This window comes from Paenacidovorax caeni (assembly GCF_001298675.1).
GTDB lineage: Bacteria > Pseudomonadota > Gammaproteobacteria > Burkholderiales > Burkholderiaceae_C > Paenacidovorax > Paenacidovorax caeni.
The window spans coordinates 1-115,343 of the sequence record NZ_CYIG01000012.1 but is presented as its reverse complement, the minus strand read 5'-3'; the positions used below and the strand labels follow the sequence as shown (position 1 = coordinate 115,343).

The 115,343-nt window shown below is 65.8% G+C and carries 96 protein-coding genes and 2 pseudogenes (1 of these 98 running past the window's edge); 43 read left to right on the top strand and 55 right to left on the bottom strand.

From position 1 onward, the window contains the following. From BN2503_RS07570 to BN2503_RS07545, 6 genes are all read left to right on the top strand, one after another. Positions 1–272, top strand: the 3' portion of a protein-coding gene (locus tag BN2503_RS07570) for a TolC family protein (protein ID WP_054256048.1). Its footprint begins 1,117 nt before the window's first position; 272 of the gene's 1,389 nt are visible here — the last part of the coding sequence; its start codon lies beyond the left edge, outside the window; the stop codon is at positions 270–272. A 50-nt stretch (positions 273–322) separates the two neighbouring features. Next, positions 323–1,597: an NAD(P)/FAD-dependent oxidoreductase gene (locus BN2503_RS07565; protein WP_054256047.1), complete on the top strand. Its 1,275-nt coding sequence runs from the start codon at positions 323–325 to the stop codon at positions 1,595–1,597. 70 nt (positions 1,598–1,667) lie between these two features. Continuing rightward, entirely contained in the window at positions 1,668–2,267 is a 600-nt protein-coding gene (locus BN2503_RS07560) for a class I SAM-dependent methyltransferase (protein ID WP_054256046.1), read from the top strand. 38 nt (positions 2,268–2,305) lie between these two features. Continuing rightward, the gene (locus BN2503_RS07555) at positions 2,306–2,515 is read left to right on the top strand and encodes a YgaP family membrane protein (protein ID WP_054256045.1); all 210 of its coding nucleotides are present in this window, start codon (positions 2,306–2,308) and stop codon (positions 2,513–2,515) included. A gap of 23 nt (positions 2,516–2,538) precedes the next feature. Next, complete coding sequence (locus BN2503_RS07550; protein WP_054256044.1) at positions 2,539–2,919, top strand: rhodanese-like domain-containing protein; 381 nt, start codon at positions 2,539–2,541, stop codon at positions 2,917–2,919. A gap of 32 nt (positions 2,920–2,951) precedes the next feature. Further along, entirely contained in the window at positions 2,952–3,146 is a 195-nt protein-coding gene (locus BN2503_RS07545) for a YgaP family membrane protein (protein WP_054256043.1), read from the top strand. Between the two features lie 152 nt (positions 3,147–3,298). Here BN2503_RS07545 and bioB read toward each other — a convergent pair whose 3' ends face one another. From bioB to scpA, 8 genes are all read right to left on the bottom strand, one after another. After that, a complete protein-coding gene (gene bioB, locus BN2503_RS07540; protein WP_054256042.1) occupies positions 3,299–4,390 on the bottom strand; it encodes a biotin synthase BioB in 1,092 nt (363 codons plus the stop codon). 7 nt (positions 4,391–4,397) lie between these two features. Next, positions 4,398–4,616 carry a hypothetical protein gene (locus BN2503_RS19975; protein ID WP_139235367.1) on the bottom strand — a complete coding sequence of 73 codons (219 nt, stop codon included), beginning with the start codon at positions 4,614–4,616 and terminating at the stop codon, positions 4,398–4,400. Positions 4,617–4,646: 30 nt separating this feature from the next. Continuing rightward, positions 4,647–7,586: an HD domain-containing phosphohydrolase gene (locus BN2503_RS07535; protein ID WP_054256041.1), complete on the bottom strand. Its 2,940-nt coding sequence runs from the start codon at positions 7,584–7,586 to the stop codon at positions 4,647–4,649. Between the two features lie 273 nt (positions 7,587–7,859). After that, on the bottom strand, positions 7,860–8,321 hold the full coding sequence (locus BN2503_RS07530) for a VOC family protein (protein ID WP_054256040.1): 462 nt from the start codon (positions 8,319–8,321) through the stop codon (positions 7,860–7,862). A gap of 58 nt (positions 8,322–8,379) precedes the next feature. Further along, positions 8,380–10,434, bottom strand: a complete 2,055-nt coding sequence (locus BN2503_RS07525; protein WP_054256039.1) for an acetyl-CoA carboxylase biotin carboxylase subunit — start codon at positions 10,432–10,434, stop codon at positions 8,380–8,382. 21 nt (positions 10,435–10,455) lie between these two features. Continuing rightward, positions 10,456–11,988 carry an acyl-CoA carboxylase subunit beta gene (locus BN2503_RS07520; RefSeq protein WP_054256038.1) on the bottom strand — a complete coding sequence of 511 codons (1,533 nt, stop codon included), beginning with the start codon at positions 11,986–11,988 and terminating at the stop codon, positions 10,456–10,458. 53 nt (positions 11,989–12,041) lie between these two features. Further along, positions 12,042–13,052, bottom strand: a complete 1,011-nt coding sequence (gene meaB, locus BN2503_RS07515) for a methylmalonyl Co-A mutase-associated GTPase MeaB (protein ID WP_054256037.1) — start codon at positions 13,050–13,052, stop codon at positions 12,042–12,044. 28 nt (positions 13,053–13,080) lie between these two features. Continuing rightward, on the bottom strand, positions 13,081–15,243 hold the full coding sequence (scpA, locus tag BN2503_RS07510) for a methylmalonyl-CoA mutase (RefSeq protein ID WP_054256036.1): 2,163 nt from the start codon (positions 15,241–15,243) through the stop codon (positions 13,081–13,083). Between the two features lie 123 nt (positions 15,244–15,366). Between scpA and BN2503_RS07505 the strand changes: the two genes are divergently transcribed. Together BN2503_RS07505 and BN2503_RS07500 are read left to right on the top strand one after the other, a co-directional pair. After that, positions 15,367–16,005 carry a GntR family transcriptional regulator gene (locus BN2503_RS07505; protein ID WP_054256035.1) on the top strand — a complete coding sequence of 213 codons (639 nt, stop codon included), beginning with the start codon at positions 15,367–15,369 and terminating at the stop codon, positions 16,003–16,005. A gap of 176 nt (positions 16,006–16,181) precedes the next feature. Continuing rightward, positions 16,182–18,026, top strand: coding sequence for an AMP-dependent synthetase/ligase (locus tag BN2503_RS07500; protein WP_054256034.1), 1,845 nt, complete (start codon positions 16,182–16,184; stop codon positions 18,024–18,026). Between the two features lie 61 nt (positions 18,027–18,087). On the opposite strand, the gene BN2503_RS07495 is transcribed toward BN2503_RS07500, so the two are convergent. Further along, positions 18,088–20,262, bottom strand: coding sequence for a DUF1631 family protein (locus BN2503_RS07495; protein WP_233495026.1), 2,175 nt, complete (start codon positions 20,260–20,262; stop codon positions 18,088–18,090). Between the two features lie 345 nt (positions 20,263–20,607). Beyond that, positions 20,608–22,269 (bottom strand): energy-dependent translational throttle protein EttA, encoded by a 1,662-nt coding sequence (gene ettA / locus BN2503_RS07490; protein WP_054256032.1) that lies wholly within the window; start codon positions 22,267–22,269, stop codon positions 20,608–20,610. A 261-nt stretch (positions 22,270–22,530) separates the two neighbouring features. Between ettA and BN2503_RS07485 the strand changes: the two genes are divergently transcribed. Together BN2503_RS07485 and BN2503_RS07480 are read left to right on the top strand one after the other, a co-directional pair. Next, the gene (locus tag BN2503_RS07485) at positions 22,531–24,261 is read left to right on the top strand and encodes a DEAD/DEAH box helicase (protein ID WP_054256031.1); all 1,731 of its coding nucleotides are present in this window, start codon (positions 22,531–22,533) and stop codon (positions 24,259–24,261) included. Between the two features lie 213 nt (positions 24,262–24,474). Next, a complete protein-coding gene (locus tag BN2503_RS07480) occupies positions 24,475–26,295 on the top strand; it encodes a M14 family metallopeptidase (protein ID WP_054256030.1) in 1,821 nt (606 codons plus the stop codon). Between the two features lie 606 nt (positions 26,296–26,901). Here the strand turns inward: BN2503_RS07480 and BN2503_RS07475 are convergent. Continuing rightward, positions 26,902–27,264 (bottom strand): DUF6232 family protein, encoded by a 363-nt coding sequence (locus tag BN2503_RS07475; protein ID WP_054256029.1) that lies wholly within the window; start codon positions 27,262–27,264, stop codon positions 26,902–26,904. 40 nt (positions 27,265–27,304) lie between these two features. Here BN2503_RS07475 and BN2503_RS19315 point away from each other — a divergent pair, with 40 nt between their 5' ends. Next, the gene (locus tag BN2503_RS19315) at positions 27,305–27,559 is read left to right on the top strand and encodes an HAD hydrolase-like protein (protein ID WP_082366524.1); all 255 of its coding nucleotides are present in this window, start codon (positions 27,305–27,307) and stop codon (positions 27,557–27,559) included. A gap of 73 nt (positions 27,560–27,632) precedes the next feature. On the opposite strand, the gene BN2503_RS07470 is transcribed toward BN2503_RS19315, so the two are convergent. Together BN2503_RS07470 and hrpA are read right to left on the bottom strand one after the other, a co-directional pair. Then, positions 27,633–29,318: a long-chain fatty acid--CoA ligase gene (locus BN2503_RS07470; protein ID WP_054256028.1), complete on the bottom strand. Its 1,686-nt coding sequence runs from the start codon at positions 29,316–29,318 to the stop codon at positions 27,633–27,635. A 105-nt stretch (positions 29,319–29,423) separates the two neighbouring features. Beyond that, complete coding sequence (gene hrpA, locus BN2503_RS07465) at positions 29,424–33,476, bottom strand: ATP-dependent RNA helicase HrpA (RefSeq protein ID WP_054256027.1); 4,053 nt, start codon at positions 33,474–33,476, stop codon at positions 29,424–29,426. A 226-nt stretch (positions 33,477–33,702) separates the two neighbouring features. Here hrpA and BN2503_RS07460 point away from each other — a divergent pair, with 226 nt between their 5' ends. Both BN2503_RS07460 and argA read left to right on the top strand, forming a co-directional pair. Next, positions 33,703–34,815: an acyltransferase family protein gene (locus BN2503_RS07460; protein WP_054256026.1), complete on the top strand. Its 1,113-nt coding sequence runs from the start codon at positions 33,703–33,705 to the stop codon at positions 34,813–34,815. 234 nt (positions 34,816–35,049) lie between these two features. Then, positions 35,050–36,396, top strand: coding sequence for an amino-acid N-acetyltransferase (gene argA, locus BN2503_RS07455; protein WP_054256058.1), 1,347 nt, complete (start codon positions 35,050–35,052; stop codon positions 36,394–36,396). A gap of 312 nt (positions 36,397–36,708) precedes the next feature. Here argA and bla read toward each other — a convergent pair whose 3' ends face one another. The 11 genes and pseudogenes from bla to BN2503_RS07400 form a co-directional block, all read right to left on the bottom strand. Beyond that, positions 36,709–37,575: a class A beta-lactamase gene (gene bla, locus BN2503_RS07450; RefSeq protein ID WP_054256025.1), complete on the bottom strand. Its 867-nt coding sequence runs from the start codon at positions 37,573–37,575 to the stop codon at positions 36,709–36,711. 2 nt (positions 37,576–37,577) lie between these two features. Further along, complete coding sequence (locus tag BN2503_RS07445) at positions 37,578–39,218, bottom strand: HD family phosphohydrolase (RefSeq protein WP_054256024.1); 1,641 nt, start codon at positions 39,216–39,218, stop codon at positions 37,578–37,580. A gap of 93 nt (positions 39,219–39,311) precedes the next feature. Then, the gene (locus BN2503_RS07440; RefSeq protein ID WP_054256023.1) at positions 39,312–39,812 is read right to left on the bottom strand and encodes a disulfide bond formation protein B; all 501 of its coding nucleotides are present in this window, start codon (positions 39,810–39,812) and stop codon (positions 39,312–39,314) included. Positions 39,813–39,854: 42 nt separating this feature from the next. Next, positions 39,855–40,967, bottom strand: a complete 1,113-nt coding sequence (locus BN2503_RS07435; protein WP_054256022.1) for a sulfate/molybdate ABC transporter ATP-binding protein — start codon at positions 40,965–40,967, stop codon at positions 39,855–39,857. Positions 40,968–41,014: 47 nt separating this feature from the next. Beyond that, positions 41,015–41,962, bottom strand: a complete 948-nt coding sequence (gene cysW, locus BN2503_RS07430) for a sulfate ABC transporter permease subunit CysW (protein ID WP_233495025.1) — start codon at positions 41,960–41,962, stop codon at positions 41,015–41,017. Next, positions 41,959–42,825 (bottom strand): sulfate ABC transporter permease subunit CysT, encoded by an 867-nt coding sequence (gene cysT, locus BN2503_RS07425; protein WP_054256021.1) that lies wholly within the window; start codon positions 42,823–42,825, stop codon positions 41,959–41,961. Before cysT ends, cysW begins: the two co-directional genes overlap by 4 nt. Positions 42,826–42,832: 7 nt before the next feature. Further along, positions 42,833–43,834, bottom strand: coding sequence for a sulfate ABC transporter substrate-binding protein (locus tag BN2503_RS07420; RefSeq protein ID WP_054256056.1), 1,002 nt, complete (start codon positions 43,832–43,834; stop codon positions 42,833–42,835). A 208-nt stretch (positions 43,835–44,042) separates the two neighbouring features. Then, positions 44,043–44,249 (bottom strand): annotated as a pseudogene (locus tag BN2503_RS07415) (transposase); the annotation flags it as partial. 182 nt (positions 44,250–44,431) lie between these two features. Continuing rightward, positions 44,432–45,358, bottom strand: coding sequence for a glutaminase (locus BN2503_RS07410; RefSeq protein ID WP_054256019.1), 927 nt, complete (start codon positions 45,356–45,358; stop codon positions 44,432–44,434). A gap of 3 nt (positions 45,359–45,361) precedes the next feature. After that, positions 45,362–46,549, bottom strand: coding sequence for a M20 aminoacylase family protein (locus BN2503_RS07405; RefSeq protein ID WP_054256018.1), 1,188 nt, complete (start codon positions 46,547–46,549; stop codon positions 45,362–45,364). Positions 46,550–46,586: 37 nt separating this feature from the next. Beyond that, the gene (locus tag BN2503_RS07400; RefSeq protein WP_175537924.1) at positions 46,587–47,906 is read right to left on the bottom strand and encodes an MFS transporter; all 1,320 of its coding nucleotides are present in this window, start codon (positions 47,904–47,906) and stop codon (positions 46,587–46,589) included. A 147-nt stretch (positions 47,907–48,053) separates the two neighbouring features. On the opposite strand from BN2503_RS07400, the gene BN2503_RS07395 reads away from it, so the two are divergent. Further along, on the top strand, positions 48,054–48,956 hold the full coding sequence (locus BN2503_RS07395) for a LysR family transcriptional regulator (protein ID WP_054256016.1): 903 nt from the start codon (positions 48,054–48,056) through the stop codon (positions 48,954–48,956). Positions 48,957–49,138: 182 nt separating this feature from the next. Here the strand turns inward: BN2503_RS07395 and BN2503_RS07390 are convergent, their stop codons facing one another. Beyond that, positions 49,139–50,023, bottom strand: a complete 885-nt coding sequence (locus BN2503_RS07390) for an HDOD domain-containing protein (protein ID WP_054256015.1) — start codon at positions 50,021–50,023, stop codon at positions 49,139–49,141. Between the two features lie 80 nt (positions 50,024–50,103). Further along, on the bottom strand, positions 50,104–51,039 hold the full coding sequence (locus BN2503_RS07385; protein WP_054256014.1) for a LysR family transcriptional regulator: 936 nt from the start codon (positions 51,037–51,039) through the stop codon (positions 50,104–50,106). A gap of 130 nt (positions 51,040–51,169) precedes the next feature. Between BN2503_RS07385 and BN2503_RS07380 the strand changes: the two genes are divergently transcribed. Further along, positions 51,170–51,820 carry an FMN-dependent NADH-azoreductase gene (locus BN2503_RS07380; RefSeq protein ID WP_054256013.1) on the top strand — a complete coding sequence of 217 codons (651 nt, stop codon included), beginning with the start codon at positions 51,170–51,172 and terminating at the stop codon, positions 51,818–51,820. A 120-nt stretch (positions 51,821–51,940) separates the two neighbouring features. Here the strand turns inward: BN2503_RS07380 and BN2503_RS07375 are convergent, their stop codons facing one another. The 6 genes from BN2503_RS07375 to BN2503_RS07350 all read right to left on the bottom strand — a co-directional run bounded on the left by BN2503_RS07375 (position 51,941) and on the right by BN2503_RS07350 (position 58,352). Further along, on the bottom strand, positions 51,941–52,489 hold the full coding sequence (locus BN2503_RS07375) for an NADPH-dependent FMN reductase (protein WP_054256012.1): 549 nt from the start codon (positions 52,487–52,489) through the stop codon (positions 51,941–51,943). A gap of 30 nt (positions 52,490–52,519) precedes the next feature. Next, entirely contained in the window at positions 52,520–53,314 is a 795-nt protein-coding gene (locus BN2503_RS07370) for a MetQ/NlpA family ABC transporter substrate-binding protein (RefSeq protein WP_054256011.1), read from the bottom strand. A gap of 80 nt (positions 53,315–53,394) precedes the next feature. Continuing rightward, a complete protein-coding gene (locus BN2503_RS07365; RefSeq protein ID WP_054256010.1) occupies positions 53,395–54,060 on the bottom strand; it encodes a methionine ABC transporter permease in 666 nt (221 codons plus the stop codon). A 4-nt stretch (positions 54,061–54,064) separates the two neighbouring features. Next, positions 54,065–55,111 carry a methionine ABC transporter ATP-binding protein gene (locus tag BN2503_RS07360; RefSeq protein WP_054256055.1) on the bottom strand — a complete coding sequence of 349 codons (1,047 nt, stop codon included), beginning with the start codon at positions 55,109–55,111 and terminating at the stop codon, positions 54,065–54,067. 193 nt (positions 55,112–55,304) lie between these two features. Beyond that, complete coding sequence (pntB, locus tag BN2503_RS07355) at positions 55,305–56,717, bottom strand: Re/Si-specific NAD(P)(+) transhydrogenase subunit beta (RefSeq protein WP_054256009.1); 1,413 nt, start codon at positions 56,715–56,717, stop codon at positions 55,305–55,307. A 27-nt stretch (positions 56,718–56,744) separates the two neighbouring features. Then, the gene (locus tag BN2503_RS07350) at positions 56,745–58,352 is read right to left on the bottom strand and encodes a Re/Si-specific NAD(P)(+) transhydrogenase subunit alpha (protein WP_054256008.1); all 1,608 of its coding nucleotides are present in this window, start codon (positions 58,350–58,352) and stop codon (positions 56,745–56,747) included. Between the two features lie 311 nt (positions 58,353–58,663). On the opposite strand from BN2503_RS07350, the gene dusA reads away from it, so the two are divergent. The 3 genes from dusA to BN2503_RS07335 all read left to right on the top strand — a co-directional run bounded on the left by dusA (position 58,664) and on the right by BN2503_RS07335 (position 62,239). Then, positions 58,664–59,668: a tRNA dihydrouridine(20/20a) synthase DusA gene (gene dusA / locus BN2503_RS07345; RefSeq protein WP_054256007.1), complete on the top strand. Its 1,005-nt coding sequence runs from the start codon at positions 58,664–58,666 to the stop codon at positions 59,666–59,668. Positions 59,669–60,197: 529 nt separating this feature from the next. Next, a complete protein-coding gene (locus tag BN2503_RS07340; RefSeq protein WP_054256006.1) occupies positions 60,198–61,595 on the top strand; it encodes a polyhydroxyalkanoate depolymerase in 1,398 nt (465 codons plus the stop codon). Beyond that, positions 61,592–62,239: an RnfABCDGE type electron transport complex subunit B gene (locus BN2503_RS07335; RefSeq protein ID WP_054256005.1), complete on the top strand. Its 648-nt coding sequence runs from the start codon at positions 61,592–61,594 to the stop codon at positions 62,237–62,239. Before BN2503_RS07340 ends, BN2503_RS07335 begins: the two co-directional genes overlap by 4 nt. Here the strand turns inward: BN2503_RS07335 and BN2503_RS07330 are convergent. Continuing rightward, on the bottom strand, positions 62,218–63,714 hold the full coding sequence (locus BN2503_RS07330; protein ID WP_054256004.1) for a methyl-accepting chemotaxis protein: 1,497 nt from the start codon (positions 63,712–63,714) through the stop codon (positions 62,218–62,220). The genes BN2503_RS07335 and BN2503_RS07330 overlap by 22 nt on opposite strands. A 195-nt stretch (positions 63,715–63,909) precedes the next feature. Here BN2503_RS07330 and dapC point away from each other — a divergent pair, with 195 nt between their 5' ends. From dapC to BN2503_RS07300, 6 genes are read left to right on the top strand one after another with little or no spacing between them, the layout of a single operon-like run. Then, positions 63,910–65,115 carry a succinyldiaminopimelate transaminase gene (gene dapC, locus BN2503_RS07325; protein ID WP_054256003.1) on the top strand — a complete coding sequence of 402 codons (1,206 nt, stop codon included), beginning with the start codon at positions 63,910–63,912 and terminating at the stop codon, positions 65,113–65,115. Positions 65,116–65,124: 9 nt separating this feature from the next. Then, positions 65,125–65,949: a 2,3,4,5-tetrahydropyridine-2,6-dicarboxylate N-succinyltransferase gene (gene dapD / locus BN2503_RS07320; protein ID WP_054256002.1), complete on the top strand. Its 825-nt coding sequence runs from the start codon at positions 65,125–65,127 to the stop codon at positions 65,947–65,949. A 41-nt stretch (positions 65,950–65,990) separates the two neighbouring features. Continuing rightward, on the top strand, positions 65,991–67,157 hold the full coding sequence (locus tag BN2503_RS07315) for a PilT/PilU family type 4a pilus ATPase (protein WP_054256001.1): 1,167 nt from the start codon (positions 65,991–65,993) through the stop codon (positions 67,155–67,157). 19 nt (positions 67,158–67,176) lie between these two features. Then, positions 67,177–68,367 carry a succinyl-diaminopimelate desuccinylase gene (dapE, locus tag BN2503_RS07310; RefSeq protein WP_054256000.1) on the top strand — a complete coding sequence of 397 codons (1,191 nt, stop codon included), beginning with the start codon at positions 67,177–67,179 and terminating at the stop codon, positions 68,365–68,367. Continuing rightward, entirely contained in the window at positions 68,364–69,275 is a 912-nt protein-coding gene (gene prmB, locus BN2503_RS07305; protein ID WP_054255999.1) for a 50S ribosomal protein L3 N(5)-glutamine methyltransferase, read from the top strand. The genes dapE and prmB overlap by 4 nt, the downstream gene beginning before the upstream one ends. Continuing rightward, the gene (locus tag BN2503_RS07300) at positions 69,275–71,236 is read left to right on the top strand and encodes an ABC-F family ATP-binding cassette domain-containing protein (protein ID WP_054255998.1); all 1,962 of its coding nucleotides are present in this window, start codon (positions 69,275–69,277) and stop codon (positions 71,234–71,236) included. The genes prmB and BN2503_RS07300 overlap by 1 nt, the downstream gene beginning before the upstream one ends. A gap of 295 nt (positions 71,237–71,531) precedes the next feature. Here the strand turns inward: BN2503_RS07300 and phbB are convergent, their stop codons facing one another. The 3 genes from phbB to BN2503_RS07285 all read right to left on the bottom strand — a co-directional run bounded on the left by phbB (position 71,532) and on the right by BN2503_RS07285 (position 75,338). Then, positions 71,532–72,269 carry an acetoacetyl-CoA reductase gene (gene phbB / locus BN2503_RS07295; protein WP_054255997.1) on the bottom strand — a complete coding sequence of 246 codons (738 nt, stop codon included), beginning with the start codon at positions 72,267–72,269 and terminating at the stop codon, positions 71,532–71,534. 102 nt (positions 72,270–72,371) lie between these two features. Continuing rightward, positions 72,372–73,550, bottom strand: a complete 1,179-nt coding sequence (locus tag BN2503_RS07290) for an acetyl-CoA C-acetyltransferase (RefSeq protein ID WP_054255996.1) — start codon at positions 73,548–73,550, stop codon at positions 72,372–72,374. A gap of 87 nt (positions 73,551–73,637) precedes the next feature. After that, positions 73,638–75,338: a PHA/PHB synthase family protein gene (locus tag BN2503_RS07285; RefSeq protein ID WP_054255995.1), complete on the bottom strand. Its 1,701-nt coding sequence runs from the start codon at positions 75,336–75,338 to the stop codon at positions 73,638–73,640. A 121-nt stretch (positions 75,339–75,459) separates the two neighbouring features. Here BN2503_RS07285 and BN2503_RS07280 point away from each other — a divergent pair, with 121 nt between their 5' ends. Continuing rightward, positions 75,460–75,762, top strand: coding sequence for a hypothetical protein (locus BN2503_RS07280; protein WP_054255994.1), 303 nt, complete (start codon positions 75,460–75,462; stop codon positions 75,760–75,762). Here the strand turns inward: BN2503_RS07280 and pgeF are convergent. Genes pgeF through BN2503_RS07265 form a run of 3 tightly spaced genes read right to left on the bottom strand, consistent with a single transcriptional unit; the run spans position 75,682 to position 77,602 of the window. Continuing rightward, on the bottom strand, positions 75,682–76,503 hold the full coding sequence (gene pgeF, locus BN2503_RS07275; RefSeq protein WP_054255993.1) for a peptidoglycan editing factor PgeF: 822 nt from the start codon (positions 76,501–76,503) through the stop codon (positions 75,682–75,684). The two genes, BN2503_RS07280 and pgeF, sit on opposite strands and share 81 nt — an antisense overlap. Then, positions 76,503–77,174: a maleylacetoacetate isomerase gene (gene maiA, locus BN2503_RS07270; protein WP_054255992.1), complete on the bottom strand. Its 672-nt coding sequence runs from the start codon at positions 77,172–77,174 to the stop codon at positions 76,503–76,505. Before maiA ends, pgeF begins: the two co-directional genes overlap by 1 nt. Beyond that, on the bottom strand, positions 77,171–77,602 hold the full coding sequence (locus tag BN2503_RS07265; RefSeq protein ID WP_054256054.1) for a MarR family winged helix-turn-helix transcriptional regulator: 432 nt from the start codon (positions 77,600–77,602) through the stop codon (positions 77,171–77,173). Before BN2503_RS07265 ends, maiA begins: the two co-directional genes overlap by 4 nt. A gap of 94 nt (positions 77,603–77,696) precedes the next feature. On the opposite strand from BN2503_RS07265, the gene BN2503_RS07260 reads away from it, so the two are divergent. Then, positions 77,697–78,392 (top strand): fumarylacetoacetate hydrolase family protein, encoded by a 696-nt coding sequence (locus BN2503_RS07260; protein WP_054255991.1) that lies wholly within the window; start codon positions 77,697–77,699, stop codon positions 78,390–78,392. Here the strand turns inward: BN2503_RS07260 and BN2503_RS07255 are convergent, their stop codons facing one another. Beyond that, positions 78,393–78,932, bottom strand: coding sequence for a DUF2242 domain-containing protein (locus BN2503_RS07255; protein WP_054255990.1), 540 nt, complete (start codon positions 78,930–78,932; stop codon positions 78,393–78,395). 65 nt (positions 78,933–78,997) lie between these two features. On the opposite strand from BN2503_RS07255, the gene BN2503_RS07250 reads away from it, so the two are divergent. Together BN2503_RS07250 and BN2503_RS07245 are read left to right on the top strand one after the other, a co-directional pair. Continuing rightward, positions 78,998–79,546: an NUDIX hydrolase gene (locus BN2503_RS07250; RefSeq protein ID WP_054255989.1), complete on the top strand. Its 549-nt coding sequence runs from the start codon at positions 78,998–79,000 to the stop codon at positions 79,544–79,546. A 56-nt stretch (positions 79,547–79,602) separates the two neighbouring features. Beyond that, the gene (locus BN2503_RS07245; protein ID WP_054255988.1) at positions 79,603–80,076 is read left to right on the top strand and encodes a copper chaperone PCu(A)C; all 474 of its coding nucleotides are present in this window, start codon (positions 79,603–79,605) and stop codon (positions 80,074–80,076) included. Between the two features lie 182 nt (positions 80,077–80,258). Here the strand turns inward: BN2503_RS07245 and ligA are convergent, their stop codons facing one another. The 7 genes and pseudogenes from ligA to BN2503_RS07210 form a co-directional block, all read right to left on the bottom strand. Further along, positions 80,259–82,349, bottom strand: a complete 2,091-nt coding sequence (gene ligA / locus BN2503_RS07240) for an NAD-dependent DNA ligase LigA (RefSeq protein ID WP_054255987.1) — start codon at positions 82,347–82,349, stop codon at positions 80,259–80,261. A gap of 69 nt (positions 82,350–82,418) precedes the next feature. Then, the gene (locus tag BN2503_RS07235; RefSeq protein ID WP_054255986.1) at positions 82,419–83,573 is read right to left on the bottom strand and encodes a cell division protein ZipA C-terminal FtsZ-binding domain-containing protein; all 1,155 of its coding nucleotides are present in this window, start codon (positions 83,571–83,573) and stop codon (positions 82,419–82,421) included. A gap of 40 nt (positions 83,574–83,613) precedes the next feature. After that, the gene (gene smc / locus BN2503_RS07230; RefSeq protein ID WP_054255985.1) at positions 83,614–87,141 is read right to left on the bottom strand and encodes a chromosome segregation protein SMC; all 3,528 of its coding nucleotides are present in this window, start codon (positions 87,139–87,141) and stop codon (positions 83,614–83,616) included. A 149-nt stretch (positions 87,142–87,290) separates the two neighbouring features. After that, positions 87,291–90,443, bottom strand: coding sequence for a bifunctional diguanylate cyclase/phosphodiesterase (locus BN2503_RS07225; protein ID WP_054255984.1), 3,153 nt, complete (start codon positions 90,441–90,443; stop codon positions 87,291–87,293). A gap of 94 nt (positions 90,444–90,537) precedes the next feature. After that, positions 90,538–91,935: a D-serine/D-alanine/glycine transporter gene (cycA, locus tag BN2503_RS07220; protein ID WP_054255983.1), complete on the bottom strand. Its 1,398-nt coding sequence runs from the start codon at positions 91,933–91,935 to the stop codon at positions 90,538–90,540. A 474-nt stretch (positions 91,936–92,409) separates the two neighbouring features. Further along, positions 92,410–93,042 (bottom strand): LysE family translocator, encoded by a 633-nt coding sequence (locus BN2503_RS07215; RefSeq protein ID WP_054255982.1) that lies wholly within the window; start codon positions 93,040–93,042, stop codon positions 92,410–92,412. Positions 93,043–93,136: 94 nt separating this feature from the next. After that, a pseudogene (locus BN2503_RS07210) lies at positions 93,137–93,757 on the bottom strand (LysR substrate-binding domain-containing protein); the annotation flags it as partial. Positions 93,758–93,982: 225 nt separating this feature from the next. Between BN2503_RS07210 and BN2503_RS21230 the strand changes: the two are divergent. Beyond that, a complete protein-coding gene (locus tag BN2503_RS21230; RefSeq protein WP_054255981.1) occupies positions 93,983–95,071 on the top strand; it encodes an IPTL-CTERM sorting domain-containing protein in 1,089 nt (362 codons plus the stop codon). Between the two features lie 164 nt (positions 95,072–95,235). Here the strand turns inward: BN2503_RS21230 and BN2503_RS07200 are convergent, their stop codons facing one another. After that, positions 95,236–96,135 carry a LysR family transcriptional regulator gene (locus tag BN2503_RS07200; protein WP_054255980.1) on the bottom strand — a complete coding sequence of 300 codons (900 nt, stop codon included), beginning with the start codon at positions 96,133–96,135 and terminating at the stop codon, positions 95,236–95,238. A 119-nt stretch (positions 96,136–96,254) separates the two neighbouring features. Between BN2503_RS07200 and BN2503_RS07195 the strand changes: the two genes are divergently transcribed. The 6 genes from BN2503_RS07195 (at position 96,255) to trpB (ending at position 102,309) form a co-directional block, all read left to right on the top strand. Then, positions 96,255–97,760 carry a CoA-acylating methylmalonate-semialdehyde dehydrogenase gene (locus BN2503_RS07195; RefSeq protein ID WP_054255979.1) on the top strand — a complete coding sequence of 502 codons (1,506 nt, stop codon included), beginning with the start codon at positions 96,255–96,257 and terminating at the stop codon, positions 97,758–97,760. A 233-nt stretch (positions 97,761–97,993) separates the two neighbouring features. Continuing rightward, entirely contained in the window at positions 97,994–99,160 is a 1,167-nt protein-coding gene (locus BN2503_RS07190) for an acyl-CoA dehydrogenase family protein (RefSeq protein WP_054255978.1), read from the top strand. A gap of 21 nt (positions 99,161–99,181) precedes the next feature. Beyond that, positions 99,182–99,448, top strand: a complete 267-nt coding sequence (locus BN2503_RS07185; RefSeq protein ID WP_054255977.1) for a hypothetical protein — start codon at positions 99,182–99,184, stop codon at positions 99,446–99,448. A 1-nt stretch (position 99,449) separates the two neighbouring features. After that, a complete protein-coding gene (locus BN2503_RS07180) occupies positions 99,450–99,833 on the top strand; it encodes a TfoX/Sxy family protein (protein ID WP_054255976.1) in 384 nt (127 codons plus the stop codon). A gap of 96 nt (positions 99,834–99,929) precedes the next feature. Further along, entirely contained in the window at positions 99,930–100,826 is an 897-nt protein-coding gene (gene mmsB / locus BN2503_RS07175; RefSeq protein WP_054255975.1) for a 3-hydroxyisobutyrate dehydrogenase, read from the top strand. Between the two features lie 274 nt (positions 100,827–101,100). Continuing rightward, positions 101,101–102,309 carry a tryptophan synthase subunit beta gene (trpB, locus tag BN2503_RS07170; RefSeq protein WP_054255974.1) on the top strand — a complete coding sequence of 403 codons (1,209 nt, stop codon included), beginning with the start codon at positions 101,101–101,103 and terminating at the stop codon, positions 102,307–102,309. Between the two features lie 141 nt (positions 102,310–102,450). Here the strand turns inward: trpB and icd are convergent, their stop codons facing one another. Continuing rightward, on the bottom strand, positions 102,451–103,710 hold the full coding sequence (icd, locus tag BN2503_RS07165) for an NADP-dependent isocitrate dehydrogenase (protein WP_054255973.1): 1,260 nt from the start codon (positions 103,708–103,710) through the stop codon (positions 102,451–102,453). Between the two features lie 196 nt (positions 103,711–103,906). On the opposite strand from icd, the gene BN2503_RS07160 reads away from it, so the two are divergent. Together BN2503_RS07160 and BN2503_RS07155 are read left to right on the top strand one after the other, a co-directional pair. Further along, complete coding sequence (locus tag BN2503_RS07160; RefSeq protein WP_054255972.1) at positions 103,907–104,116, top strand: hypothetical protein; 210 nt, start codon at positions 103,907–103,909, stop codon at positions 104,114–104,116. Positions 104,117–104,216: 100 nt separating this feature from the next. Beyond that, a complete protein-coding gene (locus tag BN2503_RS07155) occupies positions 104,217–104,669 on the top strand; it encodes a DUF192 domain-containing protein (protein WP_054255971.1) in 453 nt (150 codons plus the stop codon). Positions 104,670–104,775: 106 nt separating this feature from the next. Here BN2503_RS07155 and BN2503_RS07150 read toward each other — a convergent pair whose 3' ends face one another. The 4 genes from BN2503_RS07150 to BN2503_RS20470 all read right to left on the bottom strand — a co-directional run bounded on the left by BN2503_RS07150 (position 104,776) and on the right by BN2503_RS20470 (position 109,664). After that, positions 104,776–107,010: an NADP-dependent isocitrate dehydrogenase gene (locus tag BN2503_RS07150; RefSeq protein WP_054255970.1), complete on the bottom strand. Its 2,235-nt coding sequence runs from the start codon at positions 107,008–107,010 to the stop codon at positions 104,776–104,778. A 301-nt stretch (positions 107,011–107,311) separates the two neighbouring features. After that, on the bottom strand, positions 107,312–107,893 hold the full coding sequence (locus BN2503_RS07145) for a superoxide dismutase (RefSeq protein ID WP_054255969.1): 582 nt from the start codon (positions 107,891–107,893) through the stop codon (positions 107,312–107,314). Between the two features lie 129 nt (positions 107,894–108,022). Next, positions 108,023–109,357, bottom strand: a complete 1,335-nt coding sequence (gene xseA / locus BN2503_RS07140) for an exodeoxyribonuclease VII large subunit (protein WP_054255968.1) — start codon at positions 109,355–109,357, stop codon at positions 108,023–108,025. Next, entirely contained in the window at positions 109,350–109,664 is a 315-nt protein-coding gene (locus BN2503_RS20470; RefSeq protein WP_139235368.1) for a hypothetical protein, read from the bottom strand. Before BN2503_RS20470 ends, xseA begins: the two co-directional genes overlap by 8 nt. A 35-nt stretch (positions 109,665–109,699) precedes the next feature. Between BN2503_RS20470 and BN2503_RS07135 the strand changes: the two genes are divergently transcribed. From BN2503_RS07135 to adk, 6 genes are all read left to right on the top strand, one after another. Continuing rightward, complete coding sequence (locus BN2503_RS07135; RefSeq protein ID WP_054255967.1) at positions 109,700–110,332, top strand: MotA/TolQ/ExbB proton channel family protein; 633 nt, start codon at positions 109,700–109,702, stop codon at positions 110,330–110,332. Further along, the gene (locus tag BN2503_RS07130; protein ID WP_054255966.1) at positions 110,329–110,754 is read left to right on the top strand and encodes an ExbD/TolR family protein; all 426 of its coding nucleotides are present in this window, start codon (positions 110,329–110,331) and stop codon (positions 110,752–110,754) included. Before BN2503_RS07135 ends, BN2503_RS07130 begins: the two co-directional genes overlap by 4 nt. Before the next feature lie 6 nt (positions 110,755–110,760). Continuing rightward, the gene (gene lpxK, locus BN2503_RS07125; RefSeq protein ID WP_054255965.1) at positions 110,761–111,750 is read left to right on the top strand and encodes a tetraacyldisaccharide 4'-kinase; all 990 of its coding nucleotides are present in this window, start codon (positions 110,761–110,763) and stop codon (positions 111,748–111,750) included. Positions 111,751–111,774: 24 nt separating this feature from the next. Then, on the top strand, positions 111,775–111,957 hold the full coding sequence (locus BN2503_RS07120) for a Trm112 family protein (protein ID WP_054255964.1): 183 nt from the start codon (positions 111,775–111,777) through the stop codon (positions 111,955–111,957). Beyond that, positions 111,954–112,754, top strand: coding sequence for a 3-deoxy-manno-octulosonate cytidylyltransferase (kdsB, locus tag BN2503_RS07115; RefSeq protein ID WP_054255963.1), 801 nt, complete (start codon positions 111,954–111,956; stop codon positions 112,752–112,754). Before BN2503_RS07120 ends, kdsB begins: the two co-directional genes overlap by 4 nt. 173 nt (positions 112,755–112,927) lie before the next feature. Then, positions 112,928–113,584 (top strand): adenylate kinase, encoded by a 657-nt coding sequence (gene adk / locus BN2503_RS07110; RefSeq protein ID WP_054255962.1) that lies wholly within the window; start codon positions 112,928–112,930, stop codon positions 113,582–113,584. Positions 113,585–114,546: 962 nt separating this feature from the next. Here the strand turns inward: adk and BN2503_RS19965 are convergent. Both BN2503_RS19965 and BN2503_RS20870 read right to left on the bottom strand, forming a co-directional pair. Continuing rightward, positions 114,547–114,816 (bottom strand): hypothetical protein, encoded by a 270-nt coding sequence (locus tag BN2503_RS19965; protein WP_148639736.1) that lies wholly within the window; start codon positions 114,814–114,816, stop codon positions 114,547–114,549. Positions 114,817–115,145: 329 nt separating this feature from the next. After that, positions 115,146–115,343: hypothetical protein (locus BN2503_RS20870; protein WP_233495022.1), on the bottom strand; the 198-nt coding region annotated here is incomplete at its 5' end.

Genomic DNA, 115,343 nt, shown 5'->3' with positions numbered 1-115,343 from the left:
TGCGCATGGGCGCGCAGCGCGTGCATGCGCTGGAGCAGGCCCAGGTGGCCAGCCGTGCCCGGCTGGATGCCACGCAGACCGGCCACGAGGTGGGCGACCGCACCCTGCTCGACCTGCTGAACGCCCAAAACGACGACGCAGCCACCGCCCTGGCGCTGGCCCAGGCGCGCAGTGCCCTGCTCATCGACCACCTGCGCCTGGCCCTGCTGGCGGGGCAGCTCGACGAGGCGCGGCTGCGCGCCGTCAACCAGGCTCTGGCACCCGCGCAGTGATCTGAGCGCACGCGAATGCCTTGGCAACCACTACACCAAAGGAGACAACCATGGCCCATATCGTGATTCTCGGCGCCGGCACGGGCGGCATGCCCGCCGCCTATGACCTGCGCTCCGCCATCGGCAAGGAACACCGCATCACGGTCGTCAACGCGCTGGACTATTTCCAGTTCGTGCCCTCCAACCCATGGGTTGCCGTGGGTTGGCGCGAGCGCAAGGAAACCACGCTCCCCATCGCGCCGAGCCTGGCCAAAAAAGGCATCGATTTCATTGCCCAGCGCGTGGATCGCATCGACGCCGATGGCAATGCCCTGGAACTGGCCGACGGCCAGCGCCTGGCCTATGACTACTTGGTGATTACCACCGGCCCCAAGCTCTCATTCGACGAAGTGCCAGGCGCCGGCCCGGTGCAGGGCCACACGCAGTCGATCTGCACCATCGACCACGCCGAAAAGGCCTGGGCCGACTACCAGACCTTCCTGCAAGACCCCGGCCCGGCCATCATTGGCGCCATGCCCGGCGCGTCGTGCTTCGGCCCGGCGTACGAGTTCGCCTTCATCTTCAACAAAGACCTGCAGCGCCGCAAGCTGCGCCATAAGGTGCCGCTGACCTTCGTCACCAGCGAGCCCTACATTGGCCACATGGGCCTGGGCGGCGTGGGCGACTCCAAATCCATGCTGGAGAGCGAGTTCCGCAACCACGACATCAAGTGGATCACCAACGCCAAGGTGACAAAAGTCGAGGCCGGCAAGATGTTCGTCACCGAGATGGACGAAAACGGCCAGCCGAAGAAGGAGCACGAACTGCCCTTCAAGTACAGCATGATGCTGCCCGCCTTCAAGGGCGTGGACGCCGTGGCCGCCGTCGAAGGGCTGTGCAACCCGCGCGGCTTCGTGCTGATCGACGAGCACCAGCGCAGCAAGAAGTACCGCAACATCTTCTCGGCCGGCGTGTGCGTGGCCATTCCGCCGGTGGAGGTCACGCCCGTGCCCACGGGCGCGCCCAAGACCGGCTACATGATCGAGACCATGGTCTCGGCCATCGTGCACAACATCGCCGCCGAACTGCAAGGCCAGAGCGCCGACGCCAAGGCCACCTGGAACGCCATCTGCCTGGCCGATATGGGCGACACCGGCGCCGCCTTCGTGGCGCTGCCGCAGATTCCGCCGCGCAACGTCAACTGGTTCAAAAAGGGCAAATGGGTGCACCTGGCCAAGGTGGCATTTGAAAAGTACTTCATGTACAAGATGAAGAACGGCACCGCCGAACCCGTGTACGAAAAACACGTGCTCAAGGCCCTGGGCATCGTGCGGCTGGAGAAATGACGCTGCGCCTTGACCGCTACTGAATTAATAGCTGCTAGCGCTTTATCCACCTACGTTTTTGGCATTTTTCATGAAATTCTGGGACCAGGCCTTCGACATCGCCGGCTACAAGTACGGCACGCAGCCCAACGCTTTCCTGCGCGAGCAGGCACACCGCCTGCCCGCGCACGGCCAGGTGCTGGTGCCGGGTGACGGCGAGGGCCGCAATGGCGTCTGGCTGGCCACGCAGGGCCACACCGTGCTGTCGGTCGATGGCTCGGCGGTGGGCCTGGCCAAGGCCCGCGCCCTGGCCCAGCAGCAGGGCGTGCCCCTGGCCACCGAGCAGGCCGACCTGGCCGCGTGGGCGCCAGCGCCCGGCAGCTACGACGCTGTGGTACTGACCTACGTGCACTTTCCCTCGGCCCAGCGCGCCGCCATCCACCAGCGCCTGCAGCAAGCCCTGCGCCCTGGAGGCTGGCTGCTGCTGGAAGCTTTTCACCCCCTGCAACTGCAGCACACCAGCGGCGGCCCCAAGGACCCCGACATGCTCTACACCCTGGAGCAGCTGCGCGGCGACTTCGCCGGGCGGATGCACGAGACGCTGGGCTGGGAAGGCCCGCTCACCCTCGACGAAGGACCCGGCCACCAGGGCCCGGCGCACGTAGTGCGCTGGCTGGGCCAAGCCCTTTAGAACGTGTTCTCACCTGTTTTCATGAAAGGAACCACGCCATGACCTCCTGGCAAATCGTGCGCATCATCGCCGGCACCTTCATCCTGCTCACGCTGGCCCTGGGCCTGCCTGGCAGCCCGCTCTACATGAGCCAATGGTGGCTCGCCTTCACCGCCTTCGTCGGGGCCAACCTGCTGCAAAGCGGCTTCACCAAGTGGTGCCTGATGGAAAGCATTCTGCGCAAGCTGGGCGTGAAGCCCGGCTGCTGATCCCCACCCGAGGAGACCACCCCATGAAAACTGCCCTCGACCTTGTGGCCGCCGCCAAGGCGCGCATCCAGGAAGTGCCCGTGGACGCCGCTGAAGCCGCCATCGCCCAGGCGGACGTCCTCATCGACGTGCGCGAACCCGACGAATACCGCCAGGGCCATGTGCCCGGCGCCGTGAACATGCCGCGCGGCCTGCTCGAATTCCAGATGAGCGGCCAGCCCGCCATGGCGCCGCGCGACCTGGCTATCGTGCTGTATTGCAAGACCAGCGGCCGCGCCGCCTTGGCGGCCTGCGCGCTGCACGACATGGGTTACCTGAACGTGCGCTCCATCGCTGGCGGCTTTGACGCCTGGGCCGCCGCGGGCAAGCCCGTGGCTGCGCCGAGCACGCCGACATTCGGCTGATTGACTTTCCCAACCCCAAGGAGGAACACACCATGAAACTCAACGTTGGCGGCATCGACCGCATTCTGCGCATCATCGTCGGCCTGGTGCTGATCGCCCTGGCTGCCACTGGCACCGTGGGCTGGTGGGGGTACATCGGCGTAGTGCCGCTGCTGACGGGCATTTTCCGTTTCTGCCCGGCGTATCCGCTGCTGGGTATCAGCACCTGCCCGATGAAGAAGGACTGACGCCGCAGCCGCAAGGCGGCTGCCCGTTGGTTCGCGACGGCGCTCCATGCCATGACGGCAAGGGGCGCCGTTTTATTTCAGGCGTGCCACGCACCATGTGCCATGGCCGTGAATATTGGTCAAAAACCCCTCCAGCCCTTTGGTATAAAGCGCTAGCAGCTATCTTTACAGGAGCATCCAGCGCCCTCTTCCTGCCCCTCACCAGGCGCAGCGGTTTGCGTGGTGCGGTGGCCGCGCAGGCCCAGCTTGGCGAGCAGTTGCTCGTCCGCCGTCACATCGGGGTTGCCCGTCACCAGCAGCTTGTCGCCATAGAAGATGGAATTGGCACCCGCCATGAAGCACAGCGCCTGCACGGCGTCACCCAGTTGCTGGCGCCCGGCAGACAGGCGCACGCGGGCGCGCGGCATGGTGATGCGGGCCACGGCGATCACGCGCACGAAGTCGAAGGGGTCGATGGGCGCACTGTCGGCCAGCGGGGTGCCTGGCACACGCACCAGGCTGTTGATCGGCACCGACTCGGGGTACGGATTCAGGTTGGCAAGCTGCGCGATCAGGCCTGCACGGTGTACCGGCGCCTCGCCCATGCCCACGATGCCACCGCAGCACACGCTGATGCCCGCTGCACGCACGCTGGCCAGCGTGTCGAGCCGGTCCTGGTACTGGCGCGTGCTGACCACGTCGGTGTAGTACTCGGGGGCGGTATCCAGGTTGTGGTTGTAGTAGTCCAGGCCGGCCTGCTTGAGGGCCTGCGCCTGGTGCGGCTGCAGCATGCCCAGGGTGGCGCAGGTCTGCAGGCCCAGGCCCTTCACGGCGCTGATGAGTTCGCTCATTTTCTCGATGTCGCGGTCCTTGGGCGCGCGCCAGGCCGCGCCCATGCAAAAGCGCGTGGCGCCCGCGTCCTTGGCGGCTTGGGCGGCGGCGGTGACTTCCTGCACGCCCATGAGTTTCTCGGCCTTGACGCCCGTATCGAACTCGGCGGACTGCGGGCAGTAGCCGCAGTTCTCGGGGCAACCGCCCGTTTTCACCGACAGCAGCGTGGCCAGCTCAATGTCACCTGCGGGCCAGTGCTGGCGGTGCACGGTCTGGGCCTCGAAGAGCAGATCCATGAGCGGTTTGTCGAGCAGGGCCTGGATGGCGTCCACCGACCACGGGCCGGCAGGTGCGGCGGTGCTGGCACGGCGGTGCAGTTGCACGGGCTGAATGTCCCGCGGGGATTCGGAAGCGACAGGGGCAAGTGAAGACATGAGGCGCTTACTCCTTGAAAGGCTGAGAGCAATGCGGCGGATTCTCGGCGCAAAGCAGCGGCCAATGCACGCCCCGTGAGCATAAAAAACACCCCAAAAGAAGTTGCAGCAACTTGCCGCATTTCTCAATGTGCATTGAATGCAAATGGCGATTTTTGAAGGCTTTTGAGAGCAGGTTGCAGCCAACAAAAATCGCCGCATCCATCACGCGCACAAATGCCTCCATTTACCCGCATTTCGCGCCGATCCTCGTGCATCAATGCAGGTAGTTCTCGATTTGCACGGCATCGATGAGTTCTGGCGGCATGTAGCGCTCGGCATAGGCCTGGTAGACGCCCGCGCGCAGGAACAGGGCGAAAACGTCAGCATCGATGTGCTGCTCGCGGCACATGCGCGCCATGATGTGAAGGGCTTCGGACAGGCGCTTGCCTGGCTTGTAGGGGCGATCCGCCGCCGTCAGCGCCTCGAAGATATCGGCGACGGCCATCATCCGTGCCATAGGACTCATGTCTTCCCGGCGCAAGCCCCTGGGGTAGCCTGTGCCGTCCATTTTTTCGTGGTGCCCTCCGGCAATTTCGGGCACGGCGCGCAGGTGTTTGGGAAATGGCAGGCGCGCGAGCATTTTGATGGTTTGCACCATGTGCTCGTTGATCTTGTAGCGCTCCTCTGCGGACAACGTGCCGCACGACACCTGCAGGTTGTACAGCTCGCCGCGGTTGTAAAGCAGCTCAGGCACGTCGATCCGAAAGCCCCAGGGATTGCCTGGGGCGATGCGGTCTTGGGGGGCGCGTTCGATGCGGTGCGCGGGCTTGTCCGACAGCAGCTGCTCCTGCACCGGCTGGGGGGGGGCTTGGGAAGATGGGCGCGCCGCTGGGCCGCTTCTTGGGAAATGCCCAGGGCATCGTCCAGCGTGCGTGTCCAGGTGCGCTGGGCAATGTCCAGCAACCGCTGCTGCTGCAAAGGTGACAGGTATTCCCCGCCCTGGTTGCAGGCGGCGACGAAGGCGAATTCTTCGTCCAGCACACGGCATGCCTGCTCCATCTCCGCGCGCCTGGGCCGGTGGCACGCCCGCAGCCATGGCTTCGTGCATGGCGATCTGCGCGTCGCGCTTGAGCACCTCGAAGCGCATGCGTACTTCGTGGATGCGGTCGTAGATGGTTTCCAGCTTCGTCGCCTTGTCCACCACGTATTCCGGCGTGGTGACTTTGCCGCAGTCGTGCAGCCACGCGGCCATGTGCACCGCTTCCCAGTCCTGTGCGCTGAGCTGAAAGGCTGCAAACGGCCCCTCGGTCTGGGCACAGGCGGCCTGGGCCAGCATCTTGGCCAGCTCAGGAACGCGCGCGCAATGGCCGCCGGTGTAGGGACTCTTGGCATCGATGGCCCCGGCTATCAACTGAATGAACGCCTCGAACAGCTGCTTTTGCTCCTGGATCAGTGCACGGGCCTCCAGCGAGACGGCGGCCGTGCCGGACAGGGCCGCCACAAAAGAGACCTGTGCGCCCTCGGGCGGGCGCTTGAGCAGTAGCAGCATGGCGCCCACACATTCGCGCCGCCGGTTCAGCAAGGGAATCGCAACGCCATGCGCCAGTCCCTCGGCCAGCCCCGGGACCTGCAGGCGCAATGCGTCCAGGTCCTCCGCGGTGATGGGCCGGCTGCACACACGCCCTTCGGAGAGGGCCGTATCCATCAAAGGGCCGGCGGTGGACGCGTCTTCGCCCGCGCCGGGCGCTGCCGGGCCGGGCATCTGGGGGGCCGCCAGTTGCGCAAGCGCCTGGGTATCGAGTGCCGTGCCATCGGGGCACAAGGCGCTGGAAGGCACCAGCCGCTGGCCATCGGCCAGGTACAGCACCCCCGTCGCAGCGCCGGCAGTGAGCACCGTTTCGCGCAGCAAGCGCGGCAGGAGGCGGTCGAACTGCTCCTCGGAGGCGACGGCCATGCTCAGATCGAGAAACCTCCGGATGGTGGCCTGCATGCCTTGCAGCGTCACGGCAAGGTCGCGGGTCTCCTTGACCAGGGGCGTGACCTGGATGGGCTGCTGGAAATCGAAATGCCGGATGGCATCCACATCGCGCACCAGGCGGCGCAAGGGCTGAGAAATCGCGCGTGCCAGCACCCAGGTCAGGGGGATCGACAGCACGATGATCAGCAAGGTGGCCAGGGCAGACCATTTCAGCTGGCGCCGGGCGTCGGCGGTCAGCTCGGCATCGGGAATGGCCATGAGCAAGCGCAAGTCCTGCGACTCCTCCATGAACATGCGCACGGCCGCCGTGCGCCACACCGCGCCGCTGCCATCGACATACCGGCTCAGCGCACGTTCCTGGCGGCTCAGCGGCTGCTGGAAAAGCTGTGCCAGGGGGGCACTGCGCAATTCGGCCAGCTGCGGCATGGCGCCACGGCGCTCACCGGCATGCAGCAGCGCGGCAATGCGCTCATGGGCCACCAGTTCGCCCTCGCCATTCACCAAGGCCAGTTCGGTACTGGGCGTGACTTTGTGGCGCGCTAGGAAGGCGCCCAACGTAGCCAGGTTGATATCGGCACCCACCACGGCGCCCCCTTCCTGCGCCGCAGCCGCGAGCGTGATGCCCACCGAGCGCGTGGTGTAGAACACATAGGGGCGGGTTTGTACCACGCCTTTGGCAGACTGGGCCTGCCGCCACCAGCCGCGGGTGCGCGGGTCGTAGGCATTGCCATACCCCTGGCGCTCGGTGCGCTGGATGATTTCACCTTGCGCGCCCAGGTAGATGTAGTACCCGGCCGGCTCGATGCCGTGGGCGATGCTCTGGACCACAAACCGTGCCGCCGGCGGCGCATCCAGCAAGGCGTGGTCGCTTTCATCCAGGCGCCGCAGCAGGAAGAAATCGCCGTTCGGATAGCCCACGTAGACGGCACTGATGACGGAGGCCCCCTTGAGCACCTGGGACATGACGCTCAGGCTGTCGAGCCGCTGCGGCAACGAATCCGCCAAGGTAATGCGGTGTACGCGCAGAAACTGCAGCGCCATTTCGGCAGGCTCCAGGGTGTTGCGCAGCTCCTGCTGCACGGACTGGCCCATGCGCTCCCACTGCTCGCTGGCGGCGGTTTGCACCATGCTGGCGCTCATGTAGTAGCCAAGCCCGCCAATCAAACACCCAACCAGCAACGTCAGCGTGAAAAACAGCGTGGAGAGGTGGACGTGCAGAGGCTGAAGCAGGCGCATGGGAGTCTCCGTGTCGTCGGGTTCTCCAATATATCGGCTGCTCACAGTTTTTTTCCCTGCTTGCGAAATGCTGCGCAACCCTGCTGCCGGGCCATGGCTCGCGCCTCATGCAAGTTGCCATGGCGGGCCGGCGCCGGTGGCGTCCGCAAGGCATGCCCGGCGCGTGCAAACGCAACAAGCGCCGGACCCCTTACGGGATACGGCGCTTGAAAGCGCTATCTATTCAATAGCTTTTAGCGCTTATTGCATGGGCGCTAGAGGGCAAAAAGAGCGTCAGCCGAGTGCAGCAATCACTTCCGGCGGCGCCTGCACCAGCTCAATCAGCACGCCCTCACCCGCGATCGGGAACTCGTCATTGCTCTTGGGGTGCAGGAACGTGATGTCGTAGCCGGCTGCACCTTTGCGGATGCCGCCGGGCGCAAAGCGCACGCCCTGGGCCGTGAGCCATTCCACGGCCTTGGGCAGGTCGTCGATCCACAGGCCGATGTGGTTCAGCGGCGTGGTGTGCACGGCGGGCTTCTTCTCGATGTCGAGCGGCTGCATGATGTCCACCTCGACCTTGAAGGCGCCCTGCCCCATGGCCAGGATGTCCTCATCGACGTTCTCGCGCTCGCTTTGGAACGTGCCGGTCTGCTGCAGGCCCAGCATGTCCACCCACAGCTTCTTCATGCGGCCCTTGTCGGTACCGCCGATGGCGACTTGCTGGATGCCCAGCACTTTAAAGGGGCGGGTCATTGGATGCTCCTCATCTGATAGCTGCCAGCGCTTTACTGGAAAGCGCTGGAGGCATATTTCATTGAAATTCCAGGATGACCTGGTCCACCGCCAGCGACTCGCCCTTGCCGGCCACGATCTTGCCCACCACGCCATCCTGCGCAGCAAAGAGGATGTTTTCCATCTTCATGGCTTCGATCACGGCCAGCTTTTCACCGGCCTGCACCTTCTGGCCCGGCTGCACGGCCACGTCGACCAGCAGGCCGGGCATGGGCGAGAGCAGGAACTTGGACAGGTCTGGCGGCGCCTTGTAGGGCATCAGTGCCAGCAGGCGTGCGCCCAGGGGCGAGAGCACCATGGTCTCGATCTGCGTGCCGTTGTGCTGGATGCGCAGGGCCAGCGGGTTCTTGCCCGCGCCGCGCTCCACCTGGGCGGTGAAGCCCATGCCGTTGCACTGGCCTTGCACGCGAATTTGGCCCAGCGTGGCTTCGCTGCTGATCTGGTAGCTCTTGCCGTTCACCGACACGGCGCTGGAGCGGGTCTTGCCGTCCATCTCGAAGTCGGTCACCGATACCTCGGTGTGCTGGTTCTTGCCTTCCTGGCCCAGGGTGACGACCACGAATTGCTCGCCCACCTTCACTTCATGGCCGGCCAACTGGCCGGTGATGCCCGAGGCGCGCGCACGGTAGCGGCGGTGCATGTAGGCTGCCAGGGCCACCAGGAAGTCGGGGTCGTCGTGCGGCACGTCTTCAGCGGCAAAGCCCTTGCTGTAGTGCTCGGCAATGAAACCGGTATTGAACTGGCCCGAGACGAACTTGGGGTGCGCCAGCAGCGCGGCCTGGAACGGAATGTTGCTGTTGATACCGCGGATGACGAAGCCGTTGAGGGCTGCGCGCATCTTGGCGATGGCGTCGTTGCGGTCGGTGCCGTGCACGATGAGCTTGGCGATCATCGAGTCGTAGTACATCGGGATCTCGCCGCCCTCGTACACGCCGGTGTCCACGCGCACGCCCAGTTTTTTGCTGGTGTCGGACTGGAACATGCTCTCTTCCGGCGGCTGGAAACGCACCAGACGGCCGGTGGAGGGCAGGAAGTTGCGGAACGGGTCTTCGGCGTTGATACGGCACTCGATGGCCCAGCCGTCGCGCTTGACGTCGGCCTGCGTGATCGCCAGCTTCTCGCCAGCCGCCACGCGGATCATCTGCTCCACCAGATCCAGGCCGGTGATGCACTCGGTCACCGGGTGCTCCACCTGCAGGCGGGTGTTCATTTCCAGGAAGTAGAAGTCCTGGTCCTTGCCGACCACGAACTCCACCGTGCCAGCGGACTGGTACTTCACGGCCTTGGCCAGGGCCACGGCCTGCTCGCCCATGGCCTTGCGTGTGGCGTCGCTGATGAAGGGCGAAGGCGCTTCCTCGATCACCTTCTGGTGGCGGCGCTGGATGGAGCACTCGCGCTCGTTCAGGTAGATCACGTTGCCGTGGCTGTCGCCCAGGATCTGGATCTCGATGTGGCGCGGCTCCTGCACAAACTTCTCGATGAAGATGCGGTCATCGCCAAAGCTGTTGCGGGCTTCGTTCTGGCAGCTGGCAAAGCCTTCGAACGCTTCCTTGTCGTTGTAGGCAACACGCAGGCCCTTGCCGCCGCCGCCCGCCGATGCCTTGATCATCACGGGGTAGCCGATGCCCTTGGCAATCTCCACCGCCTGCTCGGGGCCGCTGATGGCGTCGTTGTAGCCGGGGATGGTGTTGACCTTGGCCTCGTTGGCCAGCTTCTTCGATGCGATCTTGTCGCCCATGGCTGCAATCGAGTGCGCCTTGGGGCCGATGAAGGCAATGCCTTCGTCTTCGCAACGCTGGGCAAAAGCCTCGTTCTCGGAGAGGAAGCCGTAACCGGGGTGGATGGCCTGTGCGCCCGTTTGCTTGGCGGCGGCAATGATCTTGTCGGCCAGCAGGTACGACTCGCGCGATGGTGCCGCGCCAATGTGCACGGCCTCATCGGCCAGCTTGACATGACGCGCTTCCTTGTCGGCATCGGAATACACAGCCACGGTGGCGATGCCCATCTTGCGGGCGGTGGCGATGACGCGGCAGGCGATTTCGCCGCGGTTGGCGATCAGGATTTTCGTAAACATGTTCTTGTTCTCCGTGGCCGATTACAGGGGGATGTTCCCGTGCTTGCGCCACGGGTTCTCAAGCTTCTTCTCGCGCAGCATGACCAGCGAGCGGCAGATGCGCTTGCGCGTCTCGTGCGGCAGGATCACGTCGTCGATGAAGCCGCGTGCGCCGGCCACGAACGGGTTGGCGAAGCGCTCCTTGTATTCAGCTTCGCGCGCGGCGAGCTTCACAGGGTCGTTCTTGTCCTCGCGGAAGATGATCTCCACCGCGCCCTTGGCGCCCATCACTGCAATTTCAGCGTTGGGCCAGGCCAGGTTCACGTCACCACGCAGGTGCTTGGAGGCCATCACGTCGTACGCACCGCCGTAGGCCTTGCGCGTGATGACGGTGATCTTCGGCACGGTGCACTCGGCGTACGCGTACAGCAGCTTGGCGCCGTGCTTGATGATGCCGCCGTATTCCTGGCTGGTGCCGGGCATGAAGCCGGGCACGTCCACGAAGGTGACCACGGGGATGTTGAACGCATCGCAGAAGCGCACGAAGCGCGCGGCCTTGATGGAGCTCTTGATGTCCAGGCAGCCGGCCAGCACCAGCGGCTGGTTGGCCACGATGCCCACGGTCTGGCCTTCCATGCGGGCGAAGCCAATGATGATGTTCTTGGCGTACTCAGGCTGCAGCTCGAAGAAGTCGCCGTCGTCCACCGTTTTGACGATCAGCTCCTTCATGTCGTAGGGCTGGTTGGGGTTGGCCGGCACCAGGGTGTCCAGGCTCAGGTCCATGCGGTCGGCCGGGTCGTGGCTCTTGCGCACCGGCGGCTTTTCGCGGTTGTTCAGCGGCAGGTAGTTGTACAGGCGGCGCAGCATCATCAGCGCCTCCACGTCGTTCTCGAACGCCAGGTCGGCCACGCCGCTCTTGGTGGAATGGGTGATGGCGCCGCCCAGTTCCTCGGCGGTCACTTCCTCGTGCGTCACGGTCTTGACCACTTCGGGGCCGGTCACGAACATGTACGAGCTGTCCTTGACCATGAAGATGAAGTCGGTCATGGCGGGCGAGTACACGGCGCCGCCGGCGCAGGGGCCCATGATCATGCTGATCTGCGGCACCACGCCGCTGGCCATCACGTTCTTCTGGAACACGTCAGCGTAGCCGCCGAGCGAAGCCACGCCCTCTTGGATGCGCGCGCCGCCCGAGTCGTTCAGGCCGATCACCGGCGCGCCGACCTTCATGGCCTGGTCCATGATCTTGCAGATCTTTTCGGCATGCGCTTCCGACAGCGCGCCGCCGAACACGGTGAAGTCCTGGCTGAACACGAACACCAGGCGGCCGTTGATCATGCCGTAGCCGGTGACCACGCCGTCGCCCGGGATCTTGTTGTCGGCCATGCCGAAGTCGGTGCAGCGATGCTCGACGAACATGTCCCATTCCTCGAACGTGCCGTCATCGAGCAGCAGCTCGATACGCTCGCGCGCCGTCAGCTTGCCCTTCTTGTGCTGCGCGTCGATGCGCTTTTGGCCACCGCCCAGGCGCGCAAGCTCGCGCTTTTTCTCCAGTTGATCGAGGATGGTTTGCATGGTTCGTCCTTCGTATGAATCCGTTGTGCTATGTATTCGTGAGCTGCTCGCGCTTACCCAGCCTGGGCTGCGAGCAGATTTCTTGCTGCAGTACTGGCCGCGATGCGGCCCGAGGCCACGTCGGCCTGCATCTGCGGCAGCAGCGCCCGCACCCCAGGGTGCTGGCGGAAGGCCTGCTTGAGGCCGTAGTCGATGCGCTCCCACATCCAGGCCAGCGCCTGGCGTTCGCGCCGCGCCGCCAGGCGGCCATTGGCCGTTTGCAGCTGGCGGAATTCGCTTACCGCGGCCCAGAAGTCATCCACGCCTTCGCTCTTGAGTGCGCTCAGGGTGATGACGCGCGGCTGCCACAGCGCGGCGTCGTGGTGCGCATGCTCGGGGTTGCCGTGCATCGACAGCAGGCGCAGGCTGGAGGTGATCTGGGCCTGCGCGCGGGTAGCCGCGTGCGGGTCGATGTCAGCCTTGTTGATGACCACCAGGTCGGCCAGCTCCATCACGCCCTTCTTGATGGCCTGCAGGTCGTCGCCCGCGTTGGGCAGCTGCAGCACGCAGAACATGTCGGTCATGCCCTGCACGGCCGTTTCGCTCTGGCCCACGCCCACGGTTTCGACGATGACCACGTCATACCCCGCAGCCTCGCAGACCAGCAGGCTCTCGCGCGTCTTCTCGGCCACGCCGCCCAAGGTGCCGCTGCTTGGGCTGGGGCGGATGTAGGCGCTTTCCTGCATCGAGAGCTGCTCCATGCGCGTCTTGTCGCCCAGAATGGAGCCGCCTGACACGGTGGAGGACGGGTCGATGGCCAGCACCGCCACGCGCAGGCCCTGGGCGATCAGGTGCAGGCCCAGCGCCTCGATGAAGGTGGATTTGCCCACGCCCGGCACGCCGCTGATGCCCAGGCGGAACGCGCGCCCGGTGTGCGGCAGCAAGGCGGTGAGCATCTCATCGGCCTGGGCACGGTGGTCAGGGCGCGTGGACTCCAGCAGCGTGATGGCTTTGGCCATGGCACGGCGCTGCACCGCAGGCTGGGTGCGCTGAACAATCGCGCCAACGCGCTCTTCTACGCTCATAGTCTGGTCAGCCAGGGCGCCTGCCCGTTCAAGCCGCTACGGCCTTGCGGATCTGCTCCAGCACGTCCTTGGCGCTGGCCGGAATGGGCGTGCCCGGGCCATACACGCCCTTCACGCCAGCGTTGTACAGGTACTCGTAGTCCTGCTGCGGAATCACGCCGCCAACGAAGACGATGATGTCGTCCGCGCCTTGCTTCTTCAGCTCGGCAATGATGGCCGGCACCAGCGTCTTGTGGCCTGCGGCCAGCGTGGAGACACCGACTGCGTGCACGTCGTTCTCGATGGCCTGGCGTGCGCACTCCTCTGGCGTCTGGAACAGCGGGCCCATGTCCACGTCAAAGCCCAGGTCAGCGAAGGCCGTGGCCACCACCTTGGCGCCCCGGTCGTGGCCGTCCTGGCCGAGCTTGGCGATCATCACGCGCGGGCGGCGGCCCTGTGCGTCGGCGAAGGCGCTGATTTCGCCCTTGAGCTTTTCCCAGCCTTCGGCCGAGTCGTATGCAGCAGCGTACACACCGGTCACCTTTTGCGTATCGGCGCGGTGGCGCCCGAAAACCTTCTCCAGCGCGTCCGACACCTCGCCCACCGTGGCACGCAGGCGGATGGCCTGGATCGACAGGTCAAGCAGGTTGCCCTGGCCGCTTTCTGCTGCAGAAGTGAGAGCAGCCAGCGCTTGCTCCACGGCTTTTTGGTCGCGTTTTGCCTTGATGGCGTTGAGGCGGGCAATCTGGCTGTCGCGCACCTTGATGTTGTCCACCTCCAGGATGTCGACCGGGTCTTCCTTGGCCAGCTTGTACTTGTTCACACCGACGATGACTTCCTTGCCCGAGTCGATGCGCGCCTGCTTCTCAGCAGCTGCGGCTTCGATCTTGAGCTTGGCCCAGCCGCTGTCCACGGCGGCCGTCATGCCGCCCATGGCCTCGACTTCCTCGATGATCTTCCAGGCGGCGTCGGCCATGTCCTGGGTGAGCTTCTCCATCATGTAGGAGCCGGCCCAGGGGTCGATCACGTTGGTGATGTGGGTCTCTTCCTGGATGATGAGCTGCGTGTTGCGCGCGATGCGGGCCGAGAACTCAGTCGGCAGTGCAATGGCTTCGTCCAGGGCATTGGTGTGCAGGCTTTGCGTGCCGCCAAACACCGCCGCCATGGCCTCGATGGTGGTGCGCACCACGTTGTTGTACGGGTCTTGCTCGGTCAGCGACCAGCCCGAGGTCTGGCAGTGCGTGCGCAGCATCAGGCTCTTGGGCTTCTTGGCGTCAAACCCCTTCATGATGCGGCACCACAGCAGGCGCGCGGCGCGCATCTTGGCGATTTCCAGGTAGAAGTTCATGCCGATCGCCCAGAAGAACGACAGGCGGCCCGCGAAATCATCTACGTCCATGCCCTTGGCAATGGCCGTCTTCACATATTCTTTGCCGTCGGCCAGGGTGAAGGCCAGCTCCAGCGCCTGGTTGGCGCCGGCTTCCTGCATGTGGTAGCCCGAGATCGAGATCGAGTTGAACTTGGGCATGTTCTTGCTCGTGTACTCGATGATGTCGCCGATGATGCGCATCGACGGCTTCGGCGGATAGATGTAGGTGTTGCGGACCATGAACTCCTTGAGAATGTCGTTCTGGATGGTCCCGGACAGCTTGTCCTGCGAAACGCCCTGCTCCTCGGCCGCGACGACGTAGCCAGCCAGCACGGGCAGTACGGCACCGTTCATGGTCATGGAGACCGACACCTTGTCGAGCGGAATGCCGTCGAACAGGATCTTCATGTCCTCCACGCTGTCGATGGCGACGCCCGCCTTGCCGACGTCACCCGTCACGCGCGGATGGTCACTGTCGTAGCCGCGGTGCGTTGCCAGATCGAACGCCACCGAAACGCCCTGCCCGCCTGCTGCCAGGGCCTTGCGGTAGAACGCATTGGACTCTTCAGCGGTCGAGAAACCGGCGTACTGGCGGATGGTCCAGGGGCGCACGGCATACATCGTGGCCTGCGGGCCGCGCATGTAGGGCTCAAAGCCGGGCAGCGTGTTGGCGTAGGGCAGCGCCTGCGTGTCTTCGGCTGTGTACAGCGGCTTGACGGTGATGCCGTCGGGCGTGACCCAGTTCAGGGCGTTCACGTCACCGCCCGGCGCCGACTTGGCGGCGGCCTTGGCCCAGTCAGCAAGGCTGGAAGTCTGGAAAGTAGGTTCGGATGGGCTGCTCATGGCGGTGATGCTTTCGCAAATTTGGCAAGAAGGGGCGGATTTGCTCGCTGCTGTTCGCACGATTGCGCAAGTTTACCCGATCTGTAATTATTAATTCTTAGTTTTTTGCACTACAGTTCCGCCATGTCTGCAGTCACCCTCACCCCCCGCGCGCTCTACGAACAGGTGGCGGAACAGTTGCGCCAGCGCATTTTCCGCCGCGAGTTGGAGCCGGGCGGCTGGATCGACGAGCTGAAGATCGCCGAGGAGTTCGGCATCAGCCGCACGCCGCTGCGCGAAGCGCTGAAGGTGCTGGCGGCCGAGGGACTGGTGACGATGAAGGTACGGCGCGGCGCCTACGTGACGGAGATGAGCGAGAAAGACCTGCGTGACGTGTACCACCTGCTGTCGCTGCTCGAGAGCGACGCCGCAGGCGTGGTGGCGCGCAACGCCACCGATGCCCAGCTGCAAACGCTGCAGGCATTGCACGACGAGCTGGCCGCCTGTATCGATGATCGCGAGAAGTTCTTCGCGGTGAATGAACGCTTTCACCTTCAGCTCCTGGCGCTGGCCGATAACCGCTGGCGCGATCAGATGGTGACCGACCTGCGCAAGGTCATGAAGCTCAACCGCCACAACTCGCTGTTCAAGCAAGGGCGTATCGAAGACTCACTCGCCGAGCACGGCGCCATCATGGCGGCGCTGCGCGCACGCGATGCGGTGGCGGCTACGCAGACCATGCAGGCGCATTTCCGCAATGGGCTGCAGGCAGCAGCGGCATAGCCAGTAGGTTTTCCCGCCATCTCCGCAGGGCGCCTCACGCCGCCCAAACACCCCAGCCGCAGGCCGATGCAGCCTCGGCGCCATGCTGCAGCGCCGGTGAAAAAAGGCCGCAGCGCTATCATTTGGAGATCGCCCGGGCCAACCCGGCCTGGCGCACTCCTGATATGTCTGTCTGCATGACTGCCTCCGTCCCCGATCTGCGTGCCATCCACACCCTGCCCGAACTGCTGGCCTGGCGTGCCGCCCAAACCCCCGAAACCGAGGCCTACCGGCATTTCGATCCTGTGGCCGGTCAGTGGACCAGCCTGAGCTGGGCGCAGACCCGGGAGCGGGTGGCGTGCTGGAGCCGCGCCCTGGCCGCGTCGAACCTGCCCCTGGGGGCGCGTGTCGCCATCCTGCTGCCGAATGGGCTGGACGCGATGAGCATTGACCAGGCCGTGCTGGCCACCGGCTGCGTGCCGGTGCCGCTGCACGCCATCGACAACCCGGGCAGCATCGCCTACATCTTGCAAGATGCACAGGTTGCGCTGCTCGTCGTCGCCGAGCCGCAGCAGTGGGAACGCATCCGCGACGTCGGCACGCCACTGCCGCACCTGCAGCAGGTGGTGGTAACCGATCCGGCCCATGCGCCCGCTGCCGACCTTTCCACCCAGGCGTCCGTGCAAAGGCCGGCCATCACGGGACTGGCGACCTGGCTGGCCCAGGCCGCGCCTACGCAGGCACTGCCCCCTGCGCCCAAGGCGGAAGATCTGGCGGCCATTGTCTACACCAGCGGCACCACCGGCAAACCCAAGGGGGTGATGCTGACCCACGCCAACGTGATCGCGGACGTCAAGGCGGTGCTGGCGCGCATCACCCCCGTGCCAGAGGATGTGTTCCTGTCCTTCCTGCCGCTGTCGCACACCTTCGAACGCACCGGCGGCTACTACCTGCCCATGGCAGCGGGCAGCTGCGTGGCCTATGCGCGCTCGGTGGCCCTGCTGGGCGAAGACCTGAAGACCGTGCGGCCCACAGTGCTGGTCTCGGTGCCGCGCATTTACGAGCGCGTGCACGCCAAGGTGCTTGAGACGCTGTCGCACTCGCCACTCAAGATGCGGCTGTTCGAGGCGGCGCAGTCCGTGGGCTGGCGGCGCTTTCGCGCCCAGCAGGGCCTGCCGGCGGCCGCGGACGATGGCCAGGGCGGCTGGCTGCGCCTGCTGCCGTGGCCGTTGCTACGCTCACTCGTGGCCCAGCCGCTGCTGGCGCAGTTCGGCGGGCGCGTGCGCGTGGCCGTGAGCGGCGGTGCGCCACTGTCGCCCACCATCGCTCGCTGCTTCCTGGGCCTGGGCTTGCCGCTGGTGCAAGGCTACGGCATGACCGAGACGACGCCCGTGGTCAGCGCCAACACGCTGGAGGACAACGACCCCGCCACCGTGGGCCGCGCCCTGCCGGGTGTGGAGGTGCGCATCGGCGAGAACCGCGAACTGCAAGTGCGTGGCCCCATCGTCATGAAAGGCTACTGGAACCGTCCCGAGGACACTGCCCGCACCATCAGCCCCGAGGGCTGGCTCGGCACGGGCGACCAGGCCGAAATCGTAGGTGGCCGCATCCGCATCCTGGGGCGGATCAAGGAGATCATTGTCACGTCCACCGGCGAAAAAGTGCCCCCGGGCGACCTGGAGCTCGCCATCACGGCCGACCCGCTGCTGGAGCAGGCTTTCGTCGTGGGCGAGCAACGCCCGTTCATCGCCTGCATTGCCACGGTGCGCAAGGAAGAATGGCGCCAGCTCGCCGAGGCCCTGGGGCTGGATCCCGAAGACCCGGCCAGCCTGGCCGACCCGACCGTGCAGCGCGCGGTACTCGACCGCATCGAGCGGCGCACGTCCAGCTTTGCGCGCTATGCCGTGCCACGCGCAGTGCACCTGGTGCGCGATGCCTGGACGATCGACAACGGCCTGATGACGCCCACGCTCAAGCTCAAGCGCAACAACCTCATGGCCCGCTACGGCGCAGCCATCGAGGCCATTTACCAAAAACGCTGATCGGAGAGAAAATGGCTGCCAGCGCTTACTAAGCAAGCGCTGGCAGCTATCAAAAAGAGAGTTATTGCCCCGGCGGGGGCAAAACGCGCAGACTGCCTTCGGCCATCAGTTTGTCGCACATACGCCGCGTCATCGACTGCGTGCTGCCATCGGGTGCGGTGAACAGAAACAGCGTCTGCTGCGGGCTGGCCCAAGTCAGCTGCGTGCGCACGGCGCGGCGCTGGCTGACCAGCTCGAACCAGTCACCGACACTGAACGCCGCAGCGGCCTGCGCTGGCGGCAGGGCGGGCGCGCTGGCGTCCAGATCCAGGTCGATATCCACATGCTGCTGCGACGCTGCCTCGGCCGCGGGCGCTGGCTCGTTGCTGGCTGCAGCAGCGGCCTGGACCTGGGCCAGGACCTCGTCATGGCGCTCTTGCAGCCGCGCCAGGAAAGATTGCACATGCTCCTCGGAGCGGCCAATGCCCAGCAGTCCGCGGCGCAGGGTTTCCCGCATGCCAGGCAGCGCGGCCATCAGGCGCTGCGCATCGCCACCGACATGTTCCGGCTGCACGCTCCAGAACAGCTGCGGCACCAGCGCCAGATAGCCACCGGGGTCATCCTCGGTCGGCGCATGAATCTGCGCCCATGCCGCCACCTCGGCCCAGGGGCCGGTGGCGAAATCCACAATGTCGGCAGGCACCTGCCCGACGTCTGCGAGCTGACCGATGCCCTGGGCGATCTGCGCCGCCAGCTTGGCGCGCTGCTCCACCAGGCGCAGCGCCTGTGCTTTGGCCTCGCGCTGGGCGCGCTCCTTCTTGGCCTGCGCCTCCCAGGCGGTTTCAAGGGCCGTGAGCACCGAGGCGAAAGGCGACGCGTCCTGGATGCTCTGCCCCGACAAATGCACCACCGCTTCATTGACCACGCGCATGAAGCGGCTGAAGCCCGTGGCGTCTTCAGATGCGAAGGCACGGCTGCGCTCCGTCACTTCGTCAAGCAGACGCCGTGCGGGGTGTGTCTCGTCGTTGAAAAAAACTGGGTCGTGGCGCACGAGCTGCTGCAAGGCGGGCTCCAGGCTGCGCACGGCGCGCTGCACTGAGGGCAGCAGGCGCTCATCCTGCACCAGGTGCTCCACCATGCGGCTGACCACCTCCTGCGCAGCCATGCCCGGGTCGGCCGCCGGCGCGCTTGAGGGCACCGCGTACACCATCCCCGGGGCCAGCACGGGCACGGCCTGCACGCCCGCCGCAGCCGGCCACCCCGCCAGCGGCGCCGCCTGGCTGGCCTGTGCCGGAAACGCCTGGGCCAAGCGGCCCACGATGCGCTCCAGCTCCGCAATATCTTCCATGGCCTCGGCCGCCACGGCCTGCTGCGCATAGACCCCGCCCTGAAGGCTGCTCGGCGCCCCCGCCAGAGCGCCTTGTGCGCTGACAGCGACCCGGTGCGGATTGATGGGCTGCGCCGACAGCATCTGGCGCAGCATGCCCACGGTGAGCAAGGCCTCCTCGGCTTCGGCAGCGGGAGAATAGCCAGCGCCCCAGCCGGTCATGGCGCCGCTGCGGCTGTAGCCCGTTGCTGCCAGGTCCGCGGCCATGCTGTGGCCGTACCCGGTGCCGTAGGCACCGCCCTGCTGGCTGGCCGCATAGCCGCCGCCCTGCTGGCTGTGGCGCGCCATGCCAGGCCCCATGGCCACGGCATAGCCCACGGGTTGCACCCCCTGCTCGCGCAGGGCTTTGGCAGTACGCTCGTATTCCTCGGTAAGCAAGCGCCCCAGCGGATCGCGCAGGTAGCGCATCCACACTTGGCGTACCGCGCCGGATACGCCCGTCTCGCCCACCACCTGCTGCAGCGCGCGGATGTAGTTGTCCGGGCGCAGCGGGTTGCGCTCGGGCTGCACGCTGCGCAGACCTTGGGCCGCGCTGACCAGGGTGTTGAGTTCGGCCAGCGTGGCGTCAGTGGCGTGCACCGCCAGCTGCTGGGCGCGCGAAAACTCCACCTGCGCCTGCACCTGCGCATCGTCCATCAGCGAGAGCTCACCGAAATCCATGCCCGTAGCCGTCGCAGGCATCGACTTGGCGGGGGCCGGCCCCTCGGCGAAGACTTCCAGCAAGGCCATGGGATAGGCCTTGACCAGCGTGGGCGCATGTTCACGCAGCAGGCGCAGGGCATCGGCCAGTTCCGTGCGCTGGTGCACGTCGCGTGTGGCTGCCTCGTCTGCCGTCAGCGCTGCCGTCGTGGCCTGGAGCAGTTGCTCCATGAGCGCTTCCCCTCGGCGAACGGCATTGACGACGCATGCGCGGAAAACCGTTCTGGCGCTGGTCGCTGAAAGGGACATGGTGGGGGAATGCAAAAAAGCGAAGAAAACTACCCGATGCTACTACCTGCCAGGGATTCTTTGCGCGTGGCGCGGCGCCCCTAACGGCTGGGCGCCCTCTTCGCCCAAGCCCCCAGCTGCGTGGGGTGCCACGCCTTGCGCCAGCTGGCTGGCGTACGTGCCAAATGTTGATAGCAGCCAGCGCGCACTGGGAGCCATTTCAGGGTGGGTTTTCATCCCTAAGTGGCTTCCATCGTGCGCGAGGTGCTATGTTTTTTAAAGCCGTGATTACTTCAGCGCCTTGTAGCGCATGCGCTTGGGCTTGGCGCCTTCCTCGCCCAGGCGCTTCTTCTTGTCGGCCTCGTATTCCTGGTAGTTACCGTCGAAGAACACCCACTGGCTGTCGCCCTCGGCGGCCAGGATGTGCGTGGCGATACGGTCGAGGAACCAGCGGTCGTGGCTGATGACCAGCACCGTGCCGGCGTATTCGAGCAGCGCGTCTTCCAGTGCACGCAGGGTTTCCACGTCGAGGTCGTTCGAGGGTTCGTCGAGCAACAGCACGTTGCCGCCCTGGATCAGCGTCTTGGCCAGGTGCAGGCGCCCGCGCTCACCGCCCGAGAGCATGCCCACCTTTTTCTGCTGGTCCTGGCCGTTGAAGTTGAAGCGGCCGCAATAGGCGCGGCTGGCCATCTGGAATTTGCCGATGTTCAGCATGTCCAGACCGCCCGAGACGTCTTCCCACACGGTCTTCTCGTCCGACAGCGCATCGCGCGACTGGTCCACGTAGGCCATCTTCACGGTCTGGCCGATGACCACGGTGCCCTCATCGGGCTGCTCGCGCCCGGCGATCAGCTTGAACAGCGTCGATTTACCCGCGCCGTTCGGCCCGATGATGCCGACGATGGCCCCGGCGGGAATGGTGAAGCTCAGGTTGTCGATCAGCACGCGGTCGCCAAAGCTCTTGGTAACGTTGTGGAACTCGATCACTTGCGTGCCCAGGCGCTCTGCCACAGGAATGAAGATTTCCTGCGTCTCGTTGCGCTTTTGGTATTCGTGGTCGCTCAGCTCCTCGAAACGTGCGATACGCGCCTTGCTCTTGGCCTGGCGGCCCTTGGCGTTCTGGCGCACCCATTCCAGTTCCTTCTTCAGGGCCTTGGCGCGGGCCTCCTCGCCCTTTTGTTCGGCCTCCAGGCGGTTTTGCTTCTGCAGCAGCCACTCGGAGTAGTTGCCCTTGTAGGGAATGCCGTGGCCGCGGTCGAGTTCAAGAATCCACTCGGCGGCGTTGTCGAGGAAGTAGCGGTCGTGGGTGATGGCCACCACGGTGCCAGGGAACCGGTGCAGGAACTGCTCCAGCCACTCGACCGACTCGGCGTCCAGGTGGTTGGTAGGTTCGTCGAGCAGCAGCATGTCAGGCTTGGACAGCAGCAGGCGGCACAGCGCAATACGGCGCTTTTCACCACCCGAGAGCACGCCCACCTTGGCATCCCAGGGCGGCAGGCGCAGCGCGTCGGCGGCGATTTCGAGCTGGTGCTCGGAGTCCGTGCCCGCGGTGGAGAGAATGGCCTCCAGGCGTGCCTGCTCGGCGGCCAGCGCGTCGAAGTCAGCCTCGGGATCGGCGTAGGCGGCGTACACCTCTTCCAGCTTGGCGCGCGCGGCGAAGACTTCGCCCATGGCATCTTCCACGCTCTCGCGCACGGTGTGCTCGGGGTTGAGTTGCGGCTCCTGCGGCAGGTAACCGATCTTCAGCCCCGGCATGGGGATGGCTTCGCCCTCGATCTCCTTGTCCACGCCCGCCATGATCTTCAGCAGCGAAGACTTGCCCGAGCCGTTGAGACCCAGTACGCCAATCTTGGCGCCGGGGAAGAAGGACAGGGAAATGTCTTTCAAGATCTGCCGCTTCGGGGGCACGGTCTTGCTGACACGGTTCATCGAATAGACGTATTGGGCCATGGCTCGTTATGAAAAAAACTGCAAAAAAAGGAGCACCGGATTTCGGCGCGTAACCCGAGATTATCGACGCATGCGACAATACCCGTGCCGTGGGTTCCAGTTGCCCTGGCAACAGCGCTAAAGCTGGGGAGGACGGAAAAGCCTTTTTCCTAAGCTCCCACCCTTGAACCCCATCTGCCTGCATAACTGGCGTGGCGCCAACCAAAGGCACCGCGCAAGGCCGATACCCAGCGCCCCGGATGGGCGCACTTCCTAAATTTCATGACATTCGACGAACTGAAGCTGGCTCCGGCCATTCTCAAGGCCGTGCAAGAACAGGGCTATGCCCAGCCGACGCCGATCCAGGCCCAGGCCATTCCGCTCGTGCTCGCAGGCCACGACCTGCTGGCCGGCGCACAGACCGGCACCGGCAAAACCGCCGCCTTTACCCTGCCGCTGCTGCACCGTCTGGCCGAAGGCCAGGCCCCGCGCAGCCAGTTCGGTGGCAAGGCCATCCGCGCTCTGGTGCTGACGCCGACACGCGAACTCGCGGCGCAGGTTGAGGAATCCGTGCGCGAATACGGCAAGTACCTTGACCTGAACTCCACCGTGATCTTCGGTGGCGTGGGCATGAACCCGCAGATTGACCGCATCAAGCGCGGCGTCGACGTGCTCGTGGCCACCCCCGGGCGCCTGCTGGATCTGCAGCAGCAGGGTTTCATGGACCTGTCCAGCGTTGAGGTGCTGGTGCTGGACGAAGCCGACCGCATGCTCGACATGGGCTTCATCCACGATGTGAAGAAGGTGCTGGCGCTGCTGCCGCGCACCAAGCAGAGCCTGCTGTTCTCGGCCACGTTCAGCGATGAAATCCGCGAGCTGGCGGGCAGCCTGCTCAAGGATCCACAAAGCATTCAGGTCACCCCGCGCAACACCACGGTGCAGCGGATCAGCCAGGTCATCCACCCCGTGGGCCGCGGCAAGAAAAAGCAGGTGCTGCTGCACATCATCCAGCAGCACGACTGGAGCCAGGTGCTGGTGTTCACGCGCACCAAGTTCGGCGCCAACAACGTGGCCGACTACCTGACCAAGAACGGCGTCACCGCCATGGCGCTGCACGGCAACAAGAGCCAGAGCGCGCGCACGCAGGCGCTGGCGGGCTTCAAGAGCGGCGAGATCCGCGCCCTGGTGGCCACCGACATCGCCGCGCGCGGCATCGACATCGACGACCTGCCGCATGTCGTGAACTACGAGATTCCCAATGTCCCTGAGGACTACGTGCACCGCATCGGCCGCACCGGCCGCGCCGGCAAGGAAGGCCAGGCCGTGAGCCTGGTGTGCATGGATGAAGAGGGCTTCATGATGGACATCGAGCGCTTCACCAAGCAGGAGATTCCCGTACAGGTTCTCGAAGGCTTCGGCCCTGAGGAGGGCGAAAAAGCCGAGCCCATCGCCATGGGGCGCCAGACCATCTGGGGCGGCGCGGGCAAGCCGCCGAGCCGCGACGTCATGCAGGCCGCCGCCAAGGCGGCGCGCCAGGAAATGATGGAGCGCATCCGCACCACCAAGACGGCCCAGAAAGAGCGCGGCGGCAAGGCCGGTGGCGAGGGTGGTGAACGCGGCGAACGCACCAGCCAAGGTCCACGCCAGGGACAGGGCGGCCCACGCAGCAATGCCCAAGGCCCGGGAGGCCAGAACCAGGGCCGTGGCCGCAGCGGCGGCGCACGTGGCGGCCGTGGTGGCAATGGACGCAGCCAGGGCGAGCGCCCGCCGCGCGAAGACGACTTCGACGACCACCGCCAGCCACGTGCCGACGCCCACCTGGGCACCCAGTTCGGCCATCCCAAGCCTGCGCGCCGCTCCACGCCCGGCGGCAGCCAGCCCGACCCGATGCGCACCAGCGTAGACAGCATGGCCAACCGCGGCGGACGCAGCGGTGGTGGTGGCTTCCGTGGCGGCTTCGGTGGTGGTGGTGGCGGCGGCGGACGCGGTGGACGCGGCGGCTACGGCCGCTGATATTCACCACAGCGGCATGCCACGCCAGCCCTGCGCGCGGCGCTTGTGGTCGTGCGCGGGTGTCCCTGGCAAGTCCGGGGCCGCGTTGCCTTAACATCGGATGTTTCGGCGAGGGCAGTCCGGCCCTCTCCGGGACGCCGCCGTAGCCCGCCTGCCGGTGCAGCGCGCAGGCCGTCCCGAGGTGAGACTTCGTACCCCAGGCATACCGCGACCATGACGACTTCGCCCTCCGCTCCCATCACGCCCTTGCGCTCCCCGGCTGCCGTAGCGCGCCTCACCGTGGTGTGTGCCGCGGCCCTGCTGGCTGCCTGCACCAGCACCCCCCTGCCACCTTGGCCGAGTACGCCGGGCACGGTCAGTGCGCCGCGACCTGCGCCGCAAGCGCCCCGGCCACAACCGGCCGTCGTGGTGGCAGCGCCACCGGCCAACCCTGGCGGCGTCACCATCAACCCGCTGGGAACGTCGGCCCAGCCTGCCCCGCTGGCGGCCATGCCCTACGGGCAGGCCGTGGCCGCACGTTTCCCCGACCCGATGGTGCGCTACCAGACGCCCGGCTTGGCAGACGGCCGCAGCGCCTACACGACGAATGCCGAGCTGGCGCAGTGGCTGCGCCAGCTTGAAATCCCGGCCACCCCAGGTGGCACGCGCCTGGCGGTGCAGGAACTGGGCCTGTCGCAGGCGGGCACACCCATTCTTGGCCTGGTCGCTACGCGCGCCCAGGGGGTGGATGCCGCCAGCCTGGAAGCCCAGGGCCACCCAACGGTGCTGCTCGTGGGCCAGCAGCACGGCGACGAGCCCGCCGGCAGCGAAGCGCTGTTGGCCCTGGCCCGCGAGCTGGCGCCCGGCGGCCTGCTCGAGCCGCTGCTCGAACGCATTAACGTCATCCTCGTGCCGCGCGCCAACCCCGACGGCGCCGAGCGTGGCCAACGCACCACGGCCAACGGCGTCGACATGAACCGTGACCACCTGCTGCTGACCACGCCCGAGGCGCGCGCGCTGGCGGTGCTGGTGCGCAACTACCGCCCCGTGGCCGTGATCGACGCGCACGAGTACACGGTTACCGGCCGCTTTGTGCAGAAGTTCAATGCCATTCAGCGCTACGACGCGCTGCTGCAGTACGCGACCACGGCCAACATGCCCGAATTCATCACCAAGGCGGCGCACGAGTGGTACTACACACCGATGAGCGACGCCCTGCGCGTCCAGAAGCTGAGCAGCGACTGGTACTACACCACCAGCACCGACCCGCAGGATCTGCGCGTCTCCATGGGCGGCGTGCAGCCTGATACCGGGCGCAACGTCAACGGCCTGAAGAACACGGTGAGCCTGCTGGTGGAGACGCGTGGCGTAGGCATCGGCCGCGCGCACATTCAGCGGCGTGTACACACCCAGGTCACGGCCATGACCAGCGCGCTGCGCAGCACGGCCGAGCGTGCCCAAAGCCTGGCGCAGGTGCGCTCGTTCGTGGCGCGCGACATCAGCGCCCAGGCCTGCCGTGGTGAGCTCACCATCGAGGCCGGCCCGACGCCCGGCCAGCATGAGCTGCTGATGCTCGACCCCGTCACCGGTGCCGACCGCAGCGTACAGGTGCAGTGGAACTCTTCCCTCACGCTGCGCCCGCTCAAGACCCGCGCGCGCCCCTGCGGCTACTGGCTGTCAGCCAGTGCTGCCCCTGCCGTGGAGCGCCTGCAGCTCCTGGGCCTGCAAGTGCTGCGCGTGGCCGAGGCCGGCTCCGTGCTGGCCGACACCTACACCGAGACCAGCAGCAGCACGGGTGTGCGCGAGGACGTGCGCGGCAGCGTGGCTGGCGGTGGTGACATCGTGCGTGTCGAGGTCGGCGCCGCGCGTGCCGCCATCGATGTGCCCGCCGGCAGCTATTACGTGCCGCTGAACCAGCCACTGGCCAACCTGGTCGTTGCGGCGCTGGAGCCCGACACGCAAAGCAGCTACTTCGCCAACCGGCTCATCCACCAGTTGGGAGACACCGCACGCGTAATGGCCTCGCCGTCGCTGGTGTTCGAGGAACAGGACTGAACACCTGGCCGCAGGCGCTCGCGAGCTGTCTGGTGCGACACCCGTCGTCAGATTTTTTGCGGGCGAGCCCACTGGTGCTCACAGGCCGCTTCTGGGTACAGATGCGCGCGGGCAGTCCCGGCCAAGAACTGCCTGTCTGCGCATCGTGGTAGCTGACCGTTTCAAGTCCGGGAGCTGCCACTCATTTCAAGTGTCTGGCAGACATTCGCCCCATCGCCTGGCACAGTGCTTTGCGTAGGAGACTGTTCGCCAATGTCGCGTGAGGTCAAGACTTCGGCGTCCTGGGTCATTTCCGCGATCGCCCCTGTACGGCACAGTTGATCATCAACTGATCTCTGAGGGACGTACCGATGGATACCTCATCCAAGTGCTTGTTAACGACTGCCATGGTCAACCCCCTTTCGCTGGCAGCGCATGGCGCTGCAGGGAGCCTGCCGACCCCACCCACCCAGTTTTTGCCTGTGGCTGAAGGGCGCACCTCAAGCGCTGCCCCCCCCGCAGGGCGAAGCGGGACCATCACACATGCAACTGAGTCCCTCGGGATAAAACGGCCGTTCTATCGGTGGCAGCTGTGACGGTGAATGCACAGGCTGATGCGCGAATGCATCAACCGCGGTGAACTATGGCGTCGTTCAGTGCAGTTATTACATTGCGTACGAGATCCTCTCGCTCAGAGGTAAGCGCCTTGGTTTCACCACCAGAGGTTCTCAACATTACGTGATATTTGGTTTTCTGCAACATCAACCACAGCACGCCAACCGCCATAACGATTAGTCCAGCAACGACGATAGAGGCGCAGCACATCACAAAGCCAACTATTAGCAAGATGATTGGGCCAACCCTGCTGTGGCGATCCTGTGAGCTGGATACAGATGTAATGTTGCTCATCGCGAACGTCTGCTCACCGACAAGAAATCGCGCGTTCGTGACCTTGACATTCTCGTGCTCGAAGAACGTTTTTTCTTCCACAGAAATCCCTCTCGTTTGATGTCTTTCACTTCGGTGGCAAATAGTACTGCTGAACAAGCTGGGCATTCCACCGTGCCGAGCAATCTACGTGGGAGACCAATTGACCGATGCCGAAGCAGCCAGGGCAGCGGGCGTGGCATTCGGTGCGGTGTGTTGGGGGTACGGTGCACCGCAAGCCTTGGCGCGGGCTGCGCCCGAGGCAATGTTCGAGACGGTTGACGCACTGCGGCTGTTGGCTCGCAGTACGCAGCCCGACGCGCGCTTCCTCAAGGCACAACCAGGCATTGATGGATGACACGCCCTGGGAAAACTCCTGATTTGATAGCTGCCAGCGCTTGCCAGGTAAGCGCTAGCAGCCTTTTTGGCCCCTATTTTTGTGCGTCCTGCAGCAGGCGCCACATGACCTTGCCACTGCCGCTCTTGGGCAGCGCATCGACGAACTCGACGATACGGGGCGCCTTGTACGCCGCCATGTTCTCGCGGCACCAGGCGATGACGTCCTCCTCGCTCACCTGGCCCTTGTGCGACGGGCGCAGCACCACGACGGCCTTGACGGTTTCACCGCGGTAGGCATCCTTGGCGGAGACGACGCAGGCCTCCTGGATGCCGGGGTGGCGGAACATCAGCGCCTCGACCTCAGCCGGCCAGACCTTGAAGCCGCTGGCGTTGATCATGCGTTTGAGACGGTCGGTGATGAAGAAGTAGCCCTCGGCGTCCATCCAGCCCAGGTCACCGGTGCGGAAAAAGCGCTTGCCGTCGCGCTCGAAGAACGCTGCGCGTGTGGCCCCCTCGCTGCGCCAATAGCCCGAGAACACCTGCGGTCCGCTCACCACGATCTCGCCCTGCTCGCCCTGGGGCATGGGCTCCAGCGTGTCGGGGTTGGCGATGAACGATTCGGTGCCAATGAACGGCATGCCCAGGCACTGCTGCTTGCTGTGCTGCGCCGGGTTGTTGTGCGAGGGCGCGGCGGTCTCGGTCAGGCCGTAGCCCTCCTGGTAGGTCAGGCCGTATTCCTCAAGCAGGCGCTGCGCCACGGCCTGCGGCATGGCCGCACCACCGCCGCCGATGTAAGCCAGGCTGCGCAGGTCGAACTGGCGGAAGTTCGGACTGGCAAACAGATCGATCACCATCGTCGGGATGTTGGTCCAGTTCGTCACCTGGTAGCGCGAGATCAGCTGTCCGGCCAGCTCCCGGTCCCAGCGTGGCATGAGCACCATGGTGGCGCCCAGGTAAATGCTGGCATGCATGACCGACACCATGCCCGTGATGTGGAACATGGGAATGACGGTCAGCGTCACGTTCTCGCTGCTGCCCTGGCCCCACAGCGCCGAGGCCACGGCGTTGTGCATGATGCTGCGGTGCGTGTGCATGCAGCCCTTGGGCAGGCCCGTGGTGCCGCTGGTGTAGGGCAACACGCTCAGGTCCTGGGGCCCCACCGTCAGCGGTGGCACGGGGGCGGTGCAAGCCAGCGCATCCTGCCATGTGGCCGTGCTGCCGCCCTCGAGCGTGGGCAGGGGCTGCGGCGTGGTCAGCCAGGCTTGCCAGGCGGCCGGAATGGCGTCGCCCTGCCCCGGCGGTGGTAGGTACTCGCCCGGCTGCGTGACCAGCAGATGGTCCAGGCGCTGGCCGGCCGGCAGGGCGTTGCTGGCCTTGGCCAGCTCGGCGCCCAGGTCGGCGCTGGCGATGGCCACCTTCACCTCGCCGTCGGTGATGTAGTGCTTGAGCTCCTCGGCCAGGTTCATGGGGTTGACCGGCACCACCACGGCGTTGGCCCGCAGGATGGCAAAGTGCGCCGCCACCAGCTGCGGCAGGTTTTGCATCAGCAAGATGACGCGGTCACCCTGGCGCACGCCAACGCTGTGCAGATAGGCGGCCAGGCGCTCCGCCGTGTGCGCCAACTCACGGTACGGCATCGCCCGGCCGAAGAACACCAGCGCCGCCTTGTCGGGGTAGCGGCGCGCGCTGGTTTCAAGGTTGTCCGGCAGCGCGGTGGCGGGCACCGTGATGGACTGGGGCAAATGGCTGGGCCAGTGGGCGAGATGGGGTGGCTGCATAGCAAGAGCGGTTGGAAGAGTTGCCAAGCCGCTGAAGCTAAGGCTTACGCGCCCTGCTGACGCCGGGGAAAGCCCTGAGCCGGGGTCACCTGGGCGACGCGGGGTTCAGTGCTGCAGCTGCTGCCACACCTTGTCCAGCCGCTTGGTGCTGACGGGGTACGGCGTGCGCAGCTCTTGCGCGAAAAAGCTCACGCGCAGCTCTTCCAGCATCCAGCGGTACTCCTGCAGGCGCGCGTCCATCTGGCCCTTGCGCTCGGCCAGCAGGCGCCAGTAGCGCTGCTCCAGCGGCTGCAGCTCTTTGAGCTTGGCCGCGTCGCGCGCGGGGTCGGCGCGGTATTTGTCCAGGCGCACGGTGATGGCCTTGAGGTAGCGCGCGTAGTGCTGCAGTTGCGCCCAGGGCGCCTGGGCAATGAAGTTCTTGGGCATCAACTTTTGTAGCTGCTCGCCCGCGTCCCGCGTGGCTTCGGGGGCATTTTTGGTGTCTTTTATCTTGCGCTGCGCGCCAGCGTATTCCAGCAAGATGGTGGCAGCCATGCGCGCCACTTCGTTGGCAATCAAGGTCAGGCGGCCCCGGCCCTCTTGCACGCGCTGCTTGAAGGCGTCTTCGGTGGCGGGCAAGGGGTCTTGCAGGAAGGCGCGGTCCATGGCCACATTGATGATTTGCGCGCGCAGCTCTTCCTGCGTGCCCAGCGGCATATAGGCCACGGCCATTTTTTGCAGGTCGGGAATGTTCTTTTCCAGGTACTTGAGCGCGTCTTTGATTTGCAGCGCAAACAGGCGGCGCAGGCCCACGCGGTGGCGCGCGGCGGCCACTTCGGGCTCGTCAAACACCTCGATGGCCACGGCCTCGCCGTGGTCGATCAGGGCAGGAAAACCCAACAGCGTTTGCTGGCCCTTTTTGATTTCCATCAGCTCGGGCAGCTCGCCGAAGCACCATTCGGTGTAGCGGGCATCGTGCGGGGCTGCGGCTGGTGGCGCGGCCTGCGCTCTTTTTTCAGGAGCTGCTTGCGCTTGCTTAGAGCCATTTTCCGATGTTTTTAACTCTGAAACCTTTTCAGGCTGAGCGCGAGCAGCTACTTTTAATGTAGCAAGCGCCTGGAAGGCACCGCGTGCTTTGCTACCCCACTCGGCCTTGAGCGCGGCCAGGTTGCGCCCCTGCCCTAGCTGGCGGCCATGCTCGTCGGTCACGCGAAAGTTCATGAACAGGTGCGGGCTGAGCATGTCCAGCTTGAAGTCGGCGCGCTTGACATCCAGCGAGGTTTCATCGCGCACCTGCTTGAGCAAGGTGTCAATCAGCCCGGCCTTGCCCGTGACTTCGGCCCAGCGCCCGTTCTCGGTGAACAGCGCCGCCAGGCGCGCGGCGTTTTCTGGCAGCGGCACAAAGCGGCTGCGCGGGCGCTGCGGCAGGCTTTTCAAGAGCGCCTGGATTTTCTCTTTCAACATGCCGGGCACCAGCCACTCGGCGCGCTCTTCGCTCACCTGATTCAGCACGAACAGCGGCACCGTCACGGTGATGCCGTCGCGCGCATCGCCCGGGCTGTGCAGGTAGCTGGCCGAGCAGTCGGCGCCGCCGAGCTTGACGGTTTTGGGAAATTTTTCGGTGGTGATGCCCGCCGCCTCGTGGCGCATCAGCTCGTCGCGCTTGAGCTGCAGCAGGCCGCTGTCGGCTTTGCTGGCGGGGCGGAACCACTTGTCAAACGTGGCGCCGCTGTACACGCCCTCGGGAATGTGCTGGTCGTAGAAGGCGTAAATCAGCTCGTCGTCCACCAGCACGTCTTGGCGGCGGCTTTTGTGCTCCAGCTCCTCCACCTTGCGCACCAGCTTGTGGTTGGCGGCCAGGAAGGGCCAGTGCGTCTCCCACTCGCCCTCCACCAGCGCACGGCGGATGAACAGCTGGCGCGCCTCCACCGGGTCAATGCGGCCGTAGCTCACGCCGCGCCCGTTGTAGATCACCAGGCCGTAGAGCGTGGCGCGCTCGTAGGCCACCACGTCGGCCTGCTTTTTCGACCAGTGCGGGTCGAGCAGCTGCATTTTCAGCAAGTGGTAGCCCACCTCTTCCAGCCACTGTGGCTCAATCGCCGCAATGCCCCGGCCATACAGGCGCGAAGTTTCGACCTGCTCGGCCGCGACGATCCAGCGCCCGGGCTTTTTGCTCAGGTGCGCGCCGGGGTGCGGGTGGAATTTGATGCCGTGCGCGCCCAGGTAGGCCTCGCTCTCCTCGCCCTTGAAGCCGATATTGCCCAGCAGGCCCGAGAGCATGGACAGGTGCACCGCCTCGTAGCTGGCGGGCTGGGTGTTGACCTGCCAGCGGTGTTCCTTGACCACGGTGAGTAGCTGCGAGTGGATGTCGCGCCACTCGCGCACGCGGCGGATGTTGATGAAGTTCTGGCGCAGCAGCTGCTCCCACTGGCGGTTGCTGATTTTGTGCGTGGCCTCTGTTTCGGGCGCGGTGCCGCTGGGCTGAAACGCAGCGGGGCGCGGCTCGGCGCTGTCTTGCGCCTGGGCGCCGCTGCCGCGCTGGGCCACGGGCAAAAAGGCGGTTTGGCGCGCGTTCTGGCGCGGCGCCGGGGCGCTTTGGGCGGCCATTTCCTTGCGCGTTTTGGCCACCACTTTGCCGCCGCGCGCATCCATCAGCCACTGCCACAGGCGCAGGTAGCCGGAGAACTCGCTTTTCTCGTCGTCAAACTTGGCGTGTGCCTGGTCGGCTTGCTGCTGCGCCTCCAGCGGCCGGTCGCGCACGTCTTGCACACTCAGGGCCGAGGCGATCACCAGCACCTCGGCCACGGCGCCGCGCGCACGCGCCTCCAAAATCATGCGGCCCACACGCGGGTCCAGCGGCAGGCGCGACAGCTCCTGCCCCATGGGCAACAAGTTGCCCCGCTCGTCCACCGCGCCCAGCTCCTGCAACAGCTGGTAGCCATCGGCAATGGCGCGGCCCGAGGGCGCTTCGAGGAACGGGAAGTTCACCACGTCGCCCAGGCCCAGCGACTTCATGCGCAAGATGACGCCCGCCAAGGACGAGCGCAAAATTTCCGGGTCGGTAAAGCGGTCGCGCTGATTGAAGTCCGCCTCGTCGTACAGCCGAATGCAAATGCCGTTAGCCACGCGCCCGCAGCGCCCCGCGCGCTGGTTGGCCGCCGCCTGGCTGATGGGCTCGACCAGCAGCTGCTCCACCTTGCTTCTAAAAGAATAGCGCTTGACGCGCGCCGTGCCTGCGTCAATCACATAGCGGATACCCGGCACGGTGAGCGAGGTTTCCGCCACGTTGGTGGCCAGCACAATGCGCCGGCCCGTGTGGCCGTCAAAAATGCGGTCTTGCTCGGCCTGCGACAGGCGCGAGAACAGCGGCAGCACCTCGGCGTTGCGCAACACGGGCGAATGCTGCAAATGCTTGCGCAGGTGGTCAGCGGCTTCGCGGATTTCGCGCTCGCCGGGCAAGAAAATCAAAATGTCGCCGCCCTGCCCGCCGGCCCACAGCTCGTCCACGCCGTCGGCGATGGCGTCGTTGAGGTCGTAGTCTTTCTTTTCCTCGAAGGGCCGGTAGCGCATCTCCACCGGGTAGGTGCGCCCCGACACCATGATCACCGGCGCCGGGCCGTTTTTGCCCGCAAAGTGCTTGGCAAAGCGCTCGGCGTCGATGGTGGCCGAGGTCACCACCACCTTCAGGTCGGGCCGCTGGGGCAGGATTTGCCTGAGGTAGCCGAGCAAAAAATCGATGTTCAGGCTGCGCTCGTGCGCCTCGTCGATGATGAGGGTGTCGTAGGCCTTGAGCAGCGGGTCGGTCTGCGTCTCGGCCAGCAAGATGCCATCGGTCATCAGCTTGACCGAGGCGCCCTTTTGCAGCGTGTCTTGAAAGCGCACCTTGTAGCCCACCACCTCGCCCAGCGGGGTTTTCAGCTCCTCGGCAATGCGCTTGGCTACGCTGCTGGCGGCAATGCGGCGCGGCTGGGTGTGGCCAATGAGCTGACCGCGTTCACCGGGCTTGGCGTTCAGCCGCCCGCGCCCCAGCGCCAGGGCGATTTTGGGCAATTGCGTGGTCTTGCCCGAGCCGGTTTCACCGCACACGATGATGACCTGGTGCGCGGCCATGGCGGCCATGATTTCCTCGCGGCGGCTGGAAACGGGAAGGGACTCGGGAAAGGTGATCGAGAGGGGCATAGGGGCAGGAATTATCCCCGCGCGGCATGCGTCATGCTTGTTTACACATTTTTGACACGAGCTGACTACAATCCGTCGCTTTCGGGTAAACCCGAAGGGCATGCGTGCACCGCATGCCGGAAACCCCTGGCGGCAGATGCCGCCACTCCCCCACTCCCGGTGAGGTGCTTGCGCTACGGCGCCGCCGGCGCGTTCATCCCACGATGTTTTCAGGAGGTGCCAGGTTTTGGCCGAGGTTCCACAGTCCCTTTCTCCGGGCCGCATCGGGCTGCCCTACAACCCCGCGCTGGACGGGCTGCGTGCCGTCGCCATCGTGCTGGTGCTGCTGTCGCACGCCCATGCGCCGATGTTCGAGGGTGCGTTCTACGGCGTGGACATTTTCTTCGTGCTCAGCGGCTACCTCATCACGTCGCTGCTGCTGCAGGAGCTGCAGGGCACGGGCCGCATCGCCTACGGGCGCTTCTTCCGCCGCCGCTTCCTGCGCTTGATGCCGGCACTGCTGCTGTTCCTGGCGGTGTACTGCCTGGTAGCGCCCCTGCTGTGGCCCGGCCTGGACGACATGTACGCCGACGCGCTGGTGGCCGCGCTCTACCTGGCCGACTACGGCATCGCTTTCTTCGACCAGCCCGACAAACTGCTGCACATGTGGTCGCTGTCGGTGGAGGAGCATTTTTACCTGGTGTGGCCGCCCCTGCTGGCGCTGCTGGTGCGCCACATGCCCCCGGGCAAAGTCTGGCGCCCGGTGCTGCTGCTGTGCGTGCTGGCCTGGGCCTGGCGCGTGCTGTGGGTGGCGCAGGGCCAGCAGTTCTACGAGGTGTTCTTCCGCTTCGACACGCGCGCCTCGGGCCTGCTCATGGGCAGCCTGCTGGCCTGCCTGCTGCACGAGCAGCCTGCCTGGTTTGGCGCGCTGCGCCAGCGCATGGCCCATGGCATGTGGCTGGTGTTCGCGGTGCCGCTGCTCATGGCGCACTCCTGGGACAACATGGACGCCATGGTTTGGGGCATCACCGTGGTGGAAGGCGGTGCGCTGATGGTGCTGCTGGCCGTGCAGCGCGAGCACACGCTGCTGCACGAAATGCTGCGCGCCCCGGCGCTGGTGTGGGTGGGCAAGCTCTCCTACGGTGTCTACCTGTGGCATTACCCGGTGGTGCGCTACCTGCGCACCGACCTGCACTGGTCGCTCACCGTGGCGCTGGGCCTGGCCATCTCGCTGGCGTTGGCAGCGCTGTCGTTCCATACCGTGGAGCGCTGGGCCCTGCGCTGGCGCGACGCACGGCCGGCCCCGCACAAGCCGCCGCGGGAACGCAGCGTTGGCTCGCCTGCACTCTCATTTCGATAGCTGGTAGCGCTTCTCCATCGCGGAATTTGGTGTGAAAAGCACCTGAAATGACCGCATGGAAAGCGCCAGCAGCTCCTTCTTTTGCAGCACGGCCCCCTTTACACCACACATTCCGCGCACTGCCGCTACACTGCGCGCTGAACCTGCCTGCCATCCCCGCGCCACGCCCACTGGCGCGCGGAGCGCAGGCATTTTTTCCGCCCTCTGCCGTTGCCCACGCCGTTCACACCGCCCATGTCCGCCGTATTCAACTTCACCTTCGTCCCCTGGTTCCGCTCGGTCGCGCCTTACATCCATAAGTTCCGCCACCAGACCTTCGTCATCGGGCTGCCGGGCGAGGCCATCGCCGCGGGCAAGCTGCCGGTCATCGCGCAGGATCTGGCCATGATCCAGGCCATGGGCGTAAAAATCGTGCTGGTGCACGGTTTTCGGCCCCAGGTGAACGAGCAGCTCGCCGCCAAGGGGCATGAGGAGCGCTACTCCCACGGCATGCGCATCACCGACTCGGTGGCGCTGGACTGCGCCCAGGAGGCCGCGGGCCAGCTGCGCTACGAGATCGAGGCGGCCTTCAGCCAGGGCCTGCCCAACACGCCCATGGCGGGCTCCACGGTGCGCGTCATCTCGGGCAACTTCATCACCGCGCGGCCGGTGGGCATCGTTGACGGCGTGGACTTCCAGCACACCGGCGTGGTGCGCAAGGTGGACGTGGCGGGTATCCAGCGCGGGCTGGACATGGACGCGCTGGTGCTGATCTCGCCGTTCGGCTTCTCGCCCACGGGCGAGGCCTTCAACCTGGCCATGGAGGAGGTCGCCACCTCGGTGGCCACGGCGCTCAAGGCCGACAAGCTGCTGTTCATGACCGAGGTGCCCGGCATTCGCATGCGCCCCGAAGATCCCCCCGGCGAGGACAACCCCATCGACACCGAGCTGCCGCTGGCCCAGGCGCGCCGCATGCTGGCCAGCGTGCCAGACAGCCACAAGCCCACGGACACGGCCTTCTATCTGCGCCACTGTGTCAAGGCCTGCGAGGGCGGCGTGGAGCGCAGCCACATCATTCCGTTCGCCGTGGATGGCGCGTTGCTGCTGGAGATTTACGTGCACGATGGCATCGGCACCATGGTGGTCGATGAAAAGCTCGAGGAGCTGCGCGAGGCCACGGCCGACGACGTGGCGGGCATCCTGCAGCTGATCGAGCCGTTCGAGAAGGACGGCACGCTGGTCAAGCGCGACCGCACCGAGATCGAGCGCGACATCGCCAACTACACCATCATCGAGCACGACGGCGTGCTGTTCGGCTGTGCGGCGCTCTACCCCTACCCCGAGGCGCGCACGGGCGAAATGGCAGCCGTGACGGTCTCGCCGCAAAGCCAGGGCACGGGCGACGGCGAAAAGCTGCTCAAGCGCATCGAGCAGCGCGCGCGCAACCAGGGGCTGCAAAGCCTGTTCGTGCTCACCACGCGGACCATGCACTGGTTCCTCAAGCGCGGCTTCGCCCCGGTAGACCCCAATTGGCTGCCCGAGGCACGCAAGCGCAAGTACAACTGGGATCGCAAGAGCCAGGTGCTGGTAAAAAGGCTCTAACCCTTATCCAGCAAGCGTCACCGGCTCCCAAGAGCCTGTTTACGACCTTTTCATAGTGTCCGCAAGGCAGCAAAAAGCCGCAATCTAGGCGCGCACCGCAGGCCATGCTGGAGGCCTGGGTAAGGTGTGCAACGACGAGTGCGGCTTTTTGCTGCTTTGCCCCAAGGGTTGCCCCGCAAAAGTGGCATCTGCGGCGTTGCAAATGCTCGCCGGGCCACCAGCCCGGCTGCGCTTTGCGCCTACCACCTGCCACTTTTGCGGGGCAACGGGCACTATGAAAAGGTCGTAAACAGGCTCTAAAAATGGAGCGTATCAGGCCGCAACCCACTGCGCTACGCTGCGCCCCACCGCGGCAAGGGCGGCATCGCGCCGTGCGCCATCGGCCGTGCTGCCGGTGAGGTAGCAGGCCAGCACCACCGGCGCGCGGCCAGGAGGCCACAGCACGCCGATGTCGTTGCTCGTTCCACGCGGGCCGGTGCCGGTTTTTTCGCCGATACGCCAGCCGGGCGGCATGCCCGCGCGCAGGCGCTGGTCGCCGGTGCGGCAGCCCAGCATCCAGCCCTGCAGCCGTTCGCGCGAGGCGGGGGTGAGCACCTCGCCCAGCGCCACAGCCTGCAGCGTGCGCGCCATGGCCTCGGGCGTGGTGGTGTCGCGCACGTCGCCCGGGGGCACGTCGTTGAGCGCCGGCTCGTTGCGGTCCAGCCGCGTGGCAGGGTCGCCCAGCGTGCGCAGCCAGTCCGTCAGCGCCTGCGGGCCGCCCTGGCGGGCCAGCAGCAGATTGGCGGCGGTGTTGTCGCTCCAGGCCATCGCGGCCTCGCACAGCTCGGCCACCGTGAGGCCCGCGCCACCGGCATGCTGCCGCGTCACCGGGGCATAGTCGAGCAGGTCGGCCTGGCCGTAGGCGACGCGCTGCGCCAGGTGCTCCACCCCCTGGTCCACGCGGTGCAGCACCTGCGCCGCCAGCAGCAGCTTGAAGGTGCTGCACAACGCAAAGCGCTCGCCACCCCGGTGTGCGGCCAGGCGGCCGGTGCCCGTGTCGAGCACCGCCACCCCAAGGCGCCCGCCCACGTCCTGCTCGACGCCGCGCAGTGCGCTTAGCAAGGAGCGCGTGGCGCGGTCCTGGCGGGCCTGCGCGCTCCCAGCCAGGCAAGTGGCGGCGATGAAGGTGCGCCTGCGCATCGTCAATCCAGCGGCATATCGGCGCGCAGCAGCCGCTGCACGTCCACCGCGTCGATCTGGCCAGGATCGAGAAAACGCTCGGCATAGCGCAGGTACACCTGCTGGCGCAGGAACACGGCGAACAGATCGGGGTCGATATGGCCGCCATCGGCCATGCGGCGCATGATGGCCAGCGCCTGCGACAGCTTCATGCCTTGCTTGTACGGCCGGTCGGCGGCGGTCAGGGCCTCGAAGATGTCGGCAACGCCTAGCATGCGCGCCTGCCACGACATTTGCTCGCGCGTCAGGCCGCGCGGGTAGCCCCGGCCGTCCATACGCTCGTGGTGCCCGCCCGCGTACTCGGGCACGTTACGCAGGTGGCGTGGCCAGGGCAGGCTCTCCAGCATATTGATGGTGGAGACGATGTGGTGGTTGATCACGTCGCGCTCCGCCTGGGTCAGCGTGCCCGAGCGAATGGTCAGGTTCTGCAGCTCCTCGGCAGTGAGCAGCGCGGTGGTCACCCCGTCGGGATTGCGCCACCGCCGCCCCTGCCCAATGGCACGCACGCGCTGCTGGTCGGCCTCGGGCATGGCTTCCACGCCGTGGTTGCAGTGGCGCAGGAAGTCGCGCTCCTCATCCAACGCCTGCAGCTGCCGCCCCAGCGTGGCCTGTAGCTGCGCTTCGGCGTGCGCATCGGCCACGGGGCGCAGCGCCAGCTGGCGGCGCAGCATGTCGATGCGCGCGTCGCGTTTGAGCACTTCAAAGCGCGTATCGACGAGGCCGATGCGGTCGTACAGCGTCTGCAGCTTGGTGGCCTTGTCCACCACATGGACCGGCGTGGTGATCTTGCCGCAGTCGTGCAGCAAGCCGGCCATTTTCAGTTCATAGCGGTCGCGCTCGCTCATGGCGAATTCCGCCAGCGGCCCCTCGGTGGTGGCATGGGCGGCCTCGGCCAGCAGCATGGTCAGCGCCGGCACGCGCTGGCAGTGCCCGCCGGTGTAGGGCGATTTTTCGTCAATGGCCAGATTGATGAGCTGGACGAAGGACTCGAACAAGGTTTCGAGCTGCGTGATGAGCTGGCGGTTGCTCAGCGCAATCGCGGCCTGCGAGGCCAGCGACTCGGCCAGGCGCTGGTCCTGCGCCGTGAAGGCGCGCACCTGGCCCGTAGCCGGGTCGATGGCATTGATCAGCTGCAGCACGCCGATGAGCTCGTTTTCATGGTTTTTCATCGGCACCGTCAGGAACGACTGCGAGCGGTAGCCGGTACGCGCGTCGAAAGCGCGTGTGCCGGAAAAGTCGAAATGCTGCTGGCAATAGGCGTCAGCGATATTGATGGTGCGGTCGTGCACCGCCGCGTGCACGGCCACCAGGCTGTCGTTCAGGGCGCCACTGGGCAGGCGCAGCGGCAGGTCGGGAAACTGCGGCGACTCTTCCGATACGCCGCCCAGGCGCAGGCCCAGCGAGTCGGTGCGCACGATGGCGAAGCGCAGCGCCTCGCCATCCTCGGTCACGCGGTACAGCGTGCCACCGTCGGCCCCCAGCAGCCGCTTGGCGGCCTCCAGGATGCTTTCGAGCAGGTGGTGGATGTCACGCTCGCGCGACAGCGCTGCGCCAATGCGGTGCAGTTGCTCCAGCCGCTCCAGCAGGTGTTGTGTCGAATCCATGGCGCTCCCCTCCCCTGGGAATGCAGCCTGCCATGGTAGGGGAAAAAGCAAAAGGCCCCCGGCATGCCGGAGGCCCTGGCGGGGTGGGCCGCGTCAGGCCTTGCGGCTGCGTGCCAGCAAGGCCAGCAGCACCACGCCGATGAGCACGAAGCAGACGAAGGACCAGTTGGCAATCGACCCGCCGAGGAAGGTCCAGTCCACCGCCGTGCAGTCACCAGAGCCACGGAAGATCATAGGAATGGCGCGGCTCAGCGAGTAGCTTTCGATCATGCCGTAGAAGTCGCGCCCGCAGGTGGCGAACTCGGGCGGAAACCACTGCAGCCAGCTCTGGCGCGCGGCGGTGAAAGCGCCGAACCCGGCAAACGCCAGCGCCAGCACGCTCCAGGAAACCCGCCAGCCCGTGCCGGCCCGGGCGCTGGCCAGGCCGGTGAAGATAGCCACGGCAATCAGCGCGTAGCGTTGCACGATGCACATGGGGCAAGGCTCCAGGCCCACGCCATACTGCAGGTACATGCCGAAAGCCAACAGGCCCACGCAGGCCGCGCTGATGAGCGCCAACAGGCGGCGCGGGCATTTGTCCAACAAACTCAACACGGTATTGATTCCTTCAAGGCACCGGGCGGGCCGTGCGGTGGGTCAGATACCGGCGGCCTCGTCCAGAAAAACACGGGCCCGGCGCGGCGTGACCACGACGGTTTCCCCCTCCTGCAAGCCCATCTCCTTGAACTGCTGCGCAGCGATTTGCGCTTCGATCAGGGTCTGCGGGCTTGCATTGTCCGTTGCTTTGGGGCCCTCGGTGGCCAGAAGTTCCAGCCGCGCGATGGGGCCGACGACGATGGCGCGCTCCAGCCGCGCCACGATGCCCTGCCCCAGCGCCTGCCCAGGCTGGTGGCGCTGCACGTCCAGGTCGTGCGGACGCACGTAGGCCAGGGCGCTGGCGTTCTGTGCGCCGGCATGCTCGGGCGAGTCGATGGCCATGCCGCCCTGCACGTGCACCGTGCCCTCGTGGGCGCGGCCATGGAACAGATTCACGTCGCCCAGGAAGCCGTAAACGAACGGGCTGGCCGGGTTGTCCCACACCTGCTGGGGCGTGCCCTCCTGCTCGATGCGGCCCTTGTTGATGACGACCACGCGGTCGGCCACCTCCAGCGCCTCTTCCTGGTCGTGCGTGACGAAGATGCTGGTGACATGCAGCTCGTCGTGCAGGCGGCGCAGCCAGCGCCGCAGTTCCTTGCGCACCTTGGCGTCGAGCGCGCCGAAGGGCTCGTCAAGCAACAGCACCTTGGGCTCCACCGCCAGCGCGCGCGCCAGGGCGATGCGCTGGCGCTGCCCGCCCGAGAGCTGCGAGGGGTAGCGATCAGCGATCCAGTCGAGCTGCACAAGCTGCAGCAAGCTCATCACCTTCTCCTTGATCTGCGCTTCGCTAGGCCGCTCCTTGCGCGGCTTCATGCGCAGGCCGAAGGCCACGTTGTCGAACACCGTCATGTGGCGGAACAGCGCGTAGTGCTGGAATACGAAGCCCACGCCGCGCTCGCGCACGTGCACGTCGGTGGTGTCTTCGCCGCTGAAGTGGATGGTGCCGGTGTCGGGCGTTTCCAGCCCGGCAATGATGCGCAGCAGCGTGGTCTTGCCGCAGCCCGAGGGGCCGAGCAGCGCGATGAGTTCGCCCGAGTCGATGTTCAGGCTGACGTCCTTCAGCGCCTGGAAGTCGCCGAACTGCTTGCTGACGTTGCGAATTTCGATACTCATAAATTAATAGCTTTCAGCGCTTTATCCATAAGCCCTAGGGGCCATTTTCATGGTGTATTTGGGCGTTCAGGCGGCAGCGCGGCGGCAGCCTTTAACTCTTGCTCGCTCTTCCACTCGGCCACCGTCTTGATGAGCAGCGTGACCAGCGCCAGCAGCGCCAGCAGCGAGGCGGCGGCGAAGGCCGCCACCGACTGGTACTCGTTGTAGAGAATCTCCACGTGCAGCGGAATGGTGTTGGTCTGCCCGCGAATGTGGCCCGACACCACCGACACGGCGCCGAATTCGCCCATGGCGCGGGCGTTGCACAGGATCACGCCGTACAGCAGGCCCCACTTGATGTTGGGCAGCGTGACATGCCAGAAGGTCTGCCAGCCGCTGGCGCCCAGCACCACCGCCGCCTGCTCCTCGTCGTTGCCCTGCGCCTGCATCAGCGGGATCAGCTCGCGCGCAATGAACGGAAAGGTGACGAACACGGTGGCCAGCACGATGCCCGGCACGGCAAAGATGATCTTGATGTCGTGCGCCGCGAGCCAGGGGCCAAACCAGCCGTTGGCACCAAACACCAGCACATACATCAGGCCCGCCACCACGGGGGAAATGGAGAACGGCAGGTCAATCAGCGTGGTCAGCAGCGCCTTGCCCTTGAACTCGTACTTGGCAATGGCCCAGGCCGCTGCGACGCCAAACACCAGGTTCAGCGGCACGGCGATCACGGCGGTGATCAGCGTGAGCCGGATGGCCGACCAGGCGTCGGGCTCGCGCAGCCCGGCCAGATAGGCATCCAGCCCCTTGCGCAGCGCCTCGGTGAACACCGCCGCGAGCGGCAGCACCAGGAACAGCAGTAGGAACACCAGGGCCACACCGATGAGCAGCCACTGGACCCAGCGCGCCTCGGTCGTACCGGCCTTGGCGCGGCGGCGTGGCGGCGTGTGCCCGCCAGTGGCGGCGGCGGGCGTGCCCGTGGGCAACGCGCTTGCAGTGTCGACGTGGCTCATGCCGGCATCCCCGCGTGGCGGCGCTGCCATGCTTGCAGCGCATTGATGACCAGCAGCATGACGAAGGAGATGACCAACATCACCACGGCCACGGCGGTGGCGCCGGCATAGTCGTACTGCTCCAGCTTGCCGATGATGATGAGCGGCGTGATTTCAGACACCATGGGCATGTTGCCTGCGATGAAGATGACCGAGCCGTACTCCCCCACGGCGCGCGCGAAGGCCATGGCGAAGCCGGTGAGCAGCGCAGGCGTGATTGACGGCAGGATCACCTGGGTGAAGATTTGCCAGCGCGTGGCCCCCAGGCTGGTGGCGGCCTCCTCCAGCTCTTTCTCTGTGTCTTCCAGCACGGGCTGCACGGTCCGCACCACGAACGGCAGGCCAATGAAGATCAGCGCAATCACGATGCCGTTGGGGTTGAACGCCAGCTGAATGCCCAGCGGCTCCAGGTACTGGCCGATCCAGCCATTGCCTGCCAGCAGCGCGGTGAGCGAAATGCCGGCCACGGCGGTGGGCAAAGCGAAAGGCAGGTCCACCAGTGCATCGACCAGCTTCTTGCCCGGGAACTGGTAGCGCACCAGCACCCAGGCGATGAGCAGGCCGAACACCAGGTTGACGCAGGCGGCGATGAACGACGCGCCGAACGTGAGCCGGTACGAGGCGAGCACACGCGGCGCGCTGATGGCGGCCCAGAACTGCTCCCAGGTGAGGGAAAAGGTCTTGAACACCAACGCCGACAGCGGCACCAGCACAATGACGCTCAGGTAAAACAGCGTATAGCCCAGCGTCAGGCCGAAGCCGGGCAGCACGCGCTTGGGCGCGCGCTTCGGGGGCGGGGCCGTGCCCAGCGCTAGCGTGGTCATGGCGTGCTTACTTGCCGGGCGTGTAGAGCTTGTCGAACTGGCCGCCGTCGTTGAAGTGCACCTTCTGCGCCTCGGTCAGCGAACCGAAGTACTTGGCCACGGTGAACTGCTTGATCGGCTTGAACTGGTCGGCGTGCTTCTTCAGCACCGCCTCCGAGCGCGGGCGGATGGCGTGCTTGGCCGCGATTTCCTGCGCCTCGTCGGAATACAGGTAATCCAGGTACGCCTTGGCCAGCGTCCCCGTGCCCTTCTTGGCCACGGTGCGCTCGACCACGGCCACGGGGTTCTCGGCGGTGATGCTGACCGAGGGGTACACGGCATCGACCTTGCCCTTGCCGAATTCGCGGTCCACCGACACCACTTCCGACTCGAAAGTGATGAGCACGTCGCCGATGTTGCGCTGCAAGAAGATGCTGGTCGCGTCGCGCCCGCCCTTGGCCAGCACCGGCACGTTCTTGTAGAACTTGCCGACGAAATCGGCCGCCTGCGCGTCGCTGCCGCCCTTCTCGCGCACGGCGCCCCAGGCGGCGAGGTAAGCGTAGCGGCCATTGCCGCCAGTTTTGGGGTTCACCACCACCACCTGCACGCCCGGCTTGATGAGGTCGTCCCAGTCCTTGATGTTCTTCGGATTGCCGTTGCGCACCAAGAACAGCATGGTCGAGGTGGTGGGCGATGCGTCATGCGGGAAGCGCTTGGCCCAGTCCTTGGCCACCACGCCGTTGTTGGCCAGGAATTCCACGTCGGTCGTGGTGTTGAACGTCACCACATCGGCGTCCAGTCCGTCGTTCACGGCGCGCGCCTGGGCGCTGGAGCCGGCATGCGACTGATCCACCTTCACGTCCTTGCCGGTGGTCTTCTTGTAGTACGCGGCGAAGGCGACGTTGTAGTCCTTGTAGAACTCGCGCGCTACGTCGTAGGAGACGTTGAGCAGCTGGCTTTGCGCAAATGCCGCGCCGCCGAGCGTCAGGGCCAGGGAGGCCACCAGGGTCTTGAGTCGGGAGGAGTTCATGCAGGTATCGCCCAGGGATTGGTAAGGATCAGGCATTCTCCCGGGCGCCGCATAAAACTCAAAAGAATATATTTTTTTTAATTAATCTATTTTTGGAATATAGAAGCAAAAAGTACAGCGTGCGCATGGGGTAAAAATGGGCTCAAACCCTTGTGCAGCAAGCGCTAAGGACATCCTGAACAACTCGGCTGCGCAAGTGCTACATGGCCGACAAGCTAAACCACTGCTGTATGCAATGGATGCGCAGCATGGTCTCCAGTGCAAAGCGCGGGCGAGCGTTCTTGCCTTCGGGGTAATACGGGGCAATCAGTTCAACCAACGCAGCCCAGGGAACCACGCGTTCCATCTGGGCCAGCAACTGCTGCTTGCGGGTTTTTTTGGTGCTCAGGTTCAGATCAAGGCTGCTTTGCTTCATGCGGTGAGACGATGCCATGGCCTGCTGACACCCACCAAACAGAGGGGGAGGTTTTGCAGGATTTCCTTAACTGTCTGGCGGCAACTCGCCAGCGAGGCAGTCACACCGACCTCAATTTAAACCAACCAGCCTCCTCGAAATCCGGGGCTGTTCATGTCGAGGCAAACGATAAAGCCTACACATCAGAACACCGACCAGCCGGTGAACTCCGATAACTCCTGCAGCGCGCGCGTGCCGAGCAGTGAATTGCCAAACGCATTCAGGCCAGGAGACCAGACCGCGATCGATGCATGTCCCGGAACGACCGCCAGAATGCCGCCTCCGACGCCACTCTTGCCGGGGAAGCCGACCGAATAGGCAAAGTCGCCTGAACCATCATAGTGCCCCGCGAGCAACATCAAGGCGTTGATGCTGCGTGCCTGAGCTGGGTTCAGCAGGTGGGCTGCGGAGTCGAAGCCGGCCAGGAACCGGCCGGCGCTGGCCAATTGCTCGCAGTTCATCGTGATCGCGCATTGGCGACAGTAAATCTGCAGCAGACGTTCGCATTCCATGTGCAGATTGCCGCACGAGCGTAGAAAGTACGCCAGAGAGAAGTTGCGGTAGGCCGTCCGGTATTCCGAGGCGGCAACCTGTTCATCAATCGAGATCCGGTCATCTCCAGCCGCCGCGCGAACGAAATCCATCAGTGCGTCGAGTCCGCAGCCTGCGTCAGGCGCATCGAGCATGGCGTCGGTGGTGACCAGTGCGCCCGCATTGACGAAAGGATTGCGCGGTTTGCCGCCTTCCTGCTCAAGCTCGATGACCGAGTTGAAGGTGTAGTTAGATGGTTCCTTGCCCACCCGCTTCCAGAGCCGGTCGCCGTGACGGCCCAATGCGATCGCCAGTGAGAAGACCTTTGAGATGCTCTGGATCGAAAACGGCGTCGCAGCGTCGCCCGCGCTCAGCCGCTCTCCGCTGGCCAGGCACACACTGATCCCGAACTGATGCACATCAACGCTGGCCAGTTGCGGAATGTAGTGCGCCACCCGGCCGCGCTTGTGTGCGCGCTTCATGCGCGCGTCGAGCCCTACCAGAAAGCCCTGGAGCGTTTCCAAAGCGGCGTGGCCCATCGTTCAGGCCAAGTAACGCCGCGCCAGCAGCACCCAGTATGCAGCGCCAATGGCCAGGTTGGCGTCGTTGAAGTCGTAACCCGGGTTGTGCACCATGCAGGCGCCCAGCTTGTCGCCATCCCCGTTTCCGATCAATAGGTAGCAGCCGGGGCGCTTCTCCAGCATGAAGGCGAAGTCTTCGCTGCCGGTGAGTGGCGGGGCCTGCAGCACAACGCGCTCGGCACCAACCAATTCGCTGCCAATCTGGCGGGCGAAGTCGGTTTCGTCCTTGCTGTTGACCAGTGCCGCGTAGCCGCGCCGATAGTCGATTTCGGCCTTGACGCCAAAGCTCTGCGCCTGTGCGTGGGCGATTTCGGTAATGCGCTGCTGCAGCAGGCTGCGCACCTCAGAATCGAGCGCGCGCACGCTCAGCTCAAGATATGCGCTGTCGGGGATGACGTTATTGGCGCGCCCGGATTGCAGCACCCCCACGGTCACCACCGCTGTTTGCAGTGGATCGACGTTGCGCGAGACGACGGTCTGCAACGCCATCACCAGGCTGGCCGCCGCCACCACCGGATCGGCTGTCTTGTGCGGCACAGCACCGTGACCACCGTGGCCTACCAGCGTGATGTAGACCTTGTCTGAGGAGGCCATCATTGGGCCTTCGCGAAAGATCAAGTGCCCCTGTGGCCAGCCGGGCATGTTGTGCATGCTGAAGATAGCGTCACATGGGTATTTGTCGAACAGGCCGTCGTTCATCATGCGTACGGCGCCACAGTCGCTGGTGCCGTATTCCTCCGCGGGCTGGAAGATCAGGTTGAGTGTCCCTGAGAAGTCACCCTGCTCTGCAAGCACCTTTGCTGCCGCCAGCAGCATGGCCGTATGTCCGTCGTGGCCGCAGGCGTGCATGACGCCCTGGTTGCGACTTGCGTACTGCAGCCCCGTGGTTTCCTGGATCGGCAGTGCGTCCATGTCCGCGCGCAGACCCAGCGTGCGCGTGCCGTCGCCACGCTTGAGTTGCCCGACCACACCGGTTCCGCCCAGGCCGCGCTCAACGTGGTAACCCCAGTCCCGCAGTCGCGCAGCCACCAAATCACTGGTGCGCAGCTCTTCGAATGGCAGCTCGGGGTGCTGATGGATATCACGGCGCAAAGCGATGAATTCGTCTTCGTGTGCGCGTACCGCCTGCAAGGTGTCTTGAACAGTCATGCTATGAACTCACAGTCCGGAAAAATTCGCCTGGTGATCATTTCTGTAGTTCCTTGTCACCGCCGGTTTCGCGCATGAGCAGAATGCCGACGATGGCGATCAAGCTGGTGATAAGGACGTAGACCGCTGGCGCCGCCGGGTTGTCGGTCACCTTGATGAGCCAGGTGATCACCAGTTGCGCGGTGCCACCAAACAGCGCCACGCCAAAGGCATAGGCAATCGACAGCCCGAGCGCGCGTACATGGCCGGGGAACAGCTCCGGGATGGCCACCAGCGTTGGCGCGCCGCCAATGCCCGTGAGCAATGCCAGCAGCGCAGTCGCCAGTGCCAGAGTGGCAACGCTGGTGTGCTCGATGAGCAGCATGTAAGCCGGATAGACCAGCACGAACAATGCCACGCGAGCCCAGAGCATCACGGGTTTGCGCCCATACAGATCTGACAGCCAGCCCCCAAGCAGCGCACCCGCCCAGGTCGCCACGCCGAATACGATGGTCGCCGACATGGCGATCGTCGCGGAGAGCTTGAGCGTGGTCACGGCATAGGTGGTCATGTAGATCGCCGCATAGGTCGAGATCGTCACACCCAGGATGACCATGAGCGCCAGCATGATCGGTCGCAGATGGTGCCGGATATCGGCCAGCGGGCTCTTGATGGGTCCGCTATGCGTGGGCTGCTCGAGGCTCTCGGGCATGTGGCGGCGCAGAAAGACGGCAATGGGGATCAATGCCAGACCGAGCAAGAAAGGGATACGCCAACCCCACGCCAGCATCTGCTCCTTGCTTAGCGCCAGCGTGAGCACAATGCCGACGACGCCAGCCGCCAGCGAGGCTATGCCCTGGCTGGCAAGCTGCCAGCTGCCATACAGGCCGCGCCGGCCCTGGGGTGCGATCTCGATCAGATACGTGGTAGACGGCCCGACCTCGCCGCCCAGGGCCAGCCCCTGCACCAGCCGACAGGCAATGACGATGATGGGTGCCGCCAATCCGATGCTTGCGTACGAGGGGGTGAGCGCCATGCCGATCGTGCCGACCGTGATGAGCGCAATGGTCAACAGCATGGCCGGCTTGCGTCCTGCACGATCGGCAAAAGCGCCGATCAGCAGCCCGCCCAAAGGGCGCGTGATGAAGCCAACGCCAAAGACCGCTACCGACAGCATCACCGTGACCAGCGGTTCGTCAGCGGGAAAGAAGGTCTGGCCGATATAAACGGCGAAGAACGCGTAGGTGGTGAAATCGAAGAACTCAAGTGCGTTGCCAGCCACTGTTGCAGCCACGACGCGGGGCTGCACCTTACTCGTCGCGGCAGTTGAATTGTTCGATACGCGCTGGGATGTGGGCGGCAACGCAACGTCGCCCATACTGGAATTTTGAACGCCCATGAATTTGTCTCCGGATGATTGCTGCTGCCTTGGACGACAGCGTGCGAAATCATAGGAATCATGATCAAATGCGTCTAATGCATAATTTATTCCGAATGCATTCAAAAAACTCATGCGACAAAGGAAATGAACCTGCGCCATCTGGAGTACCTGCTGGCTGTGGCGGACACCGGTTCGTTCAGCCGCGCCGCGGAGCGGTGCCACATCACCCAGTCCGCCCTGAGTCGCAGCATTCAGACCCTCGAAGACGACCTCGGAGCACGTCTGATCGACCGAATGGGCAAGCGCAACGAGTTGACGCCGTTCGGCCAGACCGTTGCAAGCCGGGCGCGCCGCATGGTGCTGGATGCCGTTGAGCTAAAACGCAGCGCACAGCTATTGCAAGAGGGCTACTTGGGGGTCATCCGCATTGGACTCGGCGCGGGGCCTACTGCACTGCTGATGCAGCCCTTTCTGCGTTACATGGCCAGCATGCATCCGAGAGTGCAGGTCAGCCTCGAATCCGGCCCCCCCGAGTTGCAGACCAGGCGCTTGCGCGAACGTGGATTCGACGCCCTGGTCGTGGATCTACGCAGCGTCACGCCTGCTGATGACCTGTTGATCGAAGACTTGGGCCAAATGCGCGGTGGTTTCATCTGTCGCGTGGGTCACCCCCTTACCAAATTCAACACCCCCATTACATTTGCACACCTCCAACGCTATCCGTTAGCGTCGACTTCACTCAATCCGGAGTTGGCACGTCTTCTGATCACCCGCTATGGGCCCGCAGCTGACCCCCAGGTCGCGGTGACCCTGCGCTGCAACGATATCAACAGTTTGCTACAAGCGGTACACGGCAGTGACGCGGTGTTCCTCGGCCTCATCAGCCCCGCGCGTGAAGCCATCGCCAATGGTAGCTTGGTGGAGTTGCCCATCACTCCGGCGTTGAATGAGGGCGCACACTTTGCGTTCGTTACCCTGGCCGACCGCACTGAAGCGCCTGCCATGGGAATTTTTCGCCAGTTTGTGGCCGAACATCTGCATGACTGAGAGTCTCTTGGGACATCCTGAACAACTGCTGCTTGCGGGTTTTTTTGGTGCTCAGGTTCAGATCAAGGCTGCTTTGCTTCACATGCGGTGAGACGATGCCATGGCCTGCTGACACCCACCAAACAGAGGGGAAGGTTTTGCAGGATTTCCCTAAAAGCTATCAATTCAAGCGCAATAAGCGGTCAACGCCCTACCGCGTCCAGGGCCGGATGCAGCTGGTCGATCCAATGCTCCAGTTCGTCGCGTGACACCTGCAGGAAGTCCAGGCACGCCTGGCCGTGCTGGTGCCACTCGCGCGCGGGCTCCAGGCCCTCGTGCTGGTGCACCAGGAAATCGGCCAGCGCGCCCAGCGCCACCAGCTGGCGCACCACCGGGGCAAAGCGCTCGTCCTGCAGGCAGGCAAAGTCGTGGTGCAGCCAGATGGCCTGGGCCACGTCCCCGGGCAGGTGCCAGGTGCGCGCCACGATGGCGCCGACCACGGCATGGTCGGTGCGGTGGTTGGCGTTCTCGGTCTGGGTGAAGGTGCGGTCCTTGCGCGCCAGCGCCTCCGTCACGGTGCTGGCGTAGCCGCGCAACGCCTTGAGCAGGACCGGAAAACCGACATGGCAGAACAGCCCGAAGCTGTAGCCCAGGCCCGGCGGCATGCTGTAGAGCTGCGCGCCAATGTGCTCGCACGCGATGGCTCGGCGCTGCGAGCTGTCCCAAAAATGCTCCAGCAGTGGCGAACGCACCTGCAGCGCATGGCGGGTGATGAAGGCGGTCATCAGCTCCAGCGCTGGCCGCAGACCGAGCACGGTGAGCGCCATGCCCACCGTCTGCACCGGCTGCGTCAGCCCGTGCAGCGGGCTGTTGGCCTGGCGGATGAGCGCGGCGGCCAGCGCCACATCGGAAGACGCGAGCTGGTCCAGCGCCCCCATCTCCGGCTCTGCGCTGTGAACGATGCGCATCAGCTTCTGCAAGGCCTCGGGGCACGGCGGAATGATGATGGCGCGCACAGCGGGCAGGTTGCGGGCCTGGTCGATGTCCTGGTCAATAGGGTGCGTGGTCACGATGGCTGCGGCACTCATGTAGCAATTTGTTGCATTGTCGCAGCAAATGAAGCACCAGGCTCCGATAGCAGCACGGCGTGCCGGTATTCAATCCCGCGTCACGCCGGGGGCGCCGCCGCAACGCGCGTGGCCCAGCTGCTGCGCCCGGGCATGGTCTCGCCCAGGAAGTCGAGGAAATGCCGCACCGCGGGCGCCAGCCCACGGCGCGAGGGAAAGACCGCGTGCACGATGCCCTGTGGCGGCTCCCACTCGGGCAGCACATGCACCAGCCGGCGCGCGCGGATTTCCTCGTGGCACATGTAGTCGGGCAGCCAGCAAATGCCGGTGCCCGCCAGCGCCGCGAATTTGAGCGTGAGCAGATCGTCAGCCACGTAGCGCGGGCTGTGGTGCACCGTCTGCTGCGCCCCATGCGGTCCCGAGAGCACCCAGACGGCCTTGCCGTCGGGCGCCGACATGGCGATGCTGTCCATGCCCGCCAGATCGTCGAGGCTCGCAGGCAGCCCCTGGCGGGCGATCAGCTCCGGGCTTGCCACCAGCACCTGGCGCGCGCTGTCGAGCCGCTTGACGACCATGCTGCCGCTGTCGTCCAGCGTGGCGCGCACACGCAGCGCCACGTCAATGCCCTCCTCCACCAGGTTCACCGCGCGGTTGCTGACCTGCATGTCCACGCGCACCTGGGGGCAGCGTGCCAGGAAGTCCGGCATCAGCTCGCCCAGCACGGTCTGCGCCAGCGTGACCGGGCAGCTCACACGCACCGTGCCGCGCGGCGCGGTCTGCACCTGGGCCACCAGGTCGGCCGCCGCTTCGGCCGACTCGCGCATGGCCTGGCAGTGGCGCAGGTACGCCTCGCCCACCTCGGTCAGTGCCAGCCGCCGCGTGGTGCGCTGCAGCAGGCGCACGCCCAGCTGGACCTCCAGCTCGGCCACACGGCGTGACAGGCGCGACTTCGGAATGCCCAGCGCCCGCCCGGCCGCGGCAAAGCCGCCGCGCTCGGCCACCTCGGCGAAATACAGCATGTCGTTCAGGTCTTGCATGGCGGCGCGCCCTCATTGTTCTACTGGCAGAACAATCTATCGCATCGACGCCTACTTATCAACAGTGGCAGGCCAATTCAAAATTCACCCATCGCCACACGAACGTGGCCTTTTTCTTTCAGGAGCCACCATGCAACTGCTGCACATCGATTCCGCCATCACCGGCGCCCAGTCCGTTTCCCGCCAACTCTCGGCCCAGATCGTCGAGGCCTGGAAAGCCAGCCACCCTGGCACGCAGGTGCAGTACCTTGACCTGGTGCAGGACGCCCCGGCCCACTTCACCATGGATGCCATGGCCCCGCGCACCGGCCAGACGGAAGGTCTGAGCGAGGCCCAGCAGCGCGAAAACGCTGTGTCCGAACGCCTTGTGGCGCAGTTCCTGGCCGCCGATGTGGTGGTGATCGGCGCGCCGTTCTACAACTTCACCATTCCGACCCAGCTCAAGGCCTGGATCGACCGTATCGCCCAGCCGGGCCGCACCTTCCGCTACACCGCCAACGGTCCCGAGGGCCTGGCCAAGGGCAAGACGGTGATCGTTGCCTCCAGCCGTGGCGGCATGTACTCCACCAGCGACGCAGGCCGTGCCATGGAGCACCAGGAAAGCTACCTGCAGACCGTGCTGGGCTTCTTCGGCGTGACCGACGTGCGCTTCGTGCGCGCCGAGGGCGTGGGCATGGGCCCCGAGGCCAAGGCCAAGGCCCTGGAAGCCGCCGCCCAGGCGATCGCCACCGAAGTACATGGCGGCGCCGCCAACCAGGCGCAAGTAACGCAAGCCGCCTGAGCGCCCACCCGACAAAAAAACCGGCCATGCCGCACAGGCATGGCCGGTTTTTTACATGAAAAGCGGCTCTAAGGCTTACTCAGAAAGCGCTGGCAGCTATCGAATCAGGAGTGCAACGCCTCATGCGTGGCGCTTGACCCAGGCCACGTACTTGTCCACCCAGCCTTGCAGGAAAGCCCGGCTGGCTTCGCCGATATTGCCGTCGGCATCAAACAGGCCGTCCTTGGCATGCACAAAGGCCTCGGGCTGGCCCAGCGTGGGCATGTCCAGGTACGCCAGCACGTTGCGCAAGTGCTGCTGCGCCAGCGCCGTACCAATGGCGCCGATGGAGGTGCCAATCACTCCGGCGGGCTTGCCCGCCCAGGCGCTTTGCCCGTAAGGACGCGAGCCCTGGTCGAGCGCGTTCTTGAGCACGCCCGGGATGGAGCGGTTGTACTCCGGCGTGACGAACAGCACGCCCTGCGCCCCCGCAATCTCGGCTTTGAAGCGGCGCACCGCCTCGGCCGGCGCACCGTCATCGTCCTGGTTGTAAAGCGGCAGGTCGTCAATGCGCACCTGCTGGAACGCGAAATCGGCAGGTGCCAGCCGCGCCAGCGCCGTAGCCAGCTTGCGGTTGAAGGAGTCCTTGCGGAGGCTGCCGACGACGACGGCGATGCGGTACGTGCCCATGGAGAGTCCTTTCGGAGCAGTGTGGAGGAATTACCAGCCCGCCACCACCGAACCCTTGAACTGCGTATCGATGAAGCGGCGAATCTCGTCGTTATGGTAGGCCTTCACGAGCTGCGCCACCCAGGGCTTGTTCTTGTCGGCCTCACGCACGACCAGGATATTCACGTACGGGCCGTCGGCGTTCTCTTGCGCGATGGCATCGGTCTTGGGGTTCAGCCCGGCCGAGATGGCGAAGTTGGTGTTGATGGCCGACGCGTCCAGGTCGTCCAGCGAGCGCGGCAGCTGCGCGGCGTCCAGCTCGACGAACTTCAACTTCTTGGGGTTGCTCACCACGTCCAGCGGCGTGGCTTTCAGGCCCGCGCCGTCCTTGAGCTTGACCAGGCCCAGGCTCTGCAGCAGCAGCAGCACGCGGCCGCCGTTGGTGGGGTCGTTGGGGATGCCAAAGCGCGCCCCCTCCTTCAGGTCGGCCAGCTTCTTGACCTTCTTGGAGTAGAGCCCGATCGGGAAGATGACGGTGTTGGCCGCCACGGCGAAGGGGTAGCCACGGTCCTTGACCTGCGCGTCCAGGTAGGGCTTGTGCTGGTAGCTGTTGGCATCCAGGTCGCCAGCGGCCAGGGCCGCGTTGGGCTGCACGTAGTCGCTGAACTCGACGACCTGGATCTTCAGGCCCTGCTTTTCCGCCACTTTCTTCACTTGCTCCATGATCTGCGCGTGCGGGCCAGCCGTCACGCCGATCTTCAACGGCTTGTCCTGCGCCAGGGCGGCGCCCGTCCACCCCAGGGCCACAGCCAGGGCCAGCGATTGCAGTGCAGTGCGCTTGTGCATGAGAGTTCCTTTGGTATTTAGATAAAAAATGGCGCTAGCGCTTTACCAGAAAGCGCTAGCCGCTATCAAAAAAAGAGTGCTCAGCGGTGCGACAGACGCCGCACTGCCCAGTCGCCCAAGCTCTGGATGGCTTGCACGAACACGATCAGGATGAGCACCACGGCCAACATCACGTCCGGCAGGAAGCGCTGGTAGCCGTAGCGGATGCCCAAGTCGCCCAGGCCGCCACCGCCCACCGCACCGGCCATGGCCGAGTAGCCCGTGAGGCTGACGAAGCTGATGGTCAGGCCCGCCACGATGCCGGGCAGCGCCTCGGGCAGCAGCACCTTCCAGACGATCTGCCAGGTCGAAGCGCCCATGGACTGCGCGGCCTCCACCAGGCCGTGGTCCACCTCGCGCAGCGCGGTTTCCACCAGGCGCGCGATGAAGGGGGCGGAGGCCAGCGTCAGCGGCACCACGGCGGCCCAGGTGCCGATCGAGGTGCCGGTGACGAGCCGCGTGAACGGAATGATGGCCACCAGCAGGATGATGAACGGCGTGGAGCGCACCGCGTTGACGATGCCGCCCACCACCTTGTTGGCCAGGCCATGCTCCAGCACCCCGCCCTTGTCGGTCAGGCGCAGGAACACGCCCAGCGGAATGCCCACCAGCCCGCCCACGATGCCCGAGGCCCCGACCATCACCACCGTTTCCCACAGCGAGGTGGCAAACAGTTCCAGCATCATTTCAGAAAAATTCTCGAACATCGCGTCACCCCGTCACTTCCACGGTCTGCACCACCACGCCCTGTGCGCGCAGATAGTCGATGGCCGCGCCGATGCGCGCCATGGAGCCGCTGGCGTACACCGCCAGCGAGCCGAAGGTCTGTTCCTGGATCTCGTCGATCTGCCCATGCAGGATCGACAGATCGAGCCCCAGCTCGCGGATCAGGTGCGACAGGATGGGCTCGTACGCCTGCTCGCCCGCGTAGGACAGGCGCAGCAGCTGGCCGCTGTCGCCCGGTGCCAGGCGCGCAGCGAGGCTGCGCACGCGCGCCAGCACGCTGGCAGGCAGCTCCTGCGGCACGATTTCGTCGATCAGGCTCTTGGTGATGGGCTGCTGCGGGCGCGTGAACACGTCAAGCACCGGTCCCATTTCAACGATTTGCCCGGCATCGATCACCGCCACGCGGTCGGCAATCTGCTTGATGACCTGCATCTGGTGCGTGATGAGCACTACCGTCAGGCCCAGCTCGCGGTTCACCTGGCGCAGCAGGTCGAGGATGGAGCGCGTGGTCTCGGGGTCGAGCGCGCTGGTCGCTTCGTCGGACAGCAGCACCTTGGGGCGGCTGGCCAGCGCACGGGCAATGCCCACGCGCTGCTTCTGCCCGCCCGAGATCTGCGCAGGGTAGCGGTCGGCCAGGTGCGACAGGCCCACCAGCTCCAAGAGCGGCCCCACGCGCTCACGCATGGCGGCCGGCGCCATGCCGGCCAGCTCCAGCGGCAGGGCCACGTTGTCGTACACGGTGCGCGAGGACAGCAGGTTGAAGTGCTGAAACACCATGCCAATGTCGCGCCGCGCCGCGCGCAGCTGCTCGCCGTTGAGCTGGGTCAGGTCGCGCCCTGCCACCACAACGGCACCGCGCGTGGGCCGGTTGAGCAGGTTGATGACGCGCACCAGCGAGCTTTTGCCCGCGCCGCTGCGCCCGATGATGCCGAACACCTCGCCCGGCGCGATGGAAAGGTCGATGCCCCGCAAGGCCTCGACCGGGCCTTGTGGGCCCTGGTAAATCTGGGTGATACCCCGTAGGTCAATCATGGTGCGAATGCAATGCGCCGCCGCCAGCGGAAACTGGCGGCGGCGCCAAAAAAACAAGCCGCCAATGTAACGCAGCCCGAACGGATGCGCCTTTGGCCGCTTCAGCGCCGCATGCCCTGACTGGGAATACGTGCCAAATCGGCCTCCAGCGCTCTCCAGGCAAGCGCTGGCAGCTATCGAAGCAGGAGCGCTTTCAGCCCTTGAGGGCGGAGAGCACTTCGTCCAGCATCTTCTTCGCGTCGCCGAACAGCATGCGGTTGTTCTCTTTGTAGAACAACGGGTTGTCCACGCCCGCGTAGCCCGAGGCCATGGAGCGCTTCATCACGATGGAGTGCTTGGCCTTCCACACCTCCAGCACCGGCATGCCGGCGATGGGGCTGGTCGGGTCGTCCTGCGCGGCCGGGTTCACGATGTCGTTGGCGCCGATGACCATGGCCACGTCGGCCTCGGGGAAGTCCTCGTTGATCTCGTCCATCTCCATCACGATGTCGTAAGGCACCTTGGCCTCGGCCAGCAGCACGTTCATATGGCCGGGCATGCGGCCCGCCACGGGGTGGATGGCGAAGCGCACCTGCACGCCCTTGTCGCGCAGCGTCTTCACGATCTCGTTCACCGTGTGCTGGGCCTGCGCCACGGCCATGCCGTAGCCAGGCACGATGATGACGCTCTTGGCCTCGCGCAGCAGCTCGGCCGTCTCTGTGGCGCTCACGGGCACGGCCTCGCCCTGGGGCTCGGCTGCGTCGCCCTTCTTGGCCGGTGCACCGCCACCCGAGCCAAAGCCGCCCGCGATCACGCTGATGAAGTTGCGGTTCATCGCGTTGCACATGATGTAGCTCAGGATGGCGCCCGACGAGCCGACCAGCGCGCCGGTGACGATCAGCAAGTCGTTGGAGAGCATGAAGCCGGTGGCCGCGGCCGCCCAGCCTGAGTAGCTGTTGAGCATGGACACCACCACCGGCATGTCGGCCCCGCCAATGGCCATGACCATGTGGATACCGAACAGCAGCGCGACCACCGTCATCACGACCAGCGGCAGCATGCCCTGCTCCACCGTTTCCGCACGCAGGAACTCGCGGCCGAACCAGATGACCACCAGCAGCAGCACGAGGTTCAGCCAGTGGCGCGCGGGCAGCAGCAGCGGCTTGCCGCCGATCTTGCCGTTGAGCTTGCCGAATGCGATGAGCGAGCCCGAGAAAGTGACCGCGCCAATCAGGATGCCGACGTAGATCTCCACCTCGTGGATGAGCTTCTCCGCACCTTCAAGCTGGATCGACGTATCGACGTAGCTGGCGAAACCTACCAGGCAGGCCGCCAGGCCCACCAGGCTGTGCATGAGCGCGACCAGCTCGGGCATCTGGGTCATCTTCACGACCCGGGCGGCATACAGGCCGATACCGCCACCGATCACCAGCGCGCCGACGATCCAGGCCATGCCCGATGCGCTGACGCGCGGGCCGAACACCGTGGCCAGCACGGCGATGGCCATGCCGACCATGCCGAACAGGTTGCCGCGGCGCGAGGTTTCCGGGTTGGACAAACCGCCCAGGCTCAGGATGAAAAGAATGGCGGCACCAAGATAGGCCACCGTAGCAAGACTTTGGGACATTGTTCTGTTTCCTCGTCGTTCTTGTCGTTATTTGCGGAACATGGCCAGCATGCGGCGCGTGACGGCAAAGCCGCCGAACATGTTGACGGCGGTGAGCACCAGCGCGGCAAAGGCCAGCCAGAGGATCAGGCTGTCCGGGCGCCCGTTCACGCCCGCCTCGGGCGGCGCAATCTGCACCAGCGCGCCAATGGCGATGATGCTGGAGATGGCGTTGGTGACGCTCATCAGCGGTGTGTGCAGCGCAGGCGTGACGTTCCACACCACCATGTAGCCGATGAAGCAGGCCAGCACGAACACGGTGAAATGCCCCAGGAAGGCCGCAGGCGCGTAGGCGCCGATGAACCAGAAGGCCAGCGCCGCCACGGCGAAGAGGATGGCCAGTGTCTTGCCGGGCAACGGGCCGCTGCTGCCATGGCCGTGGCCGCCCTTTTTCTGCTCCACCGGCGCGGCGGCGGGCTTGGGGGCCGGCGCCGGGGCCTGCTTGAGCGGCGGTGCGGGCCAGGTGACGGCGCCATCCTTGATGACCGTCAGGCCACGGATCGCGTCGTCCTCCATGTTGACCACGGCGTGGCCGTCCTTGGCCTTGCAGAGCTCTTCCGCCAGGCGCAGCAGGTTGGTGGCGTACAGCGTGGACGACTGCTTGGCCAGGCGCGAGGCCAGGTCGGTATAGCCGATGATGGTTACGCCATGGCGCACCACGGCCTCGCCGGGCACGGTGAGCTCGCAGTTGCCGCCCTGCTCGGCGGCCATGTCCACGATCACGCTGCCGGGCCGCATGCTCTGCACCATCTCGGCGGTAATGAGCTTGGGTGCCGGTTTGCCCGGAATCAGCGCCGTGGTGATGATGATGTCGGCGTCCTTGGCCTGCTGCGCATACATCTGGCGCTGCGCGGCCTGGAAGCCCTCGCTCATGACCTTGGCGTAGCCGCCGCCGCCCGAGCCCTCTTCCTCGTAATCGACCTTGACGAACTCGCCGCCGAGGGACTTGACCTGGTCTGCCACCTCAGCGCGCGTGTCGTTGGCGCGCACGATGGCGCCCAGGTTGGCCGCGGTGCCGATGGCCGCCAGCCCCGCCACGCCAGCGCCGGCGATGAACACCTTGGCCGGCGGCACCTTGCCCGCCGCCGTGATTTGGCCGTTGAAATAGCGGCCAAAGGCGTTGGCCGCCTCAATGACAGCGCGGTAGCCGCTGACACCGGCCATGGAGGTCAGGGCATCCATCTTCTGCGCGCGGCTCAGGGTGCGCGGCAGGCAGTCGATGGACAGCACCGTGGCCTTTCTGGCGGCCAGCTGTTCCATCAGCGCCGGGTTCTGCGCCGGCCAGACGAAGCCGATCAAGGCGCCGCCCTCGCGCATCAGCGCCACTTCCTCGCTGCTGGGCGGGCGCACTTTGAACACGATATCGGCCGCCGCCCACAAGGCGGCTGCGCCGTCGATGACCTCAGCCCCGGCGGCGCGGTAGGCGTCGTCGCTGAAGTTGGCAGCCTCGCCAGCGCCAGCCTGCACGGCGACCTTAAAGCCAAGCTTGATCAGTTTTTCCACCACGTCGGGCACGGTGGCCACGCGCTTCTCACCGGGAAAGGTTTCCCTGGGAATGCCAATGCACTGCACTGGTGGAGTCGAGTCGGTTTGCATGAGACGTTTCCTAAAATTGCGGTGATCCTAGTGCCAAGCCCACAGCGGGGCTCGCGTACGGCAAGGGACAGGGGCAAGAAAAAAGCAGTGCAACCTGGCGCTTGTTACGCCCCGTCCGCCGGCCTGGAGACGTGATGGTGCGCCCCAGGATTTCTAAAATGGCGGAACGCCCTTTCTTTCTTCCTTGTAGCCTCTGGTGGTGACCTGCCCCCCCTCGCGGCTTGGCAGAGAGCTTAACAAAACATTACACGCCGCTGACAAGGCTCCGCACCCAGGTGACAGCGGTGCAATTCCCCCCCCCCTGAATCCGCATGCCAGAGAACACACAAACCCACCCTTGGCGCATGTCCGTCGCCCCCATGCTCGACTGGACCGACCGCCACTGCCGCTACCTGCACCGCCTGCTGTCGCACCACGCCTTGCTCTACACCGAGATGGTGACCACGGGCGCGCTGCTGCATGGCGATGTGGCGCGGCACCTGCGCTTCGATGCGGCGGAACACCCCGTGGCGCTGCAACTGGGCGGCAGCGAGCCGCAAGACCTGGCGCACTGCGCGCGCCTGGGCCAGCAGTGGGGCTACGACGAGATCAACCTCAACTGTGGCTGCCCGAGCGAGCGCGTGCAACGCGGGGCTTTCGGCGCCTGCCTCATGAACGAGCCCCAGCTTGTGGCCGACTGTGTCAAGGCCATGGTGGACGCAGTGAGCGTGCCCGTCACGGTCAAGCACCGCATAGGCATCGACCAGCGCGAGGACTATGGTTTCGTGCGCGACTTCGTCGGCACCGTGGCCGAGGCGGGCTGCCGCGTGTTCATCGTGCATGCACGCAATGCCTGGCTCAAGGGTTTGTCGCCCAAGGAGAACCGCGAGATCCCTCCGTTGCGCTACGCCGTGGCCGCGCAGCTCAAGCGCGACTTCCCGCACCTCACCATCGCCATCAACGGCGGTTTCCAGACCGACGCGGCCGTGCAAGAGCAGCTCGCCGTGCTTGACGGCGTGATGGTGGGACGAGAGGCGTACCACAACCCCTGGTGGCTCGCCCGCTGGGACACGCTGCACCTGGGTGGCGTAGACCGCGCCCTGACACGCGAGGGCATCGAAGAAGCCATGGTGGACTACATGGAGCGCGAGGCACGCAGCCACGGCACCCCCTGGTATGCCATCGCGCGCCACATGCTGGGTCTACGCAACGGCCTGCCGGGCGCGCGGCGCTGGCGTCAGGTCTGGAGTGACCACCGTCTGAAGCAATTGCCGGCGCGCGAGGTCATGGCGCAGGCACGCCGCCAGCCGGTTGTAAAACCGCCTACCGAAATATGAGCCAAATGAGCGTCTAGCCCGCTTGGGTAAAGCGCCAGGCGCTATTGAAAATAAAGCAAAAACAGGGCGATAGGGGTTCTCCCACCCCTGTCGCCAGCGCAGTTTTTACTACCCGCTTCGCACGCGATCGCCGTCGGGCTGGCATAGTCATTTGCGCCCTTAGAGCCTGTTTACGATCTTTTCATGGTGCCCGCAAGGCAGCAAAAGCCGCAATCTAGGCGCGTACCGCAGGCCATGCTGGTGGCCTGGCCAAGGTGCGCAACGACGAGTGCGGCTTTTGCTGCCTTGCCCGAAGGGTTGCTCCGCAAAAGTGGCATCTGCGGCGTTGCAAATGCTCGCCGGGCCACCAGCCCGGCTGCGCTTTGCGCCTTGCAGCTGCCACTTTTGCGGGGCAACGGGCAGCATTAAAAGATCGTAAACAGGCTCCTAAAAGGCGTCGCCGTGCTGCGCGCGTGTCACGGACACAACATGACACAAACCGGCTTCTGCTGTTATATTGCAGTGCAACATAAACACACTCCAAGACCCCATGCTGTACCAGATCTATGAAGCCCAGCGCTCGCTGATGGAGCCGTTCGCCGATTTCGCGCAGGCCGCCGCCAAGCTCTACAGCAACCCCCTCTCCCCCCTGGGCCAGACCCCGCTCGCGCAACGCGTGGCCGCGGGTTACGACCTGCTGTACCGCCTGGGCAAGGACTATGAAAAGCCCGCATTCGGTATCACCACGGTGGATGTGGATGGCGTGGGCGTGGCGATCCACGAGCGCATCGAGATGGACAAGCCCTTCTGCGAGCTGCGCCGCTTCAAACGCTTCTCCGACGACCCGGCCACGCTGGCCAAGCTCAAGGTTCAGCCTGTGGTACTGGTCGTGGCGCCGCTGTCGGGCCACTACGCCACGCTGCTGCGCGACACCGTGCGCGCCATGCTCAAGGACCACAAGGTTTACATCACCGACTGGAAGAACGCGCGCCTGGTGCCTATGGAGGACGGCGAGTTCCACCTGGACGACTACGTCAACTACGTGCAGGAATTCATCCGCCACCTGCAGAGCGTCTATGGCAACTGCCACATCATGAGCGTGTGCCAGCCCACGGTGCCGGTGCTGGCCGCCGTCTCGCTGATGGCCAGCCGGGGGGAGAAAACTCCCCTGTCGATGACCATGATGGGCGGCCCCATCGACGCACGCCGCTCGCCCACGGCGGTGAACGACTTGGCGGTGCAGCGCAGCTTCCAGTGGTTCGAGAACAACGTGATCTACCGCGTGCCCGAGAACTACCCTGGTGCCGGCCGCCGCGTGTACCCGGGTTTCCTGCAGCACACAGGCTTCGTGGCCATGAACCCGGACCGCCACGCCACCAGCCACTACGACTACTTCAAGGACCTGGTCAAGGGCGACGATGCCAGCGCCGAGGCGCACCGCAAGTTCTACGACGAGTACAACGCCGTGCTCGACATGGATGCTGACTATTATCTGGAGACCATCGCCACCGTGTTCCAGGACTTCAAGCTGGTCAACGGCACCTGGGACGTGCGTTCGCCCGAGGGCCAGGTCGAACGCGTGCGCCCACAGGACATCCGCACCACGGCCCTGCTGACCATCGAAGGCGAGCTGGACGATATCTCTGGCTCCGGCCAGACACGCGCAGCGCATGACCTGTGCACCGGACTGCAAGACCGCGAGCAGCGCCATCTTGAAGTCAAGGGCGCGGGCCACTATGGCATCTTCAGCGGCCGCCGCTGGCGCGAGGTTGTGTATCCGCAGGTGCGCGACTTCATTCGCGCCAACGAATCCAGCGCACAGGCTGGGCAGCGCCCGACCACTGGCGCCGCCTCCAGCACCTCGGCCGCGGAAGAAGCGCCGATGCCTGCCGCCGCCGTGACGGCCGCTCCCCAGGCACGCGCCCGGCGCCCGGCCCGCAAGGCGTGAGTGGCTCCGGCCAGGGCCGCCGCGGCGGGTCTGCCGATCTGCTGCTGGCCCGCCTGGAGGCGGCCCTGCCGCAAACCCAGTGCACACGCTGCGGCTTCCCTGACTGCGCGGGCTACGCGCGCGCCATCGCCAGCGAGAGCGCTCCCATCAACCAGTGCCCTCCCGGGGGCATCGAAGGGGTACGCCGCCTTGCTGCCCTGACGGGCCAGCCCGCTGAACCGCTCAACCCCGCACACGGCCACGAGGGGCCGCGCACGCTGGCCGTCATTGACGAAGCCTGGTGCATTGGCTGCACGCTGTGCATCCAGGCCTGCCCGACCGATGCCATCCTGGGCGCAAACAAGTACATGCACACAGTGATTGCCGCCCACTGCACGGGCTGCGAACTGTGCGTGCCGGTATGCCCTGTCGATTGCATCGGTCTGGAAGAGGCGAGCGCGGGCGCTACTGGCTGGGCCGCGTGGTCACCCGCGCAAGCCGACGCAGCGCGCCTGCGCTATGCGCAACGCCAAACGCGCCTGGCGCGCCAAGCCCCCCCAGCAAGGCCGGTGGTGCCTGATGAGGCGGCCGCCAAACAATCGGTGATCGCTGCGGCGCTGGCACGCGCCCGGGCCCGCCGCTCCTACCCCGAGAACGACTTGTAGACGCCGCAACCGAGCACCCAATCACCAAGGGCGTGCACGAACGACATCTTGGTCTGCACCTTCCCAGTCAGTGGGTTGGTAATGTCATATTCCACCCAGCCCGGCCCGCGATCTGCCTGTTCCCATATATCCGCCAGCAGACGCGCGCCGTCCACCCCGACGATGTCTTGCACCCGCGTACCCACCTTGGCTTCGTTGCCGCCGAAGGCGAGGTAGGCCCCCCCGCGATCCAGCACAAAGACATACATGTCGCGGTCGTGGAAGTCTTGGGCTTTGTCGGTCACGCTGCGCAGCAGCCCTGCGCCTGCTCCCAGCTGCCGGCCCAGCGCCACGGCCCGCAGCACCAGGGCCTGAGCTTCCTCGGCCGTCCCCTGCTGCAGCTGAAAAGCCGCGACGGCGCTGGAAAGCGTGGCCGCACGCCGCTCCAGCGCTTCGGCACGGAGCACGGCCTCGCCCACCATGCGGGCGTTGCTCTGGGTGATCTGGTCGAGCTGCTGCACCGCTGTGCCGATTTCAGCCAACCCCTGGTTCTGCTTGCGTCCGGACTCGGCGATGTCTGTCATGTTCGCCGCCACCACGCGGATGCCCCCCGTCATGCTGGCGATGCCTTCGCCCGCCGTGCGGATCATGTCCGCGCTGGCTTCCACATGCTGCACAGAACTGCCGATAAGCTGGCGTATCTCGCGTGCCGCGGCGCCTGAGCGCTGCGCCAGCGAGCGCACCTCGGAAGCCACCACGGCAAAACCGCGGCCCTGCTCGCCCGCGCGCGCGGCCTCCACCGCAGCGTTCAAAGCCAGGATGTTGGTCTGAAAGGCGATGCTGTCGATCACGCCGATGATCTCGTTCATGCGTCGCGCGCTCTGCTGAATGCCCTGCACCGAGTGCACGGCACGCTCCATGGCCTGGGTACCCGCCTGGGCCGCGTCACGTACCTGGGTGGCGCGCTGGTCAGCGCTTTGGGCTGTCTCGGCATTGTTCTGCACGGCAGCCGACAGGGTATCGACGCTGGCCGCCGTCTGCTCCAGGCTCGCGGCCTGCTGCTCCGTGCGTTCGGCCAAAGCGCGGCTGTCGTGCGCCAGACTTTCCCCCGCATGGGCCACCAGCGCGGCATTGCTGCGGATGTCTGCCACCATGGCGGACAGCGTGCGCACCATGCCATCGAGCAGGCCCGCCATCCGCGCCAGCTCGTCATCCCCGCGGATTTCCGCACGGGCACGCAGGTCACCGCGCGTAACCTGCTCCATAACGCGCGTGATGTGTGCCAGGCTGCTGGCTTGGCTCGCATACAGCGACAAGATGAGGTATGCGGCCAGCGCTGCGCCCACGCCAGCGGCCCCCCATGCGGCGGCGCCCTGCAGCCAGGCCGTCGCCACAAGCGCGCAGCCCAAGGCGCCCGCCACCAGTGCCAGCTTGCCCCCAAGGGGCAAACGCCGCATCAGCCCGACCCCAGGCCGTAGGACAGAAAAACCAGCCATCGTCGTTGTCTCCTTGCCACAGCGCCTCGCGAGCGCATTGGTCATATCTAAGGCCAATGCCGATGCTAGGGGCGTACCGCTTACACCGCCTTGACACGGCGGCTGCACCGAGGGGCTCTCGCCGCCATTTGACACACCGCCACGCGTGCTGCGCGCCACCGGGGCAGACTGCCATTGCCACGATAATGGCGGCCCATGAATCCCCTGCTCTCCAAACTCCAGCCCTACCCGTTCGAGCGCTTGCGGCAACTGTTCGCGGGGGTTACCCCGCCCGCCCAGCTTCGCCCCATCAGCCTGGGCATGGGCGAGCCGCGCCACCCCACCCCGGCCTTCATCCAGCAAGCCCTGGTACAGAGCTTGGCGGGGTTGGCAAACTACCCCAGCACGGCAGGCGAGCCGCGTTTACGCCAGGCTTGTGCCGGCTGGCTGCAGCGCCGCTACGGCGTAGCCGTTAACCCCGACACGCAAGTGCTGCCCATCAACGGTTCGCGCGAGGCGCTGTTTGCCTTTGCCCAAACCGTGATCGACGCCTCACGCCCCGGGGCCACGGTGGTGTGCCCCAACCCTTTCTACCAAATCTACGAAGGCGCCGCGCTGTTAGCCGGCGCCACGCCTTGGTACGCCCCCAGCGACCCCGCGCGGAATTTCGCTGTGGACTGGGACAGCGTGCCGGAATCCGTCTGGCAAACCACGCAGCTGCTGTTCGTCTGCTCACCCGGCAACCCGACGGGCGCAGTCATGCCGCTGACCGAATGGGAAAAACTTTTCGCACTGAGCGACCGCTACGGCTTTGTCATCGCTTCCGACGAGTGCTATAGCGAAATCTACTTTCAGGGTGAGCCCCCGCTGGGCGGCCTGGAAGCCGCCGCCAAGCTGGGCCGGTCGGACTACCGCCGGCTGATTGCATTCACCAGCCTGTCCAAGCGCAGCAACGTGCCAGGCCTGCGCAGCGGCTTCGTCGCTGGCGATCCTGCGCTCATCCAGTCCTTCTTGCTGTACCGCACCTACCACGGCAGCGCCATGGGCCCTGCGGTTCAGGGTGCCAGCATCGCTGCCTGGAATGACGAAGCCCACGTGGCAGAAAACCGCGCGCTGTACCGCGAGAAGTTCACCCAAGTCACGCCCATGCTGTCCGCGGTGATGGAAGTGGCCCTGCCCGACGCAGGCTTCTACCTCTGGGCCAAGGTGCCCGATCACCTGGGCATGAGCGACGCTGAGTTCGCCCGTGCGCTGCTGGCTCAATACAATGTCACCGTGCTGCCGGGTAGCTACCTGGCGCGCGACAGCGCAGGCATCAATCCCGGCGCGCAACGTGTGCGCATGGCCCTCGTGGCCGAAACCTCGGAATGTGTCGAGGCCGCTGCACGCATCGTGCAATTCATCCAATCCCACACCCATTGAGCCGCTCCCATGAGCCAACAACTGCAAACCATCATCGACGCTGCCTGGGAGCAGCGCGCCGCCATTTCTTCCCAGTCCGCCCCGCAGGAAGTGCGTGACGCCGTCGAGCACGTCATCCGCGAACTCGACGCTGGCCGCCTGCGCGTGGCCACCCGCGAAGGCGTGGGCCAGTGGACGGTGCACCAATGGATCAAGAAGGCGGTGCTGCTGTCCTTCCGCCTGAATGACAACGTGGCCATCAACGCCGGTGACCTGGGCTTCTACGACAAGGTGCCGACCAAGTTTGCCGGCCTCAGCGCCGAGGAGCTGGCGGCCACTGGCGTGCGCGTGGTGCCCCCCGCCGTGGCGCGCCGTGGCAGCTTCATTGCCAAGGGCGCGATCCTGATGCCCTCGTACGTCAACATCGGCGCCTACGTCGACGAAGGCACCATGGTCGATACCTGGGCTACCGTCGGTTCCTGCGCGCAGGTGGGCAAGAACGTGCACCTCTCCGGCGGCGTGGGACTGGGCGGCGTGCTGGAGCCGCTGCAGGCCAACCCGACCATCATCGAGGACAACTGCTTCATCGGCGCGCGCTCGGAAATCGTCGAAGGCGTGATCGTGGAGGAAAACTCCGTGATCTCCATGGGCGTGTACATCGGCCAGAGCACCCCGATCTACGACCGCGCCACGGGCGAGGTCAGCTATGGCCGCGTGCCCGCAGGCTCGGTGGTCATCAGCGGCAGCCTGCCCAAGGATGGCGGCAAGTACAGCCTGTACGCGGCCATCATCGTCAAGCGCGTCGACGCACAAACCCGCGCCAAAACCAGCCTGAACGACCTGCTGCGCGACTGACGCACAGCCCCCCCTGCGGCCCTCGAAAGGAGACATTCCTCATGAGCACCATGGAGCGCATCCTGCGCCTGATGGCAGAAAAAAAAGCCTCGGACGTCTACCTTTCGGCGGCCGCTCCGGCGCTGATCAAGATCAACGGCGAGTGCGTCCCCATCAACAACCAGATCCTGCCGCCCGACGCGCCCAAGAACCTGCTGGCCGAGGTGGTACCGCCCGACCGCATCGAGGAGCTGGAGGAAACGGGCGAGCTGAACATGGGCGTTCCGCTGTCGGGTGTGGGGCGCTTTCGCGTCAGCGCCATGCGCCAGCGCGGCAGCTATGCGGTGGTGGTGCGCTTCATCGCGCAGCACATTCCAGAACTGGCGACGCTGAACCTGCCGCCGGTGCTGGGCGAACTGGTGATGGAAAAGCGCGGGTTGCTGCTCATGGTCGGCGCCACGGGCTCGGGCAAAAGCACCACGCTGGCCTCGCTGCTCGACAGCCGCAACGCCGTTCTGACCGGCCACATCCTGACGATTGAGGACCCGGTCGAGTTTCAGTTCAAAAACAAGAAATCCATCGTCAACCAGCGCGAAATCGGCAGCGACACGCAGTCTCTGCAGACGGCGCTGAAGAACGCGCTGCGCCAGGCCCCCGACGTCATCCTGATCGGCGAAATCCGCGACCGCGAAACCATGTCGGCCGCCATCGCCTACGCGCAGTCCGGGCACTTGGTGCTGGCCACGCTGCACGGCAACAACAGCTACCACGCGCTCAACCGTATTCTGTCGTTCTACCCTGTCGAAGTGCGCCCGACCATGCTGGGCGATCTGGCCTCCGCCCTCAAGGCTGTGGTCTCCCAGCGCCTGGTGCGCACCCAGTCGGGTACCCGCGTGCCCGCCTGCGAGGTCATGCTCAACACCAAGCTGGTGGGCGAACTGATCGAAAAGGGCGATTTCTCCGGCGTGCGCGAGGCGATGGAAAAATCCATGGCCGAAGGCTCGCAGACCTTCGAGGAAGACCTGGCACGCCTGATCCGCGAAGGCCGCATCGACCGCAAGGAAGGCATCGCCTACGCCGACTCGCCCACCAACCTGATGTGGCGCCTGCAGAACGACTTCGCCATGGCCGGCAAGGCTGCCCAGGCGCAAAAGGAGGCCAACGATGCCTCCCAGGACGAAGACATGCCGTCGTTCACCGAGATCGTTCTCGACGTCAAGCCCAACTGAACCGCTTCCCGCCCACGCCATGTCCCTTACCTTGCAGCTGACCGAACAGCTGATCGCCCGCCCCTCCGTCACTCCCGAGGACGCAGGCTGCCTCGAACTACTAGCCAGCCGCCTGGAACCCCTGGGCTTCGTCTGCGAACGCATGGACAGCGGCCCCCCTCACTTCCACGTCTGCAATTTATGGGCCAAACGACCTGCAGCGCGCGCCAGTCAAGCGCAAGAAGCTCCTGAAAAGGGAGCAAAAACACTGGTTTTCGCGGGCCATACCGATGTGGTGCCGACCGGCCCCGTAGAGCAGTGGCACAGCGACCCGTTCATCCCCACGCAGCGCGATGGCAAGCTTTACGGCCGGGGCGCCAGCGACATGAAAACCTCGATTGCCGCCTTCGTCGTGGCCGTGGAGGAGTTCCTCGCCGCACACCCTGAGCCGGCCATCGCCATCGCCTTCTTGCTCACCAGCGACGAGGAAGGCCCGTCTGTCGATGGCACCAAGGTCGTGGTCGAGCGCCTGCAAGCGCGCGGCGAGCAGCTGTCGTGGTGCATCGTCGGCGAACCGACTGCGGTGCGCCAGACCGGCGACATGGTGAAGAACGGCCGCCGTGGCACGCTTTCGGGCAAACTCACCGTGCGCGGCGTGCAAGGCCACATCGCCTACCCGCACCTGGCGCGCAACCCTATCCACCAAGCCGTGCCGGCGCTGGCGGAGCTGGCAGCCACCACCTGGGATGCGGGCAACGCCTTCTTCCCCCCCACCAGCTGGCAGATGAGCAACATCCACGCCGGCACGGGTGCCACCAACGTGATTCCGGGCCATGTGGTGGTTGACTTCAACTTCCGCTTCAGCACCGAATCCACGGCCGAAGGCCTAAAGCAGCGCGTGCACGCCCTGCTGGACCGCCACGGCCTGGAGTACGAACTGCTGTGGACACTGGGCGGCCAGCCTTTCCTGACCGAACCGGGCGACCTGCTGAGTGCCGTGCAGCAAGCCATCCATGCGGAAACCGGGCTGGATACCGAGCTGTCCACCACCGGCGGCACCAGCGACGGCCGCTTCATCGCGCAGATCTGCCCGCAGGTCATCGAGCTCGGACCGCCCAACGCCAGCATCCACCAGATCGACGAGCACATCGCACTGGCCGACATCGCACCGCTGAAGAACATCTACCGCCGCACGCTCGAAAACCTCAACGCCCAGGCGCAGCAGCCATGAGCGCCACCGTGCAAGGCGCCACCGTGGGCGCGCTCATCGCCAGCGGCACGGCACGCCTGGAGGCCGCAAGCGCAGGCTTTGGCCACGGCACCGCCAACGCGCACGACGAGGCCGCCTGGCTGGTGCTGTGGCGCCTCGGACTGCCACTGGACAGTGCCCTGGGCGACGAGCCCGACTCCGTGGCAAATCAGCCTGTAACGCCCGCCCAGCAAGCGCTGGTAGCTACGCTTTTTGAAGAACGCATCGCCACGCGCAAGCCTGCGGCGTACCTCACGCGCGAGGCCTGGCTGGTGGGCGTGCCGTTCTACGTGGACGAACGCGCCATAGTGCCGCGCAGCTTCATCGCCGAGCTGCTGGCCGACGGCAGCATCGACGGCTGGCTCAGCGACCAGACGCGCGACGTGCTCGACCTGTGCACCGGCAACGGCAGCCTGGCCGTGCTGGCGGCCATGGCCTGGCCCGAGGTGCAGGTCACCGGCGCCGACATTTCCGCCGATGCGCTGGCCGTGGCCCGCATCAACGTCGAGCGCCACGGCCTGCACGAGCGCGTGCACCTGATGCAGTCCGATGCGCTGGCCGGCGTGCCCGGCCCGTGGGACCTGATTTTGTGCAACCCGCCCTACGTCAATGCCCACAGCATGGCGCAACTGCCCGCCGAATACCGCGCCGAGCCCGAACTGGCGCTGGCCGGCGGCGCCGACGGCATGGACTTCATCCGCCGCCTGCTGCGCGCCGCCCCGGCCTGCATGCGCGAGGACGCCGTGCTGGTGCTCGAAATCGGCAACGAGCGCGCGCATTTCGAGGCGGCCTTTCCCCAATTGCCCGTGTTCTGGCTCGAAACCAGCGCGGGCGAAGACCAGGTGCTGCTCATCACCCGCAGCGCCCTGGCCGACTTTCCCTCTCCCTGATGATCACACTGAAGAACGTCACCTTGCGCCGCAGCGCCAAGGTGCTTCTGGATGGCGTTTCCGCCACCATCAACCCCGGCGAAAAAGTCGGCCTGGTGGGCCGCAACGGCGCCGGCAAATCCACCCTGTTCGCGCTGCTCAACGGCTCGCTGCACGAAGACGGCGGCGACTTCTTCCTGCCGCCGCAGTGGCGCATGGCGCAGGTGGCGCAGCACATGCCCGAAACCGCCGAGCCGGCCACCGCCTTCGTGCTCGACGGCGACACGCGCCTGCTGGCGCTGCGCCTGGCGCTGCAAAAAGCCGAACAGGCGGGCGACGGCATGGCCATTGCCCAGGCGCATTCCGACTTGCACGACGCGGGCGCGCACGACGCCGCCGCGCGCGCGCAGGCACTGATCCTGGGCCTGGGCTTTCAGGTGCACGAGCTGGAACGCCCGGTCAACAGCTTCTCGGGCGGCTGGCGCATGCGCCTGCAGCTGGCGCGCGCGCTGATGTGCCCGAGCGACCTGCTGCTGCTCGACGAACCGACCAACCACCTGGACCTGGACGCGCTGGTCTGGCTCGAAGCCTGGCTGCAGCGCTACGAGGGCACGCTGGTCGTCATCAGCCACGACCGCGAATTCCTCGACGCCGTGACCCAGGTCACGCTGCACATCGACAACGCGCAGCTCACACGCTACGGCGGCAACTACAGCCAGTTCGAGGAACTGCGCGCGCAGCAGCTCACGCTGCAGCAGGCGGCCTACGAGCGCCAGCAAACGAAGATCGCGCACCTGCAGAAGTTCATCGACCGCTTCAAGGCCAAGGCCACCAAGGCCAAGCAGGCGCAAAGCCGCGTCAAGGCGCTGGAGCGCATGGAGAAAATCGCGCCCGTGCTGGCCAGCGCCGATTTCACCTTCGAGTTCAAGGAGCCGCCGAACCTGCCCAACCCCATGCTGGCCATCAGCGACGCGGCCTTCGGTTACCCGCCCGCGGACGGCGGCACGCCCACCACCATCCTGCGCGGCGTCAACCGCACGGTGCTGGCGGGCCAGCGCATCGGCATCCTGGGCGCCAACGGCCAGGGCAAGTCCACGCTGGTGAAAACCATCGCGCGCATGATGCCGCCGCTGGGCGGCAAGGTGACCGAGGGCAAGGGCCTGTCGATTGGCTACTTCGCGCAGCAGGAGCTGGACGTGCTGCACGGCGACGACCACCCGTTGGGCCACATGGTGCGGCTGGCGCGCACGCTGGGCGTGGACGCGCGCGAGCAGGACCTGCGCAATTTCCTGGGCAGCTTCAACTTCAGCGGCGACATGGTGCAGCAGGCCGTGGGCAGCATGAGCGGCGGCGAAAAGGCGCGCCTGGTACTGGCCATGATCGTGTGGCAGCGCCCCAACCTGCTGCTGCTCGACGAGCCTACCAACCACCTCGACCTGGCGACGCGCGAGGCGCTGTCAATGGCGCTCAACGAGTTCGAGGGCACCGTCATGCTGGTCAGCCACGACCGCGCCCTGCTGCGCGCCGTGTGCGACGAGTTCTGGCTGGTGGGACGCGGCCAGGTCGGCCCGTTCGACGGCGACCTGGACGACTACCAGCGCTACCTGCTGGAAGAAGCCCGGCGCCTGCGCGAGCTGGCCCGCGCCACCGCCGAACCGAGCGCCCCCGCGGCGGCTACGGCACCGCTGGCGCGGGATGGCCGCGAGCAGCGCAAGGCCAGTGCGCTGGCCCGCCAGCAGCTGGCCGAGAAAACCAAACCCTTCAAGCGCGAGCTGGAGCAGGTGGACAAGCGCCTGGCGCAGCTCGGTGCGGAGAAGGCGCAGCTCGAGCAGCGCCTGACTGAACCGCTTCCGCCCACCGAGATCGCCGACTGTGGCCGGCGCCTGAAGGCCTGCGGGGACGAAATCGAAACGCTGGAGGAGCGCTGGCTGGTGCTGTCCTCGGAGATCGAAACGCTTGAAGCCGCCCAGGCTTCCTCGTAAAAATCACTTCAAACCCTTTGTAGGCAAGCGCTAGCAGCTATTCCTTTAGGAGCAAAAATTTTTTGCATTTTGCTGTCAACGCCTTGCTTGGACGGTGCGTTGTTTACTCATCAAAGGAGTGATTTGCCATGAACACCACCGCTATCCTGTCTGCCTGGCCCGAAGACGAACGCGATCGCAAACGCGCACCCGCCCGCCTCTGAGCGCGGGCAGCGTGCAGGCTGCTTCGCGGTACATCGTACTTTGATCCACAAAAAAACCCGCCTCGGCGGGTTTTTTTGTGGGCGCAAGGCGCTCAGTTCATGTGCAGGCCACCGTTGACCGAGAACTCAGCGCCCGTGGCGTAGCCGCCCTCGTCGCTGGCGAGCCAGGCGATGATGGAAGCGATCTCGCTGGGCTCACCCAGGCGCTTGACGGGCACGGTCGCCACGATCTTCTCCAGCACGTCGGGACGGATGGCTTTCACCATGTCAGTGCCGATATAGCCAGGCGCCACGGTGTTCACCGTCACGCCCTTGGTGGCCAACTCCTGCGCCAGCGCCATGGTGAAGCCGTGCATGCCGGCCTTGGCGGCGGAATAGTTGGTCTGGCCTGCCTGGCCCTTCTCACCGTTCACGCTGGAGATGTTGATGATGCGGCCCCAGCCCTTTTCCACCATGTCGGCCACCACCTGCTTGGTGACGTTGAACATGCTGTTGAGGTTGGTGTCGATCACTTGCGCCCAATCGTCGGGCGTCATCTTCAGGAACATGCGGTCGCGCGTAATACCCGCGTTGTTCACCAGCACGTCGATGCTGCCGTGCTCGGCCTTGGCCTTGGAAAAAGCCTCGACGGTGGAATTCCAGTCACCAACATCGCCCACCGAGGCGTGGAAGGTGTAGCCCAAGGCCTTCTGCTCGTCCAGCCACTTTTGAAAGTCACGCGTCGGGCCGCAACCCGCGATGACAGTGAAGCCTTCCTTGTGAAGACGCTGGCAGATCGCGGTGCCGATACCGCCCATGCCGCCAGTGACATACGCTACTTTCTGACTCATTCTCTTGCTCCTGTTGTGATAGATGCCTTGGTCACTCTAACCAAGATTCGTGCATTGCCATGCTGTGGCAAACACCGAGGCCGCCGGCCTCGGTGCGTTTTCTTAGCGTTCCAGCGCCAGCGACACGCCCATGCCGCCACCGATGCACAGCGCCGCCAGGCCCTTCTTGGCGTCGCGGCGCTGCATTTCGTGCAGCAGCGTGACCAGCACACGGCAGCCCGAGGCGCCGATGGGGTGGCCGATGGCAATGGCGCCGCCATTGACGTTGACCTTGGCGGGGTCAACGCCCAGCTCCTTGTTCACCGCGCAGGCCTGGGCAGCGAAGGCCTCGTTCAGTTCGAACAGCTCGACGTCCGCCACGTTCCAGCCCGCACGCTGCAGCGCCTTGCGCGAGGCGGGCACCGGGCCCATGCCCATGGTGGCCGGATCGAGGCCAGAGGTGCCATAGGCCGCGATACGCGCCAGCGGCTTCAGGCCCAGTGCAGCGGCCTTCTTGGCGCTCATCACCACCACAGCGGCAGCGCCGTCGTTGATGCCCGAGGCATTGCCCGCCGTCACCGTGCCGGCCTTGTCAAAGGCTGGGCGCAGCCCCGCCAGCGCCTCGGCGTTAGTCTTGCGGTTGAGGTATTCGTCCACGTTGAAGAGGATGGGATCCCCCTTCTTCTGCGCCAGGCTCACGCCGACGATTTCATCCACGAAGCGGCCCGCATCCTGCGCGGCGGCCGCCTTTTGCTGGCTGGCCAGGGCCAGCGCGTCCTGCATGTCGCGTGTGATGCCGTACTGCTTGGCCACGTTTTCGGCGGTGATGCCCATGTGGTACTGGTTGTACACATCCCACAGGCCATCGACGATCATGGTGTCGGTCATCTTCCAGTCGCCCATGCGCTGGCCGTCGCGCGAGCCATTGAGAACGTGGGGCGACAGGCTCATGTTCTCCTGGCCACCGGCTACCACGATCTCGCTGTCACCGGTGGCGACGGCCTGGGCAGCGAGCATCACGGCCTTCAGGCCCGAGCCGCACACGGCGTTGATGGTCAGGGCCGGGGTTTCCTTGGCCACTCCGGCCTTCATCAGAGCCTGGCGCGCCGGGTTCTGGCCGCAGCCCGCCGCCAGCACCTGGCCCATGATGACTTCTCCGACCTGGTCCAGCCCGACCTTGGCACGTGCCAGAGCCTCCTGAATGACGATGGCGCCGAGCGCCGAGGCCGGCGTCTTGGCGAGGGAGCCGCCGAACTTGCCCACAGGCGTGCGAACGGCTGAAACGATGACGATGTCTTCCATGGCAGTCTTTCTAGTTACAACAGAGATGCATGCGCCGCAGCGGCAGCGGCACGGCGATGAAGAAGCGCTTGCAGGAACAAGGGAATGTCAGGCTTTTTGCTTCACGTAGCGGCCCGGCGCCGGCTCGATGGCCTTGAAGCGCGGCGCTTTGCCATAGGCCTTGGGCGCAGCGATCTGCTTGCCGGCATGTGCTTGCAGCCAAGCAGCCCAGTCGGGCCACCAGCTGCCCTTGTGCTCTGTGGCACCCGTCAGCCATTCGTCCAGCGTGGGCGGAAGCTCTCCGTCGGCGCGAATCCAATGGCTGCGCTTGCCTTTGGCGGGCGGGTTGATGACGCCCGCAATATGCCCCGATGCCCCCATCACGAAGCGCTTGTCCCCGGGTAGCGCCTGGGTCGAAGCGTAGGCCGCGGTAATGGGGACGATGTGATCCTCGCGCGAGCCATAGATGTAGACAGGCAGATCGACGCGCCCCAGGTCGATCTTCTCGCCGCACACGGTGAGCGCGTCGGGCTGCACCAGCTTGTTTTCCAGGTAAAAGTTGCGCAGGTACCAGGCGTAGTAGGGGCCGGGCAGGTTGGTGCTGTCGCTGTTCCAGTAGAGCAGGTCAAACGGCGGCGGGGTCTCGCCCTTGAGGTAGTTGCCCACCACGTAGTTCCAGACCAGGTCGTTGGGCCGCAGGAAGCTGAAGGTAGAGGCCAGATCCTGCCCCTTCATCAGTCCGCCCTGCCCCAGCTGCATCTCGCGGAAACGCACGAAGGCTTCGTCAATGAAGACGTCGAGGATCCCGGTGTCGGCAAAGTCGATCAGGGTGGTCAGGAAGGTGGCACTGGCCACCGGTTCCTCGCCACGCGCCGCCAACACGGCCAGGGCATTGGCCAGCATGGTGCCGCCGACACAAAAGCCCAGGGCATTGATCTGCTCGGCCCCGGCGATCTTCTGCACCGTCGCGATGGCCGTGAGCACGGCCTCGTCGATGTAGTCGTCCCAGGTCCTGTGGCCCAGCGAGGCATCTGGATTGCGCCAGCTCACCACGAAGGTCCGATGCCCCTGCTCGATCGCGTAGCGCACCAGCGAATTCTCGGGCTGCAGATCGAGGATGTAGAACTTGTTGATGCACGGCGGCACCATCAGGAAAGGACGCTCGTACACCTTGGCCGTGAGCGGCTTGTACTCGATGAGCTGGAACAAGTCGTTCTCGAACACCACCGCGCCCTCGGTGGTGGCGACGTTGCGCCCCACCTCGAACAGGCTCTCGTCGGTCATTGACACATGGCCCTGGCGCAAGTCGTGCAGCAAATTGGCAATGCCCTTGGCAATGCTTTCGCCCTGTGTTTCCAAGGCCTTTTTCTGCGCATCGGGATTGAACGCGAGGAAATTACTCGGCGCCATGGCCGCCATCCATTGTTCAACGCCAAAACGGATACGCGCGCGGGTTTTTTCGTCGGCTTCGACCGCTTCGGCCAACTGCATCAGCGTGCGTGCATTGAGCAAATAGGCAGCGGCTGAAAATGCAGCGACGGGATTTTGCGCCCAGCCTTCACCGGAAAAGCGTTTGTCCCCCGCCGCCGACGTTCCCTGCTGCAGCCCTTTTTGCCAGAGATCGCTGGCTTCCTGCAGGTATTGGGCCTGCAGTGCCTGGAGTTTTTCAGGCGCGAGGCGCAAGGGCATGGGTGCCTTGGCGCTGCCCAAATCCATTTTCTGGAAAGAATCCAGAGCCTGGCTCCAGCCATTGGCGAACATTTGCTGGAATTGCTGGGCGCCTTCGCCCCAGATTGCTTCAGAATTCATGCCTTGGTCTCTTTGAGTGGAATGCCGTGGTGGTTTTACCATTGTTGCCCAGGGCGAATGGCAAAAGCAACGATTGCATCGCAGTCTAGTCGCCCATTGGGCTGTTTTTCACATTTTCTCCATGTACCTCGTCATCATTGCATGGCTGTACGTCACGCTGATGATGGCGCTGGCGGAAGCCACCAGCAGCACCGGCAGCGTGCTGGGCGCTATCGTCACCTTCGTGCTGTACGGGCTGCTGCCCATGGCGATCGTGGCTTACATCCTGGGAACTCCCGGGCGCAAGCGGGCCCTGCAGGCACGCCGGGAGGCCGAGCAGCAGGCGTGGCTGGCCGCGCAGGGGTCAGGCGATCCAAACGCAGGCGGCAAAGCGCCCGCTACCGCCGAGGGTGGCGTTGTCGCGCCGGTGCGAAAAGAACCGTGACGGATTGGCCACCGTGCACCACTGCGCACTGCCGTCGTTGCCATAGAGGGCAGTGACGCCCAGCGCAGCCAGCCGCCGCCGCGCCAACGCCGGCAAATCCGCCAGGAACTTCCCCCCGGCCTGCGGGCTGAAATGCGCCTGCGCTCCGGGGTCGGCGTCGCAGAAGGCTGCCCGCACCTCGGCCCCCACCTCGAACGCCTGCGGCCCGATACACGGCCCGAGCCAGGCGAGTGTGTCACGCGCTATGGTTTCAGGAGCTGCTGGCGCTTTATCAGCTTGGGCCAAGGCCGAAAATTCCTTGAAAGCAGACTCCAGTACCCCCTGCCCCTCAGCCCCCGCCAGGCCGCGCCAGCCGGCATGCGCGGCGGCTACCACGCGGCCGCTGCGGTGCGCCAGCAGAACCGGCAGGCAGTCGGCCACCATGATGGTGCACACACGCCCCGGCACGTTGCTAACGCAGGCATCGGCGCACGCGCCGTCGGCGCGCGAAGCGTCCAGAGGCAAGCACTGCGCGCCATGCACCTGCCGCAGGAACACCGCATGTGCGCCCGGGCTGTGCTGCTCCAGCGCCTGCTGCAGGAGCAGACGGTTGGCCATGACGGACTCTGGCCTATCGCCCACATGGTCGCCCAGGTTCAAGCTGTCGTACGGCGCGGCACTGGTGCCGCCCGCACGCGTGGTGCACAGCGCGTGCACGCCAGCGAGCGCGGGCCAGTCGGGAATGATCCAGTCGGGGTGCATCAGGCTTCGCTGTCCGGGCAGGCCGATGGCTGCGCCTGCTGGAAGACAGGCAGCTGCATGCACGCGGCATGCACCCCCATCGTCAGTGGCAGGTTGTCCAGGCGCACCTGGAAACGCTGGGCATTGAAAAGCTGCGGCACGAGGCAGCAGTCGGCCAGCGTCGGGGCGTCGCCCCAGCAGTAGCGCGAAGGCGCCATGCCCTCGCGCGCGCGCTCCTCGGCCAGCAGCGCGAGCTGGCGCTCGAAGGCCTCCAGGCCACCGCGCACCCAATGGTGGTACCAGGCGGTCTTGGATTCCTCGCTGGCGTGCACGCCATGCACCAGGTACTTGAGCACACGCAGGTTGTTGAGCGGATGGATGTCGCAGGCCACCATCTGCGCCAGACCGCGAACGCGCGCGCGCGCCACAGCGCCGGCGGGCAGCAACCGGGGGGTGTCGGGGTAGGCTTCCTCCAAGTATTCGATGATGGCCATCGACTGCCCCAGGACATGCCCATCGCTGGTCTGCAGCTGCGGTACCAGCGCATCCCCCTGGCGCTGCGCATGCGCGGGCTGCAGGTGCTCCCCGCGCACCAGGTGCACGGGCACGTAGGTGTAATCGAGCCCCTTGAGCTGCAACGCGATGCGCACGCGGTACGAGGCTGAAGAGCGAAAGTAGCTGTAAAGCTTCATGGCGAGCCCTCTTCGAGCTTGGACAGCAACAGGCTCAGTTGCGCGCGCTCCTCGGGCGCCAGTGGTGCCACCAGGCGCTCCTGGATGCGCGGTGCCGCCAGCGCCATCTCTGCGCCCGCCTGTGCGCCCTCAGGGGTAATCCACAGCAGCTTGCGGCGCCGGTCACGCGGATCGCACTCCCGCCGCAGCCAGCCGCGCGCCTCCAGACGGCCAATGGCCGAACCCGATGTGGCGGCGTCAAGCGCCACATGGGCCGCCAGCGTCACCTGATCGACCCCAGGCTTGTCCATCAGCGTCATGAGGATGGCGAACTGCACCGGCGTGACGTCGAAGCGCGCCATCTCCTCGGCGAATATCGCCACGGAACGCTGGTGTGCGCGCCGCACCAGATGGCCTGGCGCCCGCCGGAAGTCATAGCCTCGTGTCATGGCGGCAGTGTAGCCCCAGGGATGCGCTGCACGAAACACCGCCCGTAGCACGCTGGACGCATGGCAAACTGCAGGTTTTTGCCCTGGTGCCGCCATGTCCTACGTGATCGTTCCTCCCCAGCAAGCCAGCGTGCCCGTGCTAGGCACGCAAGACCGCTTTCCGGTGCACCGCATTTACTGCGTTGGCCGCAATTACGCCGAGCATGCACAGGAAATGGGGTTCACCGGCCGGGAGCCGCCATTCTTCTTTCTCAAGCCTGCCGATACGGTGCTTCCCGTGGCCTCCGGTGCCACTGGCCACATGCCCTATCCCAGCCTGACAAGCAACCTGCACCATGAGATCGAGCTCGTCGTCGCCATCGGTGTGGGCGGCAGCAACATCGCCGCCCGCGACGCAGCACGCCACATCTACGGCTACGCCGTGGGCCTGGACATGACGCGCCGCGATCTGCAAAACGACATGAAGAAGCAGGGCCGCCCCTGGTGCATTGGCAAGGGCTTTGAGCACAGCGCTCCCATCGGGCCGATCACGCCCGCCGCGCAGGCCGGCGACATCGCCAGCGCCGCCATCTGGCTGCAGGTTAACGGCCAGGAGCGCCAGCGCAGCAGCATTGACCGGCTGATCTGGAACATCGGCGAAACGCTGGAACAGCTCTCCAGCGCATGGGAGCTGCAACCGGGCGATCTGGTCTTCACCGGCACGCCCGAAGGCGTGGGTGCCGTGCAGCGCGGCGACCTGCTGGAAGGCGGTATCGAGGGCCTGGGCAGTCTGCGCGTGCAGATCGACTGATCACTGCGCCAGGTGCTCGCCCAGCAGGTCAAAGAAGCTGCGGTAGAAATGCGGGTCGGAAATCGTCTGCGTACCAACCTTGACCATGCCGTCGTTGCTGCCCTCCACGGGCAGCGACAGCGAGCCCAAACCGCCCACGCCGAGAGAGGCCGAATGGTTGGCCTTGCGCACCGCATGCAGCTCCTGCACCGCCACGGCGAAAACCACCGCCGCGTCGCCCGCCTCGGTGGCGCACACCACGCGCATTTCCAGCGGCACATGGGCCTCGGCGCTGGGCTGGAAGAATTTACGCCCCGTGACCTGCTCGTCACTGGCGCTGCTGATCACATAGCCCTGGCTCAGCAGCGTGCGGCGAGCCGCCTCGCATGCCAGCGCGGGAGACGTTTCATAGAAGCGCGAAAAACCCGCCGCCGCGCTGAAGGCCTCTGGCTCGAAGCGCACCAGCGGCGCCGCCTGGCGCTGAAAGCACCCTGCCAAGGCGCCGCACAGCGCCAATACGGCCATGGCACGCCCCCACCGCACCGGAATCCCCAAAGCCATCACAGCCAACGCTCCTTGCTTCACGGTTTGAAAAACGTAGCATCGTACAACGGCACAATTAGCCCATGATGTTCCAACGCACCATCCGGTGTTGCCGCACTTGCGGCAGCGCCGTCGAGTACCGCATTCCCGACGATGGCGACACCCGCGAGCGCGCCGTCTGCCCCGCCTGCCACACCATCCACTACGAGAACCCGCTCAATGTGGTGGGCACCATACCCGTGCTGGACGGCAAGGTGCTGCTGTGCAAGCGCAACATCGAGCCCCGCAAGGGCAAGTGGACGCTGCCCGCTGGATTCATGGAGCTGCAGGAAACCAGCGCCCAGGGCGCAGCCCGCGAAACTTTGGAAGAAGCCGGCGCACAGTTCACGCTGGGGCCGCTGTTCTCGCTGCTCAACGTGCCGCGCGTGGGCCAGGTCCACCTGTTCTACCGCGCCACGCTGCTGAGCGATGTGTTCGCGCCGGGCTACGAAACCATGGAAGCGCGCCTGTTCACCGAGGAAGAAGTGCCCTGGGACGAACTGGCCTTTCGCACCGTGCGCGAAACGCTGCTGCGCTACTTTGCCGACTGCCGCACGGGGGCGTTCGGCGTGCACTGCATCGACGTCGAATGACGCCACATCCGGCCTCACCCTCACCCCTTTTTCACTTCCTTTGCAAAGGCAACACGATGAAGTCTCTGATCCGCACACTCACCCTTGCCACCGCCCTGGCTGCAGCTGGCGCCGCCCACGCCCAGGTCACCGTCAAGGACGCCTGGGTCCGCGCCACCGTGGCGCAGCAGAAGGCCACCGGCGCCTTCATGCGCCTAGAGTCGGCGCAGGACACCAAGCTCGTCGGCGCTTCGTCCCCGCTGACCGCCACGGTGGAAGTGCACGAGATGCTGATGCAAGACAACGTGATGAAAATGCGCGAAGTGCCCGCCATCGAAGTGCCCGCGGGCAAGCCCGTCGATCTGAAGCCGGGGGGCTACCACATCATGCTGATGAACCTGCCGCAGCAGGTCAAGGCAGGCGACGACATCCCGCTGGCCCTGGTTTTCGAGGACAAGGACGGCAAGCGCACCACGGTCAACGTACAAGCCCCGGCGCGCGCGCTGAACCCCACTCCCGCACCGCACGACCACGGCGGACACAAGCACTAAAGAGAAACACCCCCGTGCCCTCTCTCACGCTTTGCGTGGGAGGGGGCACGCAGCCAGCACCGCTGGCTGCCTGGTCCAGGCCCCGGTTTCTTGGCCTGCCGGAAACCGTAGCGCCCGGCAAAGCGAAATATCCATCAAAATCGCCGAAAAGCCTTGCTGGATAAGCGCCAGCAGCTATCAAATCAGGAGAATTCTGCGCCACCCGGCAACTGCCCTTGCAGCAGCGCGCGCAGGCCGTCTTCATCCAGCACCGGGATGCCCAGGGCCTGCGCCTTGTCCAGCTTGCTACCGGCCTCAGCACCGGCCACAACGCAGTAGGTTTTCTTACTGACCGAGCCTGCCACCTTGGCGCCCGCCGCTTCGAGCAGGTCCTTGGCCTCGTCGCGGCCCAGCGTGGGCAGCGTGCCCGTCAACACGATGGTCTTGCCCGCCAGCGGCAGCGTGGCACCTTCGACGGGTGCGCACTCCTCCCAGGCCACGCCACAGGCGCGTAGCTGCGCCACCACCTCGCGGTTGTGCGGCTGGGCAAAGAAGGTGTGAATGCTCTGCGCCACCACGGGGCCAACGTCGTTGACCTGCAGAAGCTGGTCCACGCTGGCCTCCATGATGGCGTCCAGCGCGCCGAAATGACGCGCCAAGTCCTTGGCCGTGGCCTCGCCCACATGGCGAATGCCCAGCCCGAACAGGAAGCGCGGCAGCGTGGTGCGCTTGGACTGCTCCAGCGCATCGAGCACGTTCTGCGCCGACTTCTCCGCCATGCGATCCAGTCCCGCCAGGGCCTGCACGTCCAGGCGAAACAAGTCGGGCAGCGTGCGGATCACATCGCCGTCGATCAGCTGATCCACCAGCTTCTCGCCCAGGCCCTCCACATCCATTGCACGGCGCTGGGCGAAATGCAGCACCGCCTGCTTGCGCTGCGCGGGGCAGAACAGACCGCCGGAGCAGCGGTGGTTCATCTCGCCCGGCTCCCGCACCACGGCACTGCCACAGATCGGGCACTGCGCAGGCATGCGGAAATTGGGCACATACGCTGCGCGCGGCGCGGGCACCACGCCCACGACTTCGGGGATTACGTCACCCGCGCGGCGCACGATCACCTGGTCGCCCACGCGCACACGCTTGCGGCGCAGCTCGAACAGGTTGTGCAGCGTGGCGTTGGTCACGGTAACGCCGCCCACGAACACCGGCGCCAGGCGCGCCACGGGCGTGAGCTTGCCGGTGCGGCCCACCTGCACGTCGATCCCTTCGACGCGCGTCATCATTTCCTGCGCCGGGTATTTGTGCGCCACGGCCCAGCGCGGCTCGCGTGTCACAAAACCGAGTTGTCTTTGCAGCGCCAGGCTGTTGACTTTGTAGACCACGCCATCGATGTCGTAGGGCAACTGGTCCCGCGCGGCGCCGATGCGCTGGTGAAACGCTACCAACTCACTAGCACCCAGCGCAATCCCCGCCTGGGCTGCAACCGGAAAACCCCAAGTTTTGAGCTTCTCCAGCACCTCGAAGTGCGTGGCGAACTCAGCGCCCTGCACCTCCCCCAGCCCGTAGGCAAAGAACGACAGTGGCCGCTGCGCGGCAATGCCCGAATCGAGCTGGCGCACGGCGCCGGCAGCGGCGTTGCGCGGGTTCACGAAGGTCTTGCCGCCCTGCTCACGCTGGCGCTCGTTGAGCGCGTCGAAATCTGCCCGGCGCATATAGACCTCGCCCCGCACCTCCAGCACGGGAGGCACGCCCGCAGGCAATGCCAGCGGAATCTGGCGGATGGTGCGAACGTTGTGCGTCACGTCCTCGCCCACCTCGCCGTCGCCGCGCGTGGCGGCCTGCACCAGGCGGCCCTCCTCATAGCGCAGGCTCATGGCCAGGCCGTCGAACTTGGGCTCGGCCACGTATTCGACAGGCGGCGCATCCGGTGGCAGCTTCAGCTCGCGCCGGATGCGTGCATCGAACGCTTCTGCGCCCGAGGCCTCGGTGTCGGTTTCAGTGCGGATGGAGAGCATGGGCACGCGGTGGCGCACGGACGCCAGCCCCTCCATCACCGCGCCAATCACGCGCTGCGTAGGCGAGTCGGGCGTCACCAGGCTGGGGTAGGCATCTTCAAGCGCCTGCAGCTGCCGGAACACGCGGTCGTACTCGGCATCTGGCACGCTGGGGGCGTCCTGCACGTAGTACTCATGGGCCCAGGCGTTAAGCTGGGCGCGCAATGCTTCTACTTTCGTAGCTACCAGCGGAGGTGCCGCGGGCTCTGGCGCCGAAAAAAGGTCGGATTGTTCAGCCATGCGAAAAGTGCTCCCCTCGGGGCGCAGTGCGGTGGCATGCCGCACAGACCCCACACATCAGTCGCCCCATCAGCTGAACAACCGGCGCGCCAGCGCCGATCCGGCAGACAGCTCACGCTGGTCGAGCACGTCGTAGAGCTGCTCCAGGTCGGCGGCGATGGCGTCCATGGCCATGGCGGGCAGCGGGTTGCCATCCTGGTCGCAGAGTACGCCGTCCATGGCCTGGCACAGTGCCGTGGCCACTTCGCGCAGGCGCGCGAAGGGTTGCTCGCCGCGCGGCACCTGGGGCACATCCAGGCTCAGCGCCAGATCGCGCACGGCAGACTGGTCCGGGTCCTCGGACAAGGCCGCATGCTGGTCGCAGGCCAGGTGCAACAGCGGCGCCTGGCCGGGGGTGGAGCTGGGCAACACCAGGCGCCCAGCGATGGGGCCGGGCACGAAGCCCAGGCGGGCAGCACACTGCTGTACGTAGCCCGGGCTCCAGGCGGCCTGGCGTGCGCGCAGCATGAAGGACAGCTGCGCATCGTGTTCGCCGGCGAACTGGTCCAGCTCGCGCGCGCGGGCAATCTCATGCGGCATATTGGGAAACTCAGGGGCGGCATTCACCGCATCGCAGAACGCCTGGGCCTTGCCGACGAATTCAGAGAACTCGATCTGGCTCAGCGCGCCCGTGCGGTTGGCCAACTGCACCCCGGCCTGGAACGCCATGTAGCGCTGGCCCGGCTGCGGCGGCTCCCACAGCTTGGTGGTGGCGTTGAAGCCTTCGATGGCAAAAGGCTTGCTGCCCGCGCGGCGCGTGGGCGGCAAGGCCGCCAGCGCGGCATCGCCAGAGACCAGGTTCTCCACCAGCAGCGAGGCCATGGCGTCGATCAGCGGGTCGAGCTGCAGGCGGCGCTCGTGCGCCGGTGCCGGGGTGGGAATGTGCAGCGCATCGTGTGCGTCCACCGTGGGTACGTGCTGCTGCGCCAGCACGTCGGGATCGGCGGGCGCCAGGCTCGGCTCGTTCAGCGGCATGGGTGCAGGCGCCACGGCGCCGTCAAACGACGGCTCTTGGCGCAGCGCCGGTTCGGGCGGCAGCGACGGCTCCTGCCCCTCCCGGCCGTCACGGCTTTCGGGCAGCGCGCGCCGGGGCGTGTTGCGGTGGGTGTTCCAGGCGTTGTAGGCCACGATGACCGCCAGCACGATGCCGCCGATGATGGCCAGGCTGAGTTGCAAGGTACTCATAGAAGATGGTTCTCTGTAGTAGTGCGGCGCATGCCGTGCCTCATAGCTCCGCCATGGAAAGGGCCGACTCCATGTCCACTGCCACGATACGCGACACGCCCTGCTCCTGCATGGTCACGCCAATGAGCTGCTGCGCCATTTCCATGGCGATCTTGTTGTGGCTGATGAACAGGAACTGCGTGCCCCGGCTCATGGCCGACACCAGCTTGGCGTAGCGCTCGGTGTTGGCGTCGTCCAGCGGCGCGTCCACCTCGTCGAGCAGGCAGAACGGCGCCGGGTTGAGCTGGAAGATGGCGAACACCAGCGCGATGGCGGTGAGCGCCTTCTCGCCGCCCGAGAGCAGGTGGATGGTCTGGTTCTTCTTGCCTGGCGGCTGCGCCATGACCTGCACGCCGGCGTCGAGGATTTCGTCGCCAGTCATGATGAGGCGCGCCTGCCCGCCGCCAAACAACTCGGGGAACATGCGGCCGAAGTGGCCGTTGACGGTTTCAAAGGTGCCCGAGAGCAGTTCGCGCGTCTCGGCGTCAATCTTCTGGATCGCCGCCTCCAGCGTATTCATGGCCAGCGTCAGGTCTTCGGTCTGCGCGTCCAGGAAGGTTTTGCGCTCCCGTGCCAGCGTGAGCTCATCCAGCGCTGCGAGGTTGACCGCGCCCAAGGCCTGGATTTCGCGGTGCAGCCGGTCGATCTCACCCTGCAGGCCGTGCAGGCGTACATTGCCCTCGGAGATGGACTGCGCCACGGCCGCCAGGTCGGCCTGCGCGTCGGCCAGCAGCTGGCTGTACTGCTCCAGGCCCAGGCGCGCGGCCTGCTCCTTGAGCTGGAATTCGGTGATGCGCTGGCGCAGCGGGTCCAGCGTGCGCTCGGCCTGCATGCGCCGCTCGTCGCTGGCGCGCAGCTGCGCCGTCAGGCCGTCGTACTGGCTGCGGCACTCGCCCAGCGCCTTCTCGCGCGCCAGCTTCAGCGCCAGCGCGTCCTCCAGGCCGCCCTGCGCAGCGGCGGCGGACAGGCGCGACTGCTCCTCGCGCGCGCGCTGCTCCTCGTCCTGCAGGGCACGCGCCTGCTGCTGGGCCGTCTCGATGGTGCGCGACAGTTCGGCCCGGCGCGCCTGCAGGCTGCGCTGCGAGAACGTGGCCTCCTGTGCCTGGCGCTCCAGCGCGCGCTGCTGCTCGCGGCATTCATTCAGCCGGCGCTCGGCTTCGATCACGGCGTCGCCCAGCTGCGCCTCGCGCTCCTGGCTGTCGGCGAGCTGTATGTCGAGCTCCTCGAAGCGCGCCTCGGCGGCAACGCTGCGCTCCTGCAGGTCGTCAAGCTGCGCCGTGACTTCGGCCAAGTCGCCATCGATCTGCTGGCTGCGCGCGCGCATCTGCTCGGCCTGCTGCGCCAGGCGCAGGGTTTCGACCTGCAGGGCATGCGCCTGGGCCTGGGCCTCGCTGGCCTCGCGGCGCGCCGCCACCAGGCGCTGCGCGGCGTCGGCGTACTGGCCCTCGGCGCGCACCAGCGCGGTACGCGCCTCGTCGCAAATCAGCGCCTGGGCGCGCAGCTCCTTGTCCAGGTGCTCGATCTCCTGTGCGCGAGCCAGCAGCCCGGCCTGCTCCGAATCCTGCGCGTAAAAGCCCACGCTGTACGGCCCCACGGCATGCCCGCTGGGTACGTAAATGGTCTCGCCCGGCTGCAGACTGGCGCGCTGGGCCAGGGCATCGTCCAGCGTGGCGGCGGTGTAGCAGCCATGCAGCCACTGCACCAGCAGCGCACGCAAGCCGCCATCGCTCACGCGCAGCAGGGCCGACAGGCGTTGCAAAGACGCAGGCGGCTCGGCGGCACCTTCGCCGGGCGGCAGGCTGTAGAAGGCCAGGCGCGCGGGCGGTGCGTCGTGCGCGCCGCTGCCCAGAAAGCCGCGCACGCTCTCCAGCCGCCCGACTTCCAGCGCCCCCATGCGCTCACGCAGTGCGGCCTCCAGCGCGTTTTCCCAGCCCTGCTCGACGTGGATGCGGCTCCACAGGCCCGGCAAACCATCGAGCCCGTGCTGCGCCAGCCAGGGCTGGAGCTTGCCGGAGACCTTCACTTTTTCCTGCAAAGCCTTAAGGGCCTCCATGCGCGCCGACAGGTCGGCCTGGCGCGCGCTCTCCTGGTTCACCGCCTGCTGGCGCGTGCGGCGGTCTTCGTCGAGCTGGGGCACGGCCTCCTGCAGCTCGAACAGCACGGCCTCGGCCATTTCAGCGCTGTCCTGCGCACTGGCAAGCTGCGCCTGCAAGTCCGCCAAACGGGCCTCATCGGGTGCAGCCAGTGCGTTGCGGTCGGCGCGCAGGCGCTCGTGGCGCGTCTCTTGCTGGCGGCGCTGTTCGTCGATGCTGCGCTGCTCGGCGGCCAGCACCTGGATTTGCTGCTGCACTTGCACCACGGCGGCGCGCTGCGTGGCGGCGCGCGACTGCGCCTGGCGCAGCGCATCTTCCAGGTCGGGCAGGCGCGCGGCCTGCTCCTCCACCTGGGCGGCGAGTATCTCGGCCTGCTCCTCGGCGTCCATGCCTGCGCCTTCGAGGTTTTCCATCTCGGCGGCGGCTTCCTCGCGGCGCGCGGCCCACTGCGCAGCCTGCTCGGCCAGCTGCGCCAGGCGCTGCTCGACACGCTGGCGGCCTTCGACCACGTAGCGGATCTCGGCTTCGAGCTTGCCAACCTCGGCCGTGGCCTCGTAGAGCTGGCCCTGGGCCTGGTTCACGGCATCGCCCGCGGCGTAGTGGGCCTGGCGGATGGCCTCCAGGTCGGCCTCGACGTGGCGCAGCTCGGCCATGCGCGCTTCCAGGTCGTTCACGGCCTGCAGGCCCTCGGTGCGCACGCGGTTCTGTTCTTCCTCGGCGTCGGCGCGCTTGAGGAACCAGAGCTGGTGCTGCTTGAGTGTCACGTCCTGCTGCAGGCCGTGGTAGCGCGCGGCTACCTCGGCCTGTTTTTCGAGCCGCTCCAGGTTGGCGTTCAGCTCGCGCAGGATGTCTTCGACGCGCGTGAGGTTCTCGCGCGTGTCGGCCAGGCGGTTTTCCGTCTCGCGGCGGCGCTCCTTGTACTTGGAGACGCCGGCCGCCTCCTCCAGGAACAGGCGCAGTTCCTCGGGGCGGCTTTCGATGATGCGGCTGATGGTGCCCTGGCCGATGATGGCGTAGGCGCGCGGGCCCAGGCCGGTGCCCAGGAACACGTCCTGCACGTCGCGGCGGCGCACCGGCTGGTTGTTGATGTAGTAGCTGCTGTTGCCGTCGCGCGTGAGCACGCGCTTGACGGCGATCTCGCCGAACTGGCTCCACTGCCCGCCCGCGCGGTGGTCGCTGTTGTCGAACGTGAGTTCCACGCTGGCGCGGCTGGCGGGCTTGCGGCTGGTGGTGCCGTTGAAGATCACGTCCTGCATGCTCTCGCCGCGCAGCTCGCTGGCCTTGCTCTCGCCCAGCACCCAGCGCACGGCGTCCATGATGTTGGACTTGCCGCAGCCGTTCGGCCCCACCACGCCCACCAGTTGCCCGGGCAGCATGAAGTTGGTGGGCTCGGCGAAGGACTTGAAGCCGGAGAGCTTGATGGACTGGAGACGCACGGGGCAGGCAGGTATGAAGGGGGCGCGTGGTCGGGAAAGCCCTGAATCATACCGTGACCGCCCCGCGCGCACGGCCCCCATGCGGGTTTTGACATTCAGGCAAAAATCAGGCGCTAGCCCTTTGCAGGAAAGCGCTGGCAGCTATTCTTTCAGGAGCTTTGGCCGTCGGCCTCCTGGCGCAGCACCAGCGCCTCGAACTCGGCCACGGGCAGCGGGCGGCTCAGCAGGTAGCCCTGCCAGGCGTGGCAGTCGCTGCGCGCGAGGAATTCGCGCTGCGCCTCGGTCTCCACGCCCTCGGCGATGACGTGCAGGCCCAGGCTGGTGCCCAGCGCGACGATGGTGCGGGCGATGGTGGCGTCGTTGGGGTCGGTGAGCACGTCGCGCACGAAGCCCTGGTCGATCTTGAGCTGGTCCAGCGGCAGGCGCTTGAGGTACGACAGCGACGAGTAGCCGGTGCCGAAGTCGTCGAGCGAGAAGCCCACGCCGTAGCCCTTGAGCTGCACCATCTTGGCGATGGTGTCCTCCACGTCCTGCAGCAGCAGCCCCTCGGTCAGCTCCAGCTTGAGATGGCGCGCGTCGGCGCCCGAGCCCGCCAGCGCCGCCAGCACCTGCGACACGAACGCCGCCTGGTGGAACTGGCGCGGGCTGACGTTGACGGCCAGCGTCAGGTGCGCCAGCGCGGGCTGCCGCGCCCAGGCGGCGAGCTGGCGGCAGGCCGCCTGCAGCACCCATTCGCCCAGCGGCAGGATCAGGCCGGTTTCCTCGGCCAGCGGCACGAAGGCGGCGGGCGAGACGAAGCCGTCGCGCGGGTGGCGCCAGCGCAGCAGGCACTCGCAGCCGGTGATGCGGCCGTGGTCCATCTGCGCCTGGTAAAACAGCTCGAACTGGCCTTGCTCCAGGCCCGCGCGCATGTCCAGCTCCAGCGCGGCGCGGGCGTGCACCACAGCCTGGATGCGCGGGTCGTAGAACTGCAGCGTATCGCGCCCCGCCGCCTTGGCCTGGTACATGGCCAGGTCGGCGCGCTTGAGCAGGTCATCCACGCTCTCGCCCAGCCCCTGGAAAATGGCCGCGCCCATGCTTACGGTGGCATGCCAGGGCTCGCCACCAAGCATGTAGGGCGCGCGCAGCGCCGCCTGGATGCGCTGCGCCACCTCCTGCGCTTGCACGGCGGCGTCTGCCGCGTTGTCCGCCAGCGATTCCAGCACCACCATGAACTCGTCGTCGCCATGGCGCGCCACGGTGTGCTCCTCGTGCGTGCAGGCACGCAGGCGCTCCGCCACCTGGCGCAGCAGCATGTCGCCCCAGTCGTGGCCGCGCGTTTCGTTGATGGTCTTGAAGTGGTCCAGATCGAGCATGAGCAGCGCGCCGCAGCGCCCGGTCTGGGCGCTGGTCGCCATGGCCTGGCGCACCTGGTCGAGCAGCATGCGCCGGTTGGGCAGGCCGGTCAGGGGGTCGTAATAGGCCAGGTAGGTAGCCTCTTCCTCGGCGGCCTTGCGCTCGCTCAAGTCCTCAAAAATCACCAGGTGATCCGCCCCAAGCAGCACGCCGGAGATGTCCACGATGCGGTGCTGCCCATCGCGGCAGGTGATGTCGTACTCGCCCGCGCGGATGCTGCCGTCGCCCTGGCGCGCCGCGTCGCACAGTGCATCCCAATGGCGGCGCGTGCGTTCGCGCAACTGCGCGTCTGGGTAGGCACGCTCCCACCAATGCTGCGTGCCGTCCACGTCTTGCTCGGTGTAACCGGTGATCTGCACGAAACTGCGGTTGCGGAACACGATGCGCTCGCCCCCTTGCACCAGCAGCACGCCCACGGGCAAGTGGTCGAGGATGTCGCGCAAGTTGCGCTCGCTTTCGCGCAACTGCTCCTGCATGCGGCGGCGCCCCGTGATGTCCTGGATCACGCTGACGTTGTAGACCGGCGCCTCGCCAGGCTGCCAGATGGGCGAAACCGTGAGATCGACCCAGACCTCGTCGCCCCCCTTGCGCAGCAGGCGCTTTTCCATGTGAAAGGCGGTGATGTCGCCAGCCGCCAGGCGCTTGAGCTGCGCCTCGTTGGCGGCATAGTCATCGGGATGGCACAGGCTTTGCACGTCGCGCTGCAGCAGCTCCTCGGCGCTGTAGCCGACGATGTCGCAGTAGCGCTGGTTCACGCGCAGGATCTGGCCCGTATCCACGCGCGTGAGCGACACGCCCACCGCCGCCTGGTTGAACACCGCGCGAAAACGCTGCTCGCTCTGCTCCAGGGCTTCGTTGGAGGACTGCGCCTCGCCCAATGCCAGGGCACGCTCACGCACCAGCAGGCTGGCCAGCACAGCCAGCAGCAGCGTCAGCGCCACGCCCGCGCTGCCCATCCACCAAGGCAACTGGCGCTCCACGTCCGAGAGCATGGAGCGCGTGGGCACGAAGGTCAGGCGCCAGCGCCGGTCGTGCACCTGCAGCACGCGCAGCTCACGCGCCGCCGAGGTGTCGGGCCAGACGCCGAACTGGCCCAGCAGCGCCGGCGCCAGCGCGGGTGCGGTTGTGGGTGCAGCGTTGTCGGCCACGCTGCCCACATCTTCAAGCCGTAGCGCCACGCCATTGAAGAAACCCGCTGATGCGATGGCATCGAGCATGGCGCTGACCCGCACGGAAACACCGACCGAGCCGACGAAGCCCGCGCCCGTCCCCTCGGCAAAGATGGGCTCGCGCAGGATGAAACCTTGGCGCTGCTCCTTCTCCTGCAGCAGCTCGAACGGTGCCGACACGACGGGCTGGCCCGTAGCACGCGCTGCCAACACGGCCGCCAGGTTGGTTGGCTGCGAGCTGATGTCCAGCCCCCAGATGCGCTCGTTGCCCTCCCAGGGCCAGAGGTATTCGATGACGTAGTGGTCGGGCCCGTCCGTGAGCTGGCTCAGGATCTCCTGCTGGGCGCGCTCACCCGTGCGCCCCTGGGCGCGCAGGCGCTGCGTGAACGCAGGCAACCCCTGCGTGGGCACCCAGCGGGAGAAGTGGAGATTGCGGATCTCGGGATAGCGCTGGCGTATCGAACGCTCGGCCGCGACACGCTCGAAATCGCGGTAGCCCAGGTCCGGATTGACCAGAAACAGGTCGCGCATGCCCGAGACGATCTCGGTGTAGGCGACGATGCGCTGCTCGATAGCGTTGGCCGACGAGCGCACCTCTTCAGTGAAGCGCACGTTGGCAATGGTCTCGCTGGCGCTGCGCTGCTGCTGGACCAGCGCATAGGTCAGCGCCAGGCCCACCAGCGCCACCGCCAGGCCCGGTATCCAGGATCTGATTAAAGAAGATGCCTTCGCGCCCATGCCGTGAACCACTCCCGGTTGGTCTTCGCCCTGCTTTCGCCTGTGCCCAGGATAGCGTGCTTCGCGCCGCCGCGCGTGGGTAGCTACCCTGCCATCACCTTGCCGGGCGCTGGCGCATCGCCCGGTAGGCCAACGCCAGAAGCACGAACCATGCCGGTGTAGCCAGCAGCGCCTGACGTGTATCAGCTTCCAGCGTCAGCAGTACCAGAATGCCGACGAAGAACGCAAGGCAGGTCCAGCACATGGCGATGCCGCCAGGCATCTTGTAGCGCGAGGCTGCGTGCAGTGCCGGGCGCTGGCGGCGGTAGGCGATGTACGACAGCAAGATCAGCGACCACACAAACATGAACAAAATGGCCGACACCGTGGTGACCAGCGTAAACGCCTGCACTAGATCGGGAATCACCCACATCAGGAACGCCCCCCCGAGCAGGCAGGCGCAGGAAAAGATCAGCCCGCGCGAAGGCACGCTGGCACGCGACAGCTGGTGAAACGCCTGCGGCGCATCCCCTTTCAGCGCCAGGCCGTAGAGCATGCGGCTGGTGGAAAACACCCCGCTGTTGGCCGAAGAGGCCGCCGAGGTCAGCACCACGAAGTTGATGATGCCCGCCGCCGCCGGCAGACCGGCCAGCACGAACAGCTCGACGAACGGGCTCTTGTGCGGCACCACGTCGCGCCAGGGCGTGACAGCCATGATGGCCAGCAGCGCGCACACATAAAACACGATGATGCGCACCGGAATGGAATTGATGGCACGCGGCAGCGTGCGCTCGGGGTCCTTGGCCTCGGCGGCGGTGGTGCCCACCAGCTCAATGCCAACGAAAGCGAACACCGCGATCTGGAACCCGGCGAAGAAGCCCATGGCCCCGTGCGGGAACATACCGCCGTCGTTCCACAGGTTGGCCAGGCTGGCCTGGCGCCCCGTGGGTGCCGTAAAGCCCGTGGTCACCATGTACAGGCCCGTGCCCACCAGGGTGACGATGGCCACGATCTTGATCATGGCGAACCAAAACTCAATTTCGCCGAACAGCTTGACCGTGAGCAGGTTCAGCGCCAGCAGCAGGCCCACGCAGGCAATGGCCGGCGCCCATTGCGGCACGCCAGGAAACCAGAACTGCGCGTAGGCCGAGATGGCGATCACGTCGGCGATGCCCGTGATGATCCAGCAGAACCAGTAGGTCCAGCCCGTGAAGAACCCGGCCCAGGGGCCGAGCAGGTCGTCGGAGAAGTCGATGAACGAGCGGTACTGCAGGTTCGACAGCAGCAACTCGCCCATGGCGCGCATCACGAAGAACAGCATCACGCCGATGATGGCGTAGACGAACACGATGGACGGCCCGGCCAGGCTGATGGTCTTGCCCGAGCCCATGAACAGGCCCGTGCCAATGGCGCCGCCGATGGCGATGAGCTGGATGTGGCGGTTGGTGAGGTTGCGCTGCAGGTCGTCTTGGCCGTGCGTGCGCCTTGCGTCGGAGGGGACCTTGTGGGTCATGGCAAAGGCTCTCGTGGATGGGGGGATGAACAGGCGCCCGTTCCTGGCACCTTTGTCTCAACCAGACCAAAAGAGCCGGGGCCGCGCAGCGGCGCCGCAGCAAACACCGACGAAACGGGCAAGAGGGCGAGCATAAACCAAGGGAAAACCCTGAAATGCGTACCGACAAACGATCCCCAGCGCGCACAAAATACAAGTCAAATCGGCCTCAAACCCTTTCCAGAAAAGCGCAAGCAGCTATCAAAATAGGAACGTCTTCACGGCCTTTTCATAGTGTCCCTTGCCCGACCAAGGCGGCTGGTGCAAGGCGCAACCTGTCCGGTGGCCCAGCCCGCTTTGGCAACGCCGCACATGCCACTTGTGGAAAGCCCCCTTTCAGGCAAGGCAGCAAAAAGCCGCACGCGGCGGTGCCCGCCTGGCGCAATGCCACACCAAGACAGACGCGTCGAGGAATTTGCTTGAACCGACGCGGGGTCACCCCCCACCGGCAGAGCGCCGCGCGGCCAGCAAGCCGACGCCCGCAGTGCCCAGCAGCGCGGCGCACACGCGGTTGAACCACTGGCGCCGCCGGGGTGCGGCAAACCAGCGGCGCAGGTGGCTGCCGATGGCGGCGTAGGCCGCGATCGCCACCCACTCCAGCAGCAGGAACCACGCGCCCAGCTCGGCGAACTGCGCCATGGCGGGTGCCGTGGCGTCGATGAACTGCGGTAGGAAAGCCGTGAAGATCAGAATCGCCTTGGGGTTGCCCGCCGCCACCCAAAACTCCTGCCGCACCAGGCCCCAGCGCGTGCGGCGGCAGGCCACGGGTGCCTGGGCCTCGGCAGGCGCGGTGCGCCACAGCTGCAGCGCGAGGTAGAACAGGTAGAACGCGCCCGCGACCTTGATGGCCAGGAACAGCGCCTCGGACGCCTGCAGCACCACCGCCAGCCCGGTGGCAGCGATGGCGATCATTGCGGCGAAGGCCAGCAAACGCCCTGCCCCGGCCAGGCAGGCTACGCCAAAGCCATGGCGCGTGGCGTTCGACACCGACAACAGGTTGTTCGGCCCCGGCGCCATGTTCAAAGCGAAGCAGGCGGGCAGAAAGATCAACAGCGTTTCAGTTTTCATTGCGGATTTCCAGGGCGCTGCGCAGCGGCCCAGGGGAGGCGTTGCACTTCAGCAGCCGTCGGCAAAGCCGTGCACTGTAATAGAGGCCGCACCCTCACCCCGGCATCAGCCGCCCGGCCTCCTGCTGGCCCACCTCCTTGAGAAACCCCCACACGGCCTGCATGCGCGCCAGGTGCTTGGCCTCGCCGGGCATGCTCATCCAAAAGGTGCGGGTGAAGCGCGCCTCCTGCGGCAGCACGCGCGCCAGGATGGGGTCGCGGTCGGCCAGGAAGGCGGGCAGCACCGCCAGGCCCGCGCCCGCACGCACGGCCTCGTACTGCGCGCTTACGCTGGTGCTGCGCAGTGCAAAGCGCTCTGGCGGGTAGAGCTGGTCGATGAACTGCAGCTCCTTGGTGAACAGCAGGTCGTCCACATAGCTGATGAAGGCGTGGTGACGCAGGTCCTCGCGCGTGGCCACCAGGGGGCGGCGGGCCAGGTACTCGCGCTGGCCGTACAGGCGCAGCGTGTAGTCGGCCAGCTTGGTGACGATGACCGAGCCGCGCTTGGGCCGCTCCAGCGAGATGACGATGTCCGCCTCGCGCCGGCTCAGGTGCAGCATGCGCGGCAGCGCCAGCAGGTCGATGGACAGGTGCGGGTGCTTCTGCGTCAGCCGCGCCAGGTACGGCGCCAAGATGAGCGTGCCAAAGCCTGCTGTGGCGCCCACGCGCACCAAGCCCATGACGCACCTCCGGCATGGCGTTTACAAAATTGACTTTATGTAACATGCGGGCTTGGCATGCCGACCGCGAGTACAGCCGTGGAACGGCTGCCGCCCCTTGCCGACCCGCGGCGCGCGCCGCTCGGTCAGCCACTCCGCCACCCCTCAAGCCCCACGCCAACCCAACGTGCTGCAAAGCGCAGGTGCCCCCATTCCTTCCTTGAAAACTTAAGACTTCTGAAAATGCACAACCTTCCCCGTCTCGCTCTGCTGAGCCTGGCCCTTGGCGCCGGCGCAGCCCAGGCTGCCCTTTGTGATAGTGGCCACACCTACACCTACACAGGCGCAGCCGACGCTTGCGAGGTGCCTGCGGGCGTCACGCGCATGACGGTCGTGGTCATTGGTGGCGGCGGTGGCGGCGGGGGCGGTGGTGGTATGGCTTACACCGGTGCAGGCGGAGCTGGTGGCGCGGGTGCCAAGGTCACCGTGAGCAACTACCCAGTGACCCCCATGACCATGTTGAATTTTTTTGTCGGTGGCGGCGGAGGCCACGGCGACGACATCATTGCCAATGGCAACAGCGGCGGTGGCAGTAGCGGCGGCGGTGGCGGCAGCAGCCAGGTCGCGGCAGGTACTACCCTGCAGATCATCGCCGGTGGTGGTGGCGGTGGCGGTGGCGGCGGCGCAAATGAAAATGGGCATGCAGGCGGCAATGGCGGAGGCCCGGGTGGAAGCCCTGGTGGCAGCGGCGGCGCCTACACCGGTGCCGACAACAGTGGTGGCGGCGGCGGTGGTGGCAGTGACAACATCGACGGCGGCGGTGGCAACAGCAGCCCCCACACCGGTGGCCTCGACGACGGCTACGCTGGCACCAGCAGCTACGGCGGCAAAGGTGGCGGCCCGGGCAGCGGCGGCAGCGGAGGAGTCGGTGGAGGTGCTGGCGGCAACGGCAGCATCGCCGCCTTTGGCGGTGGCGGCGGTGGCGGGGGCGGTGGCGGTTTTGGCGGTGGCGGTGGCGGTGGCGGTGGTTATGCCACCAATGGCGGGGGCGGGGGCGGTGGGGGCGGCGGGGGGAGCATCGGCCCCAGTACCGCAGGCTCCACGACCCTTTATGCGCTTGCTGCCAACGGTGGCAGCGCAGGCATTGCGGGCGGTAGTGGCAACGATGGCACGGGCACCAGTGGCGGCAACGGCTCCATCACCTTCACCTTCACGGCTACGCCCGCAGCCAGCACCACCACGGCCGTGCCCACGCTGGGCGAGTGGAGCCGCCTGCTGCTGACCGGCCTGCTGGCCCTGGGTGCCGGGGTGTTGCTGCGCCGCCGCAGCTGACGGGCCCCACGCGCTGGTACCTGCGCAGCCTGCCAATGCAGGTGGCCGGCGAACTGGCGCGGCACTTCATGCTATTCAATCAATAGCTATCGGCTCTTTACCAGAAAGAACTTGCGCCGAATTTCATTCCAAAATGGTCGCCAGCGGCCAGTCGGCCGCGCGCCTCAGCCCGCTGCAGGCGGCACGAGCAGCGCGGCCTCGCGCTGGCCCACGTCTTTCAAGAACGACCAGACGGCCTGGATGCGCGCCAAATGCTTGGCCTCGGCGGGCATGCTCATCCAAAAGGTGCGTGTGAACGCGGCCTCCTGCGGCAACACGCGCGCCAAGATGGGGTCGCGATCGGCCAGGAAGGCGGGCAGCACCGCCAGGCCAGCGCCGGCGCGCACGGCCTCGTACTGGGCGGTGATGCTGGTGCTGCGCAGGGCAAAGCGCTCGGGCGGGTAGAGCTGGTCAAGGAACTGCAGCTCCTTGGTGAACAGCAGGTCGTCCACGTAGCTGATGAAGTCGTGGTGGCGCAGGTCCTCGCGGCGCGTGACCAGGGGACGGCGCGCCAGGTACTCGCGCTGGCCGTACAGGTGCAGGCTGTAATCGGCCAGCTTGGTGACGATGACCGCGCCGCGCTTGGGCCGCTCCAGCGAGATGACGATGTCCGCCTCGCGCCGCGACAGGTGCAGCAGGCGCGGCAGCGCCAGCAGATCGATGGACAGCTGCGGGTAGCGCTGCGTGAGCTGCGCCAGGTGCTGCGCCAGGATCAGCGTGCCAAAGCCCTCGGTCACGCCCACGCGCACCAGGCCCGAGGGGCCGCCGCCCGCCACGGGCGTGGTGCGCTCCACGCCGAGCGCGGCGGCTTCCATGGCCTCGACCGCGGGCAGCAGGTGGCGGCCCGCCTCGGTCAGGCGGTGGCCCGCCGCCTCGCGCGCGAACAGCGGGGTGCCCAGCTGTTTTTCCAGCGCCTGGATGCGCCGCGCCACGGTGGTGTGCTCCACGCCCAGGCGGCGCGCAGCGGCAGCCAGGGTGCTGGCACGGGCGAGTTCGAGAAAGTAGCGCAGGTGGTCCCAGTCCATGCATACCTCAATGTGCAAATTTGCAAAGCCAAGGTGCAAGTTTAGCTATTGCATGATGAATTTCGCACACATACCATGGCCCCCGATTGTTTTAACCACCCATCAAGGAGACACGCACCATGGGCGCAACCATTCCTACCGTCAAGCTGCTGATCAACGGCCAGTTCGTCGAATCCAAGACCACCCAGTGGCGCGACGTGGTCAACCCCGCCACGCAAGAAGTGCTGGCACGCGTGCCCTTCGCCACGCCCGATGAGATCAACGCCGCCGTGGCCAACGCCAAGGAAGCCTTCAAGACCTGGAAGAAGACGCCCATCGGTGCGCGCGCACGCATCTTCCTGAAGCTGCAGCAGCTCATCCGCGAAAACATGAAGGAACTGGCCGCCATCCTGACCGCCGAGCAGGGCAAGACCCTGCCCGACGCCGAAGGCGACGTGTTCCGTGGCCTCGAAGTGGTGGAGCACGCCAGCGCCATCGGCAACCTGCAACTGGGCGAACTGGCCAACAACGTGGCCAATGGTGTGGACACCTACACCGTGCTACAGCCGCTGGGCGTGTGCGCGGGTATCACGCCGTTCAACTTCCCGGCCATGATCCCGCTGTGGATGTTCCCCATGGCCATCGCCACGGGCAATACCTTCGTGCTCAAGCCCTCGGAGCAAGACCCCCTCGTCACCATGCGCCTGTGCGAGCTGGCACTGGAAGCCGGCGTGCCCCCGGGCGTGCTGAACGTGATCCATGGCGGCGAAGACGCCGTGAACGCCATCTGCGACCACCCGGACATCAAGGCCATCAGCTTCGTCGGCTCCACCCGCGTGGGCACGCATGTGTACAACCGCGCCAGCCTCAACGGCAAGCGCGTGCAGTGCATGATGGGCGCGAAGAACCACGCCGTCGTGCTGCCCGACGCCAACAAGGAGCAGACGCTCAACGCCATCGCCGGTGCATCGTTCGGCGCGGCCGGCCAGCGCTGCATGGCCCTGCCGGTGGTGATGCTGGTGGGTGAAGCGCAGCAGTGGCTGCCCGACCTGGTGGCCAAGGCCAAGAGCCTGAAGGTCAGCGGCGGCACCGAGCCCGGCACCGACGTGGGCCCGGTGATCTCGTGCGCTGCGCTGTCGCGCATCGAGGGCCTGATCGAGCGCGGCGTGGCCGAAGGCGCCACGCTGGCACTGGACGGCCGCAAGCCCACCGTGCCCGGCTATGAAAAGGGCAACTTCGTGGGCCCGACGATCTTCAGCGACGTCAAGCCCGGCATGACCATCTACGACCAGGAAATCTTTGGCCCCGTGCTGTGCGTGGTGGGCGCCGAGACGCTGGACGAAGCCATCGAGTTCATCAACGCCAACCCCAACGGCAACGGCACTGCCGTGTTCACGCAGTCGGGCGCCGCGGCACGCAAGTTCCAGGAAGAGATCGACGTCGGCCAGGTCGGCATCAACGTGCCCGTGCCCGTGCCCGTGCCGCTGTTCTCGTTCACCGGCTCGCGCGCCTCCAAGCTGGGCGACCTGGGCCCCTACGGCAAGCAGGTGGTGCTGTTCTACACACAGACCAAGACGGTGACGGCGCGCTGGTTCGACGACAGCACCGCCAGCCACGGCGTGAACACCACCATCAGCTTGAAGTGAAACACCCCCTGAGTCGCTCCGCGCCTTCCCCCTCTCTGACGCTTCGCGTCGGAGGGGGACGCAGCCAGCGCGGCGGGGCGGCCCTTGCGCGGCTGCCCGCGCTTGGGCCGCGCCGGTTTCATGCGTTGCGCGTGATGTGCAGGATATTGTGAATAAAAACAGCCTATAACGCCCGTCCAGCAAGCGCTGGCAGCTATTAAAACCAAAGCAGAACAAAAGCAGGAGACACGCCCGTGGACTTTGAACTGACCGAAGACCAGCGCGCCTTTGCCGATACGGCGCGCCAATTCGCCCAGGCGGAGCTGGCCCCCCACGCCGCCGAGTGGGACGCCCAGGGCACCTTCCCGCGTGAGGCCATTGCCAAGGCGGGCGAGCTGGGTTTTTGCGGCCTGTACGCACCCGAGAGCGCAGGCGGCCTCGCCCTGCCCCGGCTCGACGCCACGCTGGTGTTCGAGGAGCTGGCCGCCGTCGATCCCAGTACCACCGCCTTCATCACCATCCACAACATGGCGACCTGGATGCTCGGCACCTGGGCCACCGATGAAGTGCGCGCCGAATGGGGCGAGCCGCTCACCAGCGGACAAAAACTGGCCAGCTACTGCCTGACGGAGCCCGGCAGCGGCTCCGACGCCGCCAGTATCAAGACCCGCGCCGAACTGGTCGGGCACGAGTACGTGATCAACGGCAGCAAAGCCTTCATCAGCGGTGCCGGGTCCACCGACGTGCTGGTGCTCATGGCCCGCACGGGCGATGCGCAATCGGGCGCAGGCGGCATCAGCGCCTTTGCCGTGCCCGCGAACCTGCCCGGCATCCACTACGGCAAGAAAGAAGAAAAAATGGGCTGGAACAGCCAGCCCACGCGCCAGATCAGCTTTGACAACGTGCGCATTCCCGCCAACCACCTGCTGGGCCGCGAGGGCGAGGGCTTCAAGATCGCCATGAAGGGCCTGGACGGCGGGCGCATCAACATCGCCACCTGCTCGGTCGGCGCCGCCCAAGGTGCCCTGGGCCACGCCCAGCGCTACATGCAAGAGCGCAAGCAGTTTGGCAAAGCCCTGGCCAGCTTCCAGGCGCTGCAGTTCAAGCTGGCCGACATGGCCACCGAACTGGTCGCCGCACGCCAGATGGTGCGCCTGGCCGCCAGCAAGCTGGACGCGGGCGCACCCGACGCCAGCACCTACTGCGCCATGGCCAAGCGCTTCGCCACCGATGCGGGCTTTACCGTGGTGAACGAAGCGCTGCAGTTGCACGGCGGCTACGGCTACATCCGCGAATACCCGCTGGAGCGCCTGCTGCGCGATGCGCGCGTGCACCAGATTCTGGAAGGCACGAACGAGATCATGCGCGTCATCATCGGGCGGCGCATGCTCGACGGCGACGCACCCGACGTGATCCGTTAAAGCACCACCCTGGCCCGCCCCATGCAGCATCTCTTTACCGAGACCCGCTTCATGCACTGCCCGGGGTGCGGCAGCGACGCGCTGGAGGCATTGACGCTGCAGTTGGGCGCCGAGCCACCCAGCGGCCCGTTCCAGCCCACCGGGCGCCCCCTGAAGTGGCTACGCGCCACCCACGGGGTCGCGCTGCGTGGCAACCAGTTTCAGATGTGCCGGGCGTGCGGCATGGTGTTTCGCCAGGACGACCCCAGCACCCTGAACGATTTTTTGGCCCGTTACGCCAAGGACTGACATGCCCGCCCGCCCCCTGGCCAGTGAAACCTTGCAGCTCATCGCCGCCGTGCAGAACGCACTGGCAGAGCGCCTGGGTGCGCAGGCCACGGTGGAGGAGCGGCCACTGTTCGGCTGCCACGCCTTCATGGTGGACGGCAAGCTGTGCCTGGCCGTCAAGGGCGAAGACCTGCTGGTGCGCCTGCCGCCTGCGCAGCACGCCGCCGTGGCCGAGCAGCCCGGCGTGCGCGCGCTGGACCCGCGCGGCGGCATGCCCGGCTACTTCTGGATCGAGCCCGCGGGCTACGCCACGCGCGTGCAGTGGCAGCACTGGGTGGACACCGCCCTCGCCTACAACCCGCAGGCCAAGGCAACACCGCGGCGGCGCAAGGAGCGCGCCGCATGATTTTTATCAGTGTTTTTCGCCTCTATCGCTTGCCAGTCAAGCGCTAGCAGCTATCAAAACCGTAGTTCCTTTTCACACACCACAGGAGACAACACCATGCAAATCGCATTCATCGGTCTGGGCAACATGGGCGCCCCCATGGCCATCAACCTCGTCAAGGCCGGCCACAGCGTCAAGGCCTTCGACCTGAGCCAGGACGCCGTGGCCAAAGTAGTCGCCGAAGGCGGCCAGGCCGCGGCCAGCGCGCAAGCCGCCGTGCAAGGCGCCGAGGCGGTCGTCACCATGCTGCCCGCCAGCCAGCACGTGGAGGGCCTGTTCCTCGGCCGCGACGGCCAGCCCGGCCTGCTGGCCAGCATCGCCAAGGGCGCGCTGGTGATCGACAGCTCGACCATCGCCGCCGCCACCAGCCAGAAGGTGGCCAAGGCCGCAGAGGCCGCAGGCATTGCCTTCATCGACGCCCCCGTCTCCGGCGGCACCGGCGGCGCCATTGCCGGCACCCTGACCTTCATGGTGGGCGGCAGCAACGCCGATCTGGAGCGTGCCCGCCCGCTGCTGGAAAAGATGGGCGCCAACATCTTCCACGCCGGCAGCGTGGGCGCGGGCCAGACCGCCAAGATCTGCAACAACATGCTGCTCGGCATCCTCATGGCCGGCACCAGCGAAGCCATCGCCCTCGGTGTGGCCAACGGCCTCGACCCCAAGGTGCTGAGCGAGATCATGCGCCGCAGCTCGGGTGGCAACTGGGCACTGGAGAAGTACAACCCCTTCCCCGGCGTGCACGAGAACGCCCCCGCCAGCAAGGGCTACACGGGCGGCTTCGGCACCGACCTGATGCTCAAGGACCTGGGCCTGGCACAGGAAAACGCCATGGCCGTGAAGGCCGCCACGCCGCTGGGCGGGCTGGCACGCGCGATCTACGCGGCGCACAGCATCGCCGGGCATGGGGGCGAAGATTTCTCCAGCGTGATCAAGATGCTGCAAAAGCAGGGCTGAGGCACGCAGGCCCGGTTTTACTCGCCTGACACGGGCGCCGCAGCGCATGGCTGCGGCGCCCTTCTGCCATGGAACCCTGCGGGTTTTGCGCTGGGGCAAGCCCTGATGCGCTGGCCGGCCCCAGGCCCCGCATCTGCGCGTATATTGCTTTGCGCCGTTGCGGGCGCTCCATGGCATGGGTGACCGCATGCGGCGCAAATCGCCCTCAAGCCCTTGCCAGAAAAGCGCTGGCAGCTATCAAAACTGAATTCCTAACCACTTCTTTTGCACAGCGATGACAGCCTCTACCTCCTTCGCCCCCATGCCTGACGCTGCTGGTTTCTTCGGTCCCTACGGGGGCCAGTTGGTGCCGCCGCACCTCAAGCAGGCCATGGACGACATCAACGCCGCCTATGCCGAGATCACCCAGCGCCAGGATTTCCAGGACGAGCTGGCGCAGTTGTTCGCTGACTACGTGGGCCGCCCCAGCCCGATTTTTCATGCCAAGCGCCTGTCGGGGCTGCTGGGCGGCGCGCAAATCCACCTCAAGCGCGAGGACCTGAACCACACCGGCGCGCACAAGATCAACCACTGCCTGGGCGAAGCGCTGCTGGCCAAGTTCATGGGCAAGAAGAAAGTGATCGCCGAGACCGGCGCCGGCCAACACGGCGTGGCGCTGGCCACGGCCTGCGCGCTGGTGGGCATTCCGTGCGAGATTCACATGGGCCAGGTGGATATCGAGAAGGAGCACCCCAACGTTACCAAGATGCGCATCCTGGGCTGCAAGCTCGTGGCCGTGACGCGCGGCGCCGCCACGCTGAAGGAAGCCGTGGACAGCGCCTTCGAGGAGTACCTGACCAACCCCACCGACTACCTCTACGCCATCGGCTCGGTGGTGGGCCCGCACCCGTTCCCGATGATGGTGCGCGACTTCCAGAGCATCATCGGCCGCGAGGCGCGCGAGCAGTTCCTGGCCAAGCATGGCCGCCTGCCGGACTACGTGACGGCCTGCGTGGGCGGTGGCTCCAACGCCATGGGCATGTTCACCGCCTTCCTGAAGGACGCAGACGTGAAGCTGGTGGGCGTCGAGCCTTCGGGCGAAGGCACGGACAAGCCCGGGCGCCACGCCGCCACCCTGAGCATGGGCAAGCCCGGCGAGATCCACGGCATGAAGTGCTACGTGCTCGAGGATGCGCCGGGCGTACCCGCCGCCGTGCACAGCATCGCCTCGGGTCTGGACTACCCCGGCGTGGGGCCGCAGCACAGCTACCTCAAGGACATTGGCCGCGTGCAGTACGAATCGGTGACCGACAAGGAGTGCCTGGACGCCTTCATGCAGCTCTCGCGCGTGGAAGGCATCATCCCCGCGCTGGAAAGCGCCCATGCCGTGGCCTGGGCAATGCGCGTGGCGCCCACGCTGCGCCCGGACCAGCACATCCTGGTGAACCTGTCCGGCCGGGGCGACAAGGACGCTGACTACGTGGCCAAGGTGCTCGGTCTGTAAGCGCCCCCCCCCACAGTTCAGTGCGCTGCAAAACGCCTGAACAGGGGGCTCGCACTCCAAAAAAAGCCCTGCGCAAGAGCAACCTGGCAGGGCTTTTTGTTCATCGCCCCTGGCAAGGTGCCAAGGGCGCGGCAGCGCGGATCACATCTGCTCGATCATCACATCGCCAAAGCGCGAGCAGCTGACCTGGGTGGCGCCTTCCATCAGGCGGGCGAAGTCATAGGTCACCTTCTTGCTTTGGATGGCCTTTTCCATGGCGCTGATGATGATGTCGGCGGCTTCGTTCCAGCCCATGTGGCGCAGCATCATCTCGGCCGAGAGAATCTCCGAGCCGGGGTTCACATAGTCCTTGCCCGCGTACTTGGGCGCCGTGCCGTGCGTGGCCTCGAACATGGCAACCGAGTCGGACAGGTTGGCACCCGGGGCAATGCCAATGCCGCCAACCTGCGCCGCCAGCGCGTCCGAGATGTAGTCGCCATTGAGGTTGAGCGTGGCGATCACGCTGTACTCGGCCGGACGCAGCAGAATCTGCTGCAGGAAGGCGTCGGCAATGCTGTCCTTGATGGTGATGTCGCGGCCGGTACGCGGGTTCTTCAGGCGCATCCAGGGGCCGCCGTCGATCAGCTCAGCGCCAAACTCCTGCGCCGCGAGCTCGTAGCCCCAGTCGCGGAAGCCCCCTTCCGTGAACTTCATGATGTTGCCCTTGTGCACCAGGGTCACGCTGGGCTTGTCGTTGTCAATGGCGTACTGGATGGCCTTGCGCACCAGGCGCTGTGTGCCTTCGCGCGAGACGGGCTTGACGCCGATACCGGAAGTCTCGGGGAAGCGAATCTTCTTGATCCCGAACTCGGTCTGCAGGAACTGGATGAGCTTCTTCGCCTTGTCGGACTGGGCCTCGAACTCAATGCCAGCGTAGATGTCCTCGGAATTCTCGCGGAAGATCACCATGTCGGTCTTCTCCGGCTCCTTCAGCGGCGAAGGTACGCCCTTGAAGTAACGCACCGGCCGCAGGCAAACGTACAGATCCAGTTCCTGGCGCAGCGCCACATTCAGCGAGCGGATGCCGCCGCCCACGGGCGTGGTCAGCGGCCCCTTGATGGAGACCACGTAGTCGCGCACGGCGTTCAGTGTTTCCTCGGGCAGCCACACGTCGGGGCCGTACACCTGGGTCGATTTCTCGCCAGCGTAGACCTCCATCCAGTGGATCTTGCGACGCCCGCCGTAGGCCTTGGCCACGGCAGCGTCCACCACCTTGAGCATGACGGGCGTGATGTCGCGGCCCGTGCCGTCGCCCTCGATGTAAGCAATGATGGGCTGGTCCGGCACGTTCAGGGACATGTCGGCATTGACGGTGATCTTCTGGCCTTCGGCGGGCACCTTGATGTGCTGGTAGCTGGTCATGCGCTTGTGTCTCCTTGTGGCAGGCAAAAAAAGAAACGCCACAGGGCCGTTCTTCCCCGGAGCGGGGAAATTCTAGCGACAAAATACCGGTGCTCTCCTTGTCAACGGCGCGGTGAAAAGCGCCGTTAAGCAAGGGCAGCGCGGCCTTACGCGCCGCACGTCACCCCCTCCCTAGTCTGTCAAGGAAATGGCATATATGAAAAAACTCCTCGCACTCCTGACGACGGGCCTGCTCTGCGCTGGTGCCTTCGCACAAGCCCCTGCTGCTCCCGCCGCCCCCCTGGCTCCGGCCGTGTCTGCCGCGCCTGCCAGCGCCGCTCCGGCCCCCGAAGCCAAGGCTGCCAAGGCCCACAAGGCTGGCAAGAAGCACGCCAAGAAGCGCTCCAAGAAGAAGTCGGCCGCTTAATCCACGCCCGATGGCGCCCTCTCCATGGGCGCACGCAAAAGCCCGCAAAATAGCCGTTTTGCGGGCTTTTTTCATCCGCGCCATTTCTTGACCACGTCCTATGCAACTGCCTGCCCTGCGCTTAGCCCCCCTCTTTCTCGCCCTGGTGTGCAGCACCGCCCCGGCACAGCCCGGCCCGCAGATGAACCTGCCGCGCGTGGAGCTGACGGCCGGTATGTACCGTATCGACGCCCAGGTGGCCGCATCAGACGCCGCGCGGCAGACAGGCCTGATGTTCCGCCAGGACATGCCCGCACAGGAGGGCATGCTGTTCGTCTTCGAGCAGCCCGCCACCCAGTGCTTCTGGATGCGCAACACGCTGCTACCACTGACGGCCGCCTTCGTGGCGGACGACGGCACCATCGTCAACCTGGCCGACATGAAGCCGCAGACCGACGACTCGCACTGCTCGGCCAAGCCGGTGCGCTATGTGCTGGAGATGAACCAGGGCTGGTTCGCCAAGCGCGGCATCAAGGCGGGCAGCAAGCTCGGCGGCTCGCTCTTTAAACGATAGCGGCTAGCGCTTGCTGGCAGAGCGCTAGAGCTCAATTCGGCACAAAAAAGGCCACCCGAGGGTGGCCTTTTGGCACGGGCGTGGCGCGCAGCGGCGCCAACGCGCATCAGGCGAGTACTGCCAGGGCTGCGTTGAACGTGGCGCTCGGGCGCATCACGGCGTCGAGCTTGGCAGCGTCGGGCAGGTAGTAGCCACCAATGTCGGCCGGCTTGCCCTGGACGGCGTTCAGCTCTTCCACGATCTTCTGCTCGTTGTCGGCCAGTTTCTGTGCCAGGGGCGCGAACTTGGCGGCCAGCTCCTTGTCCTCGGACTGCGCAGCCAGCTCCTGCGCCCAGTACAGCGACAGGTAGAACTGGCTGCCGCGGTTGTCAAGCTGGCCGGTCTTCGGGCTCGGGCCCTTGTTGTTGTCCAGCAGCTTGCCGGTGGCGGCGTCCAGCGTCTTGGCCAGCAGCTTGGCGCGGGCGTTGTTGTTCTTCAGGCCCAGGTCCTCGAATGACACGGCCAATGCCAGGAATTCACCCAGCGAGTCCCAGCGCAGGTGGTTTTCTTCCACCAGCTGCTGCACGTGCTTGGGCGCAGAGCCGCCAGCACCTGTTTCATACATACCACCGCCGGCCATCAGGGGCACGATGGACAGCATCTTGGCGCTGGTGCCCAGTTCCATGATGGGGAACAGGTCGGTCAGGTAGTCGCGCAGGATGTTGCCGGTGGCGCTGATGGTATCCAGGCCGCGGATCACGCGCTCCAGCGTGTAGCGCATGGCGCGCACCTGGCTCATGATCTGGATGTCCAGGCCGGTGGTGTCGTGCTCGTGCAGGTACATCTTCACCTTGGTGATGAGTTCCTTCTCGTGCGGGCGGTAGGAATCCAGCCAGAACACCACGGGCATGCCGGAGTTGCGCGCGCGCGTCACAGCCAGCTTGACCCAGTCGCGGATGGCGGCGTCCTTCACCTGACACATGCGCCAGATGTCGCCCTGCTCCACGTTCTGGCTCATCAGCACTTCGCCGGTAGCCAGATCGGTGATGTTGGCCACGCCGTCTTCGGGGATCTCGAAGGTCTTGTCGTGCGAGCCATATTCCTCAGCCTGCTGCGCCATCAGGCCAACGTTGGGCACCGTGCCCATGGTCTTGGGATCGAACGCGCCGTGCCACTTGCAGAAGTTGATCATCTCCTGGTAGATACGGGCGAAGGTGGATTCGGGCATCACAGCCTTCACGTCCTTCAGGCGGCCATTGGCGTCCCACATCTTGCCGCCGTTGCGGATCATGGCGGGCATGGAGGCGTCCACGATGATGTCGTTGGGCGAGTGGAAGTTGGTGATGCCCTTGGCCGAATCCACCATGGCCAGCTCGGGGCGGTGCTCGTGGCAGGCGTGCAGGTCGCGCTTGATCTCGTCCTGCTGGCTCTGCGGCAGCGTGGCGATCTTGTTGTACAGATCGACCATGCCGTTGTTGACGTTGATGCCCAGCTCGTCGAACAGCTTGCCGTGTTTCTCAAACGCTTCCTTGTAGAAGATGCGCACGCAGTGGCCGAACACGATGGGGTGCGACACCTTCATCATCGTCGCCTTGACGTGCAGCGAGAACATCACGCCGGTCTTACGCGCGTCCTCGATTTCCTTCTCGTAGAAGGCCAGCAGGGCCTTCTTGCTCATGAACATGCTGTCGATCACTTCGCGGTCGAGCAGGCTGACCTTGGGCTTAAGCACGATGGCCTTGCCGCTCTTGGTGATCAGTTCCATCTTCACGTCGCGGGCCTTGTCCAGGGTCATGGACTTTTCCCCGTGGTAGAAGTCACCGGAGTGCATGTGCGAGACGTGCGAGCGCGAGGCCTGGCTCCACTCGGCCATGCTGTGCGGATTCTTGCGCGCGTATTCCTTCACGGCCTTGGGCGCGCGTCGGTCGGAGTTGCCTTCGCGCAGCACCGGGTTCACCGCGCTGCCAATGCACTTGTTGTAGCGGGCGCGGATGTCTTTCTCTTCCTCGGTCGCCGGGTTTTCCGGGAAGTCGGGCACTTTGTAGCCCTTGTCCTGCAGCTCCTTGATCGCAGCCTTGAGCTGGGCCACAGAGGCGCTGATGTTGGGCAGCTTGATGATGTTGGCTTCAGGACGTAGCGTCAGCTTGCCCAGCTCGGCCAGGTTGTCAGGCGCGCGCTGCGCCTCGCTCAGGTATTCAGGGAACTGGCCCAGAATGCGACCGGCCACCGAGATGTCGCTCTCGGCCACGTTGATGCCAGCCTGGGCGGCAAACGCGCGCACGATGGGCAGGAACGATGCCGTGGCCAGGCGCGGTGCTTCGTCGGTCAGGGTGTAGATGATAGTGGGTTGTTGGGTGCTCATCTTGTCTCTCTTTGGTCAAAAAACAGAGGTCATGCCGCCGACCTGCGACCCGCCACCGGATGAGATAGGCGGGGATGGCGCTTGAGGCGTTCGCTGCAACAGCGCGCCACAGGCTACGTGCTTTTCACGTCATTTGCAATGCGCTATCACAATACAAAATTCTATCCGCGAAACACGATTTTTTTCGTAAGTCTTGTATAAGACTTAGGCTTACCTCGGACTTTCTGCGCCGTACAAGCCAAAAAAAAGCCCGGAGATCACTCTCCGGGCCTTGTGCGGGTTAGCTTGCGGCCAAGTGCAATCAGGCGAAGTTGGCCTCCGCAAACTTCCAGTTCACCAGCTTGTCGAGGAAGGTCTCGACGAACTTCGGACGCAGGTTGCGGTAGTCGATGTAGTAAGCGTGCTCCCACACGTCCACGGTCAGCAGCGCCTTGTCGGCAGTCGTCAGCGGCGTACCGGCGGCGCCGGTGTTGACGATGTCCACGCTGCCGTCCACCTTCTTCACCAGCCAGGTCCAGCCCGAGCCGAAGTTGCCCACAGCGCTCTTCACGAAGGCCTCCTTGAAAGCCGCGTAGCTGCCCCACTTGGCGTTGATGGCATCGGCCAGCGCGCCGGTGGGCTCGCCGCCACCGTTGGGGGCCATGCAGTTCCAGAAGAAGGTGTGGTTCCAGATCTGCGCCGCATTGTTGTAGATACCGCCGCTGGACTTCTTGACGATGTCCTCGAGCGCCATGTTCTCGAACTCGGTGCCCTTTTGCAGGTTGTTGAGGTTCACCACATAGGCGTTGTGGTGCTTGCCATGGTGGTACTCCAGCGTTTCCTGGCTGTAGTGCGGTGCCAGGGCGTCGATGGCATAGGGCAGCGGTGGCAGGGTGTGTTCCATGGTGTATTCCTCGTGGTTGAAATTATCAGAGTGCGCAGGCGACGGGGCGGAGGCCCAGCCCTGGCAAGGGGCAAAAGAGCATTGTAGGAAGAACCCGGCGCGCGTGCAGAGAGGTCGAACGCCAAGCCCCTACACCAGCCGGGGCGGAACCACCGTGAGGTCCAACACCCCGTCGGCCAGGGTGGCGCGCAGCGGTGCGCCGGGCCGTGCCTGGGCCACGCTGGTGACGCTGCGGCCCTCGGTATCGGCCAGCAGCGCATAGCCGCGCTGCAGCACCAGCCGCGGGTCGAGCAGCTCCAGGCGCAGGGCGGCGCGCTCCAGGCGCTGCGCCTGGCCCATCAGGCTGCGCTGCAGCGTTTGCGGCAAGTGGGCCTGCAAGGCTTGCTGGGTTTGCGCCAGGCGCTGCACTTTCAGGAGCACTCCGTGGCGCATGCGCTGCGCCAGCCGGGCCAGTTGCAGCTCCTGCCGCGCCACGATGCCCGAGGGCCGGCCCAGGCGCTGCGCGGCACTGTCAAGCCGCTGGTGGCGCAGATCGATCTGGCGTTGCACGCCGTCATCCAAGCGCTGCGCCAGCAGCTGCAGCGCGCCCAGCCAGAGGTCGCGCGGCTGCGCTACCAGCTCCGCCGCTGCGGTGGGCGTGGGGGCGCGCAGGTCAGCACAGAAATCGGCGATGGTGAAGTCCGTCTCATGCCCCACGCCACTGACCACGGGCACCGGGCTTTGCACGATGGTGCGCGCCAGCTGGGCGTCGTTGAAAGCCCAGAGATCCTCCATGGAACCGCCGCCACGCACCAGCAGGATCACGTCGATCGGTGGCGTATCAGACTTTGCAGCCATTTCGGCCTCTAGCCCTTTACCAGATTGCGCTAGCAGATACAGTTTTGATAGCGCTTCGCACAGCGATGTGGGTGCCTGCGCGCCCTGCACCAGCGCCGGTGCCAGCACCACCGGAATATGCGGCACGCGCCGGCGTAGCGCGGTGGCCACATCGTGCAGCGCCGCCGCGCCGGGCGACGTCACCAGGCCGATACCGCGCGGCATGGTGGGCAACGGGCGCTTGCGCCCGGCGTCAAACAGGCCTTCGGCCTCCAACTGCGCCTTCAGGCGCAGGAACTGCTCGAACAAGGCGCCCTGCCCCGCGCGCTGCAGGCTCTCAACGATGAGCTGCAGGTCGCCGCGCTGCTCGTACACGCCCAGACGGCCACGCAGCTCCACCAGCTCGCCGTCGCGCGGTGTGAAGTCGAGCAGGCCCGCCGCACGCTTGAACATGGCACAGCGGATCTGGCCTTGTGCGTCCTTGATGGAGAAATAGCAGTGCCCGCTGGACGCGCGCATGAAGCCCGTGATTTCGCCGCGCACCGCAACCGGATTGAAGCGTGCCTGCAAGGCATCAGCAACGGCGCGGCACAGCGCGCCAACCTCCCACACACGCGGCGCCAATACAGGACTTTCGGGCTCAAACATAGGCGTGGAAAGGGTTTGACGGCCCCTTGTAGCGGGCACTACTCCACAGCGCTAGCAAGGTGCGGCACCAAAGCATCAAAACCACCCGAAACGCCAGCAAGTACGTGCAAGTCATTGATTTTAAATAATTTTTTACTGACCAAAATTTCATCAATCTGTCACAAGCGTGTATTGGCGCCGCCTGGCGGCGACTGTCCACGCATTTGCCCACAAAGTTATCCACAGGATTTGTGGGTTTCGCGCGGGCCTGTGCAACCGTCTGCAACGCACCCTGCCAAGCATCGGTAGGCACGGCGGCGTAGGCCATAATCGCGGGCTGCACCCATTCGCGCGGAGAGAGAATTGCTAACGATCATACAAGCCGCAGGCTGGCCCATTTGGCCCCTGGTTGCCTGCTCCATCCTGGCCCTGGCGCTGATTGTCGAGCGCTTCCTGTCCCTCAAAACTGCCCGCGTCGCCCCCCCGAAGCTGCTGGATGAAGCCATGGCCGTGTCCGCCAAGGGCCTGCCCACGCCCGACACCGTGAACCAGCTGGCACAGAACTCGGCCCTGGGTGAGGTGCTAGCCACCGGTCTGCGCACCCTGCACCTGCACCCCCAGAGCAGCGAAGCCGATCTGCGCGCCGCTATGGAAGGCGCGGGCCGCGCCGTGGCGCACCGGCTGGAGAAGTACCTGAACGCGCTGGCCACCATTGCCTCTGCCGCTCCCCTGCTGGGTCTGCTGGGCACGGTGATCGGCATGATCGAGATCTTTGGCTCTCAGGCAGGCGGTGGCGCCGTCGGCAGCGGTAACCCGGCGCAGTTGGCGCACGGTATCTCGATTGCGCTGTACAACACCGCTTTTGGCCTGATCGTGGCCATTCCAGCGCTGATCTTCTGGCGCTACTTCCGCAGCCGCGTCGATGCCTACTTGCTCACCCTGGAACTGTCGGCCGAGCAGTTCGTGCGCCACCTGCTGCGTCTGAAAGCGAAATGAACTTCCGCCCCCGCCCCAAGGATGAGCCGGAGATCAACCTGATCCCGTTCATCGATGTGCTGCTGGTGATCCTCATCTTCCTGATGCTCACCACCACATACAGCAAGTTCACCGAGTTGCAGCTGACGCTGCCCGTGGCCGATGCCGAGCAGCAGCGCGACTACCCCAAGGAAATCGTCGTGGCCGTGGCTGCTGACGGACGCTACGCCGTCAACAAGGCCGCCGTTGAAGGCGGCGGCGTTGAGTCCATGGCGCGCGCGCTGGGCGACGCAGCCAAGGCGGGAGCAGACAGCGTTGTCATCATCAGCGCCGATGCCCAGGCGCCGCACCAGGCCGTGATCACCGTGATGGAAGCGGCTCGCCGTGCCGGGCTGTCGCACATCACCTTCGCCACCCAGTCCTCGGCCAGCGCCGGCCGCTAGGAATCGATGTCTTTGTCTGCCGGCCTGCGCAGCGCCTGGCGCCAGCGCGGTTGGCTGGCCCTGGCGCTCTGGCCGCTGTCCCTGCCCTACCGCGCGCTCGTTGCGTTGCGCCGCACGCTGTACCTCTGGGGCGTGCTGCGCAGTGAGCGACTTCCCGTGCCCGTGATCGTCGTGGGCAATGTGATCGCCGGCGGCGCGGGTAAAACGCCCGTCACACTGGCGCTGGTGCGCCACTTACAGTCCACGGGCTGGCAGCCTGGCGTGATCTCGCGCGGCTACGGACGCACAAGCGACGGCTGCCGCGAGGTGCGGCCCGCCAGCACTGCCTCAGACGTGGGCGACGAGCCCCTGCTGATCGCCCGCGCAACCGGCGTACCCGTGTTCGTCGCGCGCCGCCGCGCCCAAGCTGGGCGTGCACTGCTAGCCGCCCATCCCGCCACCGACGTGATCGTCTGCGACGACGGCTTGCAGCACCTGGCGCTTGCGCGCGACATGGAAATCTGCGTGTTCAATGACGAAGGCGTGGGCAACGGTTTCCTGCTGCCCGCCGGCCCGCTGCGGGAGGCCTGGCCACGCACGGTGGATGCCGTGCTGCACACCGCGCCCCAGCCGCCGCGCGGCACCCGCGCCCCAGCCTTCCGCCTCGTGCGGCAACTGGCGCCCTGTGGCATCGACGCGCAAGGCCGTCAGGTGCCGCTGACCCGCCTGCAGGGACAGGCACTGCACGCTGTGGCCGCCATCGCCCGGCCTGAAGAGTTTTTCGCCATGCTGCGCACCCGGGGACTCACGCTGGCGCAGTGTGAGGCGCTGCCAGATCACTACGATTTTGATAGCTGGCAGCACTTGCATAACAAGGGGAAGACCCTTATTTGCACTGAAAAAGACGCCGTCAAGCTCTGGCCCGCCCACCCAGGGGCACTGGCGGTACCACTGCACCTGAGCCTGCCGTCGGAATTCTGGGCGCAGCTCGACGCCTCGCTATCATCAGCGCCCTGATTTGCACCAACCCACTTGCCTGCCATGGACACGAAACTGCTCGAACTGCTGGTCTGCCCCGTCACCAAAGGCCCGCTGACTTACGACCGCGAACGCCAGGAGCTGGTGTCGCGCAGCGCGCGCCTGGCCTACCCGGTGCGTGACGGTATTCCCGTGCTGCTGGAAAACGAAGCCCGGCCGTTGAGCGACGAGGAACTCGAAAAATGAGCGCGCCCGCCGCAGCAGCGGCGCCTGGCTTCACGGTACTGATCCCAGCGCGCATGGCTTCCAGCCGGCTGCCCGACAAGCCCCTCGCCGACATCGCTGGGCTGCCCATGGTCGTGCGCGTGGCGCGCCAGGCGGGCCTGAGCGGAGCCGCGCGTACCGTTGTCGCTACCGACGACGCCCGCATCCAGGCGGCCTGCCAAGACCACGGCGTCCCCGCGCTGCTCACCCGGCCCGACCACGCCAGCGGCAGCGACCGCCTCGCCGAAGCGTGTGAGCAGCTCGGGCTGGACGGCGACGCCGTGGTGGTGAACGTGCAGGGCGACGAGCCACTAATCGACCCTGCGCTGATCAACGCCGTGGCTGCACTGCTGCAAGCCCATCCTGGCGCCAGCATGGGTACAGCGGCGCACGCCATTGGCAACCTGGACGACTACACCAACCCCAACGTGGTGAAGGTGGTATGCGACGCGCAGGGCATGGCGCACTACTTCAGCCGCGCCCCCATTCCCTACGCACGCGACCATGCGGGCCAGGCGTGGTGGGACGCCCCGGCTGCAGCCACAGCGCTGGCGGGCTTCGCACCGCTGCGCCACATCGGCATCTACAGCTACCGCGCAGGCTTTCTGCGCCAGTTTCCACGCCTGACGCCGGCGCCTACAGAGGCTATTGAGGCACTGGAACAACTGCGCGCCCTGTGGCACGGCCACCGCATCGCCGTGCACGTGAGTGCCCAAGCGCCCGGCCCGGGGGTTGACACACCCGCTGACCTGGCCCGAGTGCGCGCACTTTTCGCCTGAGCGCAGAGCGCAGCAAACCGAAAAACGGCCCCGCAGGCTGCCACCGAAGGCGTAAGCCAGGCGATGACATGCCCATGCTATCCTCGCAAGTCCTATATAAGAGCGGTGCAGCCCGGCCCTACGGCCCCGCAGCCAGCACCGCCCCGAGATTTCAACACCATCCGAGGAACTCCATGAGACTGATCCTGTTGGGCGCACCCGGCGCCGGGAAAGGCACGCAAGCGGCCTTCATCTGCCAGAAATACGGCATTCCGCAAATCTCCACCGGCGACATGCTGCGCGCTGCCGTGAAGGCCGGTACGCCCCTGGGTCAGCAAGCCAAGGCGGTGATGGACGCAGGCCAGTTGGTGAGCGACGACCTGATCATCAACCTCGTCAAGGAACGCATCGCCGAAGCAGACTGCGCCCAGGGCTTCCTGTTCGACGGCTTCCCACGCACCATTCCCCAGGCCGAAGCCATGAAGGCGGCGGGCGTCAAACTCGACTACGTACTGGAAATCGACGTGCCGTTCGACGCCATCATCGAACGCATGAGCGGCCGCCGCTCGCACCCTGCCAGCGGCCGCACCTACCACGTCAAGTTCAACCCGCCCAAAGTGGCCGGCAAGGACGACGTGACAGGCGAAGACCTGATCCAGCGCGACGACGACAAGGAAGAAACCGTGAAGAAGCGCCTGGAGGTCTACAGCGCCCAGACACGTCCGCTGGTCGATTACTACAGCAACTGGGCCCAGGCAGAACCCACCGCCGCGCCCAAATACCGCGCCATCAGCGGTACCGGCAGCGTAGAAGAGATCACACAGCGCGCATTGGCCGCTCTGGCGGGTTGAGGCTGCTGCGGCACAGTCTTAACACCCAAGCCCGCTGAGCGCGGGCTTTTTTTATTGGTTATGCGCGTTGAGCGTCATCGACGCGCCACGTTGTCAGTTGCTTTGTGCTGAACCTGAGGGGTAATCTAGCTGGTTAAGCACCAGCTTCTTGGCATGGGCAGGCGGCGCCAAGCCTCGACACGACGATCACACGGGCGTTTGCCAAACTGACAAACCATTGCTCCCAGGTGCTTCACACGAGAGCAATAAATAAAAAGGGCTTGCACCTAAAAGATGCAAGCCCTTGATTTTTTGGTCGGAGCGGCGGGATTCGATTTCTCCAATGAGAAACGCCAAAAAATGGCGATTTGTTCCCCCGTTTGTTCCCCCGTTAGGTCTTGTTCCCCCGTTTTTAACCGCCTCAGTTTCACATGCCACGGCCAAACCAGCGCCCACCCGCTGGCCAGCCAGTCCAAGGGCGCAGCGCACCCAGCCTGCCCCGGCCTTGGCTAGGTGCTGCAGCCTGCTTTGGGCCTTCACTTAACCCCCTTGGGAGATTTGCACAACAGTCCGAGATGGCGGCTCGAATTACCCGCACTGCAACCATCCAGGGAGAACCTACGAAGGGGGGGGTGCCCTGCCCTCGGTCAGCAAGCGGCACCCGGCCCACCTGTAGGACGGTGCGCCCAAGGGGTGACAACCGGCACAGCAGCAGGCCCCAAGGTTGCAATTTGTGCCACCCAAAACGGACAGGCACCCGCTCAGGCAAAAACTGCTTTTCCTTCGGTATCGACATTTTTTACCGGGGACACCGGGGACACGCTGTGAATAAGTGCTCTAAGTTATTGTTGCCATTGATAAATTCTGTCCCCAGAACCAGCCGGGGACAAAAGTTATCCACCGGGGACACCGGGGACAAAATAGCACTATCCACAGGGGTAAACCCTAACAAATGTCGTAAATTCGCATGATTGGCGACAATGTTATCCACGGGCTGGCCAAAACTTGGTTTTTCTGTCTCCGATTTTTTCCTGTCGAAGCACCGCAAAAATCGCCAAAGGTTGCAATTTCTGCCACCACTTCAGAACGCTGCGCCAGGCAGCAAGGCCCATCGGCCAAGGGGTGGCAGCACCAAGACAGCAGGCAGCAGCACAGCCCTGGCCACCAGCGCCGGGCAGTGCATTGAGCTGGATCGAGCGCACGGTGGCACGCACCCGGCCAATGGCTGGCCAGCAGCACGGCAGCAGCAGCACGGCCCAAGCAGCCCGGCAACCCCGGGTTGCGCACAGCCCTGGCCACCAGCGCCGGGCAGTGGATCGAGCGCACGGCGGCACGCACCCGGCCAAGAGCTGGCCAGCGGCACGCGCAGCACGCACCCGGCCAAGGGCTGGCCACCAGAACGCGCCAGGCGCGGTCATCGCTTGCCGGGCAAGGGGTTGCCCTGGGCTGGTGGGTCTTTGCGTGCTGGGGCGCTTGAAGGTGAATCGGCCTCTTGGCCACGCCAGGCAAGCGCAAGCAGCTATTTCATTGATAGCAAAAAGCACCAGCACGGCAGCACTCCGGGGAAGCGCACCCGGCTGGATCAGGCGCACGGCCTGGCCAGGTGCTGGCCACCAGCACGCGCAGCAGCACCAAGACAGCAGGCAGCAGCACAGCCCTGGCCACCAGCGCCGGGCAGTGCATTGAGCTGGATCGAGCGCACGGTGGCACGCACCCGGCCAATGGCTGGCCAGCAGCACGGCAGCAGCAGCACGGCCCAAGCAGCCCGGCAACCCCGGGT

Coding starts and splice junctions, on each gene's coding strand:
- BN2503_RS07565 (WP_054256047.1), top strand. CDS start 323: ATGGCCCATATCGTGATTCTCGGCGCCGGCACGGGCGGCATGCCCGCC.
- BN2503_RS07560 (WP_054256046.1), top strand. CDS start 1,668: ATGAAATTCTGGGACCAGGCCTTCGACATCGCCGGCTACAAGTACGGC.
- BN2503_RS07555 (WP_054256045.1), top strand. CDS start 2,306: ATGACCTCCTGGCAAATCGTGCGCATCATCGCCGGCACCTTCATCCTG.
- BN2503_RS07550 (WP_054256044.1), top strand. CDS start 2,539: ATGAAAACTGCCCTCGACCTTGTGGCCGCCGCCAAGGCGCGCATCCAG.
- BN2503_RS07545 (WP_054256043.1), top strand. CDS start 2,952: ATGAAACTCAACGTTGGCGGCATCGACCGCATTCTGCGCATCATCGTC.
- bioB (WP_054256042.1), bottom strand. CDS start 4,390: ATGTCTTCACTTGCCCCTGTCGCTTCCGAATCCCCGCGGGACATTCAG.
- BN2503_RS19975 (WP_139235367.1), bottom strand. CDS start 4,616: ATGGAGGCATTTGTGCGCGTGATGGATGCGGCGATTTTTGTTGGCTGC.
- BN2503_RS07535 (WP_054256041.1), bottom strand. CDS start 7,586: ATGCGCCTGCTTCAGCCTCTGCACGTCCACCTCTCCACGCTGTTTTTC.
- BN2503_RS07530 (WP_054256040.1), bottom strand. CDS start 8,321: ATGACCCGCCCCTTTAAAGTGCTGGGCATCCAGCAAGTCGCCATCGGC.
- BN2503_RS07525 (WP_054256039.1), bottom strand. CDS start 10,434: ATGTTTACGAAAATCCTGATCGCCAACCGCGGCGAAATCGCCTGCCGC.
- BN2503_RS07520 (WP_054256038.1), bottom strand. CDS start 11,988: ATGCAAACCATCCTCGATCAACTGGAGAAAAAGCGCGAGCTTGCGCGC.
- meaB (WP_054256037.1), bottom strand. CDS start 13,052: ATGAGCGTAGAAGAGCGCGTTGGCGCGATTGTTCAGCGCACCCAGCCT.
- scpA (WP_054256036.1), bottom strand. CDS start 15,243: ATGAGCAGCCCATCCGAACCTACTTTCCAGACTTCCAGCCTTGCTGAC.
- BN2503_RS07505 (WP_054256035.1), top strand. CDS start 15,367: ATGTCTGCAGTCACCCTCACCCCCCGCGCGCTCTACGAACAGGTGGCG.
- BN2503_RS07500 (WP_054256034.1), top strand. CDS start 16,182: ATGACTGCCTCCGTCCCCGATCTGCGTGCCATCCACACCCTGCCCGAA.
- BN2503_RS07495 (WP_233495026.1), bottom strand. CDS start 20,262: ATGGAGCAACTGCTCCAGGCCACGACGGCAGCGCTGACGGCAGACGAG.
- ettA (WP_054256032.1), bottom strand. CDS start 22,269: ATGGCCCAATACGTCTATTCGATGAACCGTGTCAGCAAGACCGTGCCC.
- BN2503_RS07485 (WP_054256031.1), top strand. CDS start 22,531: ATGACATTCGACGAACTGAAGCTGGCTCCGGCCATTCTCAAGGCCGTG.
- BN2503_RS07480 (WP_054256030.1), top strand. CDS start 24,475: ATGACGACTTCGCCCTCCGCTCCCATCACGCCCTTGCGCTCCCCGGCT.
- BN2503_RS07470 (WP_054256028.1), bottom strand. CDS start 29,318: ATGCAGCCACCCCATCTCGCCCACTGGCCCAGCCATTTGCCCCAGTCC.
- hrpA (WP_054256027.1), bottom strand. CDS start 33,476: ATGCCCCTCTCGATCACCTTTCCCGAGTCCCTTCCCGTTTCCAGCCGC.
- argA (WP_054256058.1), top strand. CDS start 35,050: ATGTCCGCCGTATTCAACTTCACCTTCGTCCCCTGGTTCCGCTCGGTC.
- bla (WP_054256025.1), bottom strand. CDS start 37,575: ATGCGCAGGCGCACCTTCATCGCCGCCACTTGCCTGGCTGGGAGCGCG.
- BN2503_RS07445 (WP_054256024.1), bottom strand. CDS start 39,218: ATGGATTCGACACAACACCTGCTGGAGCGGCTGGAGCAACTGCACCGC.
- BN2503_RS07435 (WP_054256022.1), bottom strand. CDS start 40,967: ATGAGTATCGAAATTCGCAACGTCAGCAAGCAGTTCGGCGACTTCCAG.
- cysW (WP_233495025.1), bottom strand. CDS start 41,962: ATGAGCCACGTCGACACTGCAAGCGCGTTGCCCACGGGCACGCCCGCC.
- cysT (WP_054256021.1), bottom strand. CDS start 42,825: ATGACCACGCTAGCGCTGGGCACGGCCCCGCCCCCGAAGCGCGCGCCC.
- BN2503_RS07420 (WP_054256056.1), bottom strand. CDS start 43,834: ATGAACTCCTCCCGACTCAAGACCCTGGTGGCCTCCCTGGCCCTGACG.
- BN2503_RS07410 (WP_054256019.1), bottom strand. CDS start 45,358: ATGGGCCACGCCGCTTTGGAAACGCTCCAGGGCTTTCTGGTAGGGCTC.
- BN2503_RS07405 (WP_054256018.1), bottom strand. CDS start 46,549: ATGACTGTTCAAGACACCTTGCAGGCGGTACGCGCACACGAAGACGAA.
- BN2503_RS07400 (WP_175537924.1), bottom strand. CDS start 47,906: ATGGGCGACGTTGCGTTGCCGCCCACATCCCAGCGCGTATCGAACAAT.
- BN2503_RS07395 (WP_054256016.1), top strand. CDS start 48,054: ATGAACCTGCGCCATCTGGAGTACCTGCTGGCTGTGGCGGACACCGGT.
- BN2503_RS07390 (WP_054256015.1), bottom strand. CDS start 50,023: ATGAGTGCCGCAGCCATCGTGACCACGCACCCTATTGACCAGGACATC.
- BN2503_RS07385 (WP_054256014.1), bottom strand. CDS start 51,039: ATGCAAGACCTGAACGACATGCTGTATTTCGCCGAGGTGGCCGAGCGC.
- BN2503_RS07380 (WP_054256013.1), top strand. CDS start 51,170: ATGCAACTGCTGCACATCGATTCCGCCATCACCGGCGCCCAGTCCGTT.
- BN2503_RS07375 (WP_054256012.1), bottom strand. CDS start 52,489: ATGGGCACGTACCGCATCGCCGTCGTCGTCGGCAGCCTCCGCAAGGAC.
- BN2503_RS07370 (WP_054256011.1), bottom strand. CDS start 53,314: ATGCACAAGCGCACTGCACTGCAATCGCTGGCCCTGGCTGTGGCCCTG.
- BN2503_RS07365 (WP_054256010.1), bottom strand. CDS start 54,060: ATGTTCGAGAATTTTTCTGAAATGATGCTGGAACTGTTTGCCACCTCG.
- BN2503_RS07360 (WP_054256055.1), bottom strand. CDS start 55,111: ATGATTGACCTACGGGGTATCACCCAGATTTACCAGGGCCCACAAGGC.
- pntB (WP_054256009.1), bottom strand. CDS start 56,717: ATGTCCCAAAGTCTTGCTACGGTGGCCTATCTTGGTGCCGCCATTCTT.
- BN2503_RS07350 (WP_054256008.1), bottom strand. CDS start 58,352: ATGCAAACCGACTCGACTCCACCAGTGCAGTGCATTGGCATTCCCAGG.
- dusA (WP_054256007.1), top strand. CDS start 58,664: ATGCCAGAGAACACACAAACCCACCCTTGGCGCATGTCCGTCGCCCCC.
- BN2503_RS07340 (WP_054256006.1), top strand. CDS start 60,198: ATGCTGTACCAGATCTATGAAGCCCAGCGCTCGCTGATGGAGCCGTTC.
- BN2503_RS07330 (WP_054256004.1), bottom strand. CDS start 63,714: ATGGCTGGTTTTTCTGTCCTACGGCCTGGGGTCGGGCTGATGCGGCGT.
- dapC (WP_054256003.1), top strand. CDS start 63,910: ATGAATCCCCTGCTCTCCAAACTCCAGCCCTACCCGTTCGAGCGCTTG.
- dapD (WP_054256002.1), top strand. CDS start 65,125: ATGAGCCAACAACTGCAAACCATCATCGACGCTGCCTGGGAGCAGCGC.
- BN2503_RS07315 (WP_054256001.1), top strand. CDS start 65,991: ATGAGCACCATGGAGCGCATCCTGCGCCTGATGGCAGAAAAAAAAGCC.
- dapE (WP_054256000.1), top strand. CDS start 67,177: ATGTCCCTTACCTTGCAGCTGACCGAACAGCTGATCGCCCGCCCCTCC.
- prmB (WP_054255999.1), top strand. CDS start 68,364: ATGAGCGCCACCGTGCAAGGCGCCACCGTGGGCGCGCTCATCGCCAGC.
- BN2503_RS07300 (WP_054255998.1), top strand. CDS start 69,275: ATGATCACACTGAAGAACGTCACCTTGCGCCGCAGCGCCAAGGTGCTT.
- phbB (WP_054255997.1), bottom strand. CDS start 72,269: ATGAGTCAGAAAGTAGCGTATGTCACTGGCGGCATGGGCGGTATCGGC.
- BN2503_RS07290 (WP_054255996.1), bottom strand. CDS start 73,550: ATGGAAGACATCGTCATCGTTTCAGCCGTTCGCACGCCTGTGGGCAAG.
- BN2503_RS07285 (WP_054255995.1), bottom strand. CDS start 75,338: ATGAATTCTGAAGCAATCTGGGGCGAAGGCGCCCAGCAATTCCAGCAA.
- BN2503_RS07280 (WP_054255994.1), top strand. CDS start 75,460: ATGTACCTCGTCATCATTGCATGGCTGTACGTCACGCTGATGATGGCG.
- pgeF (WP_054255993.1), bottom strand. CDS start 76,503: ATGCACCCCGACTGGATCATTCCCGACTGGCCCGCGCTCGCTGGCGTG.
- maiA (WP_054255992.1), bottom strand. CDS start 77,174: ATGAAGCTTTACAGCTACTTTCGCTCTTCAGCCTCGTACCGCGTGCGC.
- BN2503_RS07265 (WP_054256054.1), bottom strand. CDS start 77,602: ATGACACGAGGCTATGACTTCCGGCGGGCGCCAGGCCATCTGGTGCGG.
- BN2503_RS07260 (WP_054255991.1), top strand. CDS start 77,697: ATGTCCTACGTGATCGTTCCTCCCCAGCAAGCCAGCGTGCCCGTGCTA.
- BN2503_RS07255 (WP_054255990.1), bottom strand. CDS start 78,932: ATGGCTTTGGGGATTCCGGTGCGGTGGGGGCGTGCCATGGCCGTATTG.
- BN2503_RS07250 (WP_054255989.1), top strand. CDS start 78,998: ATGATGTTCCAACGCACCATCCGGTGTTGCCGCACTTGCGGCAGCGCC.
- BN2503_RS07245 (WP_054255988.1), top strand. CDS start 79,603: ATGAAGTCTCTGATCCGCACACTCACCCTTGCCACCGCCCTGGCTGCA.
- ligA (WP_054255987.1), bottom strand. CDS start 82,349: ATGGCTGAACAATCCGACCTTTTTTCGGCGCCAGAGCCCGCGGCACCT.
- BN2503_RS07235 (WP_054255986.1), bottom strand. CDS start 83,573: ATGAGTACCTTGCAACTCAGCCTGGCCATCATCGGCGGCATCGTGCTG.
- BN2503_RS07225 (WP_054255984.1), bottom strand. CDS start 90,443: ATGGGCGCGAAGGCATCTTCTTTAATCAGATCCTGGATACCGGGCCTG.
- cycA (WP_054255983.1), bottom strand. CDS start 91,935: ATGACCCACAAGGTCCCCTCCGACGCAAGGCGCACGCACGGCCAAGAC.
- BN2503_RS07215 (WP_054255982.1), bottom strand. CDS start 93,042: ATGAAAACTGAAACGCTGTTGATCTTTCTGCCCGCCTGCTTCGCTTTG.
- BN2503_RS21230 (WP_054255981.1), top strand. CDS start 93,983: ATGCACAACCTTCCCCGTCTCGCTCTGCTGAGCCTGGCCCTTGGCGCC.
- BN2503_RS07200 (WP_054255980.1), bottom strand. CDS start 96,135: ATGGACTGGGACCACCTGCGCTACTTTCTCGAACTCGCCCGTGCCAGC.
- BN2503_RS07195 (WP_054255979.1), top strand. CDS start 96,255: ATGGGCGCAACCATTCCTACCGTCAAGCTGCTGATCAACGGCCAGTTC.
- BN2503_RS07185 (WP_054255977.1), top strand. CDS start 99,182: ATGCAGCATCTCTTTACCGAGACCCGCTTCATGCACTGCCCGGGGTGC.
- BN2503_RS07180 (WP_054255976.1), top strand. CDS start 99,450: ATGCCCGCCCGCCCCCTGGCCAGTGAAACCTTGCAGCTCATCGCCGCC.
- mmsB (WP_054255975.1), top strand. CDS start 99,930: ATGCAAATCGCATTCATCGGTCTGGGCAACATGGGCGCCCCCATGGCC.
- trpB (WP_054255974.1), top strand. CDS start 101,101: ATGACAGCCTCTACCTCCTTCGCCCCCATGCCTGACGCTGCTGGTTTC.
- icd (WP_054255973.1), bottom strand. CDS start 103,710: ATGACCAGCTACCAGCACATCAAGGTGCCCGCCGAAGGCCAGAAGATC.
- BN2503_RS07160 (WP_054255972.1), top strand. CDS start 103,907: ATGAAAAAACTCCTCGCACTCCTGACGACGGGCCTGCTCTGCGCTGGT.
- BN2503_RS07155 (WP_054255971.1), top strand. CDS start 104,217: ATGCAACTGCCTGCCCTGCGCTTAGCCCCCCTCTTTCTCGCCCTGGTG.
- BN2503_RS07150 (WP_054255970.1), bottom strand. CDS start 107,010: ATGAGCACCCAACAACCCACTATCATCTACACCCTGACCGACGAAGCA.
- BN2503_RS07145 (WP_054255969.1), bottom strand. CDS start 107,893: ATGGAACACACCCTGCCACCGCTGCCCTATGCCATCGACGCCCTGGCA.
- xseA (WP_054255968.1), bottom strand. CDS start 109,357: ATGTTTGAGCCCGAAAGTCCTGTATTGGCGCCGCGTGTGTGGGAGGTT.
- BN2503_RS20470 (WP_139235368.1), bottom strand. CDS start 109,664: ATGGCCTACGCCGCCGTGCCTACCGATGCTTGGCAGGGTGCGTTGCAG.
- BN2503_RS07130 (WP_054255966.1), top strand. CDS start 110,329: ATGAACTTCCGCCCCCGCCCCAAGGATGAGCCGGAGATCAACCTGATC.
- lpxK (WP_054255965.1), top strand. CDS start 110,761: ATGTCTTTGTCTGCCGGCCTGCGCAGCGCCTGGCGCCAGCGCGGTTGG.
- BN2503_RS07120 (WP_054255964.1), top strand. CDS start 111,775: ATGGACACGAAACTGCTCGAACTGCTGGTCTGCCCCGTCACCAAAGGC.
- kdsB (WP_054255963.1), top strand. CDS start 111,954: ATGAGCGCGCCCGCCGCAGCAGCGGCGCCTGGCTTCACGGTACTGATC.
- adk (WP_054255962.1), top strand. CDS start 112,928: ATGAGACTGATCCTGTTGGGCGCACCCGGCGCCGGGAAAGGCACGCAA.